The 106,738-nt window shown below is 70.8% G+C and carries 130 protein-coding genes, 4 tRNA genes and 1 pseudogene (1 of these 135 cut by a window edge); 84 read left to right on the forward strand and 51 right to left on the reverse strand.

The features are described from left to right. Window positions 1-165 precede the first annotated feature (165 nt). Window positions 166-984: a class I SAM-dependent methyltransferase gene (locus tag J3P41_RS15490; protein WP_210651281.1), complete on the forward strand. Its 819-nt coding sequence runs from the start codon at window positions 166-168 to the stop codon at window positions 982-984. A 94-nt stretch (window positions 985-1,078) separates the two neighbouring features. Here J3P41_RS15490 and J3P41_RS15495 read toward each other — a convergent pair whose 3' ends face one another. Then, complete coding sequence (locus J3P41_RS15495) at window positions 1,079-3,742, reverse strand: hypothetical protein (protein WP_210651282.1); 2,664 nt, start codon at window positions 3,740-3,742, stop codon at window positions 1,079-1,081. After that, window positions 3,739-4,353 (reverse strand): hypothetical protein, encoded by a 615-nt coding sequence (locus J3P41_RS15500; protein WP_210651283.1) that lies wholly within the window; start codon window positions 4,351-4,353, stop codon window positions 3,739-3,741. Before J3P41_RS15500 ends, J3P41_RS15495 begins: the two co-directional genes overlap by 4 nt. A 188-nt stretch (window positions 4,354-4,541) precedes the next feature. Here J3P41_RS15500 and J3P41_RS15505 point away from each other — a divergent pair, with 188 nt between their 5' ends. Both J3P41_RS15505 and J3P41_RS15510 read left to right on the forward strand, forming a co-directional pair. Beyond that, complete coding sequence (locus J3P41_RS15505; protein WP_210651284.1) at window positions 4,542-5,801, forward strand: polysaccharide biosynthesis protein; 1,260 nt, start codon at window positions 4,542-4,544, stop codon at window positions 5,799-5,801. Further along, window positions 5,798-7,054: a lipopolysaccharide biosynthesis protein gene (locus tag J3P41_RS15510; protein ID WP_210651285.1), complete on the forward strand. Its 1,257-nt coding sequence runs from the start codon at window positions 5,798-5,800 to the stop codon at window positions 7,052-7,054. Before J3P41_RS15505 ends, J3P41_RS15510 begins: the two co-directional genes overlap by 4 nt. Window position 7,055: 1 nt before the next feature. Here the strand turns inward: J3P41_RS15510 and polA are convergent, their stop codons facing one another. Then, a complete protein-coding gene (polA, locus tag J3P41_RS15515; RefSeq protein ID WP_210651286.1) occupies window positions 7,056-9,755 on the reverse strand; it encodes a DNA polymerase I in 2,700 nt (899 codons plus the stop codon). Window positions 9,756-9,847: 92 nt separating this feature from the next. Here polA and J3P41_RS15520 point away from each other — a divergent pair, with 92 nt between their 5' ends. Next, window positions 9,848-10,303 (forward strand): hotdog fold thioesterase, encoded by a 456-nt coding sequence (locus tag J3P41_RS15520; RefSeq protein WP_210651287.1) that lies wholly within the window; start codon window positions 9,848-9,850, stop codon window positions 10,301-10,303. Between the two features lie 42 nt (window positions 10,304-10,345). On the opposite strand, the gene J3P41_RS15525 is transcribed toward J3P41_RS15520, so the two are convergent. After that, the gene (locus J3P41_RS15525; RefSeq protein WP_210651288.1) at window positions 10,346-10,879 is read right to left on the reverse strand and encodes a GNAT family N-acetyltransferase; all 534 of its coding nucleotides are present in this window, start codon (window positions 10,877-10,879) and stop codon (window positions 10,346-10,348) included. 258 nt (window positions 10,880-11,137) lie between these two features. Between J3P41_RS15525 and J3P41_RS15530 the strand changes: the two genes are divergently transcribed. The 3 genes from J3P41_RS15530 to J3P41_RS15540 are packed head-to-tail and all read left to right on the forward strand — an operon-like array spanning window position 11,138 to window position 13,582. Then, window positions 11,138-11,986, forward strand: coding sequence for a basic amino acid ABC transporter substrate-binding protein (locus J3P41_RS15530; RefSeq protein ID WP_210651289.1), 849 nt, complete (start codon window positions 11,138-11,140; stop codon window positions 11,984-11,986). 7 nt (window positions 11,987-11,993) lie between these two features. Continuing rightward, a complete protein-coding gene (locus tag J3P41_RS15535; protein WP_307862028.1) occupies window positions 11,994-12,818 on the forward strand; it encodes an amino acid ABC transporter permease in 825 nt (274 codons plus the stop codon). A 2-nt stretch (window positions 12,819-12,820) separates the two neighbouring features. Further along, window positions 12,821-13,582, forward strand: a complete 762-nt coding sequence (locus J3P41_RS15540; protein WP_210651290.1) for an amino acid ABC transporter ATP-binding protein — start codon at window positions 12,821-12,823, stop codon at window positions 13,580-13,582. Window positions 13,583-13,656: 74 nt separating this feature from the next. On the opposite strand, the gene J3P41_RS15545 is transcribed toward J3P41_RS15540, so the two are convergent. From J3P41_RS15545 to J3P41_RS15570, 6 genes are all read right to left on the reverse strand, one after another. Beyond that, window positions 13,657-14,376 (reverse strand): ABC transporter ATP-binding protein, encoded by a 720-nt coding sequence (locus J3P41_RS15545; RefSeq protein ID WP_210651291.1) that lies wholly within the window; start codon window positions 14,374-14,376, stop codon window positions 13,657-13,659. Continuing rightward, window positions 14,366-15,151, reverse strand: a complete 786-nt coding sequence (locus tag J3P41_RS15550; protein WP_307862029.1) for an ABC transporter ATP-binding protein — start codon at window positions 15,149-15,151, stop codon at window positions 14,366-14,368. The genes J3P41_RS15545 and J3P41_RS15550 overlap by 11 nt, the downstream gene beginning before the upstream one ends. Further along, entirely contained in the window at window positions 15,144-16,286 is a 1,143-nt protein-coding gene (locus J3P41_RS15555; protein WP_246862344.1) for a branched-chain amino acid ABC transporter permease, read from the reverse strand. The genes J3P41_RS15550 and J3P41_RS15555 overlap by 8 nt, the downstream gene beginning before the upstream one ends. Then, on the reverse strand, window positions 16,283-17,275 hold the full coding sequence (locus J3P41_RS15560; protein WP_307862030.1) for a branched-chain amino acid ABC transporter permease: 993 nt from the start codon (window positions 17,273-17,275) through the stop codon (window positions 16,283-16,285). Before J3P41_RS15560 ends, J3P41_RS15555 begins: the two co-directional genes overlap by 4 nt. Window positions 17,276-17,367: 92 nt before the next feature. Continuing rightward, window positions 17,368-18,525 carry a branched-chain amino acid ABC transporter substrate-binding protein gene (locus J3P41_RS15565; protein ID WP_210651293.1) on the reverse strand — a complete coding sequence of 386 codons (1,158 nt, stop codon included), beginning with the start codon at window positions 18,523-18,525 and terminating at the stop codon, window positions 17,368-17,370. A gap of 180 nt (window positions 18,526-18,705) precedes the next feature. After that, the gene (locus tag J3P41_RS15570; RefSeq protein ID WP_210651743.1) at window positions 18,706-19,344 is read right to left on the reverse strand and encodes an ANTAR domain-containing response regulator; all 639 of its coding nucleotides are present in this window, start codon (window positions 19,342-19,344) and stop codon (window positions 18,706-18,708) included. Window positions 19,345-19,399: 55 nt separating this feature from the next. Between J3P41_RS15570 and J3P41_RS15575 the strand changes: the two genes are divergently transcribed. After that, window positions 19,400-19,472: transfer RNA gene (locus J3P41_RS15575), tRNA-Leu, on the forward strand. A 33-nt stretch (window positions 19,473-19,505) separates the two neighbouring features. Here the strand turns inward: J3P41_RS15575 and pyk are convergent. From pyk to J3P41_RS15635, 12 genes are all read right to left on the reverse strand, one after another. After that, complete coding sequence (gene pyk, locus J3P41_RS15580; RefSeq protein WP_210651294.1) at window positions 19,506-20,951, reverse strand: pyruvate kinase; 1,446 nt, start codon at window positions 20,949-20,951, stop codon at window positions 19,506-19,508. Between the two features lie 110 nt (window positions 20,952-21,061). Continuing rightward, a complete protein-coding gene (locus J3P41_RS15585) occupies window positions 21,062-22,531 on the reverse strand; it encodes a glutamate synthase subunit beta (protein ID WP_210651295.1) in 1,470 nt (489 codons plus the stop codon). Window positions 22,532-22,596: 65 nt separating this feature from the next. Beyond that, complete coding sequence (gene gltB, locus J3P41_RS15590; RefSeq protein WP_210651296.1) at window positions 22,597-27,159, reverse strand: glutamate synthase large subunit; 4,563 nt, start codon at window positions 27,157-27,159, stop codon at window positions 22,597-22,599. 138 nt (window positions 27,160-27,297) lie between these two features. Beyond that, complete coding sequence (lgt, locus tag J3P41_RS15595; protein ID WP_246862345.1) at window positions 27,298-28,299, reverse strand: prolipoprotein diacylglyceryl transferase; 1,002 nt, start codon at window positions 28,297-28,299, stop codon at window positions 27,298-27,300. 8 nt (window positions 28,300-28,307) lie between these two features. After that, window positions 28,308-28,943 (reverse strand): SCO family protein, encoded by a 636-nt coding sequence (locus J3P41_RS15600; protein ID WP_210651297.1) that lies wholly within the window; start codon window positions 28,941-28,943, stop codon window positions 28,308-28,310. Beyond that, the gene (gene trpA, locus J3P41_RS15605) at window positions 28,930-29,745 is read right to left on the reverse strand and encodes a tryptophan synthase subunit alpha (protein WP_210651298.1); all 816 of its coding nucleotides are present in this window, start codon (window positions 29,743-29,745) and stop codon (window positions 28,930-28,932) included. Before trpA ends, J3P41_RS15600 begins: the two co-directional genes overlap by 14 nt. Next, on the reverse strand, window positions 29,742-31,037 hold the full coding sequence (gene trpB, locus J3P41_RS15610; RefSeq protein ID WP_307862031.1) for a tryptophan synthase subunit beta: 1,296 nt from the start codon (window positions 31,035-31,037) through the stop codon (window positions 29,742-29,744). The genes trpA and trpB overlap by 4 nt, the downstream gene beginning before the upstream one ends. After that, window positions 31,034-31,831 carry an indole-3-glycerol phosphate synthase TrpC gene (gene trpC, locus J3P41_RS15615; RefSeq protein WP_210651299.1) on the reverse strand — a complete coding sequence of 266 codons (798 nt, stop codon included), beginning with the start codon at window positions 31,829-31,831 and terminating at the stop codon, window positions 31,034-31,036. The genes trpB and trpC overlap by 4 nt, the downstream gene beginning before the upstream one ends. Window positions 31,832-31,909: 78 nt before the next feature. Further along, window positions 31,910-32,110, reverse strand: coding sequence for an HGxxPAAW family protein (locus J3P41_RS15620; RefSeq protein ID WP_210651300.1), 201 nt, complete (start codon window positions 32,108-32,110; stop codon window positions 31,910-31,912). A 42-nt stretch (window positions 32,111-32,152) separates the two neighbouring features. Beyond that, window positions 32,153-32,746 (reverse strand): Trp biosynthesis-associated membrane protein, encoded by a 594-nt coding sequence (locus tag J3P41_RS15625; protein WP_210651301.1) that lies wholly within the window; start codon window positions 32,744-32,746, stop codon window positions 32,153-32,155. Further along, window positions 32,739-33,101: a phosphoribosyl-AMP cyclohydrolase gene (gene hisI / locus J3P41_RS15630; RefSeq protein ID WP_210651302.1), complete on the reverse strand. Its 363-nt coding sequence runs from the start codon at window positions 33,099-33,101 to the stop codon at window positions 32,739-32,741. The genes J3P41_RS15625 and hisI overlap by 8 nt, the downstream gene beginning before the upstream one ends. Further along, on the reverse strand, window positions 33,098-33,916 hold the full coding sequence (locus tag J3P41_RS15635) for an aminotransferase class IV (protein WP_210651303.1): 819 nt from the start codon (window positions 33,914-33,916) through the stop codon (window positions 33,098-33,100). The genes hisI and J3P41_RS15635 overlap by 4 nt, the downstream gene beginning before the upstream one ends. Before the next feature lie 137 nt (window positions 33,917-34,053). Between J3P41_RS15635 and J3P41_RS15640 the strand changes: the two genes are divergently transcribed. The 3 genes from J3P41_RS15640 (at window position 34,054) to J3P41_RS15650 (ending at window position 34,342) form a co-directional block, all read left to right on the forward strand. Continuing rightward, a tRNA-Gly gene (locus tag J3P41_RS15640) sits at window positions 34,054-34,126 on the forward strand. A 35-nt stretch (window positions 34,127-34,161) separates the two neighbouring features. After that, window positions 34,162-34,232 (forward strand) — tRNA-Cys (locus J3P41_RS15645). Between the two features lie 35 nt (window positions 34,233-34,267). After that, window positions 34,268-34,342, forward strand: a tRNA-Val gene (locus J3P41_RS15650). A gap of 15 nt (window positions 34,343-34,357) precedes the next feature. Here J3P41_RS15650 and J3P41_RS15655 read toward each other — a convergent pair. The 3 genes from J3P41_RS15655 to J3P41_RS15665 are packed head-to-tail and all read right to left on the reverse strand — an operon-like array spanning window position 34,358 to window position 36,505. Next, a complete protein-coding gene (locus tag J3P41_RS15655; protein ID WP_210651304.1) occupies window positions 34,358-35,545 on the reverse strand; it encodes a tyrosine-type recombinase/integrase in 1,188 nt (395 codons plus the stop codon). 19 nt (window positions 35,546-35,564) lie between these two features. Continuing rightward, window positions 35,565-35,990, reverse strand: a complete 426-nt coding sequence (locus tag J3P41_RS15660) for a hypothetical protein (RefSeq protein ID WP_210651305.1) — start codon at window positions 35,988-35,990, stop codon at window positions 35,565-35,567. Between the two features lie 44 nt (window positions 35,991-36,034). Further along, entirely contained in the window at window positions 36,035-36,505 is a 471-nt protein-coding gene (locus tag J3P41_RS15665; protein ID WP_210651306.1) for a hypothetical protein, read from the reverse strand. 262 nt (window positions 36,506-36,767) lie between these two features. On the opposite strand from J3P41_RS15665, the gene J3P41_RS15670 reads away from it, so the two are divergent. From J3P41_RS15670 to J3P41_RS15740, 15 genes and pseudogenes are all read left to right on the forward strand, one after another. Then, window positions 36,768-37,004 carry a helix-turn-helix transcriptional regulator gene (locus tag J3P41_RS15670; protein WP_210651307.1) on the forward strand — a complete coding sequence of 79 codons (237 nt, stop codon included), beginning with the start codon at window positions 36,768-36,770 and terminating at the stop codon, window positions 37,002-37,004. Then, window positions 37,001-37,198, forward strand: a complete 198-nt coding sequence (locus J3P41_RS15675) for a helix-turn-helix domain-containing protein (RefSeq protein WP_210651308.1) — start codon at window positions 37,001-37,003, stop codon at window positions 37,196-37,198. Before J3P41_RS15670 ends, J3P41_RS15675 begins: the two co-directional genes overlap by 4 nt. 83 nt (window positions 37,199-37,281) lie before the next feature. Beyond that, a complete protein-coding gene (locus J3P41_RS15680; RefSeq protein ID WP_210651309.1) occupies window positions 37,282-37,662 on the forward strand; it encodes a hypothetical protein in 381 nt (126 codons plus the stop codon). Then, window positions 37,662-37,976, forward strand: a complete 315-nt coding sequence (locus tag J3P41_RS15685; protein ID WP_210651310.1) for a hypothetical protein — start codon at window positions 37,662-37,664, stop codon at window positions 37,974-37,976. Before J3P41_RS15680 ends, J3P41_RS15685 begins: the two co-directional genes overlap by 1 nt. Continuing rightward, complete coding sequence (locus tag J3P41_RS15690; RefSeq protein ID WP_210651311.1) at window positions 37,973-38,182, forward strand: hypothetical protein; 210 nt, start codon at window positions 37,973-37,975, stop codon at window positions 38,180-38,182. The genes J3P41_RS15685 and J3P41_RS15690 overlap by 4 nt, the downstream gene beginning before the upstream one ends. Beyond that, entirely contained in the window at window positions 38,179-39,120 is a 942-nt protein-coding gene (locus tag J3P41_RS15695; RefSeq protein WP_210651312.1) for a hypothetical protein, read from the forward strand. The genes J3P41_RS15690 and J3P41_RS15695 overlap by 4 nt, the downstream gene beginning before the upstream one ends. Further along, complete coding sequence (locus tag J3P41_RS15700) at window positions 39,120-39,344, forward strand: hypothetical protein (protein ID WP_210651313.1); 225 nt, start codon at window positions 39,120-39,122, stop codon at window positions 39,342-39,344. The genes J3P41_RS15695 and J3P41_RS15700 overlap by 1 nt, the downstream gene beginning before the upstream one ends. Beyond that, entirely contained in the window at window positions 39,344-40,537 is a 1,194-nt protein-coding gene (locus tag J3P41_RS15705; RefSeq protein WP_210651314.1) for a hypothetical protein, read from the forward strand. Before J3P41_RS15700 ends, J3P41_RS15705 begins: the two co-directional genes overlap by 1 nt. Beyond that, window positions 40,534-41,286 (forward strand): exonuclease domain-containing protein, encoded by a 753-nt coding sequence (locus J3P41_RS15710; RefSeq protein WP_210651315.1) that lies wholly within the window; start codon window positions 40,534-40,536, stop codon window positions 41,284-41,286. The genes J3P41_RS15705 and J3P41_RS15710 overlap by 4 nt, the downstream gene beginning before the upstream one ends. Continuing rightward, window positions 41,283-41,534, forward strand: coding sequence for a hypothetical protein (locus J3P41_RS15715; RefSeq protein ID WP_210651316.1), 252 nt, complete (start codon window positions 41,283-41,285; stop codon window positions 41,532-41,534). Before J3P41_RS15710 ends, J3P41_RS15715 begins: the two co-directional genes overlap by 4 nt. Next, a complete protein-coding gene (locus J3P41_RS15720; protein ID WP_210651317.1) occupies window positions 41,531-42,208 on the forward strand; it encodes a hypothetical protein in 678 nt (225 codons plus the stop codon). Before J3P41_RS15715 ends, J3P41_RS15720 begins: the two co-directional genes overlap by 4 nt. 97 nt (window positions 42,209-42,305) lie before the next feature. Beyond that, on the forward strand, window positions 42,306-42,839 hold the full coding sequence (locus tag J3P41_RS15725) for a RusA family crossover junction endodeoxyribonuclease (protein ID WP_210651318.1): 534 nt from the start codon (window positions 42,306-42,308) through the stop codon (window positions 42,837-42,839). A gap of 119 nt (window positions 42,840-42,958) precedes the next feature. Continuing rightward, window positions 42,959-43,156 (forward strand): annotated as a pseudogene (locus tag J3P41_RS18780) (WhiB family transcriptional regulator); the annotation flags it as partial. Window positions 43,157-43,365: 209 nt separating this feature from the next. After that, complete coding sequence (locus J3P41_RS15735) at window positions 43,366-44,067, forward strand: histone-like nucleoid-structuring protein Lsr2 (RefSeq protein WP_210651320.1); 702 nt, start codon at window positions 43,366-43,368, stop codon at window positions 44,065-44,067. Then, complete coding sequence (locus J3P41_RS15740; RefSeq protein WP_210651321.1) at window positions 44,064-44,333, forward strand: hypothetical protein; 270 nt, start codon at window positions 44,064-44,066, stop codon at window positions 44,331-44,333. The genes J3P41_RS15735 and J3P41_RS15740 overlap by 4 nt, the downstream gene beginning before the upstream one ends. 247 nt (window positions 44,334-44,580) lie before the next feature. Here the strand turns inward: J3P41_RS15740 and J3P41_RS19360 are convergent, their stop codons facing one another. Beyond that, window positions 44,581-44,961 (reverse strand): hypothetical protein, encoded by a 381-nt coding sequence (locus tag J3P41_RS19360; RefSeq protein ID WP_210651322.1) that lies wholly within the window; start codon window positions 44,959-44,961, stop codon window positions 44,581-44,583. A 239-nt stretch (window positions 44,962-45,200) separates the two neighbouring features. Here J3P41_RS19360 and J3P41_RS18785 point away from each other — a divergent pair, with 239 nt between their 5' ends. Further along, on the forward strand, window positions 45,201-46,796 hold the full coding sequence (locus J3P41_RS18785; protein ID WP_210651323.1) for a DnaB-like helicase N-terminal domain-containing protein: 1,596 nt from the start codon (window positions 45,201-45,203) through the stop codon (window positions 46,794-46,796). Between the two features lie 312 nt (window positions 46,797-47,108). Continuing rightward, window positions 47,109-47,756, forward strand: a complete 648-nt coding sequence (locus tag J3P41_RS15755; protein WP_210651324.1) for a hypothetical protein — start codon at window positions 47,109-47,111, stop codon at window positions 47,754-47,756. A 4-nt stretch (window positions 47,757-47,760) separates the two neighbouring features. On the opposite strand, the gene J3P41_RS15760 is transcribed toward J3P41_RS15755, so the two are convergent. Next, window positions 47,761-48,261 carry a hypothetical protein gene (locus tag J3P41_RS15760; RefSeq protein ID WP_210651325.1) on the reverse strand — a complete coding sequence of 167 codons (501 nt, stop codon included), beginning with the start codon at window positions 48,259-48,261 and terminating at the stop codon, window positions 47,761-47,763. Window positions 48,262-48,336: 75 nt separating this feature from the next. Between J3P41_RS15760 and J3P41_RS15765 the strand changes: the two genes are divergently transcribed. The 3 genes from J3P41_RS15765 to J3P41_RS19425 all read left to right on the forward strand — a co-directional run bounded on the left by J3P41_RS15765 (window position 48,337) and on the right by J3P41_RS19425 (window position 49,728). Next, window positions 48,337-48,801: a hypothetical protein gene (locus tag J3P41_RS15765; protein WP_210651326.1), complete on the forward strand. Its 465-nt coding sequence runs from the start codon at window positions 48,337-48,339 to the stop codon at window positions 48,799-48,801. Continuing rightward, window positions 48,798-49,124, forward strand: a complete 327-nt coding sequence (locus J3P41_RS15770; RefSeq protein ID WP_210651327.1) for a hypothetical protein — start codon at window positions 48,798-48,800, stop codon at window positions 49,122-49,124. The genes J3P41_RS15765 and J3P41_RS15770 overlap by 4 nt, the downstream gene beginning before the upstream one ends. A gap of 295 nt (window positions 49,125-49,419) precedes the next feature. Continuing rightward, window positions 49,420-49,728, forward strand: coding sequence for a hypothetical protein (locus tag J3P41_RS19425; protein WP_374192891.1), 309 nt, complete (start codon window positions 49,420-49,422; stop codon window positions 49,726-49,728). A 38-nt stretch (window positions 49,729-49,766) separates the two neighbouring features. On the opposite strand, the gene J3P41_RS15780 is transcribed toward J3P41_RS19425, so the two are convergent. Next, entirely contained in the window at window positions 49,767-50,225 is a 459-nt protein-coding gene (locus J3P41_RS15780) for a hypothetical protein (protein WP_210651329.1), read from the reverse strand. Between the two features lie 189 nt (window positions 50,226-50,414). Continuing rightward, a complete protein-coding gene (locus tag J3P41_RS15785) occupies window positions 50,415-50,591 on the reverse strand; it encodes a hypothetical protein (protein ID WP_210651330.1) in 177 nt (58 codons plus the stop codon). A gap of 89 nt (window positions 50,592-50,680) precedes the next feature. On the opposite strand from J3P41_RS15785, the gene J3P41_RS15790 reads away from it, so the two are divergent. Genes J3P41_RS15790 through J3P41_RS15800 form a run of 3 tightly spaced genes read left to right on the forward strand, consistent with a single transcriptional unit; the run spans window position 50,681 to window position 53,060 of the window. Then, complete coding sequence (locus tag J3P41_RS15790; RefSeq protein ID WP_210651331.1) at window positions 50,681-52,015, forward strand: hypothetical protein; 1,335 nt, start codon at window positions 50,681-50,683, stop codon at window positions 52,013-52,015. Continuing rightward, window positions 52,012-52,527, forward strand: coding sequence for a hypothetical protein (locus J3P41_RS15795; protein WP_210651332.1), 516 nt, complete (start codon window positions 52,012-52,014; stop codon window positions 52,525-52,527). The genes J3P41_RS15790 and J3P41_RS15795 overlap by 4 nt, the downstream gene beginning before the upstream one ends. Window positions 52,528-52,532: 5 nt before the next feature. After that, window positions 52,533-53,060 carry a hypothetical protein gene (locus J3P41_RS15800; RefSeq protein WP_210651333.1) on the forward strand — a complete coding sequence of 176 codons (528 nt, stop codon included), beginning with the start codon at window positions 52,533-52,535 and terminating at the stop codon, window positions 53,058-53,060. 140 nt (window positions 53,061-53,200) lie between these two features. On the opposite strand, the gene J3P41_RS15805 is transcribed toward J3P41_RS15800, so the two are convergent. Beyond that, window positions 53,201-53,425, reverse strand: coding sequence for a DUF2188 domain-containing protein (locus J3P41_RS15805; protein WP_210651749.1), 225 nt, complete (start codon window positions 53,423-53,425; stop codon window positions 53,201-53,203). Window positions 53,426-53,503: 78 nt separating this feature from the next. On the opposite strand from J3P41_RS15805, the gene terL reads away from it, so the two are divergent. The 16 genes from terL (at window position 53,504) to J3P41_RS19025 (ending at window position 64,787) form a co-directional block, all read left to right on the forward strand. Then, on the forward strand, window positions 53,504-55,078 hold the full coding sequence (gene terL / locus J3P41_RS15810) for a phage terminase large subunit (RefSeq protein ID WP_307862032.1): 1,575 nt from the start codon (window positions 53,504-53,506) through the stop codon (window positions 55,076-55,078). Between the two features lie 26 nt (window positions 55,079-55,104). Then, window positions 55,105-56,748 carry a hypothetical protein gene (locus J3P41_RS15815; protein ID WP_210651334.1) on the forward strand — a complete coding sequence of 548 codons (1,644 nt, stop codon included), beginning with the start codon at window positions 55,105-55,107 and terminating at the stop codon, window positions 56,746-56,748. A gap of 142 nt (window positions 56,749-56,890) precedes the next feature. Next, window positions 56,891-57,082 carry a hypothetical protein gene (locus J3P41_RS15820; RefSeq protein ID WP_210651335.1) on the forward strand — a complete coding sequence of 64 codons (192 nt, stop codon included), beginning with the start codon at window positions 56,891-56,893 and terminating at the stop codon, window positions 57,080-57,082. A 2-nt stretch (window positions 57,083-57,084) separates the two neighbouring features. Then, window positions 57,085-58,149 carry a minor capsid protein gene (locus J3P41_RS15825; protein ID WP_210651336.1) on the forward strand — a complete coding sequence of 355 codons (1,065 nt, stop codon included), beginning with the start codon at window positions 57,085-57,087 and terminating at the stop codon, window positions 58,147-58,149. Between the two features lie 327 nt (window positions 58,150-58,476). Further along, on the forward strand, window positions 58,477-59,745 hold the full coding sequence (locus J3P41_RS15830; protein WP_210651337.1) for a hypothetical protein: 1,269 nt from the start codon (window positions 58,477-58,479) through the stop codon (window positions 59,743-59,745). A 2-nt stretch (window positions 59,746-59,747) separates the two neighbouring features. Then, on the forward strand, window positions 59,748-60,140 hold the full coding sequence (locus J3P41_RS15835; protein WP_210651338.1) for a DUF2190 family protein: 393 nt from the start codon (window positions 59,748-59,750) through the stop codon (window positions 60,138-60,140). 13 nt (window positions 60,141-60,153) lie between these two features. After that, entirely contained in the window at window positions 60,154-61,305 is a 1,152-nt protein-coding gene (locus J3P41_RS15840; protein WP_210651339.1) for a hypothetical protein, read from the forward strand. A gap of 98 nt (window positions 61,306-61,403) precedes the next feature. Next, window positions 61,404-61,787, forward strand: coding sequence for a hypothetical protein (locus J3P41_RS15845; protein WP_210651340.1), 384 nt, complete (start codon window positions 61,404-61,406; stop codon window positions 61,785-61,787). Beyond that, window positions 61,784-62,242, forward strand: coding sequence for a DUF6093 family protein (locus J3P41_RS15850; protein ID WP_210651341.1), 459 nt, complete (start codon window positions 61,784-61,786; stop codon window positions 62,240-62,242). Before J3P41_RS15845 ends, J3P41_RS15850 begins: the two co-directional genes overlap by 4 nt. Then, complete coding sequence (locus J3P41_RS15855) at window positions 62,242-62,604, forward strand: HK97-gp10 family putative phage morphogenesis protein (protein WP_210651342.1); 363 nt, start codon at window positions 62,242-62,244, stop codon at window positions 62,602-62,604. Before J3P41_RS15850 ends, J3P41_RS15855 begins: the two co-directional genes overlap by 1 nt. Further along, window positions 62,601-63,017, forward strand: coding sequence for a hypothetical protein (locus J3P41_RS15860; protein ID WP_210651343.1), 417 nt, complete (start codon window positions 62,601-62,603; stop codon window positions 63,015-63,017). The genes J3P41_RS15855 and J3P41_RS15860 overlap by 4 nt, the downstream gene beginning before the upstream one ends. Window positions 63,018-63,041: 24 nt before the next feature. After that, the gene (locus J3P41_RS15865; RefSeq protein ID WP_210651344.1) at window positions 63,042-63,254 is read left to right on the forward strand and encodes a hypothetical protein; all 213 of its coding nucleotides are present in this window, start codon (window positions 63,042-63,044) and stop codon (window positions 63,252-63,254) included. Window positions 63,255-63,257: 3 nt separating this feature from the next. Continuing rightward, window positions 63,258-63,680 (forward strand): hypothetical protein, encoded by a 423-nt coding sequence (locus tag J3P41_RS15870; RefSeq protein ID WP_210651345.1) that lies wholly within the window; start codon window positions 63,258-63,260, stop codon window positions 63,678-63,680. Then, the gene (locus tag J3P41_RS19020; protein WP_282594971.1) at window positions 63,677-63,802 is read left to right on the forward strand and encodes a hypothetical protein; all 126 of its coding nucleotides are present in this window, start codon (window positions 63,677-63,679) and stop codon (window positions 63,800-63,802) included. Before J3P41_RS15870 ends, J3P41_RS19020 begins: the two co-directional genes overlap by 4 nt. 119 nt (window positions 63,803-63,921) lie before the next feature. Then, window positions 63,922-64,467 (forward strand): hypothetical protein, encoded by a 546-nt coding sequence (locus J3P41_RS15875; protein WP_210651346.1) that lies wholly within the window; start codon window positions 63,922-63,924, stop codon window positions 64,465-64,467. 197 nt (window positions 64,468-64,664) lie between these two features. After that, window positions 64,665-64,787, forward strand: coding sequence for a hypothetical protein (locus J3P41_RS19025; protein ID WP_282594972.1), 123 nt, complete (start codon window positions 64,665-64,667; stop codon window positions 64,785-64,787). Here J3P41_RS19025 and J3P41_RS15880 read toward each other — a convergent pair. Further along, window positions 64,784-64,960 carry a DUF998 domain-containing protein gene (locus tag J3P41_RS15880; protein WP_210651347.1) on the reverse strand — a complete coding sequence of 59 codons (177 nt, stop codon included), beginning with the start codon at window positions 64,958-64,960 and terminating at the stop codon, window positions 64,784-64,786. The two genes, J3P41_RS19025 and J3P41_RS15880, sit on opposite strands and share 4 nt — an antisense overlap. Window positions 64,961-65,174: 214 nt before the next feature. Between J3P41_RS15880 and J3P41_RS15885 the strand changes: the two genes are divergently transcribed. From J3P41_RS15885 to J3P41_RS15945, 13 genes are all read left to right on the forward strand, one after another. Next, window positions 65,175-68,426 (forward strand): phage tail tape measure protein, encoded by a 3,252-nt coding sequence (locus J3P41_RS15885; protein ID WP_210651348.1) that lies wholly within the window; start codon window positions 65,175-65,177, stop codon window positions 68,424-68,426. A gap of 96 nt (window positions 68,427-68,522) precedes the next feature. Then, window positions 68,523-70,247, forward strand: coding sequence for a hypothetical protein (locus J3P41_RS15890; protein ID WP_210651349.1), 1,725 nt, complete (start codon window positions 68,523-68,525; stop codon window positions 70,245-70,247). Window positions 70,248-70,258: 11 nt separating this feature from the next. Next, complete coding sequence (locus J3P41_RS15895; RefSeq protein ID WP_210651350.1) at window positions 70,259-71,314, forward strand: hypothetical protein; 1,056 nt, start codon at window positions 70,259-70,261, stop codon at window positions 71,312-71,314. Further along, the gene (locus J3P41_RS15900; protein ID WP_210651351.1) at window positions 71,299-71,805 is read left to right on the forward strand and encodes a hypothetical protein; all 507 of its coding nucleotides are present in this window, start codon (window positions 71,299-71,301) and stop codon (window positions 71,803-71,805) included. The genes J3P41_RS15895 and J3P41_RS15900 overlap by 16 nt, the downstream gene beginning before the upstream one ends. A 72-nt stretch (window positions 71,806-71,877) precedes the next feature. Then, entirely contained in the window at window positions 71,878-72,192 is a 315-nt protein-coding gene (locus J3P41_RS15905; protein ID WP_210651352.1) for a hypothetical protein, read from the forward strand. 62 nt (window positions 72,193-72,254) lie between these two features. Beyond that, a complete protein-coding gene (locus tag J3P41_RS15910; protein ID WP_210651353.1) occupies window positions 72,255-72,659 on the forward strand; it encodes a hypothetical protein in 405 nt (134 codons plus the stop codon). Beyond that, window positions 72,643-72,957, forward strand: a complete 315-nt coding sequence (locus tag J3P41_RS15915; protein WP_210651354.1) for a hypothetical protein — start codon at window positions 72,643-72,645, stop codon at window positions 72,955-72,957. The genes J3P41_RS15910 and J3P41_RS15915 overlap by 17 nt, the downstream gene beginning before the upstream one ends. Then, window positions 72,954-73,835, forward strand: coding sequence for a collagen-like protein (locus tag J3P41_RS15920; RefSeq protein ID WP_210651355.1), 882 nt, complete (start codon window positions 72,954-72,956; stop codon window positions 73,833-73,835). Before J3P41_RS15915 ends, J3P41_RS15920 begins: the two co-directional genes overlap by 4 nt. A 154-nt stretch (window positions 73,836-73,989) precedes the next feature. Further along, window positions 73,990-74,550, forward strand: a complete 561-nt coding sequence (locus J3P41_RS15925) for a hypothetical protein (RefSeq protein ID WP_210651356.1) — start codon at window positions 73,990-73,992, stop codon at window positions 74,548-74,550. Continuing rightward, entirely contained in the window at window positions 74,547-75,272 is a 726-nt protein-coding gene (locus J3P41_RS15930; protein ID WP_210651357.1) for a hypothetical protein, read from the forward strand. The genes J3P41_RS15925 and J3P41_RS15930 overlap by 4 nt, the downstream gene beginning before the upstream one ends. Window positions 75,273-75,373: 101 nt before the next feature. Beyond that, the gene (locus J3P41_RS15935) at window positions 75,374-75,676 is read left to right on the forward strand and encodes a hypothetical protein (RefSeq protein ID WP_210651358.1); all 303 of its coding nucleotides are present in this window, start codon (window positions 75,374-75,376) and stop codon (window positions 75,674-75,676) included. Between the two features lie 111 nt (window positions 75,677-75,787). Beyond that, window positions 75,788-76,147 (forward strand): hypothetical protein, encoded by a 360-nt coding sequence (locus J3P41_RS15940; RefSeq protein ID WP_210651359.1) that lies wholly within the window; start codon window positions 75,788-75,790, stop codon window positions 76,145-76,147. 234 nt (window positions 76,148-76,381) lie between these two features. Continuing rightward, window positions 76,382-76,612, forward strand: a complete 231-nt coding sequence (locus J3P41_RS15945; protein ID WP_210651360.1) for a DUF2188 domain-containing protein — start codon at window positions 76,382-76,384, stop codon at window positions 76,610-76,612. Window positions 76,613-76,697: 85 nt separating this feature from the next. Here J3P41_RS15945 and J3P41_RS19030 read toward each other — a convergent pair whose 3' ends face one another. Further along, window positions 76,698-76,820: a hypothetical protein gene (locus tag J3P41_RS19030; protein ID WP_282594973.1), complete on the reverse strand. Its 123-nt coding sequence runs from the start codon at window positions 76,818-76,820 to the stop codon at window positions 76,698-76,700. A gap of 135 nt (window positions 76,821-76,955) precedes the next feature. Next, window positions 76,956-77,537, reverse strand: a complete 582-nt coding sequence (locus J3P41_RS15950; protein WP_210651361.1) for a nuclear transport factor 2 family protein — start codon at window positions 77,535-77,537, stop codon at window positions 76,956-76,958. Between the two features lie 155 nt (window positions 77,538-77,692). On the opposite strand from J3P41_RS15950, the gene J3P41_RS15955 reads away from it, so the two are divergent. The 4 genes from J3P41_RS15955 to J3P41_RS15970 are packed head-to-tail and all read left to right on the forward strand — an operon-like array spanning window position 77,693 to window position 80,234. Next, a complete protein-coding gene (locus J3P41_RS15955) occupies window positions 77,693-78,079 on the forward strand; it encodes a helix-turn-helix domain-containing protein (RefSeq protein ID WP_210651362.1) in 387 nt (128 codons plus the stop codon). Continuing rightward, window positions 78,076-78,900, forward strand: coding sequence for a protein-ADP-ribose hydrolase (locus J3P41_RS15960; RefSeq protein WP_210651363.1), 825 nt, complete (start codon window positions 78,076-78,078; stop codon window positions 78,898-78,900). The genes J3P41_RS15955 and J3P41_RS15960 overlap by 4 nt, the downstream gene beginning before the upstream one ends. Continuing rightward, window positions 78,897-79,793 (forward strand): hypothetical protein, encoded by an 897-nt coding sequence (locus J3P41_RS15965; protein ID WP_210651364.1) that lies wholly within the window; start codon window positions 78,897-78,899, stop codon window positions 79,791-79,793. Before J3P41_RS15960 ends, J3P41_RS15965 begins: the two co-directional genes overlap by 4 nt. A 33-nt stretch (window positions 79,794-79,826) precedes the next feature. Beyond that, on the forward strand, window positions 79,827-80,234 hold the full coding sequence (locus tag J3P41_RS15970; protein ID WP_210651365.1) for a nuclear transport factor 2 family protein: 408 nt from the start codon (window positions 79,827-79,829) through the stop codon (window positions 80,232-80,234). 190 nt (window positions 80,235-80,424) lie between these two features. Here the strand turns inward: J3P41_RS15970 and J3P41_RS15975 are convergent, their stop codons facing one another. After that, a complete protein-coding gene (locus tag J3P41_RS15975; RefSeq protein ID WP_210651366.1) occupies window positions 80,425-80,862 on the reverse strand; it encodes a helix-turn-helix domain-containing protein in 438 nt (145 codons plus the stop codon). Between the two features lie 129 nt (window positions 80,863-80,991). Between J3P41_RS15975 and J3P41_RS15980 the strand changes: the two genes are divergently transcribed. Next, window positions 80,992-81,696, forward strand: coding sequence for a thermonuclease family protein (locus J3P41_RS15980; protein ID WP_210651367.1), 705 nt, complete (start codon window positions 80,992-80,994; stop codon window positions 81,694-81,696). Between the two features lie 107 nt (window positions 81,697-81,803). On the opposite strand, the gene J3P41_RS15985 is transcribed toward J3P41_RS15980, so the two are convergent. Both J3P41_RS15985 and J3P41_RS15990 read right to left on the reverse strand, forming a co-directional pair. Continuing rightward, window positions 81,804-82,250, reverse strand: a complete 447-nt coding sequence (locus J3P41_RS15985; protein WP_210651368.1) for an excisionase family DNA-binding protein — start codon at window positions 82,248-82,250, stop codon at window positions 81,804-81,806. 83 nt (window positions 82,251-82,333) lie between these two features. Continuing rightward, complete coding sequence (locus tag J3P41_RS15990; protein ID WP_210651369.1) at window positions 82,334-82,531, reverse strand: hypothetical protein; 198 nt, start codon at window positions 82,529-82,531, stop codon at window positions 82,334-82,336. Between the two features lie 149 nt (window positions 82,532-82,680). On the opposite strand from J3P41_RS15990, the gene J3P41_RS15995 reads away from it, so the two are divergent. Further along, entirely contained in the window at window positions 82,681-82,905 is a 225-nt protein-coding gene (locus tag J3P41_RS15995) for a DUF3263 domain-containing protein (protein WP_307862033.1), read from the forward strand. Between the two features lie 370 nt (window positions 82,906-83,275). On the opposite strand, the gene J3P41_RS16000 is transcribed toward J3P41_RS15995, so the two are convergent. Beyond that, window positions 83,276-84,010 (reverse strand): PIG-L deacetylase family protein, encoded by a 735-nt coding sequence (locus J3P41_RS16000; protein WP_210651370.1) that lies wholly within the window; start codon window positions 84,008-84,010, stop codon window positions 83,276-83,278. 122 nt (window positions 84,011-84,132) lie between these two features. Here J3P41_RS16000 and J3P41_RS16005 point away from each other — a divergent pair, with 122 nt between their 5' ends. From J3P41_RS16005 to J3P41_RS16015, 3 genes are all read left to right on the forward strand, one after another. Further along, complete coding sequence (locus J3P41_RS16005; RefSeq protein WP_210651371.1) at window positions 84,133-84,528, forward strand: hypothetical protein; 396 nt, start codon at window positions 84,133-84,135, stop codon at window positions 84,526-84,528. A gap of 165 nt (window positions 84,529-84,693) precedes the next feature. Next, window positions 84,694-85,077 carry a hypothetical protein gene (locus J3P41_RS16010; RefSeq protein ID WP_210651372.1) on the forward strand — a complete coding sequence of 128 codons (384 nt, stop codon included), beginning with the start codon at window positions 84,694-84,696 and terminating at the stop codon, window positions 85,075-85,077. Window positions 85,078-85,168: 91 nt separating this feature from the next. Next, window positions 85,169-85,672 carry an AAA family ATPase gene (locus J3P41_RS16015; protein WP_210651374.1) on the forward strand — a complete coding sequence of 168 codons (504 nt, stop codon included), beginning with the start codon at window positions 85,169-85,171 and terminating at the stop codon, window positions 85,670-85,672. An 89-nt stretch (window positions 85,673-85,761) separates the two neighbouring features. Here J3P41_RS16015 and J3P41_RS16020 read toward each other — a convergent pair whose 3' ends face one another. The 6 genes from J3P41_RS16020 to pgm all read right to left on the reverse strand — a co-directional run bounded on the left by J3P41_RS16020 (window position 85,762) and on the right by pgm (window position 91,436). After that, complete coding sequence (locus J3P41_RS16020) at window positions 85,762-86,709, reverse strand: aminoglycoside phosphotransferase family protein (RefSeq protein ID WP_210651376.1); 948 nt, start codon at window positions 86,707-86,709, stop codon at window positions 85,762-85,764. Between the two features lie 85 nt (window positions 86,710-86,794). After that, the gene (locus J3P41_RS16025) at window positions 86,795-87,019 is read right to left on the reverse strand and encodes a hypothetical protein (protein ID WP_210651378.1); all 225 of its coding nucleotides are present in this window, start codon (window positions 87,017-87,019) and stop codon (window positions 86,795-86,797) included. 8 nt (window positions 87,020-87,027) lie between these two features. Continuing rightward, window positions 87,028-87,651 carry a hypothetical protein gene (locus J3P41_RS16030; RefSeq protein WP_210651380.1) on the reverse strand — a complete coding sequence of 208 codons (624 nt, stop codon included), beginning with the start codon at window positions 87,649-87,651 and terminating at the stop codon, window positions 87,028-87,030. A gap of 8 nt (window positions 87,652-87,659) precedes the next feature. Then, on the reverse strand, window positions 87,660-88,745 hold the full coding sequence (locus J3P41_RS16035; protein WP_307862034.1) for an NAD-binding protein: 1,086 nt from the start codon (window positions 88,743-88,745) through the stop codon (window positions 87,660-87,662). A gap of 2 nt (window positions 88,746-88,747) precedes the next feature. Then, complete coding sequence (locus J3P41_RS16040) at window positions 88,748-89,713, reverse strand: YihY/virulence factor BrkB family protein (protein WP_210651381.1); 966 nt, start codon at window positions 89,711-89,713, stop codon at window positions 88,748-88,750. Window positions 89,714-89,789: 76 nt separating this feature from the next. Then, window positions 89,790-91,436: a phosphoglucomutase (alpha-D-glucose-1,6-bisphosphate-dependent) gene (gene pgm / locus J3P41_RS16045; protein ID WP_210651383.1), complete on the reverse strand. Its 1,647-nt coding sequence runs from the start codon at window positions 91,434-91,436 to the stop codon at window positions 89,790-89,792. Window positions 91,437-91,569: 133 nt separating this feature from the next. Between pgm and J3P41_RS16050 the strand changes: the two genes are divergently transcribed. Genes J3P41_RS16050 through J3P41_RS16070 form a run of 5 tightly spaced genes read left to right on the forward strand, consistent with a single transcriptional unit; the run spans window position 91,570 to window position 94,261 of the window. Beyond that, a complete protein-coding gene (locus J3P41_RS16050) occupies window positions 91,570-91,920 on the forward strand; it encodes a YciI family protein (protein ID WP_210651389.1) in 351 nt (116 codons plus the stop codon). Window positions 91,921-91,930: 10 nt separating this feature from the next. Further along, the gene (locus J3P41_RS16055; protein WP_210651390.1) at window positions 91,931-92,287 is read left to right on the forward strand and encodes a YciI family protein; all 357 of its coding nucleotides are present in this window, start codon (window positions 91,931-91,933) and stop codon (window positions 92,285-92,287) included. Beyond that, window positions 92,284-92,643, forward strand: a complete 360-nt coding sequence (locus J3P41_RS16060) for a YciI family protein (RefSeq protein ID WP_210651392.1) — start codon at window positions 92,284-92,286, stop codon at window positions 92,641-92,643. The genes J3P41_RS16055 and J3P41_RS16060 overlap by 4 nt, the downstream gene beginning before the upstream one ends. A 21-nt stretch (window positions 92,644-92,664) precedes the next feature. Further along, window positions 92,665-93,021 (forward strand): YciI family protein, encoded by a 357-nt coding sequence (locus J3P41_RS16065; protein WP_210651394.1) that lies wholly within the window; start codon window positions 92,665-92,667, stop codon window positions 93,019-93,021. Window positions 93,022-93,034: 13 nt separating this feature from the next. After that, the gene (locus J3P41_RS16070) at window positions 93,035-94,261 is read left to right on the forward strand and encodes an RNA polymerase sigma factor (protein WP_210651396.1); all 1,227 of its coding nucleotides are present in this window, start codon (window positions 93,035-93,037) and stop codon (window positions 94,259-94,261) included. 2 nt (window positions 94,262-94,263) lie between these two features. Here the strand turns inward: J3P41_RS16070 and glgC are convergent, their stop codons facing one another. Further along, window positions 94,264-95,517 (reverse strand): glucose-1-phosphate adenylyltransferase, encoded by a 1,254-nt coding sequence (glgC, locus tag J3P41_RS16075; protein WP_210651398.1) that lies wholly within the window; start codon window positions 95,515-95,517, stop codon window positions 94,264-94,266. 61 nt (window positions 95,518-95,578) lie between these two features. On the opposite strand from glgC, the gene glgA reads away from it, so the two are divergent. From glgA to J3P41_RS16090, 3 genes are all read left to right on the forward strand, one after another. Further along, on the forward strand, window positions 95,579-96,766 hold the full coding sequence (gene glgA / locus J3P41_RS16080) for a glycogen synthase (RefSeq protein WP_210651400.1): 1,188 nt from the start codon (window positions 95,579-95,581) through the stop codon (window positions 96,764-96,766). Between the two features lie 136 nt (window positions 96,767-96,902). Further along, window positions 96,903-97,781, forward strand: coding sequence for a DUF559 domain-containing protein (locus tag J3P41_RS16085; RefSeq protein ID WP_210651402.1), 879 nt, complete (start codon window positions 96,903-96,905; stop codon window positions 97,779-97,781). A gap of 54 nt (window positions 97,782-97,835) precedes the next feature. After that, window positions 97,836-98,135, forward strand: a complete 300-nt coding sequence (locus J3P41_RS16090) for a hypothetical protein (RefSeq protein WP_210651404.1) — start codon at window positions 97,836-97,838, stop codon at window positions 98,133-98,135. Here the strand turns inward: J3P41_RS16090 and J3P41_RS16095 are convergent. Then, window positions 98,128-99,564 carry a glycine hydroxymethyltransferase gene (locus tag J3P41_RS16095; RefSeq protein WP_210651406.1) on the reverse strand — a complete coding sequence of 479 codons (1,437 nt, stop codon included), beginning with the start codon at window positions 99,562-99,564 and terminating at the stop codon, window positions 98,128-98,130. The genes J3P41_RS16090 and J3P41_RS16095 overlap by 8 nt on opposite strands. Window positions 99,565-99,918: 354 nt before the next feature. Between J3P41_RS16095 and J3P41_RS16100 the strand changes: the two genes are divergently transcribed. The 4 genes from J3P41_RS16100 (at window position 99,919) to J3P41_RS16115 (ending at window position 103,367) form a co-directional block, all read left to right on the forward strand. Beyond that, window positions 99,919-101,637: a nitrite/sulfite reductase gene (locus J3P41_RS16100; RefSeq protein WP_210651407.1), complete on the forward strand. Its 1,719-nt coding sequence runs from the start codon at window positions 99,919-99,921 to the stop codon at window positions 101,635-101,637. After that, complete coding sequence (locus J3P41_RS16105; RefSeq protein ID WP_210651408.1) at window positions 101,634-101,789, forward strand: hypothetical protein; 156 nt, start codon at window positions 101,634-101,636, stop codon at window positions 101,787-101,789. The genes J3P41_RS16100 and J3P41_RS16105 overlap by 4 nt, the downstream gene beginning before the upstream one ends. Then, complete coding sequence (locus tag J3P41_RS16110) at window positions 101,786-102,529, forward strand: phosphoadenylyl-sulfate reductase (RefSeq protein ID WP_210651409.1); 744 nt, start codon at window positions 101,786-101,788, stop codon at window positions 102,527-102,529. Before J3P41_RS16105 ends, J3P41_RS16110 begins: the two co-directional genes overlap by 4 nt. 94 nt (window positions 102,530-102,623) lie before the next feature. After that, the gene (locus tag J3P41_RS16115) at window positions 102,624-103,367 is read left to right on the forward strand and encodes a sirohydrochlorin chelatase (RefSeq protein ID WP_210651410.1); all 744 of its coding nucleotides are present in this window, start codon (window positions 102,624-102,626) and stop codon (window positions 103,365-103,367) included. A 45-nt stretch (window positions 103,368-103,412) separates the two neighbouring features. Here J3P41_RS16115 and J3P41_RS16120 read toward each other — a convergent pair whose 3' ends face one another. From J3P41_RS16120 to J3P41_RS16145, 6 genes are all read right to left on the reverse strand, one after another. Next, window positions 103,413-104,108, reverse strand: a complete 696-nt coding sequence (locus J3P41_RS16120) for a DNA alkylation repair protein (RefSeq protein ID WP_307862035.1) — start codon at window positions 104,106-104,108, stop codon at window positions 103,413-103,415. Between the two features lie 17 nt (window positions 104,109-104,125). Next, the gene (locus J3P41_RS16125; protein ID WP_210651412.1) at window positions 104,126-104,515 is read right to left on the reverse strand and encodes a DUF3037 domain-containing protein; all 390 of its coding nucleotides are present in this window, start codon (window positions 104,513-104,515) and stop codon (window positions 104,126-104,128) included. Then, a complete protein-coding gene (locus J3P41_RS16130) occupies window positions 104,512-105,276 on the reverse strand; it encodes a HipA family kinase (protein WP_210651414.1) in 765 nt (254 codons plus the stop codon). The genes J3P41_RS16125 and J3P41_RS16130 overlap by 4 nt, the downstream gene beginning before the upstream one ends. Beyond that, on the reverse strand, window positions 105,273-106,127 hold the full coding sequence (locus J3P41_RS16135) for a PPK2 family polyphosphate kinase (RefSeq protein ID WP_210651415.1): 855 nt from the start codon (window positions 106,125-106,127) through the stop codon (window positions 105,273-105,275). Before J3P41_RS16135 ends, J3P41_RS16130 begins: the two co-directional genes overlap by 4 nt. A 41-nt stretch (window positions 106,128-106,168) precedes the next feature. Continuing rightward, on the reverse strand, window positions 106,169-106,660 hold the full coding sequence (locus J3P41_RS16140) for a phosphoribosyltransferase (RefSeq protein ID WP_210651416.1): 492 nt from the start codon (window positions 106,658-106,660) through the stop codon (window positions 106,169-106,171). 73 nt (window positions 106,661-106,733) lie between these two features. Then, window positions 106,734-106,738, reverse strand: the final stretch of a protein-coding gene (locus J3P41_RS16145; protein ID WP_210651417.1) for a regulatory protein RecX. The gene runs 754 nt beyond the window's last position; the window shows 5 of its 759 coding nt (coding positions 755-759); the start codon falls outside the window, past its right edge; it ends in the stop codon at window positions 106,734-106,736.

Raw genomic sequence — 106,738 nt, forward strand, 5'->3', positions numbered from 1 at the left:
ACGAGTACGGTCCCTGGAGCCTGGTGGGCCCGCGCTCGGTCCCCGGGCCGATCGTCGAGGGGGTCGATCCCCGGTGGATGGCCACCCCCCCCCCCCCCCCCCCCCCCCCCCCCCCCCCCCCCCGCCCCCCCGGCTCCGTTGCGTGAGCGCACTACGCTCCGGGACGTGGAGGATCACCTGCCCCAGGCCGTACGCGTCGAGCGACGTCCGGTGTCCGAGCAGGAGTCGCGCCACGCCAACGGCCCCGACTGGGACCGCTACGCCGACGAGTACCAGGCGACGCACGGCGCCTTCCTCGGCGATGCCGGGTTCGTCTGGGGTCCCGAGGGCCACACCGAGGACGAGTTGCAGGTCCTCGGCGACGTCACCGGTCTGGACGTGCTGGAGGTCGGGAGCGGCGCGGGCCAGTGCTCCAGATGGGTACGCACGCACGGCGGCCGCGGCTTCGGCCTCGACCTGTCGCACCGGCAGCTCCAGCACTCGCTGCGGCTCGACGCCGAGACGGGCGTCGCCGTCCCCTCGGTGCGGGGCACGGCCACGGACCTTCCGTTCGCGGCCGCCAGCTTCGACATCGTGTTCTGCTCCTTTGGCGCGCTCCAGTTCGTCAGGGACATCGAGCAGGCCCTGGCGGAGGTCGCCCGCGTGCTGCGTCCGGGCGGCCGGTTCGCGTTCTCGATCACGCACCCCACCCGCTGGATGTTCCCCGACGACCCGGGCGAGCCTGGCCTGACCGCGACCCAGTCCTACTGGGACCGCACCCCTTACGTCGAGGTGGACGACGCCACCGGCGTCGTCTCGTACGTCGAGCACCACCGGACGCTCGGCGACTGGGTTCGGCTCCTGGCGAGCGGCGGGTTCACGCTGACCGACCTCATGGAGCCGGAGTGGCCCGAGCACCACGACCGGGTGTGGGGCGGCTGGTCCCGCACCCGCGGCCTGCTGACCCCGGGCACGGCGATCTTCGTGGCGCGCCTGGCGGGTTGACCCACCCGGCGACAGCCCGCTCGACGACTCGCTCAACACCGAAACCAAGACGGCGCCGCCCGAAGGCGACGCCGTCCTGGTTCGACCGATGCGGTCAGGCGAATCGACGACGCAGACCCCACGCCGCCAGTCCGGCACCGAGCAGCACGAGGGCCACCACACCGCGGGTCACGTTCCGGCCGCTCTCACCGTCGTCACCGACGAGCTCGAAGGAGTAGGCCGTCAAGCCCTGTGCTCCCTCGGGAGCGCCGTACGCCATGTTCTGGACGTCGGCCCGAGCGGCTCCCGCCTTCAGCACAGCGAAGAGCTTGCCGTAGTCCTGAGCGGTGTCCTGTCCTGCGTCGATGAGCATGGACATGCCCTCGTCGGAGAGCCGGCCCGCACCGTCGACGAGCTGCGGAGCCGCGGCAGCAGCCTTGCCGAGTCCGTCGGCGAGCTGACCGGAGCCGTCGGCGGCGTCCCCGAGTCCGTCGGCCAGCTCACGGGCGCCGTCGGCGATCTGCACGGAGCCCTGACTCGCGGTCCCGGCCCCGTCCTCGAGCTCGACCGTGCCGGAGGAGAGCGTCTTCGCGCCGTCTCCCAGCTTGCCGGCACCCGCCTCGAGGTCGTCGGCGCCGCGGGCGAGCTCGCCGGTGCCGTCGGCGAGCGTGTTCGCTCCCTTGGAGAGACGACCTGTGCCGGCCGCGAGGTCCCCGGCACCGGCGGACAGCTTCTCAGCGCCGCCGTCGATCTGAGCCAGCCCGTCGGCCAGAGTGCTCGAGCCGGTGTACGCCGTCCCGGCCCCCGACGAGAGCTGCGTGACGCCGGTGACCGCGGACGTCAGCCCGGTCTGGAGCGAGGCGATCCCTCCCTGTACCTGGAGGAGCCCATCGCGGAGCTGGGCGGCGCCGCCCTTGAGGGTGGTGGCCCCGTTCTTGGCGGTGGTGATGCCCGCACTCAGCTGCTGCATGCCCGGGATGAGCTGGGTGTCCAGCCCGGTGATGGCGTTGCCCAGCCCGGCGGACACGGCCAGCAGCCCTCCGTTCGCCGTGGTCAGGTTCGCCTTGCTCTGCCGGACGCCCGGAAGGATCTGGTTGTCGATGACGCCGTCGCAGATGGGGCCGCAGTCGAGCGACTTCAGCAGGGTCAGACCCGCGATCAGGTTGTCCAGGCTGCCGCCGGGCTCGACCGCGTCCTCGATGCCGCTCTGCACCTGGTCGACGCCGCCCTTGGCGGCGACCAGGCCCGGGTTGGCACCCCCGTCGCCGCGCAGCTGCTGCAGCCCGCCGAGGAGCTGGGCCGAGCCACCCTGCGCCTGCGTGAGACCCGCCTCCAGAGCCTGCAGGCCACCGAGAAGGGTCGTGGGCTGGTCGGTCGTGCCGACCTTCACCACGATCTCGTCGACCCCGGCCTTCAGCGCGTTGGCACCCTGCAGCGCCTTGGGCAGACCCTCGACGCCGGCGAGCTGACCGAGCCCGCTGCTGATCAGCTTGAGTCCTTCCTCGAGCGACTCGCTGCCCGTGAGCGCGTCGCTGGTGCCCTTCTCCAGCGTCTTCGCGCCGGTGGAGAGCTTCCCAGCGCCCTTGTCGAGCTTCTTCGCCCCGCCGGCGAGCGTGTCTGCGCCGCCGTCCACCTTCTTGGCACCGGCGGAGAGCTTCCCTGCACCCGCGTGCAGCTCACCTGCGCCGGACGCCAGCTGGCCCGCGCCGTCGCGGAGCTGTCCAGCGCCGTCAGCCAGGCGCACGAGGCCGCCTCGGAGCTCCTCGGACCCGTCGGCCAGCTGCAGCGCGCCGGGCGCTGCCTCGTCGGCCAGGCCGGCGTTGAGCTCATCGGCGCCCTCGTTGAGCTTGATGAGACCGGCGAGCAGTTCCGCCGAGCCGTCGCGCAGCTTCAACAGGTTCTCGTCGATGGTGCTGGCTCCCATGGCGAGCTGCAGGCCGGTCGCCGAACCCGACTCGTAGCTCTCACCGGCCGTCTTGAACGACGGGCTCTGGAGCGGGTTCACCGGGAGCGCCGAGATCGAGGTTCCGGGCACGACGCCGTCGGTGATGGTGGCTGTGTAACCGAACTCGACCTTCGTGGACCCGATGGGCGGGAAGAGCGTCATGGTGAAGCTCAGCTTCGTGCCGCCCTTCCCGTCACCGGCGAGGTTGGCCTGCTTCGACTGGACGTCGGTGAAGTTGGCCGGCGCGACGGTGGTGAGGGAGCCGACGATCGGGATCGGCACCTCGGCGGTCTCCGACGTCAGGCCACCCGTGCCGTCGGGGAAGGACACCGTCTGCTCGGCCCCGGTGACGTTCTCGACGGTGTAACGGACCTCGAGCTGTCCACTGGCGCCGACGATGTCGCCCGGCTCGACCGGGTCGCCGTCGAGGAAGTACTCGACCTGCACGTCGAGCGGGAGGTTGCCGTCGTAGTCGCTGACCGTGCGCAGCCGCTCGACGCCGTCCACGTCGACGGAGACCTTCTGCACGCCGTCCTCGGCGTCGGAGCCCGAGAACCCGTCCAGGTTGCGCAGCCCGCTCTCCTCGACCGGGTTGGTGATGTCCACCGAACCGCGACCGGTGAGCGAGAGCTGTTCGTACACCCGCTGCGAGTCCACCTCGCCCTCAGCGTCCATGTACACCTGGATCGTCTCGGTGTTGACGACGGTCACGTCGTCAGCGTCCGCGGCGTACGCCGGTGCGAGGGACAGCGCCACGAGACCGAGGCCGCCGAGCGCAGCGCCCAGGACTCGGGAGGGTCGTACGAATGCCGAGCTGTGGTCGGTGCTGTTCACTTGCTGGTCTCCATCATCTCGTCGAGCGGGGTTGAGGTGTCGGCGGCGTGCGACGGCCCACCGGCCGCGGGGGCGGCGCCGGCGCCGCTCCCGGACTTCGGCACGGGGGCACCAACGGCCGCTACGACGAAGCCGACCGCGACGCAGAGCAACAGGGCCGTGGCGCTGGACAGAGAGGTGTCCAGGACGAGAGTCGCCGCCTGCGTGTAGGAGTACTCGTAGGCGCCCGCGAAGCTCGCGGCGCCGAGGAGCGCGGCCCACAGCGGAAGCCGGCCGACGGAGATCGCGTACACGCCGACGCACAGCAGCACGATGAGCGCGGCGGCGACAGCCCGGCCGGCCGATGTGTCCGGCGTGACCGCGGCGCGCACCAGATAGCCGACGTAGGCGGCGATGAAACCGGCCGCGTACGCGGCGAGCCGCCTGCTGACGGTCTGGTCGGGCACCAGTCCGACGATTGCGCCCGTTGCGACGCCCAGCAGCGCCACTGATTCGACTTCCAACTCCAAAGCCTCACCGATCAACACGGTGAGGCCGGTAGCGAGCACCAGACACAGCCCGGCGACAACGTTCCTACGCATGACGAGCATTCCTCCCAGGATCGCGGTCATGAGGACCACGGGCCGCTCGAGCGAGCGGTTGCCGGATACTACCCCCTAGTAGCTATTTCTGTGCGGTCCGTCACACAACAACTCTGCGGCACCTCTGCGGAGGTCGTCGGGCGCTGTGACCGGCCGCTCCGCGCGCGACCACTCCGCCGGTCCGCCTGCTGGTGGCTCGCCGGATCCGGCGACCTAGGATGCGGCAGGTGACGGCCCCGAGCAGCGTGCGCGCCCGGCGCTCCCTCGACGGCAGCGCCGTCGCCGTGGCCACCAGTGTCATGAACGTGTCGACCTACGGATTCACGATGCTGGCCGCGCGCGTCATCGGGCCCAGCCAGTACGGCGCGTTCGTCGCCTGCCTCGGCCTGCTGGTCGTCGTCCAGGTCGTCGCCTACGGGCTCCAGGCGACCGCCGCGCGACGCATCGCGGTCGACCGCGGCAACGTCGCGTCGATCGAGAAGGCGATCCTCTCGGTCAGCCTCGAGCTGGCCTTCGCGGTGGGGCTGGTCCTGCTCGCGCTGGTGCCGGTCATCGACGCCCTCCTGCGCCTCGACGACCTCGGCACAGCCGCCGTGCTGGCCGTCGCGGCCGTGCCGCTCACCCTCGCCGGGGGCCAGGCCGGCATCCTGCAGGGCGAGCGCCGCTGGGGCGCCCTGGCCGTGTTCTACCTCGCAAGCGGCGTGCCGCGCCTGCTCGTGGGCACCGTCCTGATCCTGTGGCGGCCCGATGCCACGACCGCCCTGCTCGGCGTCGGCATCGGGTTCCTGTTCCCGCTGGCCGTCGGCTGGTGGGCGCTGCGGCATCGGCGTACGCCCGCGACCGCCGCGCCGGAGCACTCCGCCCGTGCGCTGCTGGTCGAGAGCGCACACAACGCCCAGGTCCTGCTCGCGTTCTTCGCGCTGTCCAGCGTCGACATCGTGCTGGCCCGACAGGTGCTCAGCGAGCACGACGCCGGGCTCTACGCCGCCGGCCTGATCATGGCGAAGGTGATGCTGTTCCTCCCCCAGTTCGTCGTGGTGGTCGCCTTCCCCGACATGGCGACGCCGGCCAGCAGGCAGCGGGCGCTGGTGCGCAGCCTCGCCCTGGTCGCCGGACTGGGGGTGCTGGCCGTGCTGGCCGCGAAATGGCTGTCCGGCGTGGCGATGGTCTTCGTCGGCGGCTCGGAATTCGGCGAGGTCGAGTCACTCCTGTGGCTCTTCGCGGTCCTCGGCACCGTCCTGGCCATGCTCCAGCTGCTGGTGTACGCCGTGCTGGCGCGGCAGGGGCGGCGCACCGTGGTGCTGGTCTGGAGCGCGCTGCTCGTGGTGGCGGTGGCCGGCTCGCGAGCGGAGTCGGTGACCGCCCTCGTCGCGACGGTCGCGGGCGTGGACGCGGCGCTCCTGGTCGTCCTCACGGCGCTCAGCCTGCGCCTGGCCCGTCAGCCCACGCCGGCGCCGACCCCGGTGCCCGCGGCATGAGCGGCGGGGCGCTGCGCCGCTTCCTCGGCGGCAGTGGCGGCATCATCATCGGCACGGCGGTGATGAACGTGTGCACCTTCGGCTTCACCATCGTGGCCGCGGGGGTGCTCGACACCGGTGACTACGGCGCGTTCTTCGCGTTGCTCAACCTCCTGATGGTCGTGTCGGTCCTCAACATGGGGCTGCAGGCCACGGCGGCGCGGCGGATCGTCGCCGACCCGGGAGGGGTCGCGGCCGTGGAGCGCTCGATCCTGCGCGTCGCGCATGCCACGGCCCTGGCGCTCGGCCTGGCGCTCGCGGTGCTGTCGCCCGCGGTGGCGTGGCTGCTCCAGCTGGACTCCGTCGTACCGGCTCTCGTCCTCGCCGCGCTGTCCGTCCCGACGACGATCATGGGCGCGCACATCGGCATCCTGCAAGGCGAGAAGCGCTGGGCGGCGCTGTCCTGGCTCTACGTCCTCGCCGGACTCCCCCGGATCGCCGGGCTGGCCCTGCTGTGGTGGCACCCCGACGAGAGCGTCGCGCTGTTCGGCAGCGGGCTCGGCTACGTCGCGCCTGCCGTCCTGGGGTGGTGGCTGCTGCGTCGGCCGCGGTCGGCCAGTCCCGCCGACCCAGTCGTGCCGGCGGTCCCGCCGTGGGCCGTGTTGCGGGAGTCCCTGCACAGCTCCCAGGCTCTGCTGGCGTTCTTCGCCCTCGCCAACGTCGACATCGTCGTGGCCCGGCACGTGCTCTCCGAGCACGCCTCCGGCCTCTACGCCGTCGGGCTGCTGGTCGCCAAGATCATGCTCTACCTGCCGCAGTTCGTCGTGATCGTCATGTTCCCCTCGCTCGCCACCGCGCACGAGCGCCGGCGCGCGGTCGTGCGCGGCACCGCCGCCATCCTCGGCCTGGGCGTCGTGTGCACGCTCGGCGTGCTGCTGCTGGCCGGCACCGCGGCCGAGGTCCTGGGCAGTGAGAAGCTCGACGCCGTCGCGGGTCACCTGTGGCTCTTCGCCGTCCTGGGCACGCTGCTCTCGATCACCCAGCTCCTGGTCTACGCCACCTTGGCCCGGCGCGGGCGCAGGTCCGTGCTGCTGGTGTGGGCGGCGCTGGTCGTGAGCGTCCTGGCGGGACTCGCCACGACCAGTCCCACCCAGCTGCTCGCGGTGATGATCGCGGTGACCGCCGTGCTCACCGCGGCCCTGGTGGTGACCAGCCTCCGCGGCGACTCCTCGGGCACGCGGTCCGGGAGCGTTGCGGACGGGCCCGGTGACTGACTCAGTGGGCGGCGTCGTGCCAGCTGCGCCCGGTGCCGATTGACACGTCGAGCGGGACGGCCAGGTCGGCCGCGCCACCCATCTCTGCGCGGACCAGCTCGGCGAGCGCGTCGCCCTCCCCCGGTGCGACCTCGAACACGAGCTCGTCGTGCACCTGCAGCAGCATCCGCGACCGCAGGCCCTGCTCGGCCAGCGCGCGCTCGACCCCCAGCATGGCGACCTTGACCAGGTCGGCGGCCGAGCCCTGGATCGGCGCGTTGAGCGCCATCCGCTCGGCCGTCTCGCGGCGCTGCCGGTTGTCGCTGGTCAGGTCGGGCAGGTAGCGCCGCCGGCCCAGGATCGTCTCGGTGAAGCCGGAGCGTCGTGCCTCGTCGACGATGCCGCCGAGGTAGTCGCGCACTCCGCCGAAGGTCTCGAAGTACTCCTGCATGAGCCCCGCGGCCTCGCTGGTGCTGATCCGCAGCTGCTGGGACAGGCCGAAGGCGGACAGCCCGTAGGCCAGGCCGTAGTTCATCGCCTTGATCTTGGCGCGCTGCTCGCCGCTCACCTCCGCCGCGTCGACGCCGAACACCCGCGCCGCAGTGGTGGAGTGGAAGTCCTGACCGGAGCGGAACGCCTCGATGAGGAGCGAGTCCTCGGACAGGTGGGCCATGATCCGCATCTCGACCTGGCTGTAGTCGGCGGTCATCAGCGCCTCGTTGCCGTCGCCGACCACGAACCCCTCCCGGATCCGGCGACCGGCCTCGGTGCGGATGGGGATGTTCTGCAGGTTGGGGTCGGTGCTGGAGAGCCGCCCGGTCGCGGCGATGATCTGGTTGTACGTCGTGTGGATGCGGCCGTCGGGGGCGACGGTCTTCAGCAGCCCCTCGACCGTCTGGCGCAGCCGGATGACGTCGCGGTGCCGCAGCAGGTGCTGCAGGAACGGGTGCTCGGTCTTCTCGTACAGCGCCTGGAGAGCGTCGGCGTCGGTGGTGTAGCCGGTCTTGGTGCGCTTGGTCTTGGGCATGTCGAGCTCGTCGAACAGGACCACCTGCAGCTGCTTGGGCGAGCCGAGGTTGATCTCCTTGCCGATGACGTCGTAGGCGTCCTGGGCGGCCTGGCGCACCTGGTCGCCGAACTCCGACTCCAGGCGCTCGAGGTGATCCAGGTCGACCCCGATGCCCACCTGCTCCATCCGCACCAGGGTGCCGATCAGCGGCAGCTCGACCTCGCGCAGCAGGCGCGTGCCGCCGTGCTCCTCCACCGCGTCGTCGAGCGCGTCGGCGAGGTCGAGGACGGCCCGCGCGGTGAGCATGGCGGTGTCGCTGGCGGTCGTGTCGTCCAGCGCGTCGAAGCTGAGCTGGTCGACGTCGCCGGTGTCCTGGCGCAGCTCGCGCTTGAGGTAGCGCAGAGTCAGGTCGGCGAGGTCGTAGGAGCGCTGGTCGGGCTGGACGAGGTAGGCAGCCAGGGCGGTGTCGACCTCGAGGCCGGCCAGCTCCCAGCCGTGCGCCGCCAGTGCCAGGCTCGGCCCGTTGGCGTCGTGGAGCGCCTTGGGACGGTCCGGGTCGGCGAGCCACGCCGCCACCGCCGCGTCGTCCTCGGCACCGATGCCGGCCACGTCGATCCAGGCGGCCACGCCCGCGCGCGTCGCCACCGCGATGGAGAGGACCTCGCCGGTGCCGGCCCGCCACGAGCCCTGCACCGCGACGCCGACCCGCTCACCCTCGGGGGCATGCTGCTCCAGCCAGCCCGGCGCCTCGCCGGGTGCCAGCCGGCGGCCGTCGAGCTCGAAACCCGCCTCGGCCTGCGCCGCGTCTGCGGGCTCCGGGTCGATCGTGTCGAGCAGGCGGGTGCGCAGCTCGCCGCGGAACTCCAGCTCGTCGAGCAGCTCCAGGCCCTCCGTGCGGTCCCAGGGCTGGCGCACCAGCTGGCCGGGACGGATCGGGAGCGTGAGGTCGCGCACGAGCGCGTTGAGCCGGCGGTTGCGGATGACGTCGCCGAGGTGCGCCCGCAGCGCCTCGCCCTTCTTGCCGGTCACCTCGTCCGCGCGGGCGATCACGTTGTCGAGGCCGTCGAACTGGTTGATCCACTTGGCGGCGTAGCCCTGACCCACGCCGGGGACGCCGGGCAGGTTGTCGGACGTCTCGCCGACGATGGCCGCCAGCTCGGGATAGCGGTGCGGGGGGACGCCGTACTTCTCCTGCACCGCGGCCGGCGTGAGCCGGGCCAGCTCGCTGACCCCCCGCATCGTGTAGAGCACCGTGGAGTCGTCGGTCACCAGCTGGATGGAGTCGCGGTCGCCGGTCATGATCAGCACCTGCATGCCCTCGGCGAGCGCCTGCGTGGTCAGGGTGGCGATGATGTCGTCGGCCTCGTAGCCGTCCATCGACAGGTGCTGGATGCGCAGCGCGTCGAGCACGCGGCGGATCAGCGGGAGCTGGCTGCCGAACTCGTCCGGGGTCTTGTTGCGCTTGGCCTTGTAGTCGCTGTACTCCTCGAGCCGGAAGGTCTGGCGCGACTTGTCGAAGGCGACCGCCACGTGGGTCGGCTGCTCGTCGCGCAGCACGTTGACCAGCATCGAGGTGAAGCCGTAGACGGCGTTGGTGTGCTGTCCCGAGGCGGTCGCGAAGTTCTCCACCGGGAGGGCGAAGAAGGCGCGGTAGGCCAGGGAGTGGCCGTCCAGCAGCAGGAGGCGGGGGCGGGCTTCGCTCGTCTCGGGCACGTCCGCGACTCTAGTCGCCGCCGGCGACAGCCGCCGCGGGGGTGAGCGGGCCGGTGCCGACCGGTGCCGCCCGGGTCGGACACAATGACGCCATGAGCCAGACGCCCGCCTCCCCGCCCCCGTCCCTCGACGGCATCGGTGTCGACGACTTCATCGCGTTCATGCCCGAGGGCATGGGCCGGCTGAACGAGAAGATGGGCGTCGAGCTGGTGGAGATCTCGGCCGAGCGGGTCGTGGCGACGATGCCCGTGGCGGGCAACACCCAGCCGTTCGGGCTGCTCCACGGAGGCGCGTCGGTGGTGCTGGCCGAGACCCTCGGCTCCATCGGGTCGGCCATCCACGCGTACCCGGACCGGATCGCGGTCGGGGTGGACATCAACGCGACACATCACCGCGCGGCGACAGCGGGCACCGTGACCGGCACCGCCACGGCGGTGCACCTGGGACGGACATCGACGTCCTACGAGATCGTCGTCACCGACGAGCGGGGCAAGCGGGTGTGCACCTCGCGCATCACCTGCGCCCTCGTGCCCGCGCGGAAGGACTGAGGCCAGCCGGCCAGGTCCTGCGCGTCAACCAGGGCCTGGGCGTCAGCCCGGGACGCGCTCGCGGCGGATGCGGCGCGCCGCGAGCACCCGGTCGATCCGCTGGCGGTGGGACGCGGACGGGGCGGCCTGGCGTACGGGCCGCGCCTGCGGCAGCCGGGCGCGCAGGGCCGTGGTGCTGGCGGCACGCAGCATCGCCTGCGGGGCGAAGGAGAGTCGAGCCATGAAGCGGTTGGCGTCGCGCGCCTCGGCGGCCGCTGCGGTCTGGACGTGGGCGATGCCGCGCTGCTCGGCGAACCGGCACGCGGCCTCCATCAGAGCACTTCCGACCCCCTTGCGGCGGAAGTGCGGGAAGACGTGGGGAGACACGGCCAGCACGGCCGGCTCGAGGTTGAGCGGGGTGAAGGTGGTGGCCTCGAGGTACACCGCGCCGGCGAGCTCGCCGTCGACCTCGGCCACCGCCACACACAGGTCGTCACGGGCGTCCGCCGTCGCCACCACCTGCGCCACGTCGGCCAGCTGCTCGTCGAGGCCGCCCTTGCGCAGGATGCCGCTCCACAGCTCCCGCAGGGACGTCACGTCAGAGGGTTCTGCCTTGCGCACGGTCACCGGCGTCCGATTCATCGACCCACCCATTTCCTCGAGCAAATCTCCGTGGCCCCCTGCCGCCTCGGTGCGGCACCACACCCGGGCGACCTTAGCGCCCGTGCCCGGTCGAGGCTACGCCGAGGTGGGCCGGGGCGCCGGGGACCGCGAAGATTGACGAAACCTCTCGGCTCGGTAACGACTGCGCTCGTATGCGGGTGCGGCCCCACCAGGTGCACTAGTGTCCCGGCCATGTCTTCTCGCACCCTTCCGCGACCCGCTCGCGGCATCGTCCGAAGCTCCATCGCGCTCGTCTCCACCCTTGCTCTGGCCACGGTCCTCACAGCGTGCGGCTCCGACGACGGCGGCAGCTCGGCCGGCGACGAGGGCGGCTCGAGCAACGAGTCCGGGCTCACGACCATCGCCGACGGCACCCTGACGGTGTGCTCGGACGTCCCGTACCCGCCGTTCGAGGACTTCGACGAGACCTCGGAGTCCGGCTTCAAGGGCTTCGACATCGACATCGTCCAGGCCATCGCCGACGGCCTCGAGCTCGAGCTCGCCGTCAAGGACTCCTCCTTCGACGCCCTCCAGAGCGGCCAGGCCCTCAACGCCGGCCAGTGCGACATGGCCGCCAGCGCGATGACCATCACCGAGGAGCGCCAGGCCGCTCTGGACTTCTCCGACGGCTACTACGACTCCCAGCAGTCGCTGCTCGTCCCCGAGGACTCCGACATCGCCTCGATCGACGACCTCGACGGCGCCCGCGTGGGCGTGCAGCAGGGCACCACGGGTAAGGCGTACGCCGAGGAGAACGCGACCGGCGCCGAGCTGGTCTCGTTCCCGAGCGACGCGGAGATGTTCCAGGCGATCAAGGCCGGCCAGGTCGACGCGCTGCTGCAGGACCTCCCGGTCAACATCAACCACCAGGACCAGGGCGGCTTCAGCGTGGTGGAGACCTACTCCACCGACGAGTCCTACGGCCTGGCCATGAAGAAGGGCAACACCGCCCTCGTCGACGCCGTCAACGAGCAGCTCACCGAGATGCGTGACAGCGGCGAGTACGACGAGATCTACAACACCTACTTCGCGACCGAGTGACGGGCGCGTGCCTCTGAAGCGTTCGACGCGGCGCACCCTCGGCAGGGCGGCTCTGTACGCCGTCCTGCTGGGGGTCGTGCTGCTGCTGGTCCTCACGGCCGACTGGGCGACGATCCGGGCCAACTTCTTCGCACCGGCCGGCATCGGCAACCCGTTCGTCGGTGACTGGGGCACCTGGCCCGACCTCATCACCGTCGGCGTCAAGAACACCCTGATCTACACGGCCGTCGCGTTCGCGGTGGGTCTCGCACTCGGAGTCGTGCTGGCCCTGATGCGGCTCTCCCCCGTGGCGGCCTACCGCTGGCTCGCGACGGCCTACATCGAGTTCTTCCGTGGGCTGCCCGTCCTGCTCGTCGTGCTCGTGATGGCGTTCGGCATCCCGATCGCCTTCCAGGGCTGGACCCCTCCGGGCGGCACCGTCGGCGCCGGCGTCGTCGGCCTCATCCTCGTGGCGGGCGCCTACATGGCCGAGACCATCCGCGCCGGCATCCAGGCCGTGCCGAAGGGGCAGACCGAGGCGGCGCGCTCGCTCGGCATGAGCGCGGGCCGCACCACGGTGACCGTGGTCCTTCCCCAGGCGTTCCGCATCGTCATCCCGCCGCTCACCAACGAGTTCGTCCTCCTCATCAAGGACACCGCGCTGCTCTTCGTGATCGGGTTCGCCGCCGACCAGCGCGAGCTGACGACGATCGCCCGGGACTTCATGGCGTCCAGCGACACCGCCGGCACCTCGACCAGCCTCATCCAGGCCTCGGTCCTGTACCTCCTGATCACCCTGCCGCTCACCCGACTGGTGTCGTGGCTCGAGCGCAAGCAGCAGAAGGCCCGGTGACCATGACCGACACGACGTTCGCCACGAACCCGACGGCTCCCGCCATCGAGATCCGCGACCTCCACAAGTCGTTCGGCAGCAACGAGGTGCTCAAGGGCATCGACTTCCACGTCGACAACAGCGAGGTCGTCTGCGTCATCGGACCCTCGGGATCGGGCAAGTCGACGTTGCTGCGCTGCGTGAACCGACTCGAGGAGCCCGACAGCGGCCAGATCCTGGTCGAGGGCGTCGACATCATCGACCCCGAGACCGACCTCGACGCCGTGCGCTCGCGCATCGGCATGGTCTTCCAGCAGTTCAACCTCTTCCCGCACATGAGCGTGCTGCGCAACCTCACGGTCGCGCAGGAGAAGGTGAAGAAGCGCTCCAAGAAGGAAGCCGTCGAGGTCGCCCGGGCCAACCTGGAGAAGGTCGGGCTCGGCGGCCGCGAGGACGCCTATCCCGCCCACCTCTCCGGCGGGCAGCAGCAGCGCGTCGCCATCGCCCGCGCGCTGTCGATGGACCCCGACATGATGCTCTTCGACGAGCCGACGTCGGCGCTCGACCCCGAGCTGGTCGGCGACGTCCTGGAGGTCATGAAGACGCTCGCCTCCGAGGGCATGACCATGATGGTGGTGACCCACGAGATGGGCTTCGCCCGCGAGGTCGGCGACAAGCTCGTCTTCATGGACGGCGGCGTGATCCTCGAGGAGGGCGACCCGCGCGAGGTGCTCGCTGCGCCGCAGCACGAGCGGACGCAGGCGTTCTTGTCCAAGGTGCTCTGAGCCTGCTTCTCAGCACGACAGAGGGCCCAGCCGAACCGGCTGGGCCCTCTGCCATGCAGCGGCGTCGGACGCTGTCAGATGTCGCCACCGAGATAGGCAGCCTTCACCGACTCGTCACCGGCGAGCTCGCTGCCCTTGCCGGAGCGGACGATCGCGCCCGTCTCCAGGATGTGGGCGTTGTGCGCCGCCTTCAGCGCCTGAGCGGCGTTCTGCTCGACCAGCAGCACCGTGGTGCCCTGCTCGTTGATCTCCTTGATGATCGCGAAGATCTGGGCGATGAGCTTGGGCGCGAGGCCCATCGACGGCTCGTCGAGCAGGATCAGGCGGGGACGCGCCATCAGGGCGCGCCCGATCGCCAGCATCTGCTGCTCGCCACCCGACATCGTCCCGGCCGACTGGTTGATGCGCTCGCCCAGCCGAGGGAACAGGGTGAGCACCCGGTCCATGTCCTCCTGGTAGGCCTTGCTCTTGCGGTCGTTGCGCACGAACGCACCCATGTCGAGGTTCTCCCGCACGGTCATCCCCACGAAGCAGCGACGGCCCTCGGGCGACTGGCTGATGCCCAGCTTGACCCGGTCGTACGGCGCCGCGTGGGTGATGTCCTTGCCGTCGAACTTCACCGACCCGGCCCGCACCTTGCGCAGGCCCGAGATGGTCTTCATCGTCGTCGTCTTGCCGGCGCCGTTGGCGCCGACCAGGGTCGTGACGCTGCCCTCGGGCACGTTGAAGCTGATGTCACGAATGGCCTCGATGTGTCCGTAGTTGACACACAGGCCCTCCACCTCAAGAAGCATCTTCTTCCTCCACTCCGAGGTAGGCCGCGATCACCGCGGGGTTGTCGCGGATCTCCGCCGGGCTGCCCTCGGCGATGAGCTTGCCGAACTCCAGCACGACGATCCGGTCGGTCACGCCCATGACCAGGCGCATGTCGTGCTCGATGAGCAGCACGGTGTAGCCCTGGTCGCGCACCTTGCGGATCAGGTCCATGAGGACCCGCTTCTCCTCCGGGTTGAACCCGGCGGCCGGCTCGTCGAGGCAGATCAGCTTGGGGTTGGTCGCCATGGCGCGCGCGATCTCGAGCCGGCGCTGGTCACCGTAGGAGAGGTTCGCGGCCAGCTCGTCGGCGTGGCGCTGGATGCCCATGAACCGGAGCAGCTCCATCGCGCGGTCGTGGCCCTCGGCCTCCTCGCGGCGGTGCTTGGGCAGCCGGAACAGCGCGCTGAAAATGCCGGTGCTGTGCTGTGCGTCGGTGCCGACCAGCACGTTCTCCAGGGCCGTCATGGTCGGGAACAGCCGGATGTTCTGGAACGTCCGGGCGATGCCCGCCTGGGTGATCTGGAACCGCTTCTTGCCGGCCAGTGACTCGCCCTTGAAGCGGATCGTCCCCGACGTCGGCTTGTAGACGCCGGTGATGGCGTTGAAGCACGTCGTCTTCCCGGCGCCGTTGGGACCGATCAGCCCGAGGATCTCGCCCTCGTTGATGTGGAAGCTGACGTCGTCCAGCGCCGTCAGGCCGCCGAACTTGAGCGTGAGGTTCTCGACCTCGAGCACCTTGTCGTGTTCAGGCACGAACGGCCTCCTGTCCGTCGGTCTCGTCATGGCCGTCCTCGAGCCCGTCCAGCTCCTGCTCGAGCTGCTTGGCCCGAACCGTGCGGCGCGGCGGGAACAGTCCCTCCGGGCGCAGGATCGCCAGCGCCACGAGGGCGAGGCCGAACACCAGGACGCGGAAGTCGTCGAACTCGCGGAAGCGCTGCGGCAGGTAGGCGACCAGCACGGCGCCCACGAGCACGCCCCAGCGGTTGCCCTGGCCGCCGATGACGACGGCTGCGAGGAACAGGATCGAGAACATCAGCAGGAACGACTGCGGGTTGATGAAGTTCTGCCGACTGGCGTAGAGACCGCCGGCGAGGCCGCCGACGAACGCACCGGTGGCGAAGGCGAGCAGCTTGTAGCGGAAGGTCGGGACACCCATCAGCTCGGCGGCGTCCTCGTCCTCGCGAGTGGCTTCCCACGCGCGTCCGACCCGGCTGTCCTTGATGAGCTTGTCGGCGATGAGCACCACGATGACGACCGTGAGGCCCATCCAGTAGTACGGGATCTGGTCGAGCACGCCGAACTCGACGAACGTGGTGGTGTCGTTGAAGTCGAGCAGCGGCACGCCCGTGTCCCAGTTGAGGTGCGGGATCTCGAACAGCTCCAGGCTCGGCGGACGAGCGATGTTGGAGATGCCCTTCTGCGTGCCGAGCCACTCGGAGTTGATCGCGACGTAGCGAATGATCTCGCCGAACCCGAGCGTCACGATGGCGAGGTAGTCGCCGCGCACCCGCAGCGTGGGCGCCCCCAGCAGCACACCTCCCGCGAGGGTGGCCAGCATGCCGACCGGCAGCGCCAGCAGCAGCGGCCAGTTGGCGTGGAACGACGTCAGGATCGCCACCGTGTAGGCGCCGATCGCGTAGAAGCCGACGTAGCCCAGGTCGAGCAGACCCGCGTAACCCACGACGATGTTGAGGCCGAGTGCCACGAGCCCGTACATCGTCACCGTGAACAGCACGCCGCCGAAGTCGACGCCCGGGGTGGAGATGAGGGGCGGCTCGAGCAGCGGGAGCGCGTACGCCAGCAGCGCGAGGGCGATCCAGCCCACGATCTTGACCGGCTTGGGAAGTGCGACGAGACGGCTGGTGAAGCCGGCGGTGCGGGGGCTCATGCGCGTGCCTTTCCGAGCGACTCACCGAGCAGTCCGGTGGGCCTGAAGAGCAGGATGACGACGAGCAGCACGAACGCCACCACGTGACGCCACTCCGTGCCGATCAGCGCGGCGCCCCAGTTCTCGGCCACGCCGAGGAGCAGGCCGCCCAGGAGCGCGCCGCGCAGGTTGCCGATGCCGCCGAGGACGGCGGCGGCGAAGGCCTTGACGCCCAGCAGGAACCCGACGTCGAACTTGGTGACCTCGATCTTGAGCATGTAGAGGAACGCGGCAACGCCGGCCATCAGGCCGCCGATGAGGAAGGTCATCTGGATGGTGCGGGTGGGGTTGACGCCCATCAACGCCGCGGTCTCCTGGTCCTGAGCGGTGGCCCGGATGCCGCGACCCAGCTTGGAGCGGCGGACGAACTGGTCGACCACCACCATCATCGCCAGGGCGGCAGCGATGACGAGCAGGTCGACGGACTTGATGGAGATGCCGGCGATCTCCACGTTGGGCATGTTGACGATGCCCGACATGCTCGCGTTGATGCGGGCGCCGCCGACGTAGCGGTCGAGGTCGTCGTCGAGACCAACCCAGCCGGTCACCCGGTCGCGCAGACCCATGAGCTCGGCCAGCACGAACGAGGCGCCGATCGCGGAGATCAGCGCGATGAGCCGCGGCGCGTTCTTCTTGATCAGGGGACGGTAGGCGACACGCTCGAGGACCAGGGCGATCAGCGCCGAGGACAGCATCGACATGACCAGGGCGAGCAGGAGGATCCCCACCAGCTGGAGACCGCTCGCTCCGCCGGAGCCGGTGAGCGCCCACACCGTCCAGAGGGTGGCGAAGGTGCCGTACATGAACACTTCGGAGTGGGCGAAGTTGATGAGCTGGAGCACGCCGTAGACCATCGTGTAGCCCAGCGCGATCAGCGCGTAGATCGCGCCGAAGGCCAGGCCGGTGATGGTCAGCTGCGGCAGGTTGTTGAAGAAGAAGTCGAAGTCCACCAGGCCTCCTGGCCCTCATCGTGGCACCGCTGCGGCCAGGGAGCTCCCCGGCCGCAGCGGTGCGTCACTGCGTCAATGGTGCTGCGAGCAGGTCAGCTGATCTCGCCCTCGGGGACGATCTCGCCACCCTCGACCTTGTAGGAGTAGACGTGGACCTCGCTGGGCTCACCCTTCTCGTCGAAGGCGACCTGCTTGGTCACGCCGGCCTCGTCGTAGCCGTTGACGAACTCGAGCATCTCCTCGCGGTTGTCGATGCCCTCGGCGATGCCGTCGAGGAACACGTTCGCGGCGTCGTAGGCCTCGGCGGCGTAGGTGCCGGCCGGCTCGCCGAACTCGGCCTCGTAGGCCTCCGCGAACTCAGCGACGTTGGGGTCGGTGTTCGGGATGCAGGGGCAGGTGAGGACCGAGCCCTCGGCGTCGTTGCCGGCGTCGAGGAAGGCCGGGTCCTTCACGCCGTCGGCGGCCACGAAGGTGCCGTCGAAGCCGGCGTCCTTGAGCTGGCTGACCAGGATGGTCGCCTCGGCGTAGTAGCCGCCGAAGAACACCGTGTCGGCCTTGGACGCGGACACCTTCTGCGCCGTGGCGGAGAAGTCGGTGTCGCCGGCCTGGATGGTGTCGGTGTCGACGACCACGTCGCCCAACCCGTTGGTGACCTCCTCGGCCAGGCCCGCGCCGTACTCGGACGCGTCGTCGATGACGAACGTGGCCTTGGACGACAGCGTGTCGGCGATGTAGGTCGCCGCGGCCGGACCCTGGGTGGCGTCGTTGCCGAGCACGCGGTGGAAGGTGTCCCAGCCGTTGTCGGCGAGCGCCGGGTTGGTGGCGGACGGCGAGATGGTCGGGAGACCGGCCTCGGCGAAGATCGGGCCGGCGGCCGCGGACTCACCGGAGAACGCCGGGCCCACGATGCCGATGAGGGACTCGTCGCCCGCGGCCTCGGTGGCCAGGGCGGGGGCCTCGTCGGGGCTGCCCTGCGAGTCGTAGTTGATCATCTCGATGGCGCACTCGGCGTCGGCGTTGTACTCGTCGAGGGCGAGCTGGGCGCCTTGGATGATCGGCTTGCCCAGGCCGGCGGCGGGGCCGGTCTCGGGACCGAAGAAGGCGAGCTTGACGTCGCAGGCGGCTCCGCCGCCGCCGCCGGACGACTCACTGCCGCTGCCGCCCTCGTCGGTCGTGCCGCAGGCGGTGAGCACCAAACCGGCGACCGACGCGACCGCGACGGCCTGCCAGGACTTGGATGAGCGGATCATGGATCCCTCCGTAGTTCGTGGATGGGCTGTCCACCTCGGCAGCCTCGTTGCGGGAACCTAACACCCGCAGTGTGGGCCAGGACACGATTGAGACTCAGAGTCGCAGGCCGTTGTCGTTTCGTGACCAAGTGGTCTGCACCGGAAACGCTCCCGAAACCTGGGGTGTACGCAGGACGGATCTCAGGCGCTGCCCGAGCGGTCCTCGGCCTCGCCCGAACCCTCGAGTCCTGCGACGCCGTGCTCGACGACCCCGTCCGCGACCTGCCTCATGGACAGGCGCAGGTCCATCGCGGTCTTCTGGATCCACCGGAACGCGTCGGGCTCGCTGAGCCCGAGCTTCTCCTGCAGCACCCCCTTCGCCCGGTCCACCGACTTGCGGGTGGCGAGGGACTCCTGGAGGTCGGAGACCTCGCGCTCGAGCACCGCGATCTCGGCATGCCGGCTGACGGCCATCTCGATCGCGGGAACGAGGTCACCGCGCTGGAACGGCTTGACCAGGTACGCCATCGCCCCGGCCTCGCGCGCCCGCGTCACGAGGTCGCGCTGCGAGAAGGCGGTGAGGATCACGACGGGGGCGATGCGCTCCCCCGCGATCGTCTCCGCCGCCGCGATGCCGTCGAGCACCGGCATCTTCACGTCCAGGATCACCAGGTCGGGGCGCAGCTCGCGGGCCAGCTCGATCGCCCTCTGGCCGTCGGCGGCCTGCCCCACGACCTCGTAGCCCTCCTCGCCGAGCATCTCGGCCAGGTCCATGCGGATCAACGCCTCGTCCTCGGCGATCACGACACGGCGTACGCCGTCGGAGCTGGGGCTGGACATCTCGGGCTGCGTCACGGTCGCAAGGCTAGTTCGGATAGGGTTCCGAGGCCGATTCGCCCCGGTAGCCCAACGGCAGAGGCAGTGGTCTCAAACACCATCCAGTGTGAGTTCGAATCTCACCCGGGGCACCTCAGACCCGGCCCACGCACCGCCAGGCGGGTTCAGGCCCGGCGGTACGCCGGGGCCTGGCCGTTGATCGCGTCGCCCATCCGGTGGATGCGCAGCGCGTTCGTCGAGCCGGGAATGCCGGGCGGGCTGCCGGCGATGATCACGACGAGGTCGCCCTCCTGCACCCGCCCGATGTGCAGCAGCGCCTCGTCGACCTGGCGGACCATCTCGTCGGTGTGCTCGACCTCTGCTCCCTGGAACGTCTCCACGCCCCAGGTCAGCGCCAGCTGGGACCGGGTGCGCGCCTCCGGGGTGAAGGCGAGGATCGGGATCGGGCCCCGGTAGCGCGAGAGCCGCTTGGCGGAGTCGCCGCTGACGGTGAACGCGACGACGTACTTGGCCCCGACCCGCTCGGCGACCTCGGCAGCTGCCTTGGCGATGATGCCCCCACGGGTGTGCGGGTTCCACGCCACCGCGGCCATGTGGCTCAGCCCGTGGTCCTCGGTCGACTCGACGATGCGGGCCATGGTCTCGACGGCCACGATGGGGTACTCCCCCACGCTCGTCTCGCCGGACAGCATCACCGCGTCGGCGCCGTCGAGCACGGCGTTGGCGACGTCGCTGGCCTCGGCGCGGGTCGGCGCGGGGGCGGTGATCATCGACTCGAGCATCTGGGTGGCCACGATGACGGGCTTGGCGTTGCGCCGGGCCTTGTCGATGATGAGCTTCTGGTGGATCGGCACGTCCTCGAGCGGGCACTCCACGCCGAGGTCCCCGCGGGCGACCATGATCCCGTCGAAGGCGTCGACGATCTCGTCGATGTTGTCGAGCGCCTGCGGCTTCTCGATCTTGGCGATGACGGGGACGTGGATGTTCTCCTCGCGCATGATCACGCGCACGTCCTCGGCGTCGGCCGCGTTGCGCACGAAGCTGAGCGCGATGAAGTCGACTCCGAGCCGCAGCGCCCAGCGCAGGTCCTCGGTGTCCTTCTCCGACAGCGCCGGCACGGAGACCGCGACGCCGGGCAGGTTGATGCCCTTGTTGTTGGAGACCTTGCCCGGCACGATCACCTCGGTGACCACGTCGGGGCCCTCGACCGCGGTCACCCGCAGCCGGACCTTGCCGTCGTCGATGAGCAGCGGGTCGCCGGGCTTCACGTCGCCGGGCAGGCCCTTGTACGTCGTACCGCACCGCTCGACGTCGCCGACCACGTCGCGGGTGGTGATCGTGAAGGTGGCGCCCTTCTCGAGCATCACCGGCCCGTCACCGAAGGTCTCGAGACGGATCTTCGGGCCCTGCAGGTCGGCGAAGATGCCGATCGCGTGGCCGGTCTCGTCGGAGGCCCGCCGGACCATCCGATAGACGGCCTCGTGGTCGGCGTACGCCCCGTGGCTCATGTTGAGCCGCGCGACGTCCATGCCGGCTTCGACAAGGGCTCGGATCCCCTCCGGGGTGTTCACCGCTGGGCCGAGGGTGCAGACGATCTTGGCTCTACGCACGACACCACCCTAGCGGATATTGGATCGTTCCAACCCCCGGATCCCACGTCCGTCGGTGAGTGAGGCGGGTATTTCGTCGCGAGGACGTGCCTCACCCACCGCGGGGCGACTCAGACGACGAGCGGGCGCTCGTGCGGCTTGATCGGCGTCGGCAGGGTGGTCGATCCCGTGAGGTAGGCGTCGACCGAGGCGGCGGCGCTGCGCCCCTCCGCGATCGCCCACACGATGAGCGACTGACCACGGCCCACGTCGCCGGCGACGTAGACACCGGGCACCGAGGCGGCGTACGACGCGTCGCGCCGGACGTTGCCGCGCTCGTCGAGGTCGACGCCGAGCTGCTCGATCAGTCCCGCCTTCTCCGGTCCCACGAAGCCCATCGCGAGCAGCACCAGCTGGGCCGGGATCTCGCGCTCGGTGCCCTCGACGGGCTGGAACGACGCGTCGACCTCGACCAGCCGGAGCGCGGAGACCTGGCCGTCGCTGTCGCCGAGGAACTCCTGCGTGGAGACCGCGTAGACCCGGTCGCCGCCCTCCTCGTGGGCCGAGGAGACGCGGAACGTCATCGGGTACGTCGGCCACGGCTGGCCGGCGGGCCGGTCCGTTCCGGGCTGGGGCATGATCTCCAGCTGCGTCACCGACCGCGCACCCTGGCGGATGGACGTGCCGAGGCAGTCGGCGCCGGTGTCGCCGCCGCCGATGATGACGACGTCCTTGCCCGTCGCCACGATCTGCTCCGAGCCGTCGAGCGTCGGGGGCTCGCCCAGGGACGCGCGGTTGGCCTGCGGCAGGAACTCCATCGCCTGGTGGATGCCGCCGAGCTCGCGGCCGGGCACCGGCAGGTCACGCGCGGCCGTGGCGCCCATCGCCAGCACCACCGCGTCGTAGCGCGACAGCAGCTGCTCGCCGGTGAGGTCGCCGCCGACGTTCACGCCGGCGCGGAACACCGTGCCCTCGCGACGCATCTGGTCCAGGCGCCGGTCGAGGTGCTTCTTCTCCATCTTGAACTCGGGGATGCCGTAGCGCAGCAGGCCGCCGATCTTGTCCGCGCGCTCGTAGACCGCGACGGTGTGCCCGGCGCGGGTGAGCTGCTGTGCCGCGGCGAGCCCGGCGGGGCCCGAGCCGATGACCGCGACCGTCTTGCCCGAGAGCCACTCCGGCGGCTGCGGCCGCACGTAACCCGATCCCCACGCGCGGTCGATGATCGAGACCTCGACGTTCTTGATGGTCACCGGGTCCTGGTTGATGCCCAGCACGCAGGCTGTCTCGCACGGTGCGGGGCACAGCCGGCCGGTGAACTCGGGGAAGTTGTTCGTCGCGTGGAGGCGGTCCATCGCACCGTCCCAGTCGTCGCGCCAGACCAGGTCGTTCCACTCCGGGATGAGGTTGCCCAGCGGGCAGCCCTGGTGGCAGAACGGGATGCCGCAGTCCATGCAGCGCCCGGCCTGGGTGTTGATGATCGGCAGCAGGGCCCGCCCGATGCCGTCGGGGTAGACCTCGCCCCAGTCCTGCACGCGCTCGGCGACCTCACGGCGCGAGGCGACCTCGCGGCCGTGCTTGAGGAAGCCCTTCGGGTCAGCCATCCTGCGCCCCTCTCTCCATGGGCGAGCGCGAGGGCTCGCGACGACTCGACGTGGTGGGGGTGCTCTCAGCCATGGAGCACCTCCATGATGCGCGCGTTGGCCTGGTCCTCGTCGAGGCCCTCCGCGAGGGCCTCCTCACGCGCGGCCAGCACGCGCCTGAAGTCACGCGGCATCACCTCGGTGAAGCGCGCGAGCGCGGCGTCCCAGTCGTCGAGCAGCGCCGTCGCGACGGCCGAGCCGGTCTCCTCCGCGTGCTCCTCGACCAGCGACCTGAGCTCGTCGGCCGCCTTGCCCGTGACCGGGGCCAGCTCGACCAGCTCGGGGTTGACGCGGGCCTCGTCCAGGTCGAGCACGAAGGCGTAGCCGCCGGACATGCCCGCCGCGAAGTTGCGCCCCGTGGGACCCAGCACGACCACCACGCCGCCGGTCATGTACTCGCAGGCGTGGTCCCCCACGCCCTCGACGACCGCGCTGGCACCGGAGTTGCGTACGCAGAACCGCTCACCGGCGCGGCCGCTGAGGAACATCCGGCCGGACGTCGCGCCGTAGCCGATCGTGTTGCCGGCGATGATCTGCTCCGACGCCTCGAACGTCGCCGCCCGGTCGGGGCGGATGACCAGCCGGCCGCCGGACAGGCCCTTGCCGACGTAGTCGTTGGCGTCGCCCTCCAGGCGCAGGGTGATCCCGCGCGGCACGAAGGCGCCGAACGACTGACCGGCCGAGCCGGTGAGCGTGATGTCGATCGTGCCCTCGGGCAGGCCGTCGCCGCGGTAGCGCTTGGTGACCTCGTGGCCGAGCATCGTGCCGACCGTACGGTTGACGTTGCGGACGGCCACCTGCGCGCGCACCGGCTCGCCCGACTCCAGCGCGGGAGCCGCGATGGCGATCAGCTCGTTGTCGAGCGCCTTGTCGAGCCCGTGGTCCTGGGCCTTGGTGTTGCGCAGGTCCTGGTCCTCGAACTGGCCGAACTCGCCGTGGGCCGAGGCCTGGTGCAGCATCGGCGTCAGGTCGAGCCCGGAGGCCTTCCAGTGGTCGACGGCCCGCGCGACGTCGAGCGTGCCGACCTGGCCGACGGCCTCGTCGATGCTGCGGAAGCCGAGCTCGGCGAGCAGCTCGCGGACCTCCTGCGCGATGAACTCGAAGAAGTTCACCACGTAGTCCGCCTGGCCGCTGTAGCGCTCGCGCAGCACCGGGTTCTGCGTGGCCACGCCCACCGGGCACGTGTCGAGGTGGCACACGCGCATCATGATGCAGCCGCTGACGACGAGCGGGGCGGTCGCGAAGCCGAACTCCTCCGCGCCCAGCAGGGCGGCGATGACGACGTCCCGGCCCGTCTTGAGCTGCCCGTCCGCCTGCACCACGATCCGGTCGCGCAGCCCGTTGAGCAGCAGCGTCTGCTGGGTCTCGGCCAGGCCGAGCTCCCACGGACCGCCGGCGTGCTTGAGCGAGGTGAGCGGCGAGGCGCCGGTGCCGCCGTCGTGGCCGGAGACGAGCACGACGTCGGCGTGCGCCTTCGACACCCCCGCCGCGACCGTGCCGATGCCGACCTCGGAGACCAGCTTGACGTGGATGCGCGCTGACGGGTTGGCGTTCTTGAGGTCGTGGATCAGCTGCGCCAGGTCCTCGATCGAGTAGATGTCGTGGTGCGGCGGCGGGCTGATCAGGCCCACACCGGGCGTGGAGTGCCGCGTCTTGGCGACCCACGGGTACACCTTGTGACCGGGCAGCTGGCCGCCCTCGCCGGGCTTGGCGCCCTGCGCCATCTTGATCTGGATGTCGTCGGCGTTGGTGAGGTACTCCGAGGTCACGCCGAACCGGCCGGAGGCGACCTGCTTGATCGCCGAGCGCCGCTCGGGGTCGTAGAGCCGGTCGGGGTCCTCGCCGCCCTCACCGGTGTTGGACTTCGCGCCCAGCCGGTTCATGGCGATCGCGAGGGTCTCGTGCGCCTCCTGGCTGATGGAGCCGTAGGACATGGCACCGGTCGAGAAGCGCTTGACGATCTCCGAGACCGGCTCGACCTCGTCGATGTCGACGGGCTCGCGCACGCCCTCCTTGAAGGTGAACAGCCCGCGCAGGGTCATCAGCCGCTGCGACTGCTCGTCGACGCGGGAGGTGTACTGCTTGAAGATGTCGTAGCTGCCGGTGCGCGTGGAGTGCTGCAGGCGGAAGACCGTCTCGGGGTCGAACAGGTGCGGCTCCGCGTCGCCCTTCACGCTGCGCCGCCACTGGTACTCCCCGCCGGTGGGGAGCTCGCGGTGCGCCGGCGCAATGCCGCCGCGGGGGTACGCCGTCGCGTGGCGGCGGGCGACCTCCTCGGCGATCGTGTCGAGCTCGATGCCGCCGAGCTTGGACGTCGTACCGGTGAAGTAGCGGTCGATGACGGCCTGCGAGAGGCCCACGGACTCGAAGATCTTCGCGCCGGTGTAGGACGCCACGGTCGAGACGCCCATCTTGGACATCACCTTGAGCACGCCCTTGCCGAGCGCCTTGATGAGGTTGGCGACGGCCTTCTCGGGCTCGACCTTGACGTAGTAGGCCTCGCGGGCCAGGTCCTCGACCGACTCCATGGCGAGGTAGGGGTTCACCGCGGCCGCGCCGTAGCCGACCAGCAGCGCCACGTGGTGCACCTCGCGCACGTCGCCGGCCTCGACCAGCAGCCCCACCTGGGTGCGGGTCTTCTCCCGGACCAGGTGGTGGTGGACGGCGCCGGTGAGCAGCAGCGACGGGATCGGCGCCAACTCCTGGGTCGCGTGGCGATCCGAGAGGACGATGATGCGCGCGCCCCCCGCGATGGCCTCCGACACCTCGGCGCACAGCTCCTCGAGCCGCGCCTCCAGGGCCGCTCCCCCGCCCTCGACGTCGTACAGGCCGCGCACGACGTGGACCTGGAAGCCGGGCATGTCGCCGTTGCGGTTGATGTGGCGGATCTTGGCCAGGTCGTCGTTGGAGAAGACCGGGAACGGCAGCACGATCTGCCGGCACGACGCCGGGGTGGGGTCGAGCAGGTTGGCCTCGGGGCCGATGGACCCGCTGAGCGAGGTGACCAGCTCCTCGCGGATGGCGTCCAGCGGCGGGTTCGTCACCTGCGCGAACAGCTGCGTGAAGTAGTCGAAGAGCAACCGCGGCTTGTCGCTGAGCGCGGCGATCGGCGTGTCGGTGCCCATCGAGCCGAGCGCCTCGCCACCGGTGTTGGCCATCGGGCTCAGCAGGACGCGCAGGTCCTCCTGCGTGTAGCCGAAGATCTGCTGGCGGCGAGTCACCGAGGCGTGCGTGTGCACCACGTGCTCGAGCTCGTCGATGTCGTCGAGGTGGATCAGGCCGGCGTGCAGCCACTCGTCGTAGGGGTGCTCGGCGGCGAGCTGACCCTTGATCTCCTCGTCCTCGATGATCCGGTGCTCCTCGGTGTCGACCAGGAACATCCGGCCCGGCTGGAGCCGGCCCTTGCGGACCACCGTCGCGGGGTCGATGTCGAGCACGCCCACCTCGGATGCCAGGACCACCAGGCCGTCGTCGGTGACCCAGTAGCGCGAGGGGCGCAGGCCGTTGCGGTCGAGGACCGCACCGATCTGGGTGCCGTCGGTGAACACCACGCAGGCGGGCCCGTCCCACGGCTCCATCAGCATGGAGTGGAACTCGTAGAAGGCGCGCCGCTGCGCAGCCATCTCGCGGTTGTTCTCCCATGCCTCGGGGATCATCATCAGCACGGCGTGCGGGAGCGAGCGGCCGCCGAGGTGGAGCAGCTCCAGGACCTCGTCGAAGGACGCCGAGTCCGACGCACCGGGCGTGCAGATCGGGAAGAGCCGCTCGAGGTCGCCGGGGATCAGGTCGCTCTCGAGCAGCGCCTCGCGCGCCCGCATCCAGTTGCGGTTGCCCATCACGGTGTTGATCTCGCCGTTGTGGGCGATGAACCGGAACGGGTGCGCCAGCGGCCAGCTCGGGAAGGTGTTGGTCGAGAAGCGCGAGTGCACCACGGCCATCGCGGACGCGACGCGCTCGTCGCGCAGGTCGGGGAACACCCGGTCGAGCTGGTCGGTGGTGAGCATGCCCTTGTAGGCGAGCGTGCGCGAGGACAGCGACGGGAAGTAGACGTCGGTCTCGGACTCGGCGCGCTTGCGCAGGCAGAAGGCGAGCCGCTCCAGCGCCATGCCGCTCACGCGCGATGCGCGACCGGCCACGAACAGCTGGGCGAAGGTCGGCATCACGCTGCGCGCGGTCGCGCCCAGCGTCGAGTCGTCGACCGGCACCTCACGCCAGCCGAGCACGGCGAGGCCCTCCTCGTCGGCGATCTCCTCGATGCGGCGGCGGGTGGCGGCGACCGCCTCGGCGTCGCCGGGCAGGAACGCGGTGCCGACGGCGTACGCGCGGGCGGGAGGCAGCTCGAAGCCCGCCTCCTGTGCCACGTCGCGCAGGAACGCGTCGGGCACCTGCATAAGGATCCCGGCGCCGTCGCCGCTGTTGACCTCGGCGCCGGCGGCGCCGCGGTGGTCGAGGTTGCGCAGGGCGGTGAGCGCCTTGACCACGATGTCGTGGCTGGCCTCACCTGTCAGGGTCGCCACCATGGCGACGCCGCAGGCGTCCTTCTCGTGCCGGGGGTCGTAGAGACCCTGGCTCGGCGGGAATGCGTGCATGGAGGCATTCTCCCGTCGTCGTCGCGACTCGCCCGGGACCGAGTCCCGGGCAGTGGGGGTGGGTGTTTCCGCTGGGGACGACGTTGGCCCGAGCGAGACAGAACCTATCACCGGCGTCGTACGCCGGTCGGCGGTGTGTCAGGCCGTGGGACCGGCGGTCCGGCGGTCCGCGGGGTCCGCGGGGTCCGCGGGGTCCGCGGGGTCAGCGGGCTCGGCGGGGTCGGCGCTCTCGCCGGGGTCGGCGGCATCCGCGGCGTCCGCCGCGTCGTCAGCGTCCGGCTCGCCGGTGCGCACCGACTCCTCGCGCCCGGGGTGGCGACGCTGGGACCACGCGAACCAGGCGGCGGCGAGCACGAACAGCACGATCGACGTCCACACGTTGAGGCGCAGGCCGAGGATGTCGTCCATCTGCACGTCGTCGATGCGCAGGTTCTCGATCCAGCCGCGCCCGGCGGTGTAGAGCATGACGTAGCCGGCGACGACGCGGCCGTGACCGAGCCGGTAGCGCCGGTCGAGCCAGACCAGGACGACGAACGCGCCGAGGTTCCACAGGCACTCGTAGAGGAAGGCCGGGTGGAACGTCGCCACGTCGAGGTAGTCGGCGGGCCGGTGGGCGACGTCGATCTCCAGGCCCCACGGCAGGTCGGTCGGGCGGCCGTAGAGCTCCTGGTTGAACCAGTTGCCCCAGCGTCCCATCGCCTGCGCAACCAGCACGCCCGGGGCGAGCGCGTCGAGCAGCGGCAGGATCTTGATGCCCCGCGAGCGCGCACCGAGCCACACGCCGACGGCCCCGAGGGCGATGGCGCCCCAGATGCCGAGGCCGCCGCGCCAGACGTACAGGGCGGTGACGGGGTTCTTGTCCTCGCCGAAGTAGAGCTGCCAGTCGGTGACCACGTGGTAGAGCCGGCCGCCGACCAGGCCGAACGGAACGGCCCAGATCGCCAGGTCGCTGACCTCCCCGGGCGTGCCGCCGCGGGCCACCCAGCGCCGCTCGCCGATCCAGATGGCGAGGACGATGCCGAGGATGATGCACAGCGCGTAGCCGCGGATCGGCACCGGTCCGAGGTGCCACACGCCCTCGGTGGGGCTCGGGATGGACATCAGCGTCACCAGCGGTGACGGCACGGACGACATGGGCATGGGCAGCATCATCCCTGGTCGAGGATCATCGTGACGTCCTGGGCGAGCTGCGCCTGGGAGACGTCGGAGCCCCAGAACGTGTCGACACCGTCGTCGGCACCGATGCCGAAGACCTGGGTGCCGTGGTCCACGTCGTAGGTCTTCGGCAGGTCGTTCGGGTCGAGCTCGGTGCCGGCGGCGTCGAAGTAGCCGATGGCCACCTTCATGCTGGAGGCGACCTCGACGATCTCGTCGAGGTCGCCGGTGAGCCCGATGATGCTGGGGTCGAAGGCGTCGACGTAGTCCTCGACCACGGCCCGGGTGTCGCGCGCCGGGTCGGTGGTCACGAAGACCACGTCCAGCCGCTCCTTCTGCGCGTCGTCGAGGCGCGCGAGCGTGCCGGCGAGGGTCGCCATCACCTGCCCGCAGATGTCGGGGCAGTTGGTGTAGCCGAAGAAGACCAGCGTGAGGTCCTTGTCGGTGTCCTCGGTGAGGCTGTACGACGCCCCGTCGGTGTCGACCAGCGGCGTCGGGCTGACCTCGAACGGCGGGTCGAGGACGGTGCCGGTGAGCTCGATCGACGCGTCGGCGTCGCCGGACTGGCCGCCGCACGCGGCCAGCAGGCCGAGCAGCGCAACCGACGCGAGCGCCCTAGCGACCCGCACGGCGTACCCCTTCGGCCAGGTCGGTCGTCAACGCGCGCAGGGCGTCGAGGCCCGCGGCCTCGTCGCCGGGGTGGTCGAGCAGGCACCGGACGAATGCCGAGCCGACGATGACGCCGTCGGCGTAGGACGCCACCTCCGCCGCCTGGTCGCCGGTGCTGACCCCGATGCCGACGGCGACGGGGACGTCGCCGCTTGCGCGCACCCGCCGCACCAGCGGCCCGGCCAGGTCGGAGGTGGCGTCGCGCGCCCCTGTGACGCCCATGACGGCGGCGGCGTAGACGAAGCCGCGGCTGGCCGCGGCCGTCATGGCGACCCGCTCGTCGGTCGAGCTCGGCGCGACGAGGAACACCTTGTCCAGCTCGTGCGCGTCGGCGGCCGCGATCCACTCGCCGCCGTGGTCGGGGGTGATGTCGGGCGTGATGAGCCCGGCTCCCCCGGCCTGCGCGAGGTCGGCGGCCCACCGCTCGACGCCGTAGCGCTCGACCGGGTTCCAGTACGTCATCACCAGCGTCGGCACGCCGGTGGCGGCGACCGCCTCGACGACCCGGAGGACGTCGGAGGTGCGGACCCCGGCGTCGAGCGCCTGCTGCGCCGCCGCCTGGATCGTCGGACCGTCCATCACGGGGTCGCTGTAGGGCAGGCCGATCTCGATCGCGTCACAGCCTGCCTCGACCATCGTCCGCAGGGCAGCGATCGACCCTTCGACGCTCGGGTAGCCGGCGGGGAGGTAGCCGATGAGGGCGGCGCGGTCCTCGGCGCGGGCCCTGGCGAAGGCGACCGACGTGGACGTGCTCGCGGTCACCGCGTCGCCTCCTCGGCGGCCTGCTCGAGGTCGGTCTCGGGCCCCTCCTCGGCGTCGCCGAGGCCGAACCACTCGAGAGCGGTCCCCATGTCCTTGTCGCCGCGACCGCTGAGGTTCACGATCACCGTCGCGTCGGGGCCCTTCTCCTGACCGAGGCGCTTGGCGACCTCGAGCGCGCCGGCGATGGCGTGGGCGGACTCGATGGCCGGGATGATGCCCTCGGTCCGGCTCAGCAGCGCCATGGCGTCCATCGCCTCGGCGTCGGTGACGGGGGTGTACGACGCGCGCCCGGCGGCCGCGAGCCAGGAGTGCTGCGGCCCGACGCCGGGGTAGTCGAGGCCGGCGGAGATGGAGTGTGACTCGACGGTCTGGCCGTCCTCGTCCTGCAGCACGAAGGTGCGGGCACCGTGCAGCACCCCCGCCTCGCCGGCGTGGATCGTGGCCGCGTGCCGGCCGGTGTCGACACCGTCGCCACCGGGCTCGAAGCCGTGGATCTCCACGCCCTCGTCGTCGAGGAACGCGGTGAACAGGCCGATCGCGTTGGACCCGCCGCCCACGCACGCCGCGACCGCGTCCGGGAGGACGCCGTACTGCTCGAGGCACTGGGCGCGGGCCTCGTCGCCGATGCCGCGGCAGAAGTCACGCACCATGCTGGGGAACGGGTGCGGGCCCGCCGCGGTGCCGAAGAGGTAGGCGGTGTGGTCGACGCTGGCCACCCAGTCGCGCAGCGCCTCGTTGATCGCGTCCTTGAGGGTCGCGCTGCCGGACTCGACCGGCACGACGGTGGCACCGAGCAGCTGCATCCGGGCCACGTTGAGCGCCTGGCGCCGGGTGTCGACGGCGCCCATGTAGACGGTGCAGTCGAGGTCGAGCCAGGCGGCGGCGGTCGCGCTGGCGACCCCGTGCTGGCCGGCGCCGGTCTCGGCGATCACCCGGGTCTTGCCCATGCGGCGCGTGAGCAGCGCCTGGCCGAGGACGTTGCGGATCTTGTGGGCGCCGGTGTGGTTGAGGTCCTCGCGCTTGAGCAGCACGCGGGCGCCGACGGTCTGCGAGAGCCGCTCGGCGTGGTAGAGCCGGCTCGGGGTGCCGGCGTAGTCGCGCAGGACCCGCTCGAAGTCGGCCACGAACGCCTCGTCGGCCATCGCGTCCTGCCAGGCCTCGGTGAGCTCGTCGAGCGCGGCGACGAGCGCCTCGGGCATGAACCGTCCGCCCCAGGTCCCACCGAAGTAGCCCCGGTCGTCGGCCTCGAAGCTGCCTGGCCGGACCCCTTGCGGGCTGGTCGCTGCACTCACGGGGCACCTACTCCTGTCATGGCTCGTACGGCGGCCTCCGGGTCGCCGTCCTTGACCAGCGCCTCGCCGACCAGCACGACACCCGCTCCCTCGGAGACGAAGCGCTGGACGTCGGCGACGCCGGTGATGCCGCTCTCGGCGACCCTGACCACTCCGTCGGGGATCTGGGGCGCGAGGCGGCCGAAGACGTCGGGGTCGACGTCGAGGGTCTTGAGGTTGCGGCTGTTGACGCCGACCAGGTCGGCGCCGAGGTCCAGCGCGCGCTCGGTCTCGGCCTCGTCGTGCACCTCGACCAGCACGGTGAGCCCCAGCTCGCGGGCCTGGTCGTGCAGGCGCCGGAGCGTGTCGTCGTCGAGGGCCGCCACGATCAGCAGGGCGAGGTCGGCGCCGGCCGCGCGTGCCTCCAGGAGCTGGTAGTGCTCGACGATGAAGTCCTTGCGCAGGATCGGGGTGTCGACCGCCGCCCGCACGGCGCGCAGGTCGTCGAGGCTGCCGCCGAAGCGGCGCTCCTCGGTCAGCACGGAGATCGCGGCCGCGCCGCCACGGGCGTACGCCGCTGCCAGCGCCGCCGGGTCGGGGATGTTCGCGAGCTCGCCCTTGCTCGGGCTGCGTCGCTTGACCTCGGCGATCACGCTCGCCCCGAGCGCGCGGAAGTGCGGCATCGGGTCGCGCGGCGCCGGCGCGTCGGCGAGGCGGGCGCGCAGCTCCGCCGACGGGAGCGCGGACTCTCGGCGGGCGAGGTCCTCGCGCACCCCGGCGACGATGTCGTCGAGCACGGAACCGGTGGCAGGCATGCGCTCAGCCTCTCACCCGGGGCCAGCCCCTTCGGGGCCGGTGCCCAGCGGTCGGACGCGGTGCGGGTGGGCTCGGGCTCAGTGCTCGGAGCCGTTGAAGCCGAGGCGCGACAACACCAGGAACAGCGGGAGAGCGAGCAGGGCCACGCCGATGCCGATCCACAGCAGGAGCTCGTTGGCAGGCGTCCGCAGCAGGGCGACGCTCCCGACGACGAAGCCGAGCATCGCGACCGCCACGGCGGTCCAAGCAGCGGGGGTGTTGCCGTGGCCAGCAGCCATCGTCGGTGCTCCTTCGTCGGTTCGGCGCGTGCGCACCCGAGTCTAGGCGGTCGGGTCCCGGCCCTCGTCGAGGGCCTTCCACATGTCGATGTTCTCCGTCGGCGCCGCGCCGGCCGGGTGGTCCTTGCCCCGGGCGCCGGTGGGCGCGTCGTACCTGCTGCCCATCTCGGGCCAGGAGCGCACCAGCCGCGCGCCCAGGACGGTGGCGGCGACGACCAGCGCGGAGGCGACGACCGCCAGCCAGAACCAGCCGGTCAGCCACGTCTCCTCGAGGTCCGCACCGGTGCGGCGCTGCACCTGCTGGCGCAGGTCGTCGGGCAGGTTCGCGGGCGCCCACGCCACGGTCGCGGCGACGCCGAGCGCGGCGAGGACCGCCAGCCAGCCGACCAGGCGGCGGAACCGGCCGCGGGTGACCAGCACGACGCCCCAGCAGGCCAGGACGACCAGCGCGAGCCCGGTGGCGAGCGGGGACGACCCCGCCTCGCCCCAGCTCGTCGCGGCACCACTCGGCACCGTGTCGGACAGGTCGCCGGTGACCCATGGCTTGGTGCCGGCGTAGGCGGCGAGCGCCGCGGAGACCAGGCCCAGCGCGACGACCGGCCCGAAGGTGCGCCGGGACCCGGACGGTTCAGCCATCGAAGCGGTGGACGAGGTCGGCGTCGAAGCAGGTGTGGTCGCCGGTGTGACACGCGGCGCCGACCTGGTCGACGACGAACAGCAGGGTGTCGCCGTCGCAGTCGAGCCGGATCTCCTTGACGTGCTGCACGTGGCCCGACGTGTCGCCCTTGGCCCAGTACTCGCGCCGAGAACGCGACCAGTACGTCGCCCGCCCGGAGTCGATGGTGCGGGCCAGGGCCTCGTCGTCGACCCAGGCCAGCATCAGCACCTCGCCGGAGCCGTGCTGCTGCACGACGACGGGCACGAGCCCCTCGGCGGTGTGCCGCAGCCGGGCGGAGATGGCGGGGTCGAGGGCGGTGTCGGGGGTGCTCACGGGTCCATCGTCCCAGCCTCGCGCGCGGCCCACGTCTCCGCGCAGCGCCGGGTCACCGGGCCGGGGGCGGGCAGGTCGCGGTCGTCCCAGCGGGCGATGGCCTGCACGTCGCGCGTCGTGGAGACGAGGAAGGCCTCGCTGGCCCGGTGCTGCACCTCGACCAGCGGCTCGTCGATCTCGCGGGCGCCGCACCACTCGATGACCAGCTCGCGGGTGATGCCCGCGAGACAGCCGGCGGCCAGTGTCGGCGTGCGCAGCTCGTCGTCGACCACGTAGAAGACGTTGGACCCGGTCCCCTCGCAGAGGTTGCCCGCGGTGTTGGCGAAGACGGCCTCGGTGCCGCCGTGGGCGTTGGCGTGGGCGAGCGCGATGACGTTATCGGCGTACGAGGTGGTCTTGAGCCCCGCGGTCGCGCCGTGCTCGTTGCGTGTCCACGGCACGGTGACGACGGTCGTGGTCTCCGCGGCCCGCTCGATGGCGCTCCACGCGACGACGAGCGTGGGCGGTCCGCCACCGCGCCCTGATCCCATCGGGTGCGGGCCTGCGGTCCACGTGATCCGCAGCCGCCCGATCGGGTCGTCTCCCACGACCGCCGCCACGCCGCGGCGTACGTCGTCGAGGTCGGGAGCGGGCAGCCCGAGTCCCGCGGCGCTGCGCTCGAGGCGCGTCAGGTGACGGGTCAGCGCGAACGGCTGGCCGTGCAGCGTCTTGACCGCCTCGAACACCCCGTCGCCCACCGTGAATCCGTGGTCGGTGACCGCGACGGCCCCCTGGGTCGGGTCGGCCAGCAGTTCCCCGTTCAGCCACGCGCGCATGTCGCCACTCTAGGGCCCGCTCCCCCGGCCGCAGGGTGCCGCCGGAACACGCCCGGCAGGGGGCGATTTTGGACCCGTGCGAGCCATGTACTACTGTTCCACTCGCACTCAGCGCCGGTGAAACGGTGCAGATGCAGGCGGACATAGCTCAGTTGGTAGAGCGCAACCTTGCCAAGGTTGAGGTCGCGAGTTCGAGTCTCGTTGTCCGCTCGGAAGGTCTCCCCCGTCAGTTCTGGAACCTCCACGGTGGGTTGGCCGAGAGGCGAGGCAACGGACTGCAAATCCGTCTACACGGGTTCAAATCCCGTACCCACCTCTCCGAAGATGCAGCACCGCAACAACTCAACACCCGGGCGATTGGCGCAGCGGTAGCGCGCTTCCTTGACACGGAAGAGGTCACTGGTTCAAACCCAGTATCGCCCACCACGCAGAAGCCGCAGGTCAGGCCCCATTTTCGGATCCCGAGGATGGGGCCTTCTGCATGTGTGATTCGCCCCCGTGCGCCCGACGTGCGCCCAGAGCGTCCCGGGCACGGTCCATCCGGGCCTCTGAAGCGTGGATGTAGCGCTCGACCGCGCGCAGCGAGGAGTGCCCCATGAGCACCATGATCTCGTGCGGCGGAACCCCGTTGTCGGCCAGCCAGGAGCCGTAGGAGTGCCGGCAGTCGTGCGGTGTCGGCAGCGGCGCCGCGAGCTCGGCGGCGCGCACGGCCGGTGCCCAGATCCGCTTCGTCCAGTTGCTGTAGTCCAGCGGCCGGCGATCCTCCGGCGCGACGTCGTAGTCCTGCGCGAATACAAGGCCCTCGCGGCCGTGGCGGGCGACGTGCGCCAGGTAGAGCTCGACGAGCTCGTCGGTCAGCGGCGCCCACCGGGACCCCGCTTCGCTCTTCGGCTGCGGCTTGATCGTGCCGTCGCGCTCGAGGACCTCCTGCACGCGCACGCGCCGGCGACGTACGTCGACGCGGAAGTGATGCATCCCCGCGCCCTCCTGCCACCGCAAGCCCGCGTCGAGCAGCAGCCGTACCAGCAGCTGGCTCTCCGGATCGGGTTCCCGCTCCCACGCTCGGCCGCGGGGCGTGCCTGCCGGCGGTCGGACCGGCCGCGTGATGGCCGCGATCAGCCGGTCGGCCTCGTCGATGTCGAGGAACCGGTCGACGTGCTTCGGCGGCTTCGGGGCGCGCACCCCCTCGGCGGGGTTGGTCCGGATCTTCCTCGCGGCGACCGCGGCCTCGAGGACCTGGCGCAGGAGACGTAGTGCCGTGGCGGCCGCCTCTCCCCCGACCTTCCGCGTGACCATGCCGGCCACCCACTTCTCGACGTCGATCGACTGGATCGACGCCAACGCCCACGAACCGAACGCCGGCTCGACGTGCACACGCCAGTGAGTCTCGTTCTTCGCGGCGGTGGCCTTGGCCACCCTCCGGGTCGTCTGCCATTCCGACCACCACGCCGACAGCGTCACCTTCCCAGCGTTCGGGTCGATGAAGTCACCGCGGCGCAGCTGCGACTCGAGCTCGGCCGCCCAGTCCTGCACCACCTTCTTCAACGGGTCCGTTCGGGTGTACCTCTTGCCGGCGACCTTGACGATGCCCTGCCACTTCCCCGACGGCAGCCTGCGGAATGAAGCCACTACGCAACCACCTTGTCGCTCATGCGGGTGGTGCCTCCTCGTGTAGTCGTCGGAGCAGGTACTCACGCTCCCCCGCCGTGCAGTACTTCAGCCGATCAGTCAGCGTCGGCAGATCTACCCACAACTCGTCTGCGGCTGGCTCGACATGGCCCTGAGCCCAGACCAAGGCGTCGCCCACGGCCGCGATGCAGGGAAGCAGCGTGCGAGCCGATTCCTTGCGGACGTACGTCTCTTCCTTCGCCGCCAATCCCATCGGCACGGGGCCCCGTTCGGCGTGCAGCGTCTCGTGCATGATCGTCGACCGCCGCTGCGCCTGGTTGAGGCCCCGACGTAGCGACACCGTCCTTGCCACGAAGTCCGTCAGCCCCAGCGGCCCGTGGTCGTGCCAGCAGAGTTTGTAGTGCGCGAGCCGGCCGAAGCGGCGCCATGGATGGATCCCCGTCATGCGGCGAGACCATAGGTAGCGCCACCGACAAGCCGACCGTGACGTCAGTCCTCGCGGCGGGCCGCGGCACGTTGCGGCCGCCGCATGTCCTCGGCCGTTCGGAGCGGGACGGGCGTGTCCCAGGCGGTGTCGACCCGCGGGCCGGCGTCGAGGATGGCGTCGACGACGCCCAGGACGGCTCTCCGTTCGCTCTCGGTGAGCCTGTCGGCGCGGGCCGGGAGCTCGAACTTGGTTAGTCGCGGCCGTTGCCCGGCCGCAATCAGCACCTGCTCGACGTCGACGCCCAGCATGGTGGCGAGCGCGTCCGCGGTTCGATCGGTGATCTTGGAGTGTCCCTGGCGGATCCGGCGGAAGACCTCGTACGTCGGGACGTCGCCGCCCGGGCCGACCTTCTCGACCAGCCGGTCGTACGCCTCGTGCAGGCTGATCTGCTCACCACGTCCACGTCGTTGCCCCAGTTCTTTGAGCCTGCGCTCCATCAGGTCTTGGAGCGTCTCGGCGTTCACATCGCTCAAGGTGGGGCCTCCGGCAGCGGGTTGTACAACGACGAACGGTGAATCACAGATTTGTAAGCACAAGTCAGGAGCGTGACGTGGTTCCCGGTGCAGGCGTGTGACCTGCATGGATGTTCCTACTTTGCTACTTGTACAAGTCACAAGTGGTTGCTACTGTCTCGCGTGACAGTTGTAATCAACAGAGAGAAGGCGCAAGATGAAGCGACTCCCCCGCCGAACCACTCCTCGTGAGGTCTGGATGATCGTCAAAGACGGAAGCCGCATGCGACGCAAGCGCAAGGACGCCGGCTACTCGCAGACCGACCTGGCCGCGCTCGTCGGATGTACGCAGCAGTACATCTCCATGCTCGAGAACGGCACCGACTCCGACTGCTCCGAGCGCATCGCGGAGCGGATCGCGAAGCGGCTCAACGTCGACCTGGAGGACCTCTTCGAGGAGCGCGAGCTCGTTCGCACGCCACGAATTGCTACTCCCTCGCGAGGCGGTAGCGCAGCATGACGAGGCTCCTGTCACCAGCGCACGTCGCCGAGCGTCTCGACTGCTCGCGGCCGCACGTCTACGGCCTCATCGCCGCTGGACGCCTGCGCGCAGTGGAGATCAAGGCCACCGGCACCCGCGCCAAGACCCGGATCCGCGAAGAGGACCTCGAGGCGTTCATCGACGCCAACACGCGCACGACCAACAGCGCCTGACCGCGCTCCCCCCTCAACAAGACAGAGCCAGCCGCACCGATTGCACCCGGCGAGCGACTGGCTCCGACGAAAGGAATCGTCCCATGATCGGGACCAGCGACACCATCGATCCCGCCGCCGCGGCCGTCCGCGAACACGAGCGCATCGCGCTCGCCGCGCTCACCGCCCACATCTTCGAGAACGCACTCGACGTGCCGCACTCGATCAACATCGACCGCTTCGGCTTCGACGCCCGCAGCATCGTCCTCTCCATCCACCATGAGTCCGCCCCGGCGTGGTGCAACTCCATCGCGATCGACCACGAGGCGATCACCGCCGTCGAGAACACCGACCTGTTCGGCAGGCCAATGAACCGGCACACCGTCACCGGCCGGCTCCCTGACCTCGGCATCCGCGTCACCGTCCGCTTCTTCCAGTCGCCACCCCGCAACGGCGGCGCCCACCTCACGGCAGTGGGTGCGTGATGCACCACCTGACCCCCGGCGAGAACTTCGTCCTCGGCCTCGTCATCGGCGTCGCACTCGTCGCCCTGTGGTTCGGGATCCCCGCCTTGTGGTGGGTGTGGCACGACCACCGCCTCACGGTCGCGCTGCAGCCGACCCTCGACGAGCTGCTCGACCTCGACCGCTGCGACATCTGCGGAGCACCCCTGACCGACGACGTCGTCGCCATCACCTGCGACGCGCACCGCTACTGCGGCGACTGCGACGACGCCTCCAACCGCTGCACCGCCTGCGCCTACGAGCGCCGGCTGGTCCTGGCCGAGGAGCGCGCATGACCGTCACCGACGACCACCGGACCTCGCGCCTCGACGAGGCGTACGACCGCGGCTTCGAGCCCGGCGACGACCACCTCGACGGTGGGGAGGCGCTGCCCGCCGACGACCCGTGGGCGATCGCGCTGGCCGAGTCGACCGCCACGGCCCGCCGCGCCCTCGACGAGCAGGCAGCGTACGACGCCACGCTGCAGAGGGCCGCGTCATGACCGCCCCGCTGCACGCCCGAGACATCAAGGGCAAGGGCCGCTACTACGGCTCCTGCGGCAACGACGGCTGTCCCCTCGAGCGCGCCACCGGTGACGGCCTCATGTCCGTCACCAACGCGCAGTCCGTCATCGCCAAACCCGCTCTCGTCCCCGCCGCCGCCAAAGCGACCGCGGCCGCCGCATGGGACTACCTCCCGCTGATGGTCGCGACGTCCCGGCAGGACCCCGAGGGGCCCTGCGCCCGAGCCCGGGTCGCCGACCGGTGCGGACACTGCCGATTCTGCGTCACCGCCGCCATCAAGGCCGAGCACAAGAACGAATGGGAGAAGGCCTCCGACCTCGGCACCCGCGTCCACGCACACGCCCACGGTCACGTGCTGCAGCAGCCGCTGCCCTACGACCCCGAGGTCGAGCCGTTCATCCACCAGCACCTGCTGTTCCTCGACCGGTGGCGGATCGACCTCGACAAGCACGTCGAGGCTGCCGAGACCACCGTCGTGTCGTGGAAGCACGAGTACGCCGGCACCGGCGACTTATGGCTGCACCTGCCCCTGGCGTACGACGAGGCCACCGGCCGCACGTCGTTCACGTCCTGGGGCCGGCGCAAGCTGTGGCTGATCGACGGGAAGTCGTCGCTGCGGAAGCCTGCCACGACGGTGTACGCCGACCAGCCGCTGCAGCTGGCCGGGCTGCGGTTCGCCGACGAGGCGGTGTTGCCCGACGAGAGCGTGGTGAAGCTCCCGAAGTTCGAGGGCGCCGCGATCCTCAACTGGCGCCCCGCCTCGCACGCGCTGATCCCCCAGCCGTCCGGCCGTGAGGTCCACAAGGCGTTCCTCGGTGCGGTTGCGCTGCAGCGGCTCTTCCACTCGCAGGACGTGAAGGCGTGGGAGCAGATCGACGCCCCTGCCGTGGACGAGCCCGCGCGGAAGGCGTCCTGATGCCGACCTTCTACGTCACCACCGACCGGCCCCAGGTGCCCGCCGCCCGGTTCGCCGCCGAGGACCTCGTCGACCTCGGCGAGCAGGTCGCAAGCCACCTCGCTCGGCACCGCGTGCTCTCGCGCGCCGTGCCGTTCCACGCCCAGGTCGGCGACGACCACGGCGCCATCCACCAGTCCGGCCTCCTGCGGCCGGTCACCTTCACGATCACCCAGGAGTCCTGATGCCCATCATCACCACCCAGCGCCGCATGGCCGAGCAGGGCCGGATCCGCCTCGGCCACAAGATCACCGGCACCAACAGCAAGGGCAGGGAGTACACCCGTCCGGCCAAGCTCGAGCGGTTCCGCTTCACCAGCCCGTCGGAGCGGCTCATCACCGAGATCGCCACAACGTACGGCGGCGAGGCCCGCCCGTGGGGCAACGACGGCAAAGCCGAGTTCGAGGTCCTCTCCGAGGCCACCGCGATCCCCGTCATCGTCGTCAAGGGCGGCTTCTCCCAGTGGCACGAGTTCTGGACCCGGGGCGGCTGCCAGCACCGCTGCGACGGCGAGAAGGACGTCGCCGGCAACTACTGCGACCCGCAGGACCCCAACCACATCGCCGCGATCGAGAAGCCCACCACACGGCTGTCGGTGATGCTGTCGGAGATCGAGTCCCTCGGCGTGTGGCGGATGGAGTCGAAGGGCTGGAACGCCGCTGCCGAGCTGCCGTCGATGGCCGAGCTCGCGATGCACGTCGGCGACCTGGTCCCGGCCACCCTCGGGCTGGCGGAGCGGTCTTCGATCATCCAGACCGACAAGGGCCCGCAGACGTCGCGGTACGTCGTGCCGTTCCTCGACCTGCACGTCACGAAGCAGCGGCTCGTCGAGATCGTCGGAGGCAAGGACGGCGCCCCGGCGCTCGAGGGTGCGGGGGCCGGCACGGCTGCGATCGAGGCACCAGCCCCGCCGTCCAACCAGCAGGTCGAGCAGCCGGTGGCCGCGGCGCCGCAGGTGTCCATCCCGACGCCTGAGCAGATCGCCGGCGCTGACCTGGCGACGCTGCGGCAGATGGTCGCGTATCTCGCGCAGCACGACCACGGCGAGCACCCTGCGGCTCAGGCGGCGACGGCGCGCATCGGCGAGCTCGAGGCGGCGGACGTCGCCGGCAGCGCCTCGCAGCCGGACCCGACGCAGGTGGCGCCGCAGCCGGACGCGGACGGCGTGTACGAGGGCGAGACCGTCGGCCCCGACGCGGACCAGGTGTGGGCCGACATCCTCAAGCTCGCCGGTCAGCGCGGCATGAAGGGCCCCGACCTCGAGGACGACGTCGCGACGTTCTTCGGCGGCATGACGTCGGCCGAGGCGTCCGGCGCCGAGCTGGCCGAGTACCTCAAGGACCTGGAGTCCCGGCCGGTTGAGGCAGGTGCGGCATGAGCGCATCGAAGTGGGACGGCTGGGACATGCTCGGCTTCGACCTCGAGACCACCGGCGTCGACGTCTGGAACGACCGCGTCGTCCAGGCCGCCGTCGTCCGCGTCGCCGCCGGCAAGCGCCCGGCCACCAAGATGTGGCTCGTCGACCCCGGCATCGAGATCCCCGCCGAGGCGTCCGACGTCCACGGCATCACCACCGACCGCGCACGAACCGAAGGCGGCGACCCCGGCCAGATGCTCTTTGAGCTCGTCGGCCTGCTCGCGCTCGCCATGGGCCGCGGCCGCCCAGTCGTCGGCATGAACCTGTCCTACGACCTGTCCCTCCTCGAGGCCGAGTGTCACCGGCACGGCATCGACGGCCTCGTCGCACGGCTCGGGCACCACAGCAAGGTCGGACCCGTCGTCGACGTTCTCGTCCTCGACAAGTTCGTCGACCCGTACCGCAAGGGCGGCCGCAAGCTCGAGCAGCTCTGCGCCCACTACGGCGTCCGCCACACCGGCGCCCACGACGCCGCCGGCGACGCGCTCGCGTCGTGCCGACTGTGGCCGCGGATCATGGCCAAGCACGCCCGCAAGTTCCCCGGGCACACCATCCACTCGCTGCACCAGTCGCAGATCGGCTGGCGCAAGGCCCAGGCCGACAGCCTCCGGGAGTACTTCGACCGCAAGGGCACCGAGCACGACGGGGTGTGCGGCGAGTGGCCGCTGCACCGCGCGTGCGCGCCCGCCTTGGTCGGTGGTGCCCGATGACCGCGCTCGAGCCGACCGGCAACGTCGTGCGCCCCACCGTGTGGCAGGAGAACGCCGCCCGGTCGGCCACCCGCGACCGCGTCGCGCACGTCGACATGGTCCTCGACGCCGCTTGCAAGGCCGCGGTCCGCTCGTTCCGGGAGGGCCGGCCAGGTTACGCGCTGTTCCAGCTTGCGCGCGCCGAGCAGCGCGCCGCCCGGGTGCTGGGCCCGACCGACTGGTCGACGCTCGCGGGAGGTGCGCGATGAGGTACACCACCCGTCCGCTGTCCGACCGCACCTGGCTCCGGCCGGCGGCCGCACGGAAGCGGTCGCAGTTCGACTCGACGTGGTCCGCGACCCTCGACCTCCTCGGACGCGAGATCGACCACCTCGGCGGCCGCGACGTCGTCATCGAGGTCGACGTCCGTGAGCAGGACATCCGCCTCGACGGCACCCTGCGCGCCAACGCCCGCACACCCGAACACCCCGCGGTCGTCGTGGCGTTCGAGTCCCGCGACCACGGGCCGATGCTGCACCGCTGCGACCGGTTTGAGCGGTCGTACCGCCGCGACTCCGTCGGATGGCAGGAGAACGTCCGCGCGATCGCGCTCACCCTGCGGGCCCTGCGCGCGGTCGACCGGTACGGCGCGACCGAGACCGGCCAGCAGTACGCCGGCTTCAAGGCGCTTCCCGCGGGACGCGCTATGCCCGCCAGCCACATGACTCGTGAGCAGGCAGCCGAATTGCTCGACCGTGTCGCGATCGGTCCGGACGCGGTGCCGGACGATGACGCGGTTCCGAGGATGCTCGCCTCGGACGCGTTGGCCAAGGCGGCGCACCGGTCGGCCCGCGCGATGTCGCACCCGGACCGGCACGACGGCGACCGCACGCTGTGGGACCAGGTCGAGCAGGCCGCCCAGGTGCTGGGGGTCTCGCGATGACCACCTACTGGGCCGGCTTCGTCGCCGGCGTCCTCGCCGTCATCTGTCTCGCCATCACCTACTTCGCGCTGCTCCGCGGCGACGGGAGGCGGCGACCATGAACATCCTCACCATCCACGTCATCGGCACCCCAGCGCCGCAGGGGTCGAAGCGGGCCTTCGTCGTCAACGGCAAGGCCGTCCTGGCCGAGTCGTCGAAGAAGGTCAAGCCCTGGCGCCAGGACGTGAAGTCCGCCGTCGAGGACCTCGCCAGCGACGGCCTCGTCCGCAGCCTCGAGCAGCTGCCCCTCACCGGGCCGCTCGAGGTGTCGATCGACTTCTACCTCCCCCGTCCTGGCTACCACTTCCGCACCGGCAAGCACGCCGGCGAGCTCAAGGACAACGCACCGGCGTACGTCGACAAGAAGCCCGACGTAGACAAGCTGCTCCGCTCCACCCTCGACGGCCTCAAGGAGGCCGGCGTCTACCGCGACGACGCCCAAGTCGCGATCGCCACCGGGGTGAAGCACTACGCCAACGCCGCCACCGGCGCCCGCATCGCTGTGCGCCCCCTGATCGCCTCCCCAGCTGCGGACTCCCCCGCCGCGGCTGGGGAGGTCCTCAACCAGCGCCAGGAGGTGCTGTTCCCATGACCACCGTGCCTGACTCGACCCCGGGTACGGTGACGGACGCCGAGGGCGGGGAAGCCGTCCTGGACGGGCCCTCGGCGTCCACCCTCCCCCTGCTCGGCGCCGGCCAGTTCCCGGACTGGATGGACCGGGGCGTCTGCCACCAGACCGACCCCGAGCTCTTCTTCCCTGAGAAGGGCGGATCCACCCGCGAGGCCATGTCCATCTGCGCCCGCTGCCCCGTCGCGGCCGAGTGCCTCGACTACGCCATCGACAACGACGAGCGGTTCGGCATCTGGGGCGGCGTCAGCGAGCGCCACCGCCGCGCCATCAAGAAGGCCATGGAGGAAGAGGCCGGCGTCGAGCGAGTCCCCTGCCCGCGCTGCGACGAGACCTTCCGCGATGCCGTCGCGCTCGCAGCTCACGCACGCCACACCCACGACCGGCCCGACGAGACCTTCGCCTGCCCGGCCTGCGAACACACCAGCACGGTCAAGCAAGGCCTGACCCTGCATATCCGCGCCGCCCACCCCGAGCTCAGGAACGCATCATGACCACCACTGCCGACATCACACCCGCGACGAAGATCGCGCTGCTCAAGCACCTCGCCTCCGGCAAGAGCCTCGACATCGTCGCCACCATCGTGCACCTCGAGCGCGACCAGGTCCTCGACGTCGCGTCCCACCACGGCTACCCCGACCGCGACAAGCTCGCCTGGGCCGTTGACGTCCTCGAGAAGAAGCTCGACGACGACGCCACCGAGCTGCCCGACAAGACGGCCGAGCACACCCGCGAGGCGCGCGCGACCACCCCGCGTCCCACCGTCGCGCCGGCCCCTACCCCGCCGGCGGGCGGCGGCGCGCTCGAGGAGCTCATCACGAGGGGCAAGGCCCACGAGTCGAAGCGCATCCAGACCGCCGCCAACAAGGTGCTCGACGACATCGACCGCCTCCGCACGCTGCTACGCGAGGACGAGAAGAAGCACGCCGCCCGGCGCAAGGCCGAGCGCGAGAGGGCCGCGGCCCGCGCCGAGGTGGAGCGCCTCGAGCGGCAGCTGGCTGAGGCGAAGGCCAAGCTCCGCGGCGACAAGAAGCCCGCCGCCAGGTCGACGCCCACCGCAGACGGGCCGCCAGCCGCGACGGTGCGCGCCTGGGCGGCCGCCAACGACGTGGAGTGCCCGTCGGTCGGCCGTGTCCCGGCCGTCGTGCGAGCAGCGTACGACGAAGCACACGCCCACCAGCGGGCGTCATGACCCGCTTCCGCGCCATCTGGCCCATCACCAACGAGCGGCTCCCCTTCACCGCCCTCGTCGCCCAGGCACAGCACGACCTCCCGTTCCTCGCCGCCCAGGCTCACGCCCGCATCACCGGCCCCGGCCGCTGGTCCGCCGCGCTCTCCACCGACATCCCGGGATCCGGCCGCGTCACCAAGTGGGTCCTCCTCTACGAGGCGCCGGCCACCCACCGAACCCGAACCACCAGCCAGACCATCCACCAGGAAGCAGGCACCGCAGCATGACCAACCCAGCCGACTACACCGCCAAGATCCGCGCCAAGGGCCTCGACGCCACCGGCGTCACCGAACAGCTCGCCGCCGAGATGTACCGCAACAAGAGCCGCCACTACATGGCAATCGTCGAATTCAAGGTCGACGAGACCCACGAGAAGGCCGACGGCACCCGCAAGGTCGACCTGGTCCTCACCCAGGTCGAGCCCGCCACCCACACCGACCTCGAGGAGCACCTCCGCGAGCTCACCCGCGTCGGCTACATCAACCGCCAGCGCGCCGACGGCCAGATGGCGATTGACGAGTCACTCGGCGCCGAGCGCACCGTCGCCGACGTCCTCGCCTCCAGCCAGTCGTTCCGCCCCCACCCGTTCCTCCCCGACGACGCCGCCAAGGACACCCCCATCTGCGACGTCTGCGGCGCCATCGAAGCCTCCGCCGTGCACTCCAGCCAGGACGTCCTCGACCAGCCCGACGACGAGGCCGACGACCAGGATGGCAGCGACACGAGCCGTACGTCGGCGACTTCGACGACTTCGACGACTACGACGCCGACCCCGAGCACCAGGGCCCGCACGCCTACGACGCCGGCCCCGACGACGTCTGCATCTGCGGCCGACCGTTCGAGCACGACCTCCACGCCACCACGCACCCGCTCACCGCCGTGCCCGACCCCTTCGCCCCACCCGCCACCACCTGAGACCCGGCCCGCGGGGATCAACGCCACCAACCGTCGCGCCGCGTACACGACGCGAGGACCGAAGGGCGCCCTCCCAGGCCGGCCGGTGCATTCCTTTCTCACCGGCTGGCGCACCTGCCCCCGCGGGCCCACACCCCAGCACCACGACCACCCGCCAGACAACGACGATCGAGGCGCACGTGACCCAGGACGGCCCACCAACCCGTCACCACCTCCGGCCCGTCACCGACGAGCCGCCCTACGACCCCGCCTACGACGACACCCGCCGACCACCCCAAGACAACGCCGCCGAACAGGCCGTCCTCGGCGCCCTCCTCCTCCGACCAGCCCTCGCACCCGAACTCGCCACCGAACTCGACGGCGCCGACTTCTACCGCCCCCAGCACGAGACCATCTGGAACGCCATCCACGCCCTGGCCGACCAGCTCCACGGCGAAGACCTCGCCGTCGACGCCGTCCTCCTCGCCAACCACCTCCAGCACACCGGCGACCTCGACCGCGTCGGCGGACCCACCTACCTCCACGACCTCGTCGCCAACACCCCCCTCGCCGACAACGCCCACCACTACGCCCGCATCGTCCGCGACCGCGCCCGCGCCCGCGCGCTCGTCGAACTCGGCACCCGCCTCGCCGCCACCGGCTACAAAGCCGACCCCGACACCCTCGACCTCGCCCTCGGCGACGCCGTCGAACTCGTCGAACAGACCGCCCTCCGCTTCGGCCCCCGCACCACCACCACCGGCGCCGGCCTCAAAGACCTCTCCTGGCTCCTCGGCGGCCAACCCCCAGTCATCCCCCCACCCGTCTACGTCCGCCGCGACGACGGCACCGCCCTGTTCTACAAAGGCAAGGTCAACGGCGTCTTCGGAGACCCCGAAGGCGGCAAGACCTGGCTCGCCCAGCTCGCCATCGTCGAAGCCCTCAACGCCGGCCAGCGCGCCGCCATGATCGACGTCGACCACAACGGCCCCGACCACACCGCCGCCCGCCTCATCCTTCTCGGCGCCCGCATGGAACACCTCGCCGACGCCGACCGCTTCCGCTACTACGAACCCGAAGACGGCGAAGAACTCACCGCCGCCGTCCACGAGCTCGCCACCTGGGCCCCCGACGTCCTCGTCATCGACTCCCTCGGCGAGATCTTCCCCATGCTCGGCGTCAACACCAACGACACCGACGAGATGACCTCCGCCATGCGACTCGTCTGCTCCAAACCCGCCCACGCCGGCGCCTGCGTCATCACCGTCGACCACCTCCCCAAGTCCGCCGACGCCCGCTCCACCGGCTACGCCATCGGCTCCATCGCCAAGAAGCGCATGATCCGCGGCGCCTACCTCCGCGTCGAAGCACGCACCAAGCCCATGCCCGGCGGCATCGGGAAGATCTCGCTCCGCATCGAGAAAGACACCAGCGGCGAACTCCGACGCTCCAGCCACGGCGGCTACGCCGGAACCCTCGTCCTCGACTCCACCCAAGCCCAAGTCACCACCTGGACCATCAGCCGCGCCGAAGCCCCCCGCAACCCCGACGGCTCCTTCCGACCCACCACCTGGATGGAGAAGGTCGCCACCTACATCGCCGACAACCCCGAGTGCTCCGGCCGCGACATCGAAGCCGCCATCCCCGGCACCGCCAAGACCATCCGCGCCGCCCTCATCCAACTCATCACCGAGGGCCACGTCACCCGCATCAAGGGCCCCAACCGCTCCTGGCTGCACACCCTCGCCATCCCCTACCGAGAGGCCGAAGATGATCTCGCCCAGCAGTCCATCTGACCCCACCATCCGGTGCGTCGGCAGTGCGTCGGCCAGTGCGTCGATCAGTGCGTCGGACAACCCCCCGGGCCCCACCGAGTCCAGTGCGTCGGTCCGGTCCCCCACCCCTACGGGGACCGACGCACTGAGCGAGCCCGCACCCCAGCACCAGTGCGGTGCGTCGGCAACCGCGTCGAACACCCGCACCTGCCGCGTCTGCGGATGCACCGAGTTCACCCCCTGCTTCGGCCGGAACGACCAGACGTGCTGGTGGATCGCCGCCGACCTCTGCTCGGCCTGCCGAGGGCTCGATGCCATGGACGGTGGTCGGTGATGAGCGACCCCATCGACGACGTGCCGCAGTGCACGGCGACGTCGCGGTCGGGCAACCGGTGCAAGCGGCGTCCGATCCCGGGCGGCACGGTGTGCGCGATGCACGGCGGGAAGGCTCCGCAGGTCGTCGCGGCGGCCGAGGCTCGGCTGCAGGCCCGTCAGGCGCTGCTGGCCGCGGAGGCGTTCGGTCTTCCGCGCGAGGTGGATCCGCACACTGCGTTGCTCGAGGAGCTGCACCGCACTGCCGGCGCCGTGCAGTGGCTCGGCGCGATCGTGGCGGACCTCGAGCGGGAGGCGATCACGTGGGGTCGCGTGAAGGAGACCCACGGGACTCAGCTCGAGAAGGGCACGGACAACGGGACGACGAACGCGGCCGCGGTCAACGTGTGGGTGCGGTTGTGGCAGGAGGAGCGGGACCGGCTCGCGAAGGTCGCGAAGACGTGCGTCGACGTGGGGATCGAGGAGCGGCGTGTGCGGCTGGCCGAGTCCGCTGGCCAGCAGCTGGCGGCGGTGATCCGGTCGGTGCTGGACCGGCTCGAGCTCAGCGACGGTCAGCGGTCGCTGGCGCTGCGGGTGGTGCCGGACGAGCTGCGGCGGCTGGCTGCTGACGTCGTGCCCGGCCAGGTCGTGGGGGGTGGTGCGTCGTGAAGGCCTACTTCTTCGACCGGCCCGACGCGCGCTTGCGCTTCGCGCGCTGCTCAAGCTCCAGCTTCACGAGGTGCCGGAACATCGAGCGACGGGCCACAGCAATCCGAGCCTCGTCGATTGCCACCCCCAGCGCCCCGACGCCGCCGCCGATCAAGAACATCTCCCACGTCCCGGGGTTGGGCAGCATCCCGAAGGCTTGGAGACCCAACGCCACACCGATCGCCAGCACGGCGAGGATGTACGAGCCCCCGCGCCCCTCGCTGCTCACCGCGTCCGGATGCTCTTCGAACTCGCGGAGCAGGACGGTCACGCGTGCCCTGATGCGCTCGAGCTCGTCGGCATGTGCCGGATCAGCCCGCAGTTCGAGCTGCTCAAGCAGCTGCACTTCCTCGAGCAGCTCGCGGCGTCGTCGTCCCCGTCGCCCGCCGAGCTGGTGCTGCAGCAACACGAATCCGACCAGCAGCGTCACGACGCCGGTTCCGAGCGCCTTCCACACCTCATCCATGCCTGCGGACCGTAGCCGCCGCCACCGACGCTTGCTCCCGAACCAGCAGACCCACCTCAACACCCAGGAGACCCCATGAGACCCACCCCGATCCCCGACGCCGAATTCTGGGAAGGCGCGACCCGCAAGGTCATCGCAGCCCCCGACGGCCGGCTCGACAACCCCGACATCGCGTCCGTCGAGGCGCTCGTCGACCAGTCCCCCGCCACCGGCCACCGGACCCTCTCGGTGCGGTGCGTCCCAGAGGACGACGACCTGGCGAAGCTGCAGGCCGGCGGCACCGTCTGGCTGACGTTCTGGGGACGCATGGTCCCGTGGACCGTCACCGTCGTCGGCCCGACGGCTCGTCCCGGCTGCAGGTGGACCGACTGCCAGCAGCAGGGTGCGCACTCGCACGACACCGAGTTCGTGTGGGTCAACCCCGGCGACCGGCAGGCCGGCGAGGTGCGCGTCCACGCCGGCGACGACGGGCTGGTCACGATCAGCGAGGCCGCGCTCGCGCAGCTGCTGACTGACGCCGGCTGGGAGCGTGCACGATGACCGGCCAGGAGCGGGAGTGGACCGCGCTCGGCGACCGTCACGAGGTGAACCCGAAGCGTCTCGCCGGCATCGAGCAGCGGTTCGAGGAGACCTACGCGTACGCGGTCAAGAGCGAGACGCACCTGTGGGGCGTCACGCTGATGCACCAGGCGACCGACGCGACGCTCGACGCGTTCGACGGCGGGCCGGGCGCGCCGCTGCTCGACGCAGACACGCTGCTGATGGCGCCGGCGGTGGGCTGCTACGTCTGCGAGCAGGCGTACGACCCGCGGCTGCGCAGGCGGAAGTGCACCGGTGAACCCAGAGGCGGTAGCCGCCGGTGACGTTGGTCGAAGACCGCGCCGCCTGCGGCGGCCGCGACACGGCCGCCGTCCCGCCACGCTCCGGGAATCTGCCCCACCGTTTGCAGACGAGCACCCGCACCCGAGAGGACACCCGATGAGAGCACTCACCATCCAGCAGCCCTGGGCCTGGGCCATCGTCCACGGCGGTAAGGACGTCGAGAACAGGACACAGGCGTGGCGCTACCGCGGCCCGCTCGCCATCCACGCTGGATCCCGCACCAGCGACCGTGGACTTGCCTCTGACCTTGTTCAAGCCGCCATCCGAACGCACGGCATGGACCACCCGACCCTCTACCCGAGCGCAATCATCGGTGTGGTCGACCTCGTCGACGTGCACCCCTCGGACGAGTGCGAGCAGCTGGGTGCCGGCGAGCTGTGCTCACCGTGGGCCGAGGCGTCGTACCGCGAGCACAGCGGCCGGTCGCGCAACCGCGTCGTGCACCTGGCGTTAGAGCACCCGCGGCCGCTCGAGGTTCCGATCCCCGCGAAGGGCCGGCTGGGGCTGTGGACCCCCGACGCCGAGCTGCTCGACCGGATCCGTGAGCAGGTGCCCGCAGGAGCCGCCGCGTGCACGCCTTCCTGACATGCAGCGGGAGGACCCGCCGTCCAGTTCGGCGTCGCTCAGAGAACGAGCTCTTCCCACTCCTGCGTCTTGGCCTGTCCCTCACCGGTCTCCCAATTGAGGCGAGCCCGGACTGTGAACGCCGGCACGCCTATGTAGCCGACGTCGAGGAGTTCCTTCCAGCGTCGGTTCGCGTCCTCGGCGAGGGCGGTGAGACGGATTCCGATCGGATGGGTGGGGTGCAGTTCGACGAGTTCGGTCACTTGGCGGCTCCCGTCCGGGCCATCCACTGTGAGCGCGACCTTGTGCGCCACGTCAGTGCCGACATTCCGGAAGCTCAGAGTGGCGGTCTCTTTGTCGTACGACTGGACCCACGCGACGTCATGCCGTTCAAGTTGGATCCGAGCCAACTTGTCGGCGCGCGCTTCTGCGGCGCGCGCGAGCTCCAGCGCCTCTGCAGCGTGACCGTTAGCGCGCGCCGACCGCTGCAAGCCCCACAGTCCGATCATCGCGGACACCAGGATTCCTACCCAGGTGGCCAGCAGATCTCCCGACACGTCAGTCGATGCCGCGCTGGTAAAGCACGTTCGCTGTGCCAGCTGCTTGGTCTTCGACCTGGTCGACCCGAACCGCTAGGTCGTCCTGCTCCGCATGCCACTGATCGTGCTTCGCGACGTCACCGACCGTCGCGCCGCAACGATCGCACGTCACTCTGCACCGCCGTTGCCGGGCTGGGCGCCGCCCGCCGCGTGCCGGTACGCCAGCGCCAGGTTCACGAGCATGCGGGCCTGAGCATCGGGGTGGCTGGAGTACTGGTCCACCGAGTCAGCCACTTCCGCGATCTTGCTGAACAACTTCTCCTGCGTCTCGGTCTTCGTTGCCACTGGACCACTGCCCTTCGTCTTGCTAGCGACCCGGTGCCGCCAGCGCGGCTTGACCGTATCTGCCTGCCCCGACACCGTCTGGAGAACGCGTGACCGACCACCGCCCGCCCGCCTGCCACTACGACCGCGACCTCGGCGAGCGCGTCACCACCGAGCACCGCGACGACTGCCCCGACCCCACCGGCCACCGCGGCTGCAAGACGTGCACCGCACCCCACTGCACCGTCTGCGGCCGCGCCCACGCCACCAACGAGCACCCCGTCACCTGCCCCGCCTGCCAAGGCCGCGTCGACCAAGACCTCGCCGAGATCGCGGACGCCTACGACGCCCTCGCGGTCGAGGCCGTCGACGGCGGCGGCGACGGCCGGCTCGTCGCCGCCGCACCCATCCCCGGCGGCGTCGCCCAGATCCTCCGCGGCCCGACCGTGTCGTTCCCTGCGATGCGGACCTTCCGCGGCTGGAAGGCCGACGACCACGAACGCGACCACCCGACCTCGTCGCGCACCGGCCGGCCGGCCGACCCGGTCCCGCCGCTCGCGATCCTCGCGCTGTGGGAGGACGCCTACCGCGCCTGGCTCGGCCATTCCCCTGCCGCAACCGCCACGGTTGCCGGCGCCGTGGCGTACCTCCGCGCCCAGTTGCCGTACCTCGCTCAGCGGACCGACGGCCCGGACTGGCACGACTTCACCCGCCAGGTCCGCGACGTCCGCGCCCAGCTTGAGCACGCCCTCCACGACGGCCGCGATCCCGAGCGGGGAGTCGAGTGCTTCGAGTGCGGCGAGACCCTGGTCCGCCGCTGGCGCCGCGCAACGCCCTGCACCCACCCGACGCCCGCGCGCCGCGAGCTGCAGCGGTGGGCGAGGCTCGGCTACCCGGAGGCGCTCACCGTCGGCGACGTCCGTGCCGCGTACCAGCCGTGCGGCGACTGCGACCAGGGCGGCATCGAGAACCCTACGGCGGGGCAGTCGTGGGAGTGCCCGGGCTGCCGGAAGGAGTACGACCCCGGGGAGTACGCCACCGCGGTGCGTCGCGACCTGCTCACCAACGGCGCCGCCGGCGACGGCTGGACCCACATCTCAATGGCCGCCGAGGCGGCGTCAACGATGACCGGCGGCCTCGTGCTCCCCGCCACGGTGCGGAAGTGGATGGATCGCAACAAGGTCGCCTCCTGCTGCCTGTGGGAGCCCGGCAGGACGTGGGGCGTGCGGCTGGTGTTCTGGCCCGACGTCGCCGACGCCGCAGTCGACCTGAACCGCCGCGTCGTCGCCGCCGAGCTCCAACGGAAGCGTCGCTCGCAGGAGTACGCCGCCTGGACCGACGCGGTCGAGGCTGGCGAGGACCCCAAGGCCGCCGGGGAGCGGCTCGGCATCGCGCGGGCGCGGGTGCGGTCGTTCCTCGATCAGCACGACTTAGCCAGCGCATGACGCGTTCGAGCGTGTCGCGCCGGCGTGTCGGTGGCGGCCGCCATGCTGGGGGCATGAACGATCAGTCGGAGCCCGGGGAGCGGAAGCGCACCATCGGCGAGACGTACGCCAAACTGCACCGCGGTTTCGACCCGAGCCCCGCGATCGAGAACCTGCTCCACGCGCACGCGAGCGCCACCAAGAAGACCGAGTCGTTCCGGAGGTCGATGGAGGCAGCGAGTGGCGCGGTCAAGATGCCGGAGCCGATCGACTACAGCTTCTTGGCGGACTCCCCGGAGCGGCGCGCGGCCCGTGCGTCGGAGCAGACCGCCGAGCTGCTCGAGGCCTTGGTCAGTTCGGCCGTCGCGTCAGACGCGCGAGCGGTGGAGGCTGAGAGGTGCGCCGTGCAGGCTGAGGAGCGTGCGATCGAGACCGAGCGGCGAGAGCAGGTCATGCTCCGCTGGACGATCGCCAGCGTGATCCTCGCAGCAATCGCGGCTGCCGCCTCGATAGTCACGATCGTGATCGGCTGAGCACGATGCCGACCGACTGGGAGCGCGACCTTCACGACCTTGTCGCGGAGATTCGGGCCGTCTGCACGAGCCTGGCCGACCCCACGAGCGGCATGGCGCAGAACGCCAGCGTCGGCATCAGCGCCTATGCGCGGTCACCCCGCGTTGCCCTTGGCATCATGGCGAGCATGAGCGCCCTCCGAATCGAGCGACGTAACGAGATCCTGCTCGCGCAGGGCCGCGCCGGAGGCTTCCCCCGAGCCGAGCTGGACGCTGCGCTCCCCGAGCGATACCCCGGCTCGCGACGCTCCGACCCCGATGAGGACTGCCTCGACTTCCTCGAGGCCTACGTCGCTGCACCGGTGCCGGACGTCGAGCTCGTCCAGGCGCTGGCAGACACCCACGGTCTCGTCGCGTACATGCGCATGGCTCACATCAACAACCTTGTCGGCCAGCTGCTGGTCGACGTGGACGGCTCCTTCGCGACGCTCCATGACCTCATGGCAGCCGAAGCGCTCACCGATGAGACCGAGTACATGCTGTGGGAGGACTGAACGCAGCGCCGACGATGCGCGCTTGACATCGCCTATCGTTTCGGTGTCTCATTCCCTCAAGAACCCCCTACCCAAAACCCGGTAGCAGGGGTTCTCGTGCTGTCAGGCCGGCCGCTCGCGCGGCCCGCCCGACAACTACTTCAGCCAGGGATGTTCCTTGGGTCGTGGCCGTAGCTGTTGCGCTCCCCGATGGTGCCGTCCTGCTTCTTGATGACGTGCTCGACGCGGCGCTCCTGCGCCATCTGGCGGCCCTTGGCTTGCGCCTCGGCCTTCGTCTCGTGGACGTTGGCCGCACGGCTGCTGCCCTCCACCTTGTTCTTCCACTGGCCGTCTTCGTAGTACGTCTCGATGTCGCCGTTCGGCATCGCGCGCACCCCCTTTCCTTCGGAAGCAGCAGTGTGGCGAGTCGGACGGCTGAGCGGTAGGGACGCACGCTCAAGGGGGTGGTCGCAGTGACGGCGACCGCCGACCCGCTCAACGTCTGGGAGCACGCCGCCCGAGCGTTCGAGCTCCGTGCGCCCGACCCCGTCCGCGAGAAGGCCGACGAGGACTCCTGGCGCACACCCGGCACGCTGGCCAAGCGGCTCAACCCCGCCACCGTGCAGACCCCCGCCCTCGACCGCGTCGACGCCGCCCTCCAGCGGCTGATGTCCACCCCCGACGGCCGGCTCATCATCACCATGCCGCCGCAGGAGGGGAAGTCCACCCGGGTCGCGAAGGACTTCGTGCTGTGGGTCCTCAAGCAGCGGCCCTGGACCCGCGTCGTCGGCGCGTCCTACGGCCAAGGCCTCGCGAACCGCAACGGTCGCTCGATCCGGAACATGATCAAGTCGAACCCGGAGCTCGGCATGACCCTCGCCGCCGACAACGGCTCCGCGTCCGAGTGGCAGCTCCACGACCGCGACGGCGGCCTCGTGTCCGTCGGCATCGGCGCCGGCCTCACCGGCCGCCCCGCCGACCTGATGGTCATCGACGACCCGATCAAGGACCGCAAGGAAGCTGACTCCGAGGTCTTCCGGCAAGCCGTCTGGGACTGGTGGACCGACGTCGCGTCCACCCGACTCGCGCCCGGCGCGCCGGTCGTGGTGATCCTCACCAGGTGGCACGAGGACGACTTCGCCGGCCGGCTCCTCGCCGCGGAGGACGGCCACCTGTGGGAGGTCCTCAACATCCCCGCCGAGGCCGACCACAACCCCGACGAGGGCGAGACCGACCCCCTCGGCCGGCAGCCCGGCGAGTTCCTCGAGTCCGCCCGCGGCCGCACCCCCGAGCAGTGGCGTGCGATCCGCACCCGCGTCGGCCAGCGCACGTGGAACGCGCTGTACCAGGGCCGCCCGTCATCGCCCGCCGGCACGATCTTCAAGCGGCACTCGTTCAAGCGCTACGACCGGCCGCTGTGGCTCGAGCGGGAAGACGGCACCCGCATCGTCACCGGCTTCGACGACCTGGTCCTCAGCTGGGACATGACCTTCAAGGACACCGAGGGCACCGACAAGGTCGCCGGCCACGTGTGGGGACGGATCGGCGCCGACGTCTACCTCCTCGACCGCGTCAACCGGCGCATGGACTTCGTCGAAACCCTCGCCGCGTTCAAGGCCCTCGCCGCGCGGTGGCCGCAGGCGCTGCTCAAGCTCGTCGAGGACAAGGCCAACGGCCCGGCGGTGATAGCGATGCTCGGCCGCACCGTGCCCGGCATCGTGCCGATCGAGCCCGACGGGTCGAAGGTCGCCCGCGCGACAGCCGTGTCGCCGCTCGCCGAGGCCGGCAACGTGTGGCTCCCCGCCTCGATCGGCGCCGACGGCGAGCCGTTCGCGCCGTGGGCCGACGACGTCATCGAGGAAGCGGCCGGGTTCCCGACCGCGAAGCACGACGACGACGTCGACGCCATGTCGCAGGCGCTGAACCGCATGATCTTGATGCCGCTCCTCGCCGGGCAGGACCTTGGCGCCGGCACCGGCATCGTCACCCACGCCGACCTCGACCCCGCGCTCGCTGGGTTCGGCCGCTACATCCCCTGACCCGACGACCGAGAGGCGGTGACCCCGTGGCAGGACTGATCCCCAGCACCGCCGCACACGCCCCCGTCGTCGAGCAGTTGCAGTCCGAGCTCCGCGCGTCGCAGGAGAACGAGCTGATCCTCCGCGAGAACCTCGCCGACCTGCAGCTCGCGCTCGAGGACAAGGGCTGGGACCAGATCTCTTCGGCCGTCCAGCGCGACTTCTCCCCCGAGGCTCGCAAGGCCCTCGCCCGCATCTGCCGGCACATGGCGATCGCCAACCCGCTCCTCAAGCGCGGCATGCAGATCCGCATCGGCTACGTCTGGGGCCAGGGCGTGCAGGTCCGCGCCCGCGCCGCCGGCGAGGAGCAGGCCCAGGACGTCAACGCCGTGGTGCAGGGGTTCCTCGACGCGAACAAGACCACGTTCTCCGGCGACGAGGCCCACGACCAGCTCGAGCGCGGCGCCGCGACCGAGGGCAACGTCTACATCGCGTGCTTCACCTCGCCGATGACGGGTGCCGTCCGGATCCGCACCGCGCTGGCCGACGAGGTCGTCGACGTCATTACCAACCCCGACGACCGCGACGAGCCGTGGTACTACGTCCGCGAGGTCCCTCAGCGGATCGTCGAGAAGGGCTACCAGCGGGGCGCCACCCGCACCCGCAATCAGATCGCCCGCGTCGCGCACCCCGCGCTCGGCTACCGCCCCCAGGTGCGGCCGCAGACCCTAGACGGCATGCCGATCCGGTGGGACGCCCCGATCAAGCACGTCAAGGTCAACCCCGTCGCCGGCTGGCGGTTCGGGATTCCCGACGTCTACGCCTCGCTGGCGTGGGCCCGCGCGTACAAGGACTTCCTCGTCGACTGGGCGCAGCTGACTCACTCGCTGTCCCTGATCGCGTGGCAGGCCACCGGCGGGACGACGTCGAAGGCGCAGAAGGTCGCCCAGGGCATCGCTGCGGCGAACGGCGGCAACGGCCCGGGCGTGGGCGGGATCCCCCCGATCGGCGGCGGCCAGGCCGGGCAAGCGGCGGTCGGCACCCCCGACGTGCGCCTCGAGGCGGTGTCGAAGTCCGGCGCGACGATCGACGCCGACTCGGGCAAGCCGCTCGCCGGCATGGCGGCCGCGGGTCTCGGGCTGCCCGTCACGATGCTGCTCGCCGACCCCGGCGTCACCGGCGCCCGGGCGGTCGCCGAGACGCTCGACCTGCCCACCATCCTCGAGATGGGGATGCGGCGCCTGCTGTGGCAGGCCGCGTTCACCGAGGTCATCGAGTACGTCGTTGACCAGGCCGCGATCGCGCCCCGGGGTCCGCTGCGCGGCGCCATGTCGCGCGACGAGTGGGGCCGGCTGCAGGTGAAGCTGACCGGCGACGTCGAGAAGACCCTCGACTGGGACTGGCCGCCGCTCGTTGACGTCGACCCGGTCGAGCTCGTGAAGGCCATCACCGCCTCGGCCGAGACCACCATCGGCCGGGCCGTGCCGGTCGTTCTGCTGCGGCTGCTCCTCAACGCCCTCGGGGTGAAGGACGTTGACGAGGTCCTCGAGCAGGTCACCGACGACGAGGGCCGGCTCATCGACCCCGACCTCGTGGCCGCTCAAGCCGCCGTCGACGACGAGCGCCGACGCCGCGCCGCCGGCGCCGACCCGGTCGGCCCGGCTGGCGACCCAGACGACGAGGACGCCTGATGCCGGTCATGTGGGGCGGCTGGCGGAGCGCGCGCCCGCAGGCGCCGAAGGTTGGCCGACCGGCACGCGACCGGTCGAAGAACAGGGCTCAGCGCCGGGCACGGAAGCGCACGCGTTGATGGCCGGCGGCGTCGCGGTCCCCGTGAACGTCGAGGTCCTCGGCGTAGAGGTCGGCCACTGGTGCCGCACCTGCGCGCTGTCGTCCGGCATGCGGGTCTGGTACGTCAACCGCACCCTCGGCCGCCTGTGCCTGCACTCCACGACCGGCTGCACCGACGCCGACCACGACGACGTCGAGCTCACCGACCAGCCGACCACGCTCTGGCGGACCTGAGCATGGCCGTCACCGCCCGCACCCTCCGGCTGCAGCAAGCCCTGTCCCGCGAGCTCGACAAGATCCTCGACGCCCAGCAGCGCGCGCTCGTCTCGGCGTGGGTCGACGCCTGGGACGAGGTCGCGCCCGATCTCACCGCAGCACTCCTCGAGATGCTCGTCGCCGGCGAGACCGTTACCCGCGCGCAGCTGCTCCGCTCCACCCGCCTGCGCCGCGCGCTCGCCGTCGTGGCCGACAACGTCGAGCAGCTCGCCCACGACGCCGGCGTGCGTATCACCGGCGACCTCCGCGACGTCATCGACCGGGCCGGATCCGCCCAGGCCTCGGTCATCGACTCCCAACTGCCGCCCGACACCGACCTGGTTGCCGTCGACGCCTGGTCGCGGGTCGACGACCGCCAGATCGACGCCATCGTGCGCCGTTCCACCGAGCAGATCACCGCCCTCACCCGTGCACTGCCCGCTGCGGCGTACGACGTCGTGCGCCGGGAGCTGATCCGCGGTGTCGCTGCCGGTTCGAACCCGCGGGAGACCGCCCGCCGCATGATCACGCGCGCGGAGAAGTACGGCTTCAACGGCGGCCTGAACCGGGCGCTCGTCATCGCCCGCACCGAGACCCTCGATGCCCACCGCGACGCTGCCCGCCTCGGCCGCATGGCACACGCCGACGTGCTCGGCGGGTGGACGTGGATGGCGAAGCTCGACACCCGCACCTGCCCGTCGTGCTGGGCCCAGCACGGCAGCGTCCACCCGATCGACAAGACCGGCCCGGACGACCACCAGCAGGGCCGCTGCACCGCGCTCCCGACCACCAGGTCCTGGGCAGACCTCGGCCTCGACGTCGCCGAGCCGCCGTCGCTGCTGCCCTCGCGCGAGGAGGCGTTCGAGGCGCTGACCGGCGAGCAGCAGCTGCAGGTCCTCGGCCCGGGCCGCTACACGGCGTACGCCAACGGCACGTTCCCCATGGACGACTGGTCGGTGGTGAAGTCCACGCCGGGCTGGCGCGACTCACACGTGGTCGCGCCGGTGCCTCAGAGCGGCGGCCGATCGTCGCGTAGCGCAGCCTGACCCGGGACGTACGCCGGCGTCCCGCAGTGCAGGCAGACCTCCACCCGGTCGGCCCCACGCGACGTGACGTGAACCTGGTCGAGCTCGAAGGCGTGCTCGACGCAGTCCCCGTCGTCGTCGATGCTCATTGGCCGGGAGCGGCCTTCGCGAGGTCGGAGTCCTTGCCTGGACAGTCGGGGTTCAAGCAAACCTCAGCGAGCCGCATACCCGGCCGGAGCCGCGACCCGCTGTTGATCGACGAGTTCGGGTCCACCTGCATCTGCTCCCCGCACTGGGGACATCTCGACTCCATCCACCGAACGCTACCCGCGACCGGGAGGTCCTGCCATGCCCAAGAAGCTCGCCGAGCAGGCGCTCATCACCGAGGCCGCCGCCGCCGCCGCCAAGGACAGCGGCCGCCTCCCCATCCAGTTCATCTCCCCCGGCTGGGGCTCCTCCGGCTACTACTCCCCCGAGGTGATCGCCGAAGCCGCCGAGACGAAGTTCATCCCCGCCGGCACCCACATGTACGCCGACCACCCCACCGACGCCGAGGACGCCGAGCGCCCGGGCCGCTCGATCAAGGACCTCATGGCCGTGGTCGTCGAGGACGCCTACCTCTCCCCCGACGGCGCGCTGGTCGGCGAGGCCGACGTCGTCCCGGCCTGGCGCGACCTCCTCGAAACCGTCCGCGACCACATCGGCGTGTCCATCCGCGGCTCCGCCACCGACATCGTCGAGGGCGAGGCCGAGGGCCGCCGCGGCCGCATCGTCGAGGGCCTGGTGGCGCCGTGCACGTCGGTCGACTTCGTCACCCGCGCCGGCCGCGGCGGGAAGGTGCTGCAGGTCATGGAGTCCGCGGCCGCCAACCAGCGGGCCATCAGCCACGGCGTCGAAGAGGCCACGGTCAACGACACCCGCGAGGCGCTGCAGACCACGCTTCGCGATGCCTACGCCGGCGCCAAGACCTGGATCTACGTCCGCGACTTCGACGACTCGACCGTCTGGTTCGAGATCGAGGGCGACGGCGACGACAACGGCATCTACGCCCAGGGCTACGCCATGAGCGACAGCGCCGGCGCCTCGCTGTCTGGCGACCGCACCGAGGTGCGCGTCCAGACCACCTACGTCCCGGTCACCCGGCCGGGCAGCACCACCGACACCACCACCGAGGAGTCCGAGGAGGACACCATGCCCAAGATCCAGATCGAGGAGGCCGAGCACGCTCGCCTCGTCGACGCGGCCGGCCGGGTGAAGACGCTCGAGAGCGAGCGCGACACCGAGAAGGCCCGCGCTGACGTCGCCGAGTCGACGCTCGCGACCGAGCGGCGCCGTGCCCGCGCGATGGACCTCATCCGCGAGCACGACCACGCCTTCACCCCGCTCGAGGCCAAGGGCCTGGTCGCGGACCTCCCGCTGACCGAGTCCGGCGCCTTCGACGAGACGAAGTTCGCCGAGCTGCTCGCCGAGCACGCCGCCTCGGCGGCCCAGGCCGGCGGCGCCGGCCAGGTGTCCGGCTTCGGCCAGACCACCGACACCGGCAAGTCCACCACCGAGTCGGCGCCCGCGCCGGCCAAGACCGCCTGGGGCCGCACCCTGAGCGAGAAGGGAGCCTGATCATGGCGACCAACGAGAAGTTCCGCCCCGGCGACAAGGTCTCCCTCCCGGTCCCGGCCGGGACGAAGGCCGGCGCGCCGCTGCGCATCGGCGGCCTCAACGCCGTCGCCCAGACCGACCGCGCCAAGGTCGACGTCTCGCCGACCAACGCCGACGGCACCACGAACACCTCGTACAACTACGGCGGCGGCAACCCCAACGGCCACGCCTCGTGCTGGCTCGACGGCGCCCACGAGTTCACCGTCGACTTCGCGGTCAGCGGCGTCGGGGAGCCGATCTACATCACCGGCGCCAACGCCCTGTCCGGCACCGCGACCGGCAACAACCTGTACGGCCACGCCCTGACCACGAAGGGCGCGCCCAGCGGGCCCCTGACCGTTCGCCTCGCGAACTGATCGGAGCACCAACATGACCATCGAGCTGCTGTCCGGATCCGCCGCGGTCGAGGCCGCGTCCGACTCGGACTTCTCCGGGACCGTCAACCCCCGGTACTTCAAGGTCGACGAGAGCCTCGCCGAGCAGGCCACCACCAAGCTGGCGGCCGCGTTCGGCAACCACTGGGGCGCCGACGTGCGCCTCGCCGAGGCGTTCTCCACCAGCGACTTCAAGCTGGCGGCCGCCAAGGAGCTGGACGCCGAGATGCTGGCCCAGTACGACGAGCTCCCCGCCAGCTGGGACCAGTACACCGACACCACCACGGTGCGCGACTTCCGCCCCAAGCGGCTGCAGTCGCGGTGGCGCTCCACCATCGGCATGGCCCGCGTGCCGGAGCTCACCGAGTACCCGGCCGACGACCGGCGCGGCGCGACCGAGTACGCCATCGCCGTGGCCAAGTACGGCCGCCGGTTCGCCATCTCGTGGGAGGCCTGGCTGAACAACGAGGCCGTCGGCGAGCTCGAGGACCTCCCGGGCGAGCTGGCCCGCCAGGCCCGCGAGACCGAGATGATCGCCGCGGTGTCGAACCTGCTGCTCGTCGACCCGGCGACCAACACCGCCTCGGACGTCAACACGCAGTTCTTCAAGTCGGCCAACGGCAACGCCCCGGGCAACCTGCCGCTCACCCGCGCCAACCTCAAGACGGTCCTCGACGGCATGGCCACGAAGAAGGACCCCAACTCGAAGCGGGTCATCGCCCGCCCCGAGGTGGTCGTGGTCATCCCCAAGGCGCTCGAGTCGCAGATGCTGTCGATCATCCGCCCGACCGAGGTCCGCGTGACCGTCGACGGGGTGGAGACCATCGAGAGCAACGAGTTCTCGGGACTGTCGTACGTCGTCGAGCCGATGCTCGACTTCGTCAACACCCACGCCAACGCCGCCACCACGTGGTTCGTGCTCCCGAAGCCGCGGTCCACCCGGCCGGCGATGTGGGTGGCGAAGCTCGCCGGCCACGAGCAGCCCGACCTCCGCGTCAAGGCCGACACCGGCCAGCGCGTCGGCGGCGGGCAGATCTCGGCGCTCGAGGGGTCGTTCGAGATCGACGACATCCAGTACCGCGGCCGCCACATCGTGGGCAACCAGCAGGGCGACCCGCTGTTCACCTACGTCAGCCGCGGCGCCTGACCGCTCGCTACACCGCCTCCAGGTGGGGCGAGGGCACACGCTGCCCTTGCCCCGCCTGGCACCAGCACCACCCCGCACCGCCACCTCGAGGAGGAGCCATGTCGTACGACGTCACCAAGGCCGTCGGGCAGGTCCGGCTCCTCATCAACGACACAAGCACCGACCCCGTCTTCGCCGACACCGACGTCGCCGCGTTCCTCGCCATGGAGGGCGACAACGTCAAGCGCGCGGCCGCGCAGGCGCTCGACACCATCGCCGACGACGAGGCCCTCACGTCGAAGGCGATCCGCACCCAGGACCTCGCCACCGACGGGCCGAAGGTCGCCGACTCGCTCCGCAAGCGCGCCGCAGCGCTCCGCGACCAGGCCGACCGCGCCGACGCCGACGCCGACGACGGCTTCTTCGCCATCGTCCCCATGGGCGGCCACGGGCACACGCCCGAGCTCACCCAGCACGCCCACTTCCCCGGGTACTGGCCGTGAGGCGTCACCACACCGGCTCCGGCCGGCGCAGCGTGATCCCGGCCGACTGGTCCGCCCACCACCGTCCCGCCGCCAACGACACCCACACCGGCACCGTGCAGCTGCGTCACGCCGGCGGGATCCGCGGCACCTTCGACAAGACCACCGGCACCTGGTCGACCACACCGCACCCGCCCTACTACGCCGGGCCCGCCCGCATCCAGCTGCTCCCGTCCGAGACCCAAGAGGTCGAGGCGGCCGAGCAGCAGGTGTCCTTGGCCCGCTACGCCGTCATGCTCGATGCCGACGTCACAGGGTTCGCCCTCGAGGACATCTGCAAGGTCACCGCCGTCGAGGGCAACGGCGACGCCTGGCTCGTCGGGCGCGAGCTCACGGTCTACGCCTTCGGCGGCGCGTCGCTGCACTGGGAGCGGCGCCTGCTGTGCACGGACTCCCTCGAGACGCAGGAGCAGTGATGGCCAGCAGCGACGCCTCCGAGTTCCATGGTCTGGCGGTCAAGCTGCAGCGCGCGTCCGCGCAGGTCGGCGCAGCCGCAGCCGCCGCGGTGAGGAAGACCGCCTTCGACATCGAGGCCGACGCGAAGGCCCTCGCGCCCGTCGACACGGGCAATCTCCGCAACAGCATCTCCACCGACATCACCGGCGACGGCCGCTTCGGGGCCATCACCGCCGACATCGGCCCGACCGCCGAGTACGGCGCGTTCGTCGAGTACGGCACCTCCCGCATGGGGCCGCAGCCCTACATGGCCCCGGCGTTCGAGCGTCGCGAGCCGACGCTGACAGCTGCGCTCGAGCAGATCGGGGAGCAGCTGCTGTGACGTCAGCCCAGGACGTCCACGACCAGGTCTGGGCACTCCTCGACGCGGTACCCGGGATCAACACCTACGACGGCGAAGTGCCCAGCACCCCGCCGCTCGACGAGGACGACCGCGTCCACGCCTACGCGGTGCTGTACGTGTCGGCCGGCCGCCGCGCCGCGCTGATGCTTGACGGCACGCAGTCGTCGCTGTTCAGCGGCTTCCAGGTCACCTGCGTCGGCGGCGACCCCACACGCGCGCTGTGGTGCGTCGACCAGGTCCGTGCAGCGCTGCTCGGCGCCTCCGTCACCGTCGACGACCGCGAGCACCTCATCACCGCCAGCGAGACCGACCCCGGCCCCGTGCGCCGCGACGATGACGTCACCCCGCCCAGGCACTACGTGCCCGACCGCTACGACCTGTTCATCCCCTAACCCGCCATCACCCGAGGAGCAGCCATGGACGAGTTCGTGCGCGTCGCCGACAAGGAGACCGGACACCACATGTCCATCCCCAAGGCGCGCTTCGACGCAGACCCCACCCTCTGGCGCGAGCTCAAGAGCGACGCCACCTACGCCGACGGGACTCCCCGGCCGGCGAAGTACAAGACCGACGTCTCGACCGAGGCGACGAAGAAGAGCGGCAACCAGGCCGCGGACATCAAGGAGTAAGCCATGGTTGCCCCCGTCAAGCCCCGCAAGGTCCAGATGAACGGCCGCCAGTCGTTCTGGCTGGTGCCCGCGATCGCCGCCCCCGCGGCGCCGAAGATCACCGAGATCAACACCGTCACCGGCATCAACCTGTCGTGCTCGCTGCTCAAGACCTTCGCCGGCCTGCAGCCGTCGTTCAGCAAGGTCACCCTCGACCAGTACCTCTGCGAGGTCGAGTCGTTCGAGGCCAACGACACCACGTCGTGGACGATGCCCGACATCGTCGGCGGGTTCGACCCGCAAGCCGCCCAGGCGTCCGACGACAAGAAGGCGTTCGAGTTCCTCCGCAACGCTTCACCGGGTTCGCGGTGTTCCGCAACGGCATCGTTGCAGACCAGACGAACCCGGACGCCGTGGTGGGCCAGTTCTTCAACGTCGCTCCGGTGAGCATCACGAAGGCGGTCGACACCTCGGACCCGTCCACCCCGTCGAACATCGCGACCTTCTCGGCCGGGGTTTCCGTGACCGGCTCGCCGGCGATGAACGTCGCCGCCGTCGCCGGCCCCTGACCCACCGCTGATCCACCCGGGCTGATCCGCCAGGCAGCCACCCGATCGGCCCCCGGCCGCGATGACGAGACGCGGCCGGGGGCCTTCTCGTCACCTCGTCACCTCGTCAGGAGCACCCGATGGCACAGACCCAGACCCGCTTCTTCCCCGACGGCGACTACCCCGCCCTCCTCAACCAGGCGTTCGCCGCGTACGAAGCCGCGCAGAAGGACGAGCAGAGCAACGGCGAGGGCATGCTCCTCGCGCACGAGCAGACGACATCCGAGATCCTCCGGCAGGAGTACGAGGACCTCCGCGCCCAGGCGCGCGCCGATGCCGAGAGCAAGAACCGCGTCGTCGAGATGCGCGCCATCTCTCGCCGCGAGTGGCGTCCGCTGAAGAAAGCTCACCCGCCCCGCCTCGAGGGCGACGACGTCAGCGCCGACGTGGCGCGCGGTGACCGTCTTGCGGGCGTCAACACCGACAGCATCGAGGACGACCTCGTTCACGCAACGATCGTGAAGCCCCACTTCGAGACCCGCGAAGCCTTCGACGCCTGGGCTGACGACCTGTCTGAGGGCGAGTGGAAGACCCTCGTCCGCGACGCCTGGAAGCTCGCGAACGTAGCGCAGGTCGACCCAAAAGCGCTGCCGCCGTCGCCGACCCGGAGCAACGGCGAGAACTGAGGGTCGCCCTCAAGCACGGGCTGTTCCCCGTCTGGGACGACCTCCCCGAGGAGAAGCGCGAACTGCTCCTCGCCTACGACGAAATGGTCTGCCCCCGGTGCGGGAATCTCACGGCCGAATGCTCCGACCCGACCCGCGACTGGCACCCCCGTACCGCAGTGTGCTGGCCCTCGGCCACCCGCGAGTGGGCGCAGGGCGTGCTCCACAAGAAGCACGCCAAGGACGACCTGCCCGACAACGAGTTGCCGTACCTCGCCGGCCGCTACGTCTGGGTGTCACAGCAACCGCCCGCCGACGGCGAGGACGAGTTCGCGAACTAGTCGGAGCTGGTGCGGAACAGGCCGACCGCAGCTAGGGCGAGCCCGCCGATGCCGAGCAGCACGGCGAGCGCACGAGCGATCACAGCTGGCTGGTCGTCGAGCACCAGGAACAGCAGCGCGCACACGAGCGCCGCGCAGATCAGACCTGCACCCTGCCGGACTTCCTTCGCCATGCCCGCACGTTACCCCGAGAGGTGGTGAGCCGTGACAGACCGGACCGTCGTCTACCGCCTGCGGGCGGAGGCCCAGCAGTTCACCGCCCAGATCAAGGGCGCCGGCGCCGCCGTTGGCGCCACCGCAGACAAGATGACGGCGGCCAGCAAGGAGACCGCCAAGTTCCACCAGGGCATGGACTCCCTGGGGTCGACGGCGGGCAAGGTCGGCCTGGTGGCCGCGGCGGGGCTGGGCGCCGCTGTGGTGAAGGCCGCCGACTTCGACGCGGCGATGAGCAAGGTGTCTGCCGCCACAGGCGAGACGGCCACCAACATGGACCGTCTGAGGAAGGCCGCGCTCGACGCCGGTGCACAGACCGTGTTCTCGGCGACCGAGGCCGCGGACGGCATCGAGCAGCTCGCCAAGGCCGGCGTGAGCACCACGGACATCCTGAACGGCGGCCTGAGCGGGGCGCTGGACCTCGCCGCTGCTGGCGAGATCTCTGTCGGCGAGGCCGCGGAGGTCGCAGCGAAGGCGATGACGCAGTTCGGGCTCGCCGGCAACCAGGTGCCCCACATCGCCGACCTGTTGGCCAGCGCAGCCGGCAACGCGAGCGGCGAGGTGTCCGACTTCGGAATGGCTCTGTCGCAGTCCGGGCTCGTCGCCGACCAGGTCGGCCTGTCCCTCGAGGAGACGACCGGCGGACTCGCAGCGTTCGCTTCCGCGGGGCTGCTGGGCAGCGACGCCGGCACCTCGTTCAAAACGATGCTAGGCGCGCTCACCCCGAACAGCGCCAAGGCCGCGAAGCAGATGGAGGCCCTCGGTCTCAGCGCCTACGACTCGCAGGGCCAGTTCATCGGCCTGGCTGAGTTCGCGGGCCGACTGCAGACGTCGCTCGGCGACATGACCGACGAGCAGCGCCAAGCCACGCTCGAGACCATCTTCGGGTCCGACGCGGTCCGCGCCGCGGCGGTGCTGTACGAGCAGGGCGCCACGGGCATCGAGAAGTGGACGAACACGGTCGACGACCAAGGCGCCGCCGCTCGCATGGCCGGTGAGCGGCTGGACAACCTCAAGGGCGACTTCGAAGCCCTGGGCGGCGCCGTCGAGACCGCCCTGATCGGGATCGGCAGCAGCTCGCAAGGCCCACTGCGTGCCGTGACCCAGGGCGTCACGGCGATGGTCAACGACTTCGGCGAGCTCCCGGACGCCGCGCAGACCGCCACGGCTGCGGTGATGGCCGGTTCAGCGCTGGTCGGCGGGTCGGTGTGGGTCGGCACCAAGGTCGTGCAGGGCATCGCGAACACCGGACAGGCGCTGTCCGACCTCGGCTACGACGGCGACAAGGCGACCAAAGCCATGAAGGGTCTCGCGACCGCCGGCGCCGGTCTGGCGGTTCTCGGAACTGCGGCTGTCGCGATCCGCGCGGTGCAGGAAGCGACCGACGAGACCGTCGCCGGCGTGGAAACGCTGCAAGGCCGGCTCATCGACGTGGCGAACACGCCGTCTGGGTTCTCCATCAACATCGGCAAGGAGTTCGATTCTCTCGCCGAGAGCATCGACCGGGTCACGGACAAGTCGAAGTCCGAGGCGTTCTTCGACGGACTCCAGACTCCTTTCGAGCCGCTGTTCGGTGAGGGCGCCGCGCTGCGTGAGGCGCGCACGGAGATCGACGCGCTCGACGAGTCGCTCGCGGCACTGGCCGCCTCGGGCAACGCGGACGTCGCCGCCGACGCTCTGGCCAGGATCACGGAGGGCTACGGCCTCACCGAGGAGCAGATGGATGGCCTGCTGTCGCAGCTGCCGAAGTACGACGAGGCGATGGCCGGCATCGAGAACCAGACCAAGCTCGCGGGCGACGCGACCAGCGACACCGCTGCGACCACCGAGGACCTAGGCGGCGCGTTCGAGGACGCCGGAGAAGCCGCGCAGGACTTCAAGGACCTGATGGACAGCCTCAACGCCGTGCTCGGCGGGCGGGCGGACATGCGGGACTATCAGGCCGCGATCGACGACTTCAGCCAGTCGCTGAGGGAGAACGGGCGTACCTTCGACATCAACACGGAGAAGGGCCGGAACAACCAGGCGGCGCTCGACAACATCGCGGCCTCCGCGCTCGCCGTCGCCGAGAACATGAGCCAGGCGCAGCGGCAGAAGTTCCTCACTGCCGCGATCGCCGACATCCGGACCATGGCCGAGCGGATGGGCCTCCCGAAGAGTGAGGTCCGCAGGCTCATCGAACTGCTCCGCGAGGCGAACAACGCCGACGTGAGCCCGAAGATCAACGTCGACACCGCCCAGAGTCTGTCGAAGATCCAGGCGGTGCGGAACTCGATCGAGTCGTTGCGGAATCGGAACCTCACGGTCACCACGGTCTACAAGGTGGTCCGCAACGCAAGCGACGCGCTCCCCTACCGCGGCGAGGCCGACGGCGGGGTGCTCGACTTCTATGCCGCCGGCGGGATCCGCGAGAACCACGTCGCGCAGATCGCCCCGGCCGGCACATGGCGAGTGTGGGCCGAGCCCGAGACCGGCGGCGAGGCGTACATCCCTCTCGCAGAGTCGAAGCGCGCGCGGTCGATCGACATCTGGGAAGAGGTCGGCCAGCGCCTGGGCGTGGAGTTCGAACGCTTCGCGGACGGGTCCGCAGGCGACGACCGCAAGCGCAAGCCGCGGAAGGTTGGCGCAGCGTTCGATAGCGCCGCCGAGATGACCCCGAACCACGCGATGCTGCAGATGCAGGCCGACGCGACGGCGGCCGCGTTCGCAACCGCCCGGCAGTTGACCGATTCGGCCCGGATCCAAGAGCACGCCGCGGAGACGGCATTCCTTGCGGCCCAAGACCAGGTCGAGGCTGCCGAGCAGAACACCCGGGCCGCCGAGGAGGGACTGCGCTCTGCCGAGTCCATCCGTGACGCCACCCAGCAGATGCGCGACTCGCTGGCCGACTCGGTGTCGTCGCAGTTCACCGGCTCGCTGCTCGGGGCCGGGCTGGCAGGGCTGACGCAGACGCTCGGGCGGGACATCAACGCCGGGTCCTCGATGGACACCACTCTGCAGGCGCTAATCGACGCTGGCTTGGACACCACCGGTCCAGCAGCTGGGCTGCTGGCTGAGATAGCGGCGTCAGAGGACCTCCGCACCGCCACCGAGCTGCTCGCGGCCGCGCAGATGGACCCCGAGTTCCTGACGATGATCGAGCAGCAGTACGCCCAGCGGGCACAGATCAACACCGGGCGCGGCGCGCTCGTCGCGGACGCCATGTACTCGCAGCAGCTCGCTTCCGAGAACGCCGCCGTCGCCGTCGCGACCGCCCAACTGGCCCAGGCCGAGGCCGCCGAGGCCGCCGCCACCGCGCGTGCTGCAGCCCTCGAGTCGCACCTGGGGCATGTACAGGACCAGCTCGACGCGCAGCGCACAGCGACGGAGAACCTCGCCGACCAGCTGAGGGACGCACTGAACAGCGTCGTACGACCGGGAAGGTAGGTGCTGGTTGTGACGTGGGCGATGATCCTCAACGGCGGGGAGTTGATACGCGACGGCGAGCCAGTACGGCACGAAGTCGATGGCGCAGCGTTCAAGGTGGCCGTGCTCCGCGAAGGCACCGGCTTCGGGAACCCGGAGACGCTGACCAAGACGATGAACACCCTGATGACACAGGGCTCCTGGGAGACCACCGACCCCAAGCGGGGCAACCGGGCGCCTGCCTTGATGATCGAAGTCGAGGGCGAGACCGCCGACGGCCTCAACGCTGGCGAGGTGTGGTTGTCCGCGCTCATGGGGGACTTCAACGCTGCCGACTGGGCCGGCGCGTTGGAGTGGCTGCCGCCGCGACAGTCGGTGTGGACGGTGTTCGACGTGACGTCGTGCTACATCGAGAGGTCCCAGGACAAGCGTTGGGACCTCGACGAGCACAGGTTCGTCCGCACCTACCGGGTGCCGATCCGAGCGCTGCCGCACGCTCGTTCGCGGGACAAGACCATCACTCCCGCCCAGCCCAGTTCAGCGTTCGTCGATGTCCAGATCGACAGCGGCACATCCACGTCCGGCTGGTCCGCTCGGTGGAACCTCGGCATCGACCCGAACGGCGGGACGGCCATCACGCCCACCGTGGTATCTGGGCACATCCGTGTCACACGCTCGACCGGACCCAGCTCCTACGAGTCCGTCGGCCTGCGCCGCAACGTCACGATCCCGACCGACACGCCCTACCTGCGCGTGGACCGGCGCACCTACCAGGCCGCCACCTCGCCCGCTCACGACATCTACGTCACGACCTCGACCGGCGCCCGGTACTCCATGCCGGCTGTCGCAGCGACCAAGACCGATGTGGGCGGCGGGATCACCCAGACGATCTCCTACTACCGCGTTCCCGCCGACATCAGCAACGTCGAGGTCGTCGCGACGATCGACCGGAACGTCACCGGCGCCTACCTCGAAGTAGACCAGCTGCGCCGGGTCTCGTCACTGCCTCCGTCGTCGACCGGCCGACAGAAGGTGCAGACCCTGATCCCGGGCGGCTCGGCGCCCGCCGAGGGAAGCCTGCAGGTCGAGTCCGCCGCTGCGACGAAGCTCGACCGGGTCATCGTCTACACCTACCCGCTCGGCAGGCCGATGCCGACGCTGGCCGCCTACCGGGTGTCGCCGACCACTGGCCAAATCGCCGACACCGACACGATCCATGGCCAACGCTGGCCGTTGGCCAACATCGTGGCGTTTGAAATCCCGGCCTGGGCGCTGCACGTGCAGGGCATGGCAGCGCTGTACGCGAAGGTCAGGTGCGACACCGCGTCCGCGACGTTGTCCTGGACGATGTCCGCGGTAGTCGGAGACACCTACGTAGCCTCGAAGACCGGACGAGTCACGGTGACCGGCCCCAGTAGCCGATGGCAGATGGTCGCGCTCGGCCTCGTCGACGTTCCCGGTGCCCGCATCGGCACCAACGGCCGCGTGCGGATCACGATGGTCAAGTCCGCGGGGTCCGGGACGCTGTGGTTCGACGAGGGCTGGACGTTCGGCGTCGACGAGAACTCGGCGCTCTCGATCGTGGACTGCGGAGAAGGCGCCGCCAGCGTCGGTGCGTCGGCCTCCCAGCTGTGGATCGACGCACCGTCGGCCGTCGCACCCGCCGGCTCCGTGACCGCCGGCCACGGCGGCCGGGCGAACGAGTACGCACCGTCCGACTACGTCCACCAGGTACACAGGTTCCCCGCCGAAGGCGTGTCAGTGCTGACCGCGGCCTTCGGCTCCGAACCGAAGACGGGTCTCGACCACTTCCGCCGCTGGACCCACCACGCCGGATCCTGAGGGAGTTGCTCATGCGCAGGATCGTCCCGTTCGTCGGCGGTCGCCCCCTCATGGAAGTCGGCGCCTGGGAAAGCGTGAAGTACTCGCACGGCTGGCCCTACGGCTCGCTGCGGGCTTCGTGGCAGATGCGTGACCGGATCCGCCACCCCCGGCTCACGGCTGGCGCTGTTGTCGACCTCAAGCTCGGCGGCGTGACCGTGTGGCGGGGCGAACTGCTCGAGCCCGGTCGCGATGGCGCGATGCAGTGCGTCGGCGCGTGGGAGCGCGCGAAGGGAGCGGTCACGCTGGCGGCGAACGGCTCCACGACATCGGAGCCGCGTGACGCCGTGTCGCAGGCGGTCGCCCGTGGCGTGTTGCGATGGGCCACTCCCATCCCCCAGATCTACGCCGGGACCGCCGCACAGCAGATGGATGCCCCCTACCCGGCTCAGACGGTAGCGGCGCTGCTGGACTACGTGACCCAGAAGAACGGCACCAGGTGGACGGTCGATTCGTACACCGGTCTGCTGGTCGTGGCGCCGGACCCGACGACCCCGGAGTGGCGGGTGCCGCACCTCGTTGCCGGTGCTGGGCTCACCCCGGCTGACGATTCCACGGTTACGCACCTGATCGGGGAGTACATCACCGGCCCTGGGCAACGGGCCGTCACCCCGCCGGTGGTGTCTCCGGACTACATCGCAGGGACCCCTCCGGTCGAGAAGCACGTCGGCGATGAGCTCATCGGCAAGGGCTTCCTCACCGAGGCGCAGGCGGTGGCCTACTTGCAGGGGATGTTCGGCCAGGCCGTCGGGAAGGTCGGCTGGGCAGACGGCCTGGCGTTGCGCCGCGGTGACGTGCTCACGATGCGCGGCACCGTCGCCGACCCCGCGATGGTCGTCGCGGGCCCGGATTGCATGCTCCGGCTCGACGGCGTGTGGGACGACCGCGCCGCCGGAGGGCCTGCGGCGGCTACGGACATCGTGGCCGCGACCACCGAGTACGACGAGGACACCGACAGCGTGCAGGTCACGCCGGTGGGCAAGCAGGCCCGGACGGTCAAGGAGCTGGCGACGTGGCTGACGGCATGAGGCCCGGGATGCAGCGCAGCGTGACTGTGCCTGAGTTCGCTGCGCTGGTGGGGCCGTGGCAGACGTACACCCCGCACATGGCCAACCTCGACGTAACGGGTCGCACGGTCAACGCCCGCTACAAGCGCGTCGGCCAGACCGTGAAGGTGCAGGTGAACACCCTTGCCGGGGGGCAGGTGTACGGGTTGATCCGAGTGAGCAATCCGCCGGGATTGCCGGCGAGCCCGGCGCACGCCGGCGGGCTTGCTCCCGTTGGAGTCGCGCAGGCGCTTGAGGATGGAAACACCTTCCACCTCGGCAACGTCTACATGGAATCGGCTGCCTACGTGGCGGTCATGGGCCGCGGTTGGAACAGCGCCTACGTGGTCGGTTGGGGGGCCGCTGCGCTTGGGCAGCTCGACGGGGTCATGCCCTTCGCGCGACCTTGGCGCTCCGGCGACGGCATCGGGCTCCAGTGGGAGTACGAAACGACAGCTCCGCCCGGCGTCTAGTACCGCCGCCCTTCCACCCCACCTGTCACCGAATCCCAACATCGCCCTGCCTCAGGGCAGCAAGGAGCCGTCGTGCCCACCATCGCTCAGCACATCGCCGCCCGCGACGACCGCGACCTGCAGCAGCGCCTTGTCGCTGCCGCCGAGATGTCCGGCGTCCCTGCGCCCGCTCGGTGGGTGGCCGAGCATTCCGGCGCGCTCGCGTGCACGCCCATCGAGGCACCCGACGGCAGTACGACCACGATCGCAGACGTCCACGCCTATGCGGCCGCGGTCTACGCCGACAAGCTCGCGGACCTGGGCCCGCTTCCAGGCGCCAACGCGGCCGCGGTGACTGACGACCACCTCAAGGCCGCCGTCGCGGCCGTCCGAGGCTCAGCGACGTGAACCTTCACCGGCCCGCCCGACATCGCGCGCCGACACTCCCGCCCCGCTACCTCGTCTTGCTCGTGTTGCTCTTCGCGATGGGGACCGTGGCGCGCGGCTGGGAATACGTCAGCGCTGAGCCTGAACGGACGATGTCCCGGGTCGTCGAGCAAGGCCTTAGCCACGCCCAGCTCTCCCCCCACGCGTGGGGGATGGTCCTCATCGTCACCGGCCTGTTGGTGCTGACCGCCTACGCGGTCCGGATACACGTGCTGGTGTTCTTCGCCCACGGCCTCGCCGCGATTGTCTACCTCACCGTCACCGTCGGTTTCTCGCAAGCAGCAACCGACCTTGGCGCGGGCTGGGCCCACGCCGCTCCGACGCTCCTGGCGACGCTGTGGCACGCCCTCGTCGCGAAGCTGACAGGCCCCCTCCCGACCCGCACGCGATCCGTCTCGGAGGGAGCCCCAGGTGCCGCCAGTCGCTGACCTGCAGAACCTGCCCGCGCCGCTCGCGTTCATCGGAGGCGTCCTGGGCCTGCTGATCTGGTTCGCACGGGCGCTCCGGCAGCTCATCAAGGAGTGGAACGACGAGGCCCGCACCGAGCTGGCGAAGGTCACCGACCGGGTGAGCTCACTCGAGAAGGAGCTCGCCAAGGTCCGTGAGGACCTCGTCACCCAGGTGCGCGACTCGCACGCTGCACGACTCAAGGGTCTGCGACGTGAGCAGCAACTCACCGACCTACTCGTCAAGAACGGCATCGACGTCCCTGAGGAGCATCCATGACCAGGACGCACCACTCGGCGCGCAAGCCGGTCTTTATCGCGATCGCGCTCGTCGTATTCATGGTCGTGGCCGGCGGCGGTGGATGGCTCCTCGCCGAGCAGCGCGGCACTGAGGTGGTCGAGCGCACCGACGAGCGCGACGCCGCCGTTGGCGCGGCCGAGCAAGTCATCGACTGCGTGCAGGACCCCGCCGCCACGACGGACGACTGCGAAGCCGAGGCCGAGGATGCTCAGGAGACCCTCGAGGAAGAGGTGCCGCCGGCGAACCTCACCCGAAGCCAGCGCCGCGAGGTCGTACTCATCGCATCGCAGCTCATCGCCGCGCAGCCGCAGATCTCCGAGGACGACATCGTCGACGAGGTTCTCGTGCGGTTGCCCGACGTCGACGACGGCAAGGACGGCAAGGACGGCAAGGACGGTGTCCCAGGTCGTCCGGGTCGTCCCGGTGAGGACGGACAGGACGCCGAGCGGCCGACCACCGCCGAGATCCGCGCCCTCGTCGAGCAGGTGTACGCCGCCAACCCCCCGCCCCCGGGCGAGGACGGTGACGACGGCTCGAACGGCACGGACGGCAAGACCGGAGACCGCGGCCCCTCGTGCGTCGAGGAGCTCGGCCTCGAGCGATGCCGCGGACCACAAGGCCCGGCCGGCGCCGACGGCACCCCCGGTCCCGCCGGCGTCGACGGAGCGCCCGGCGCGCCGGGCCCCGCGGGCGAGAAGGGCGATCCCGGCCCCCCGGGCGACCCCGGCCGTGGCATCGCGGTGCTGTCCTGCGACCCCGAGACCCAGATGTTCATCGTCACCTACACCGACGGCACCACCGAGCCGATCGTCGGATCCGACTGCATCGCAGACGGGGTCCTTCCCTCGCTGAGGTGAAACGCCTCCGCGTCCACCTCGCCCGCCTCATCACCCACGCAGCAGACCGGCTCCTCGAGCCGCTCTGCCCCCGGCCCATGCCGCCAACCCATCCGCCGCAAGCCATGCACCTGCGCGTGGCTCGACCGCGACCCACCCTGACCTAGGAGCCGTCATGCCCGTCATCTTCCGCGGCAAGCCCGCCTGCACCTGCCTGGCCGCCTGGCTGCCGGCGTACGAGCGCGAACTCCGCGCCCGCGACGTCCTCGCCCCGAAGGCCCGCCTGTCGATCTACCAGCTCATCGGAGGCGCGGCCGCGTCCGGCGGCACCCACACCACCGGCGGCGCGTTCGACATCACCAACCTGCCCGGCGACGTCGACGTGTGGGTCGCCCGGCAGATGGGCGCCGACGCCACGTGGGACCGCACCATGATGTCGCCCCGCCACATCCACGGCGTGCTGCGCGGCTGCCCGCACAACGGGCCGGCGCGCTACCAGATCGCGTCGGTCGACCGCGGCGACAACGGCCTCGACGGCAGCGCCAGCGCCGGCCCCGACGACGGACCCAGGCCGCTATCGGGTCGATCCTGGGAGGAGGGCATCGCCTGGCACCGCGAGCAGGCGAAGGTCCGTCGGCGCGCGGCGCTGACCGCGCGGATCCAGCCGCTGCTCGAGGAGAAGCGGAAGCTCACCGCGCTGATCGGCCGGCTGCGGGAGAAGCGGGCAGCGCTGTGACCCGCCGCGAACGCATCGTCCGCGCCGCACGCCGCGCCCGTCACGGCCAACTGCTGCGCCGCGGCGACGTCCACGAGGTCATCACCGTCAACGACGACTTCACCGACCACGTCACCGACGTCCCCCACCTCGCCCGCACCCGCCAGCCGCTCCTGATCCTCACCCAGGAGTCGAAGCGCACCGACTACCGCCAACGCCTCGACGACGACGCATGGGGCGTCCGTCAGCGCATGTCCGACGACGCGACCCAGGGCGTGGCCGTGGTGTGGAACCGTCAGCTGGCGCGAGCGATCGGCTCGGGCATGAACCGGCCGCGGAACTTGGGCGCGGGGTGGATCCCGCTCGCCGTGCCCGACCGCGGCGACGACATGCTCGTACGCGGCATCGTCTGGCAGGACCTGCAGCTTCGTGACGGCGGCCAGCGGTTCCGCGCCGCGTCGACGCACCGCCCGCCAGCGCGTCACCGCGACCACTGGGCCGAGTTCGACGACCAACTCGAGGCGTTCCTCGACGCCTCCCCCATCCCCGTGCTCGTCGGGAGCGACAACAACCAGGCTGGCGGCCCGGACATCGACCCCGACTACCGCTGGCGCGGCATCGGTATCGACGGCTTCCTCGGCGACATTGCCGTCCGGTCCGTTTACGAGCTCGCGAAGCGTCACAGCGACCATCGCGCCATCTCAGGCGCCGCCCAGTTCGACGACGGCCGTGTCGCGGCGTAGCACCGCCGCGGCGTTCGCGCTCGGCGCGCTGGTGTCCACCGCCGCGCAGCTCGTCACCCAGCTCGTCCTGAACCGACCGATCACCTTCAAGGAGAAGTGACATGTCTCTGATCCAGCGCATCGCCCGCGAGCCGAACGCCGTCGCCGGCGTCATCGCCGCGGCGTATGGACTCCTCGTCGCCTTCGAGGTCCTCGCCCTCACCGTCCAGCAGGTCGGCGCGTGCGTCGCCTTCTGGGGTGCGCTCGTCATCCTGCTCCGCTGGCTCGTCGCCCCGGCCGCCGAGGTCATGGTGCAGCGCCGCCCCCAGGACCCGACACCGATCGCCGGCGCGGCCGCCCTGGAGCCCACTGGCGCGCCCGTGCTCGTCGACCTCACTCCGCTTCCCAAAGACCAAGCAGCCTGACCGATCGACTGCCGCACCACAACGCCAGCGGCCCCGGCCCCCCAGGCAGGGCGGCCGGGGCCGCTTCGCGTTGTCGGCGCCGTCGCGCACACTGACCCTATGGCCGGAGGGATGAGCAGGAAGAGCAATGGCCACGGCACGCTCGCGGACCGCGTCGCCGCCACCCGCGCCGCCGAAGCGGAACGCTCCGCCGGCCAGCATGGCACCGCTGCCTTTCACGGGAACCGACCCACGGCATGGGCCGACGTCCTCCGCGACGTCGAACCGCCGCCGGCCGCAGAAGCCCTGGCACCGCCGGACTACAAGCACTGCTGGTACGACGGCCCGCACGGACGCCAAGCAGCCCTGCTCCTCGAATGGCGCGCCCTCGACGGCTACTACCACGGTCGCATCGCCGTCGCCGCGCTCGAACCAGACGGCTGGGGGATCGTGGAAATGTGGGTCGAGCAGGGGATGCTTTCGCCAGCCTGAACCTACGTCTGCTCGGTCCACGACGAGACGGCGACTGGTTCCTCCACCCGGCATGACCTACCCCCAGGTGTTCCCCATCGAGTGGGCCAACGCCGGACCTGACCGACGGAGTGGTCCGCGCAGCTGAGTAGGACACGACCGTAGCGGCGCTGGGTACAAGCGCCGCGCAGCAGGCCACCCGCACTCGGCGAGGGAACGACAGGACCTGCCGACTAACGACAGGAGGAGACGCTCATGCCCGAAGGCGACATCGAGACCTACCACCTCAGCGAGACCGGCAAGTGGAGAAACCGCGTCGAAGGGCTCCAGGAGCTCGACGGCGAGTACGACACTCGCGCCGAGGCCATCGAAGCAGGCCGGGACGAGGCACGCGACCGCAGCGTCGAACACATCATCCGGCGGCAAGACGGCACCATCGGAGAGCGCAACACATACGGGCACGACCCCCGCAACGTTCACGGCTGAGAGCGAGGCCATCGCAGCAACGGCGTCGCCCATACGCGACGCAGCAACGGCGTCGCCCATACGCGACGCCGTTGCTGGTTGACGGTCAGTCGTCCGCTGCGTTCGCCGAGGCCCACCACTCGCGGTCGCGTTCCTCGAGCACAGCCTGCAGGTCACGCCACGCCTCGACGTCGTCCTGGTCGGCGTGCTCCGGCAACGGCTCGGTCATTCACCCATCGTGCGTCTCGCGCGTGTCGAGCGCAACGCTCGGATCGCGGCAGATCCGGACGTTCCACCCCGCTGAACCAATCGTTGGAGCGGGCCGCACGCACGAGGCTGCGGCCCGCTCCGAGGTGGCTGTCGATCAGACCTGCGGATTGCCGTTGACGGAGGTCTCGGCTACAGGCTGGAGTGCGTCCCAGTGTTCGACGATCTTTCCGGCCTTGTTGAAGCGGAAGACGTCGATCTCGACGGTGCCGCGGTCCGAGGCGTTGACCTTGGCGAGGGCGTGGACGACGACGTAGTTGCCCTGCGTGACGGTGCGGCGGACGCGCAGCGTGTAGTCGGGGAACTGTTCCAAGTAGGCGGTGACCCCGGCGATGAAGGCGTCGCGGCCGTTGTCGAACAGCGGGTTGTGCTGGATGTAGGTGTTGGCGTCGATGTAGCGGCGCGCGTAGGTGTCGGGGTCGTGCTCGGTGAACGCGCCGACGAGCAGCCGGACGGCGGCGCGGCGGTTGGCCTTCTCATGCTGGGTGAGGCCCTTGTTGCCAGCAGGGACGGGCGATGTGGCCGTACGGCTGGCCAAGGTAGCAGCGTCCGCCGCGGGGGCTGCAGCAGTGACCGTCGGCAGGGCGAGCGCTCCGGCAGCGACTGCGCCGACGGCGGTCGCGGCGAGGGTGGACAGAGCGGTGCGTGGGCGGGCGATGGAGCGAGAGGCGGTGGTCATTGGACGGTTCCTTCGGGTGGTGGGAGCGATCTGGCTCGGGTTTGTCTGGTGGTCGGGATGGCGGAATGAAGTCACAGCACTTACTGTTGGTGACTGACGCACGGAAAGAAATAAGGCACCCGAAAGTGCCTGACTACCGGATGAGTGAGTGAGCCATGAGCCTCGACACCTCGCAGTGGAATCCCTACGACCGCAACTGCCCCAGCAGGCGACTGCTGGACCGCATCGGCGACCGCTGGACCGTGCTGATCATTGGAGCGCTGTCCGACGGGCCGCACCGGTTCAAGGCGATCACCGAGCGCGTGGACGGCATCTCCCAGAAGATGCTCACCCAGACCCTGCGCGGGCTGGAGCGCGACGGTCTGGTCAAGCGCACTGTTTACCCGGTGGTGCCCCCACGCGTGGAGTACGAACTCACCGCGGCGGGACGCTCCCTGTGTGAGCCGCTGGCCGCTCTTGAGGAGTGGGCCAAAGAGCACATGAGTGGCGTGCTCGCGGCTCGCGCAACCTACGACGCGACGACCGTCGGAGCGGACGCGTGAGCGCCACCGAGTTGACCCAACGGCAAGTGGACCGCGCTGTCGTGGACCTGCTCGACCACCTCGCGCCCGAGGCTGCTGCAGAGACCGTCGGCGCGACAGCGCGTCAGCGAAGGGTCGCGCTGGCCGACGTGTTGACCGTGCGGCCGCCTGGCCCGTTGCCCGACGGTCTCGCGAGGCTCCTTGATGGCGTGTTGGCGTGGGAGAACGCCCAACGCCTGGTCACCGACACCGCCGACTTGCCGCGTCTGCGTTTGGCGGGTGTCGGGTCGCGGATGTCGCTGTGGCAGGGCGACATCACCGCCCTTCGTGCCGATGCGATCGTCAACGCTGCCAACAACCGGATGCTCGGCTGCTTCGCCCCGGGCCATGCGTGTATCGACAACGCGATCCATGCCGTCGCCGGACCCCAACTACGCGAGGAATGCGCCGCCCACATGGCAGCGCAGTGTCACCTCGAACCCACCGGTGCCGCCACCCTCACGGGCGGCTACCACCTACCAGCCCGGCACGTACTGCACACCGTCGGCCCCATCGTGGCGGATGGTGAACCATCCGCTGCCGACGCCGAAGCCCTCGCCTCGTGCTACCGCTCCTGCCTCGACACCGCCGACAGCCACGGCGACATCGCCTCGGTGGCGTTCTGCTCCATTTCGACCGGCGTCTTCGGCTACCCCATTGAAGCCGCGACCGTCGTCGCCGTCGACACCGTGACCCGGTGGCTCACCGCGCATCCAGAGTCCGAGATGCAGGTCATCTTCAACACCTTCTCCGACCACGACACCACCGTGTACCGCACCACTCTCGAAGGCCGACTCCCGTGACCCACACCTCCCACACCCACGCCCATCATTACGACTCCGTGCGTGGGTCGCAGAACCTGGACGCCGCGGCCGCCGCGCTCGCGGACGCCGAGCGCGTCTTCGTTGGCGCCGGGGCTGGACTGTCGGCTGCAGCCGGGTACGACTACACCGACCGCGACCGGTTCGCCGAGCTCTTCCCGTGGCTCAAGAAGGCTGGGTTCAACGCCCGCTACGAACTCATCGGCTACCCCCTCCCTCCGCGCCACCAATGGGGCTTCTGGGCCGTCCACGTCCGCGACATCCGCCTCGGCAACGAACCGTCGGCGATCTATCAGCAACTCCGCATCGCGGTCGGCGAACGCGACCACTTCGTCATGTCCTCCAACGTCGACGGCCTGTTCGCCCGCAACGGCTTCGACCCCGACCTGGTCTTCACCCCGCAAGGCGACTACGCCCTCTACCAGTGCCACTCCCCGTGTACCCGCGAGGTGTGGGATGCCCGCCCCATCTTGGAACGCGCCTACGCCACCCTCGACCCGCAGACCGGGCAGATCGACGAAGACGCCGTACCCACCTGCCCCAACTGCGGCGGCGAGGTGTACCTCAACATCAACGCCGGACGCTTCTACATCGCCGACCACTTCGCCCCAACCGGGCGAGACCTGCAGGCTTGGCTGCGCAACGCCCAGGACACCTCCGCCAAGGTCGCCGTTCTCGACATCGGCTCCGGCTACAACACCCCCGGCGTCATCCGCTGGCCCACCGAGCAGATCACCCGCGCACTGCCCAACGCCACCCTCATCCGGATCAACCGCGACCACCCCGACGTGCCAGCCGACCTCACTGACCGTGCGTTCTCTCTCTCCGGAGACGCCCAGGCCTTCATCAGCCACCTCACCCGTACCAACCACTGACCTACAAGCAACCCACGAGCCTGAAGGACGGCCATGACAGCCCTCGGCACCAGCGCCACCACCACACTGGACAGGAACAAGGAGAACGTGAAGGCCTTCTACGACCTCATGTTCAACCAGAACCGACCCGCCGAAGCCATCGAGAAGTACGCCGGGGACGACTACATCCAGCACAACCCCCACGTGGGCGACGGCAAGCAGGCATTCATCGACTACTTCAACCGCATGGCAGCCGAGTACCCCGGCAAGCACGTCGAGTTCGTCCGCTCCTTCGCCGAAGGCAACCACGTCATCCTTCACTGCCACCAGACCTGGCCCGGCGACCTCGAATACGCAGGCATCGACATCTTCCGCCTCGACGACAACGGCAAGGTCGTCGAACACTGGGACGTGCTCCAACCCCTACCCGAGCACCCCAACAACCCCAACGGGATGTTCTGATGTCCGAGCCCAGCCAACTGCCTTGCCTCTGCGAGTGGACCCGCGAACCCGGTCGCACCTGGCGCCAGAATGCCTGGACGGGCCTCAAGGCTCGCGTCCACCGCTGGAGGCACAACGCAAACCGCTCATAGGAGGATCCCGCCGAGACTGAGCGTCACTGGCGATGCCGTCCGCAGATCGGCAGATCCGGTCACCGCTGACCCACCCTGCGCACAACCCGGCGCTCACGAGCGGCCCTTGCCGCGACCAGTAGCTCGAGCAGGTCGAGCCGGAACCATCGTCGCCCGCCGGCGACCGTGCACGGCACCTGCCCACGCGCCGCCCGGCCCTTGATCGCGACCTCTGTGCAGCCCAGGACCGCCGCTGCCGCAGGGGCGAGCAGCCACTCGTGCTCGTCGTTTGGCGGCCGCGGCCCGATCGGCGCGGGCCGAAGTTGCCGCTCTTCGCGCTCAGCTACTGCTGCGGCACGCGCCGCCGCGAGCTCGAGAACCGCGACCCGGGACAGCGACGGGCGTCCCGCGCGCGGGGTGAGGTCGCCGCGCCGGACCATCTTCGGCACCGCGCTGACGTGCACTCCGAGCAGTTCCGCTGCCTCGCGCTGCGTCACCCAGGCGGTGCCGTCAGACATGGTCGCCACGCTAGACCAGTTCGCGGCCGGGTCAGTCTTTAGTTGCAGAAGGGGGCGAAGCGCCCCCGACGTGAACGTGTCGGTGGCACCGTGCGCCCGCAAGCACTGCCACGACCCACGGGGAGAACCATGCTCAAGCACCTATCCAAAGCGCTGACGCTCCTTGTTATCGCGCTCAGCTTCGCCAGCCTGACCCAGTCGCCAGCCGGCGCCACCAAGATGCTCGACCGCGACTGCGGCGACTTCCCGAGCCAGGCCGCCGCTCAGAACTTCTTCAACAGCCTCGCGGGTGACCCGCACGGCCTCGACGCCGACGGCAACGGCATCGCCTGCGAGTCCAACCCGTGCCCGTGCATCGGCCGCGGCAACCCCGGACCGCAGAACCCGACCAACCCGCCGCCGCAGCAGCCGGCGCCCGACCCCATCCGCCGGGAGACCGGCAACGTCACTGCGATCGTTGACGGCGACACCCTCAAGGTCCGCCTCCGCAACGGACCCATCGTGTCCGTCCGCATGCTCGGCATCAACACGCCCGAGCGTGGCCGCTGCGGCTACGGCGAAGCCAGTGACAACCTCCGCAAGCTCGCCCCAGTCGGGTCGACCGTCCACCTGGTCTCCGACCGCACCCAGGCGCTCAAGGACCGCTACGGCCGTCTCCTGCGCTACGTCGCGCGCCAGGGTGGCTTCAAAGATCTGTCCTACCGTCAGGCGTGGAACGGCTTCACCAAGCCCTACGTCTTCGGCGGCAAGCCCGTCGCTCGCCACCGCGACTACGTCCGCGCCATCAACAACGCGCGCAACAACGCCCGCGGCCTCTGGAGTGGCTGCTGGTGACCTGACCTTCACAAGGCCCCGACCCGCGACCCAGCGGGTCGGGGCCTTCGTCGCTACGCAGGAGAGCCAGCCACGATCAGCACTCGGCTCGCCGCCGGTCATGCTTCCTAAGACGGCTCGGCCTTGCGGCCAGCGGTCACCACAGCGGCGCGCGGGATCACGTAGTCACGGCCCACCTGGGTAGCAGGCAGCGACCGCTCCTTGATCCGCTGCAGCACGCGCTGCCTCGACACGCCCAGCAGCTCGGCTGCTTCCGACACACTCACCAGCTCGGGCGTGGGAGCCCACCCCTGGCGCGTGTCGAACTCGTCCTCAGTCATGGCCTCGCAGACGATCGCGTGAGCCCCCATGGCGGCCTCGACGACCGCGACCGCGGACGCCACGGCCTGGCGCAGCGACTGCCCGGGCACGCTCAGCGTCGCAGAGCGGAACCCGCGAGCGCTGTTGCCGAGCGCGGGACTGAACGCCTCGAGCTCGTCGGTGATGCGGTCGACGTCGGCTGCGACCAGCGGCTTCTTGTCGTCGACCTCGATGGTGACGGTGTAGTTCTGCATGTTCCGGTCCTCGATCCCTTGGTCCTAGAGTGGCGGGTCGAGGACCGGGGCGATAACCGCGCCCCGGTCCTCTTCATGTCCGCCTACGGCGGCCACTTGAACCCGGCCCTACGAGCCTTGGCGATGCCGTTCTTCATGGCCCGCCAGTCGCTCGCCGTGCCGGAGAACGTCGTCACCAGCCGCCCCTCGCGGTACACCATCAGGTGTCCCTTGCGGGTGACCTCGACGTCGAAGCCCTGAGCCTTCAGCGCCTTGACGACCTTCTTCATGTCCTTGTCCATATCTTCCACCTCCTCTCGCTTACTGACAAGTCAATTGTATCACATGGCTTGTCATATGACAAGGTCGGAAGACCGGCCCGTCGCGCCGCTGTCGGTCGGCTTCCCTACGGTCCGGCGACATGACTGAACTGACCGCCTAAGACCAGGCCGTGCTCAACTTCGAACGGCAGTGGTGGAAGTACGCCGGCGCCAAGGAAGCGGCCATCCGCGCCACCTTTGACTGCTCCCCCACCCGCTACTACCAGCAGGTGAACGCGATCATCGACAAGCCCGAGGCGCTCGCCCACGACCCGCTCGTGGTCCGCCGACTCCGCCGACTGCGGTCGGCTCGAGCGCGCCAGCGCAGCGCGCGACGGCTGCAGCTCGACGCCTGAGCCGCGAGCCGTGCGCCCGCCGTGCGCCCGCACCCCATTCCGACGGCGACGTCATGGACGCCCACGACACGCACGTCGAGCGGCGCTGACGGGGTCCCCCTCGTCACCTGCAGGTGTCCGCTCGTTGACACGGAAGAGGTCACTGGTTCAAACCCAGTATCGCCCACCAGCACTCATGCAGACGAGAGGCCGGTTCCCGTGCGGGAACCGGCCTTTCGCGCACGTTGGACTCCATCCCGCCGTGGGGATCTGTCGCAGGCCCCGCTCAGTTCTCGTTCAATCCCTGCTTGCGCGAGTCGAGGGCGTCCTCGTCATGCTCAAGGGCGTTGATGTCGGCCTCTGCTGAGGACGCTCCGAGGACTCGCAGCACCTAGCGGTCCACATCCAGCTCCCAGCGGCTGTACCACTCGGTGCCGAGCAGCTTGGTGCGTACGTCGGGCGCCATGGCAGCAATCAGTCCCGGCAGGGCGCCGCGCTGCACCTCGGACCGGTGGCACAGGATCGCATCGATCTTCTTGTCGAGCCATGGCGTCACGTCGATGGTCAACGTGACCTGCTCGTCCGGAACGCTGTACCTGGCTCGCCCAGGTCCGATGGCGGTCACGAGGGTCGGCAGGGCTGAGTGCGGGTGGGTCGCGAGGTAGAGGTGTCGCGCGGCCCAGGGCGGGCCTGCCTCCGGATGCAGGCCGTTCGCCGCTGCTGCGCGAGCCGCGACGACGGTCGCTCGGTGCGTCCGGCGGTGATCGCGATGCCCGGTGACCCCGCCGTACGCGTCGTGAGTCACGATCGTGTCCGGGCGGAAGTCGCGGATGTGCTCGACCAGCTTCGCCACCACCTCCTCGAGGGGCGCGTCGCAGAGGCGTGGACGGTCCATCGCCGACTCAGGTACGTGCGCGTCGGCATAGCCGAGGAGCCTGGGCGGGTCCGCCCCGAGAGTCAGGAGCGCCTCGGCCAGCTCGATCGCGCGACGACTTTCCGCACCCCAGGTCGGCGTCACCACGGCCGCCCGTCCCCCGAGGCTCGCGGTACGGGCGATCAACCCGCCGGCGGACAACGACTCATCGTCAGGATGCGCGAAGACCGCCAGCACGCTCGGCACCGTCATGCGAGCCATCTTCCACAGGTGCCGCGGGGACGTGCACGACAGGTGGCGAAACGACAGGCCTGACGCGACCCACGAGCCGGATGTGACCCTGACAGCGGTGACCCGGTGGGAGACTCGCTGGTATGACCGAGCTCGACCACGCGACGGCACTGCGCCTGGGTGGGTGGGACCCGCGGTACGCCGTCGTGCTGGCGACGGCCGCCCGCGACGGAGTCGCTGCGGCCCTGGTGGACACGAACGGCGACGGCGCGGACGTCGACCTCGACGAGTACAAGCAGGGACCGGACGGGCGCTGGGTCGAGGTGAGCAGCGGCAACTGCGACGACAGCGGCGCGTTCTCGACGGGCTACATGGCGCTGGCGTGGGGCCGAGCCGGTCCGCGAGCCACCGTCGAGGTCGAGCACGACGCAGTCAGGTACACCGTCCAGGCCTCCGATGCAGGATGGTGGATGTTCGTGGTCCCCAGCCGCTCCACCGAGGAGCCGAAGGTCGTGTCGCGCGACGGGCCAGGCGCTTGACGATCGGACCTCAGATTCAAGGGGTCGCTCGTGCCGCAACCAAAGCCGCGCTCGTGCAAGCATGTCCCCCAGCACGCGCCGACGGAGGAACGCATGGGACCAGGGTCGGCTGCTCGGATGGCCGTCGTCGGACTCGTCTGCCTGCTCGGGACGGGTTGCTCCGTCGTGGGCGAGCGTCCCGGCACCTCGCCGGAGGATGGCGCGGGCGTGGTCGATGGTCCGCTCCTGACATCCGTGGGGGCGTCGGAGGAGGGCATGTTCGCCCAGGTTTCGGGGCGGCTGCAGTTCAGGAGTGATTGTCTGCTCTTGGGCGGTACGCCGGTCGTGTGGCCCGAGGGCACGTCGTGGAGTCGACCGATCCTCACCATCCCCGGTGGTGACGAGGTCGAGGTCGGTCAGCGCGTCGAAGGCGGTGGCGGCTACCTCGACCTCGACGCGGTCACCCGGTCTTTCGGGGAGGACGTGGCACGGGAGGCCCGGCGCTGCCTCGGCGGCACGGGCGAGATCGCGGTCTTCAATCCAGGATGGGAAGTGCGCCGCGTCGGCTAGGCGCCTGACAAGGCAACGTCCGGAGCGGCGGCCATCCGCGAAGCGGACGCCTCGGGTGCGATGGTGGCAGGGTGACGACATGAAGGCGTTCGTGCTCGTCGGCGGCTGGCCCGGGTCCGGCAAGACGACCTTGTCGCGCGCCTTGGCGTCGGAGCTGCGGGTCCCGTACTTGTCGAAGGACACGGTCAAGGAAGCCCTCATGGACGCCCTGGGTGCGCCGGCCACTGTCGAGCAGTCCCGTGAGCTGGGACGAGCAGCAGTGTTCGCGGTCCTCGGTGCCGCACGGGGTTGCCCCGGGGCAGTCATCGACAGCACCTGGTACCCGTATGCCGAACCCCTGGTACGCGCGCTCCCCGGACCGGTCGTCGAGGTGAGATGCCGCGTCGCGGTCGACGTCGCCCGGGACCGGTTCCGCAACCGTCTCAGGGATGGGCGTCACCTCGACCACCTGCGTGCGGAGGCCGAGCTGTGGAGCAGCGAGGTGCTTCCGCTCGGCGCGGGACCGTTGGTCGAGGTCAACACCCACGAACCGGTCGACATCGCCCGGGTGGCGGCTTTGATCCGGTCCTCGCTCGCGGATGGGGCGCCGGCCTGACCGGGCTGCAGGCCCGCTCCACGGCCGGAGGGGGCAGAGGCACCGGCGGTGGAGATCCGGACAAGGTCCGACCTGGGCAGGGGGAGCCGCTACGCATCGCCAGCGCCGTCCTCCTCGATCTCCCGATACACGTGCATGAGGCGGTCCGCCGCGGGTGCGTCGTCGTCCGCGACCGCGGATGCGAGTCCGGAGAGCGTCTTCCAGAGCGCCCAGCCTCGCCCACGCGCCCAGCTGGCGTCATCGACTCGGAGCCGGTCCTTGAGGACCTGCCGACCTGGTTCGGCCAGCAGAGTCCAGGCGACCGCAAGGTCACATGACGGATCGCCGACGCCGCAAGTGCCGAAGTCGATGACTCCCGCGAGTTGCCCGTCACGCAGCAGCAGGTTGCCCGCTGCCAGGTCGCCGTGGAACCAGGCGTCGACACCGTCCCACGGGGCGGCGAGCGCGGCGGCCCATACGTCGAGGGCGCGGCCGACGTCGATGTGATCGGTCAGGGCGCCCAAGGCCCTACGAGCCGTCGCGTCATAGGTGAGAAGGGTCGCGCCGCGGTACCAGTTGTGGATGCCCGGCTGCGGCCCGTCCGCCGCTTCGATGTCGCGCAATGACAGAATGAAGTCGGCCAGTTGCTCGGCGAGAAGCAACTGGTCAGCGACACCGCTCGTGGTCGCCGTAGAGCCATCGAGCCAGTCGTAGATGGACCACGGGAACGGGTAGCCCGAGCCAGGCACACCCCGACCGCGCACGGTTGGAACTGGAACGGGCAGGCGTGGAGCCAGGCGGGGGAGCCACTGTCGCTCCTTCTCCACGGCCAACGCATACTGCGCAGCGCTGGGCATACGCACCGACAGGTCGTCACCCAAGCGGAACGTGTAGTTGTCCCACCCCGGGTCATCGACCGGCTCGACGGTGAGGTTCGACCACTGCGGGAACTGGCGCGCGACGAGGTGCCGTACGATCTCCAGATCGACCGTGATGCGCTCAGGCGGCGGACCCAAGTCCGGCACCTGCACGCCGCTGCTAGCGCTGGCCCGCTCCATGTCCTGGACGCTATCGAGTAGACAACCGGCGCGACATCCGACTTCCCGCATGAGGAGCGCAGGTCAGGACAGCTTCGGACCGCTCTCAGTCAGCGATGTAGCCCGTCGCCGGGTCGATCTGCTGGAGGAACGACCTGATCTGGGCAACCAATGCCTGGTCGTCCATGTGTGGTCCGTTGCCGGAGAACCCGTAGCCGGAGTTCGGGCCGGTGATCCAGTCGAAGTCGTAGCCCTGGTGGTGCTCACTGGGTCGCACCTCGAACACCTCGCCGTCGACCGTCAGGCGACGCGCTCCCTCTGGCGTACTCATGTGGCAGATCAGAACTCGTAGCCGAACTCGCGGATGGTCCGTGCGAACCGCTGGGCGACGATGTCGGCATCACCCGGACCGTAGAGCTCGCGGTAGTGCGGGCCGCTCCCCTGCTTGGCGTGCGGGAGGTCCAGCGGGAGGCCGAGCCGGCGCGAGATGTCGGCCACCGCCGCGGGCAGCTCCTCGTAGCGGTAGACCTCGTCCACGACCACGCGGCCGCCAATGCGGTAGAGGCGCTCGTTGAGCGCGAGCCTGTCGAGCCGACGTGGCGTACGCACGAACTCGGCGAAGGTCTTGGTGAAGCTCGGCTTGCGGGAGCTGTAGCGGTAGGAGGAGGCGACCACGTCGAACGGGTTCCGCTCGACCGCGAACGTGAAGTACGCGTCCCAGGTCCTGCGACCGATGACCTCGATGACCCGGCGCGCCCCCATGTGGGCGTACGAGCTCGGCTCGGTGTCGTCGTTCTGCGGCCCGACTCCCCCGGCGGCCGCGCGGAGCTCCTCGTCGGCGGGACTGATCCGGGTGACGATGTCGTCGGGCCCGCAGTGGCGCGACAGCGCGATCTCGAGGCTGGTGCCGGCGGTCTTGCGGGTCTTGACGAAAACGAACCGGTGGGCGTGGGAGGCGATCACGACCGGGCCTAGTCCTCGTCGGCGAGGTCCTCGCCGTGGGTGCCGGGGCGTGGTGCCCACGGCAGCTCCTTGGCCGGGCGTACGACGATCAGCCGGTCGCCGCGGGCGAGCAGGGACACCACCGGGTCGAAGTAGCGGTACACCTTCTCGTCGCGGATGACCGCGATCACCTGGTCGGGCAGCGACTGTGGCTGCTTGCCGACCTCGGTGACCAGCAGGTCGCGCTCGGCGACCTCGAGACCCTCGCCGTACGTCATGAGGTCCTCCATCACCGAGCCGAGCATCGGCGACATGGACGACAGGCCCAGGAGCCGCCCGACGGCGTCGGAGGAGGTGATGACGGAGTCGGCGCCGGACTGGCGCATCAGCGGCACGTTCTCGTGCTCGCGCACCGACGCCACGATCCAGGCGTCGGGGTTGAGCTGACGCACGGTGAGGGTCACCAGCACGTTGGAGTCGTCGCGGTCGGTGGTGATGATGACGTGCGTCGCCTTCTCGACGCCCGCCTGGCGCAGCACGCCCCGGCGGGTCGCGTCCCCGACGATGCCGACGAGCTGGTCGCGGTTCGCCTCCTCCATCGCGACGAGGCCCGGGTCGACCACGACGATCGCGGAGCGCTCGTAGCCGTTGTTGAGGAGCGTCTCGATCGCGCTGCGGCCCTTGGTGCCGTAGCCCACGACGACGACGTGCTCGTCCATCTTCTTCCTCCACCGGGAGACCCGGAACATCTCGCGTCCCTGCGAGGCGAGGACCTCCAGGGTGGTGCCGATCAGCAGGACCAGGAAGGCGATGCGCGCCGGCGTGATGACCAGCGCGTTGACCAGCCGGGCCTGCTCGGAGACCGGCGCGATGTCGCCGTATCCCGTCGTGCTCAGCGTGACGGTCGTGTAGTAGAACGCGTCGAGCAGGGTCAGCGTGTTCGTCGGGTCGTTGCCGTCGCGGTAGCCCTCGCGGTCGACGTAGACGAGCAGGACCGTCCCGACCAGGATCGCCAGGGCCGCCAGCACCCGTCGGCCGAGCTCCCACCACGGCGACCTGACGCGGTCGGGCAGGGACACCCGCCCCCGGCTGGGGTGGTCGGTCTCGGGGCGCACGGTCAGGAGTCTCGCACGCTGATCCGCTCGCGCAGTCGCTGCACCAGCTCGAGCCGCGCGCGCGTCGTGCTCTTTTGCGGGAACACCGTGTCGAAGGCCGCGTTGACCGCCGCGCCGATCAGTACGGCCAGGGCCAGCAGGTAGAGCCAGAGCAGCACGGCGATCGGCGCTGCCAGTGGACCGTAGATCGACCGCGACTCCGCCGCGGTCACCGTCAGCACCCAGCGCAGGACGTAGGAGCCCGCGATCCAGCAGAAGAGCGCGAAGGCGGCGCCGGGCAGGTTGAAGCTCCAGCTCGTCCGCACCGGGACGGACACGTGGTAGAGCGTGGCGAGGAAGCAGATGCACACCGCCAGCACGACCGGCCAGTAGAGGCTGTTGAGGAAGTCGAGCCGCTGGGGCACCACCCGGTCCACGAGCGACGGTCCGGCGACCACGAGCGGGATGCTGACGGCACCGGTGACCATCGCCAGGGCGTAGAGCACGAAGGACAGCGCGCGCGTCGCGACGATCCCGCGGTGGCCACCGAGGCCGTGCATGATCGTGATGGTGTCGACGAACACGTTGAGGGCACGCGAGCCGGACCACAGGGCGAGCACGAAGCCGATCGAGATCACGTCGTAGCGACCTCCGCGCAGCACCTCGTTGATCGTCGGCTCGATGATCCGGTCGACGGCGCGGTCGGTCAGCGCCTGGCGCGAGACCTCCAGGACCGCGTTGCTGACGTCTTGGATCTGGGTCGCGGTGAACCGTTCGCTGACGAAGCCGATCGCTCCCGCCAGGGCGAACACGAGCGGCGGCACCGAGAGCACCGCGAAGAACGCGGCCTCGGCGGCGAGACCGGTGACCCGGTGCCGCAGGCACGACCCGACGGTCGTGACGACGATGCGCCACAGGTGCCCGCGCCAGCGGCGTACGACGGCCCCGGCCCGGCGCGGGGCAACAGTGTCCTCGCGCGCCTCGACCATGGCGCCACCGTAACGATCGCGCACCGCCCGACGAGGGACGCGGCCCTGGAGCAACCGCGCGCCGGTGTTCGCGACCTCACCCCTGCAGGGCGGCGCCCACCACCTCGCGCGCCTCGTCCTGCACCTGGGCCAGGTGGTCGGGCCCGCGAAAGGACTCCGCGTAGATCTTGTAGACGTCCTCGGTCCCGCTGGGTCGGGCGGCGAACCACGCCGACTCCGTGGTGACCTTGAGCCCGCCGATCTTCGCGCCGTTGCCCGGCGCCTCGGTCAGCTTGCCGGTGATCGGCTCGCCCGCGAGCTCGGTGGCCGTGACGGCGTCGGGCGAGAGCGCGCCCAGGCGCGCCTTCTGCTCCCGGTCGGCAGGGGCGTCGATGCGGGCGTACGCAGGGTCGCCGTGGCGGGCGACGAGCTCGGCGTAGTGCTCGCTGGGCGTCCGGCCGGTCGAGGCGAGGATCTCGCTCGCGAGCAGCGCCAGCAGGATGCCGTCCTTGTCGGTCGTCCAGGTCGAGCCGTCGCGGCGCAGGAACGACGCGCCCGCGGACTCCTCGCCCCCGAAGCCGAACGAGCCGTCCATCAGGCCGGGCACGAACCACTTGAAGCCGACGGGCACCTCGACCAGCGGCTTGCCGATGGACTCGGCCACCCGGTCGATCATCGAGCTCGAGACGAGGGTCTTGCCGATGCGGGCGGACTCCGGCCACCCGGGGCGCGCGCCTCCGAAGAGGTGCGCGATGGCGACGGCGAGGAAGTGGTTGGGGTTCATCAGGCCGGCGTCGGGAGTGACGATGCCGTGCCGGTCGGCGTCCGCGTCGTTGCCGGTGGCGATGGCGTACTCGTCCTTGCGCCGCACCAGCGACGCCATGGCGTGCGGCGAGGAGCAGTCCATCCGGATCTTGCCGTCCCAGTCGAGCGTCATGAACCGCCATGTCGGGTCGACCAGCGGGTTGACCACGGACAGGTCGATGCGGTGACGCTCCGCGATCTCGCCCCAGTAGGCCACGCTCGCTCCGCCGAGCGGGTCGGCGCCGATGCGGATCCCGGCGTCGCGCACCGCGTCCAGGTCCAGCACCTGCGGCAGGTCGTCGACGTACGCGCCGAGGAAGTCGTAGGTGCCAGCTGCGGCCCGCGCCCGGGCGAACGCGACCCGGCGAACGCCCTCGATGTTGCCGCGGATCAGCTCGTTGGCGCGCGCCGCGATGACGGTGGTGGCATCGGTGTCGGCCGGGCCGCCGTGCGGCGGGTTGTACTTGAAGCCGCCGTCGGCGGGCGGGTTGTGCGACGGGGTGACCACGATGCCGTCGGCCAGCCCCCCGCCCGTCGTACGGCCCTGGTTGGCGCGCAGGATGGCGTGGCTGACCGCCGGGGTCGGGGTGAAGCCGTCACGCTCGTCGACGAGCACGGTCACGTCGTTGGCGACGAGCACCTCCAGCGCCGTCGACCAGGCCGGCTCGGAGAGCGCGTGGGTGTCGCGCCCCATGAACAGCGGTCCGTCGTAGCCCTGCTCACGGCGGTAGTCGCAGATGGCCTGCGTGGTCGCGGCGATGTGGACCTCGTTGAACGACGTCGTCAGCGAGCTGCCGCGGTGGCCGCTGGTGCCGAAGGCGACCTGCTGGGACACGTCGGCGGGATCGGGCTGGAGGTCGAAGTAGGCCGTGACCAGGTGGGAGACGTCCACCAGGTCCTCGGTGCGGGCGGGCTGTCCGGCTCTCTCGTGGGTGGCCATGGACCCATCTTGGTGGGTCGGCCCGGCGCCGTCGAGAAAGGGTGCGCCTCACTGTCGATCCGGGCAGGCTTCACCCGTCATGGTGGTGAGGCCGCAGTCCTGCGGCCGCGACATCGAAGGAGCCGACCACCCGATGAGCCGCTACCTGATCCTGCTTCCCGCCCCCGAGGACGAGTGGGCCGACCTGCCACCCGAGGTGCACGAGAAGGGACACCGGTCGCACGGCACCTTCCACGAGGACCTCCGGGCCGGCGGCCACACCCTCGTCGTCGGTGGCCCGCTGGAGCCCTCGGACCGGGCGACGTCGATGCGTCCGGACGGCGACGGCGGCGTGCTGGTCACCGATGGTCCGTTCAGCGAGACCGTGGAGCAGGTCGTGGGCTTCTACCTCGTCGAGTCCGACGACGAGGCCGACCTGCGAGCCGCCTGCGAGCGGTTCGCGGGCCGTGGCGAGCACATCGAGTTCCGGCGCCTGGCCGAGTGAGAGGACCGACATGACCGACTACATCGTGCTGCTGCTGGGTGACACCGAGGCGTGGTGGGACACGCCCGAGGAGGAGAAGAAGGCGACGTACGACGTGCACGGCCGCTTCACCGAGGAGCTGGAGAGGCGCGGGCACACGATCATCGGCGGCGCCGAGCTGCCACGGGCCTCAGAGGCGAAGTCGCTCGCTCCCTACTCCGACGCCGTCACGGACGGTCCGTGGACCGAGACGACCGAGCAGCTGGGTGGCTACTACGAGGTCCGGACCGACGACCTCGACGACCTGATGGACGTGTGCAAGATCCTCTCCGCCACGGGCGACGCGGTCGAGGTGCACCGCAAGATCACCGGCGAGGAGGCATCGTGAAGCGCTATGTCGTCCTCATCGCCTACGGCAGGTCCGAGTGGGAGGGCGCCGACGAGGAGACGCGCGACTACTACTTCCGCGCACACGCAGCCTTCTCCGCGTACGTCGGCGAGCACGGCACCGAGCACGGCTCGGCGGCCCTCGCCGACCCGGAGCACGCGACGACGGTCCGTCGTGTCGGCCGGGCGCGGGACGGCGACGCCGTCGTGACCGAGGGCCCGTTCGCCGAGACCGCCGAGCAGGTCGGTGGCTACTACGACGTCGAGCTGCCTGACCTCGACCACGCGATCACGGCCGCTGGCCTGCTGCCGGCGGCGTACACCGTCGAGATCCGTCCGACCATCACGATCACCTGACCTACGAGAGAGGAGACGACGATGAGGTACCTGGTGCTGCTGATCGGCGATGGCGCGGAGAAGCCGTGGCCGGAGCAGACAGAGGAGGAGCAGGCAGCCGCGATGGCGAAGTTCGGGGAGTTCGACGCGGCGTGCCGGGCGCGCGAGGGAGTCGAGCTGCTGGCCGGCGAGGCGCTGTCCGACCCGCGCGACGCCACCGTGATGCGAACGACCGCCGGCCGGGTCGAGCTGACCGACGGCCCCTACGCCGAGGTGATCGAGGGCATGGGCGGGTTCTACCTGCTCGAGGCACCCGACCTGGACGTGGTCGTCGAGCTGCTGCAGGTGCTGCCGCCGTACGACATCCAGATCCACCCCACCGTCGACGTGACCGTCTGAGACGCCCGGGTCCGTGCAGCAGCTCGAGGAGGTCGTGCGGGAGGAGTGGGGTCGCCTCGTGGCCCTGCTCCTGTCGCAGTTCCGCCGGCTCGACCTCGTCGAGGACGCCCTCGCGGACGCGGTCGAGGCCGCCAGCCGCACCTGGCCGGTCGACGGCACACCTGCCAATCCGGCCGCCTGGCTGCTCACGGCCGCGCGCCGGCGCGTGGTCGACCGGCTGCGCACCGAAGATGTGGCACGGCGCAAGGAGCCGCTGCTGCGCACCGACGCCGAGCACCACCAGCGAGGAACCCGCACCATGGCCGACAGCGGCAGCCTGGTCGAGGACGACGTCCTGCGCCTGGTGCTGATGTGCGCCCACCCGGCGCTGGCCCCCGAGGCCGCCAGCGCCCTGAGCCTCCGGCTGGTCCTCGGCGTGCCGACGGCCGACATCGCGCGGCTGTTCCTGGTGCCCGAGCCGACCATGGCGGCGCGGATCACGCGCGCCAAGAAGCGCGTCGTCGGGGCCGGCATCCCGTTCGCGGTGCCGGACGCGTCCGTGCTGCCCGACCGGCTCGACACGGTCGCCCAGACCGCCTACCTCGCGTTCACGGCCGGCTACTCCCCCGGCACCGGTCCCGACCTGCTGCGCGCCGAGCTGTCCGGGGAGGCGATCCGCCTCGTGCGCGTCGTGCTCGCCCTGCGACCCGACGAGCCCGCGCTCGTCGCCCTGCTCGCCCTGGTGCTGCTGCAGCACTCGCGGCGCGACGCACGGACCCGCGACGGGCGCCTGGTGCTCCTCGCCGAGCAGGACCGCACCCGCTGGCACCACGACGAGATCGCGGAGGCCACCCGGCTGCTCGCCGCCCCGTGCCTCGCGCGGCCGATGACGCCGCTGGCCGCGTCGTACGCCGTCCAGGCGCGGATCGCCGCCGAGCACGCCACCGCACCGACCGCCGGGGACACCCGGTGGGACCGCATCGTGCAGTGGTACGACCTGCTGCTGCAGGTGGCGCCGTCGCCGTCGGCGGGTCTGGCCCGGGCCGTCGCGGTGGCGGAGGACCGCGGCCCGGCCGCCGGGCTGGACGCCCTCGAGGGGCTGGAGATCCCCGGCAGCCACCGACCCGCGGCGGTCCGGGCCGAGCTGCTCGCCCGCGCCGGGGACACTGACGCCGCGCGGGCGGCGTACGACCAGGCCGTCGCGGCGTGCCGCAACGAGGTGGAGCGGGCGTTCCTCGTAGGACGCCGCGACGAGCTGTGAGCTCAGCCCTCCGGCACGGGCTGCTGCTTGGCCAGCACCGTGAGCCCCTCGTCGACCACGAACCCGCGCGCGCGGTCGGCCTCCTGGTCCACGCCGATCTGCACGCCGGGGGGCACGACGACGCCCTTGTCGAGGATCGCGTTGCGCACGACCGCGCCCTCGCCGATGCGGACGCCGTCCATCAGCACCGAGTCGAAGACCGCGGCGCCGTCCTTGACCCAGACCGCGGGTGAGAGCACCGAGCGCTCGACCGTGCCGCCGCTGACGACGACGCCGGGAGACAGGATCGAGTTGTGCGTCGAGGCCCGGGAGCCGCTCGCGCCCTCGACGAGCTTGGCCGGCGGGTGCGGGCCATAGCTGGTGTAGATGGGCCACGCCGTGTTGTAGAGGTTGAAGACCGGGAGCGGTGAGACGAGGTCCATGTGCGCGGCGTAGTAGGAGCGCATCGTGCCCACGTCGCGCCAGTAGCCGCGGTCGCGGTCGGTCGCTCCCGGCACCTCGTTGTCCTTGTAGTCGTAGACCGCCGACTCCGCCTTGTCGACGAACCACGGCACGATGTCGCCGCCCATGTCGTGCTTGGACTGCTCGAGCTCGGCGTCGCGGGTGACGGCGTCACGCAGCGCGTCGGCGTCGAAGACGTAGTTGCCCATGCTGGCGAGGACCTCGCCGGGGGCGTCGGGGAGGCCGACGGGATCGGTGGGCTTCTCCAGGAACGCGCGGATCCGCTGCGGAGCCGCGGGATCGACGTCGATCACGCCGAACTGGTCGGCCAGGCCGATCGGCTGGCGGATCGCCGCGACGGTGCAGCCGGCGCCGGACTCCACGTGGTCGGCGACCATCTGCGCGAAGTCCATCCGGTAGACGTGGTCGGCGCCGACGACCACCACGATGTCGGGCTGCTCGTCGGTGAGCAGGTTGAGCGACTGGTAGATCGCGTCGGCGCTGCCGAGGTACCAGCGCTTGCCGACCCGCTGCTGGGCCGGTACCGGCGTGACGTAGTTGCCGAGCAGGTTGGACATCCGCCACGTGGTCGTGACGTGACGGTCGAGGCTGTGCGACTTGTACTGCGTCAGCACGACGACCTTGAGGTAGCCGGAGTTGACGACGTTGGACAGCGCGAAGTCGATCAGGCGGTAGATCCCGCCGAACGGCACCGCCGGCTTGGCCCGGTCGGCGGTCAGCGGCATCAGCCGTTTGCCCTCCCCGCCAGCCAGGACGACGGCGAGGACCTTCTTGCGACCGGGCGTGGCTGACATGGTGAGAAACTAGCCCCCCGGCAGGGCGCGGTGAACCACCCGCGGGGGCTAGGTTCGGCTCATGCGCATCGACGTCCTCAGCAAGGAGTACCCCCCGGAGGTCTACGGCGGGGCCGGCGTGCACGTCGCCGAGCTGGTCCGGGCGCTGCGTGTGCTGCCCGACGTGGACACCCGGGTGCGGTGCTTCGGCGCGCCGCGCGCGGAGGCCGGCACCACGGCGTACGCCGAGCCGGAGTCGCTCGTCGGCGCCAACCCGGCCATCCGCACGCTCGGCGTCGACCTGGTCATGGTCGACGACTGCGCCGGTGCCGACCTCGTGCACTCGCACACCTGGTACGCCAACATGGCCGGCCACCTCGCCGGGCTGATGCACGGCATCCCGCACGTCGTCAGCGCCCACTCGCTGGAGCCGATGCGCCCGTGGAAGGCCGAGCAGCTCGGCGGCGGCTACGCGCTGTCGAGCTGGGCCGAGCGCACGGCGTACGAGGGTGCGGCGGGCATCGTCGCGGTGAGCGCCGCGATGCGCGAGGACGTGCTCCGCAGCTATCCCTCGGTCGACCCCGACCGAGTCCACGTCGTGCACAACGGCATCGACACCACGCAGTGGGCGCCGCTCGCCGATCCCGACCGCGTCCGGCAGCTGGGTGTCGACCCCGACCGGCCGAGCGTCATCTTCGTCGGGCGCATCACCCGGCAGAAGGGCCTTCCGCTGTTCCTGCGCGCCGCCGCCGCGCTGCCGCCCGACGTGCAGCTCGTGCTCTGCGCGGGCGCGCCGGACACGCCGGAGATCGAGGCCGAGGTGCGCGGGCTCGTCGACGACCTGGCCGCTACCCGCTCGGGGGTCGTGTGGATCGCCGAGATGCTGCCCCGCCACGACGTGGTGGCGCTGCTGACCGCGGCCACCGTGTTCGCCTGCCCGTCGATCTACGAGCCGCTCGGGATCGTCAACCTCGAGGCGATGGCGTGCGAGACCGCGGTGGTCGCCACGGCGACCGGCGGCATCCCCGAGGTGGTCGTGCACGGCGAGACCGGCTGGCTGGTGCCGATCGAGCAGGCCACCGACGGCACCGGCACTCCCCTCGACCCCGAGCGCTACGTCGCCGACCTCGCCGCGGCCCTGACCGACGCGGTCAGCGACTCCGACCGCGCCCGCGCCTACGGCGAGGCCGGCCGGCGGCGCGCGGAGGAGTCGTTCAGCTGGGGATCGATCGCCGCTCGCACCCTGGAGCTGTACCGCTCGCTCGCGTAGACGCGCGGACGGACGAACCGAACGGTTGCGGCTGAGCGTGCGCACACAGGTCCGCCGTTCAGACCTGCGTTCGGTCCGTGCGCCGGTCCTGTGGACAGCGCGAGCGGGACACCGTCTGCTGACCGAGGCTCCCAGCATGGAGATCGCAGAGCTGATGCTGGTCCTGGGCGGAGTGGCCTCACGCCGGATGCTGGTCAACGTCACGTCGAGGCGCGCGCTCGACGACGCCCTCCGGTCTGGGCAGCTCGTGCGGGTCTGCCGCGGACGGTACGCCGTCCCGTCTGTGCACGTCGCCACTGAGCTGGCCCTCAAGGTGTCCGGGCACGTGTGCCTGGTCTCGGCCGCCCTGGCGCACGGTTGGAAGGTGAAGCTGGTGCCCGAGCGGCCGCAGATCGCCGTGCCGAAGGATCGTCGTGTCGACGCAGCGACCCGCGCCCTCGCGGAGTTGAGCTGGGTCGACCTGCGCGACGACCACACGGAGGGACTGTGCACCAGCGAGGCGAAGACGCTCGAGATGTGCGGGCGCCGCCTGCCGTTCGACGAGGCGCTGTCCATCGCCGACTCGGCCCTGCGCGAAGGCTTCCCACGTCAGGCGCTGCTGGACCTCGCATGGACGGCGCGAGGTCCTGGCTCCGCACGTCTGCGCCGGGTCGCCGAGGTCGCTGACGGTCGGGCGGCCAACCCGTTCGAGTCGGTCCTGCGGGCGATCGCCGTCGACCTGCCCGGGCTGGACGTCGAGCCTCAGGTGACCGTCCGTGGCGACCTGGGTCTGGTGGCTCGCTCGGACCTCGTGGACCGTCGTCTCCGCCTCGTGCTGGAGGCCGACTCCTTCGAGTGGCACGGCGACCGGGCCGCCCTGCGTCGCGACGCCCGACGCTACGACCTCCTGGTGGCGAACGGCTGGCAGGTGCTCCGCTTCGCCTGGGAGGACGTCATGCACGACCAGCGGTGGGTGCGCGCGGTGCTCAGCGCGACCGTCGTACGGACCGAACGAGGACTCGACGCCTGCGGCTGAGCGTCGAGGCAGGCGTCACCGCACGTTGGGTCCGTTCGTCGTGTTTCGGTAGGGGTGCCACCTGACGAGGTCGGCATCGCCCAGAACCACACGATGGGACCCGCGCGCAGCTTCAGCCACGTCGCGGCCAGCCCCGGCCTGTTCATCATCGCGGTCAACACGATCGTCGCCGAGGGCGTGAGCGCGTTCGTGCTCTGGCCGCTCGGATCGTGGGTCGCCGCTCTCGGCGGCATCCTGCTGGGGATCGCCCACTTCGCGTTCTGGGTCTACCTGGGCTGGCGCAACTGGCAGCTCAACGTCGACCTGGCGTGGACGAGGTTCCCGACCGGTCGCACGGTCTGGCACGTCAGCTGAGGACCAGCCCGGGGTACAGCGGGTGCTTGTCGAGCAGCTCGGCGGAGCGGGACTTCACCCGGTCGGCAACCCCGTCGCCCAGCACGTACGACGCCTTGCTGGGGCCGCCGGCCTTGGTGGTCCCGGCCTCGGTGTTGCTGAGCACGTCGACGATCAGCTCGGCCACCGTGTCGAACTCGTCGTGGCCGAAGCCCCGGGTGGTGAGGGCGGGCGTGCCGAGCCGGATGCCGGAGGTGTACCAGGCGCCGTTGGGGTCGGCCGGCACCGAGTTGCGGTTGGTGACGACGCCGGCGTCGAGCAGCGCCGACTCGGCCTGACGGCCGGTCAGGCCGAACGACGACACGTCGAGCAGCACGAGGTGGTTGTCGGTGCCGCCGGTCACGAGCGTGGCGCCGCGAGTGAGGAAGCCTTCGGCGAGGGACTTGGCGTTGTCGGCGATGCGCTGCGCGTAGCCCTGGAACTCGGTGGTGCGGGCCTCGGCGAAGGCGACGGCCTTGGCAGCCATGACGTGCGACAGCGGTCCACCGAGCACCATCGGGCAGCCGCGGTCCACGTCGGCGGCGAACTCCTCCTGCGCGAGCACCATGCCGCCGCGGGGGCCGCGCAGCGACTTGTGGGTCGTCGTGGTGGTGATGTGCGCGTAGGGGACCGGGTCCTCCTCGCCGGTGAAGACCTTGCCCGCGACCAGCCCGGCGAAGTGCGCCATGTCGACCATCAGCACGGCGCCCACCTCGTCGGCGATCTCGCGCATCTTCGCGAAGTTCACGCGGCGGGGGTAGGCGGAGTAGCCGGCCACCAGCACCAGCGGCTTGAACTCGCGCGCCTTGGCGGCCACGGCGTCGTAGTCGAGCAGGCCGGACTCCGGGTCGGTGCCGTACTGCTGCTGGTGGAACATCTTGCCGCTGATGTTGGGGCGGAAGCCGTGGGTGAGGTGGCCGCCGGCGTCCAGCGACATGCCGAGCAGCCGCTGGTTGCCGAACTCGTGGCGCAGCGCCTCCCAGTCGGCCTCGGTGAGCTCGTTGACGTTCTTGGCCTGCATCTTCGCCAGGTAGGGCGACTCGACCCGGTTGGCGAGGATCGACCAGAACGCGACGAGGTTGGCGTCGATGCCGGAGTGCGGCTGGACGTAGGCGTAGGGCGCGCCGAAGAGCTCACGGGCGTGCTCGGCAGCCAGGGACTCCACGGTGTCGACGTTCTGGCAGCCCGCGTAGAAGCGGTGACCGACGGTGCCCTCGGCGTACTTGTCGCTGAACCAGGTGCCCATGGTCAGCAGCACGGCCGGCGAGGCGTAGTTCTCCGAGGCGATCAGCTTGAGCGAGCTCCGCTGGTCGGCGAGCTCCTGACGGGTCGCCTCCGCCACCCTCGGCTCGACCGATGCGATGACCTCGAGGGCCTGGGAGTACGCACTGCTGATGAGGGAGTCCGTCATGTGGGTCAGCCTAGAGGGCGCGCACCGCCGGCCTGAACGGGGCGGCCGGTGCGCCGCCGATGTGACCTGGACCGCACCGGCCGCGGCTCCCCCGCCCGACGGCGAGCCGCCGTCTCACCATGTGGCGACCGGTCTCAACGGCTGAGATTTCGTCTTGTGGAACCCATGTCCATTCCCTGAGACTTCTTGACATGGTCACCGCCTCCACCCACGCACACCTTGTGGTCCGACGTCACGTCGACCTCATGCGCGTGGGCAGCGCGACCTGTTGGCATCGCTGACGCCGCCCCTCAGTCACGTCTCCCGCGCTCAACGACGCGCGCGGCACCCTCAGCGAACAGGACAGTCCTGACCATGCCTGACCTCCGGTACAAGCCCCAGCCCGCCCAGAACACCGAGATCCCGCGTCCCAAGCGCGCGGAGGGTCAGTGGGCGCTCGGCTACACCGAGCCGCTCAACAAGAACGAGCAGTCCAAGAAGGACGACGACCCGCTCAACGTGCGGGACCGCATCCTCTACACGTACTCGCGGCGCGGCTTCGACTCGATCGACCCGGCCGACCTGCGCGGTCGCTTCCGCTGGATGGGCCTCTACACCCAGCGCGCTCCCGGCTTCGACGGCGGCAAGACCGCGCAACTCGAGGAGGAGGAGCTCGACGACCGCTACTTCATGATGCGCGTGCGCACCGACGGCCAGATCCTCGACGGCCCCGCGCTGCGGGCGCTGGGCGAGGTGTCGACGGCGTACGCCCGCAACACCGCGGACATCACCGACCGCAACAACATCCAGTACCACTGGGTCGAGATCGAGAGCGTGCCCGCGATCTGGGAGCGGCTCGAGGCCGTCGGCCTCAGCACGCTCGAGGCGTGCGGCGACAGCCCCCGACCCTTCCTCGGCTCCCCCGTCGCCGGGATCGCCAAGGACGAGATCATCGACGGCAGCGAAGCGCTCGCCGAGATCAAGCGACGCGCGCTGGGCAACCCCGCCTTCTCCAACCTGCCGCGCAAGTTCAAGACCGCGCTGACCGGGCACCCGAGCCACGACGTGGCGCCGGAGGTCAACGACGTGGCCTTCGTCGGCACCGTCCACCCCGAGCACGGTCCCGGCTTCGACCTGTGGGTCGGCGGCGGCCTGTCGACCAACCCGATGCTGGCCCACAAGCTCGGCGTGTGGATCCCGCTCGACGAGGTGGCCGACGCCTGGGAGGGCGTCGCCGGCATCTTCCGCGACTACGGCTACCGCCGGCTGCGCTCCAAGGCGCGCCTGAAGTTCCTGCTCGCCGACTGGGGCAAGGAGAAGTTCCGCGAGGTGCTGGAGAACGAGTACCTCCACCGCGCCCTCGTGGACAACCCCTCCCCCGAGCCGCCCGTCACCGCCGGCGACCACATCGGCATCCACGAGCAGAAGGACGGCCGGTTCTACGTCGGCGCCGCCCCAGTCGTGGGCCGCATCGACGGCACCACGCTGTCCGCGCTCGGCGACCTCGTCGAGGCGTACGGCGCGCGCGGCGTCCGGCTCACGGCCTACCAGAAGCTCGTGGTGATCGGCGTCGCCGCCGAGGACACCGCGGCGTTCGCCGACGACCTCGAGAAGATCGGCCTCACCGCGCGGCCCAGCAACTGGCGCCGGTCCACCATGGCGTGCACCGGCATCGAGTTCTGCAAGCTCGCCATCGTCGACACCAAGGAGCGCGCTCGCCGCCTGGTCACCGAGCTGGAGAAGCGCTTCCCCGACCTCGACACCCAGATCTCGGTGAACGTCAACGGCTGCCCCAACGCCTGCGCGCGGACCCAGGTCGCCGACGTCGGCCTCAAGGGCCAGCTCGTGATGGACGCCGACGGGCGGCAGGTCGAGGGCTTCCAGGTCCACCTGGGCGGCGCCCTCGGACTGAACCCGGTGATGGGCCGCAAGCTGCGCGCCCACAAGGTCACCAGCGCGGGCCTCGACGACTACGTGACCGCGGTGGTCTCGGCGTACCTCGCGGACCGCACCGAGGGCGAGCGCTTCGCCGCCTGGGTGGCCCGCGCCGACGAGAGGCTGCTGCGCGGCGAGCCGGAGCCGGTCCTCGCATGAGCGAGCGCGCGGTCCCCTACCACTGCCCCTACTGCGGGGACGAGAACCTGTTCCCCCGGGAGGGCGCAGGTGCCTGGGAGTGCCGCTCGTGCCTGCGGGCGTTCACCGTGCAGATGACCGGGATGATCCGGCCCGGCGGAGGTGACGCATGAGCCTGTCCACCCAGGCCGCCCGCGACTTCAAGGGCACCCACACCGAGGGGCGTACGCCGGAGGAGCTGCGCGAGCTGGTCTCCCACGTCGGCGCCGAGCTCGAGCTGGCCCCCGCCGAGGTCATCATCGAGTGGGCGGTCGCCACGTTCGGCGACCGTTTCGCGATCACCTCCTCGATGGGCGACGCCGTGCTCGCGCACCTGGCCTCCCGGGTCGCGCCGGGCATCGACGTGGTGTTCCTCGACACCGGCTACCACTTCGTCGAGACCATCGGCACCCGCGACGCCGTCGAGGCGACCCTGCCCGTCACGCTGCGCACCATCACTCCCGCGCAGACCGTGGCCGAGCAGGACGCGACCCACGGCGCTGACCTCTACCGCACCGACCCCGACCTGTGCTGTGCGCTGCGCAAGGTCGCGCCGCTCAACGACGCCCTGTCGCAGTACGACGCCTGGGCGACCGGCCTGCGCCGCGCCGAGACCCACAACCGGGTCATCGCGCCGGTCGTCGGCTGGGACGCGCGCAAGGGCAAGGTCAAGGTGTCGCCGCTGGCCCGCTGGAGCGACGAGCAGGTCGAGCGCTACATCGAGGACAACGGCGTCCTGGTCAACCCGCTCGTCCACGACGGCTATCCCAGCATCGGCTGCTGGCCGTGCACCCGCCGCGTCGCCCCGGGCGACGACCCGCGCAGCGGCCGCTGGGCGGGCACCGCGAAGACCGAGTGCGGGATCCACGCATGAGCCCGCCCACGACGTACCCCCGCGACAGCGTCGTCGCACCGCAGCACCCCCGCAGCACCACCGCACCACTACGCACGATCGAAAGGCACTCCTGATGGCTGCTCCTGCCCTGGTTGCCCTGGCCCACGGAAGCCGGGACCCGCGTTCGGCCGCGACGATCAAGGCGCTCGTCGCCGAGGTCAAGGCCATGCGTCCCGACCTCCGCATCGAGACGGCCTTCCTCGACCTCGCCAAGCCGACGTTCGACACGGTCGTCGACCGGCTCGTCAAGGCCGGCCACGACGAGATCGTCGTCGTGCCCCTGCTGCTCACCGAGGCCTACCACGCCAAGGTCGACGTGCCCGAGGCGATCGCCTCGGCCATGGCGCGCCACGACGGCGTCCGCATCCAGGCCAGTCGCATCCTCGGCATGGAGACGGCGTTCCTGGAGGTCCTCGACCTGCGCCTGCGCGACGCGCTGCGCGCCGCCCGCGTGCGCGAGCTGGACGCCCTCGTGCTGGCCGCGGCCGGCTCGTCCGACCCGCTCGCCAACCAGTCGGTGGCCCGCATCGCCCGCACCTGGGGCGCGCGCCACAAGCTGCCCGTCACGGCCGCCTTCGCCTCCGCGGCCCCGCCGGCCACCGGCGAGGCCGTCCGCGCGTTCCGCGCCGAGGGCAGGCGCCACATCGCGGTCGCGTCGTTCTTCCTGGCGCCGGGCCGGCTGCCCGACCGGGCGGGTGAGCTGGCGATCGAGGCGGGCGCGGTGGCAGTCTCCGACCCGCTGGGCGCGCACCCGGCCGTGGCCCGCGCGATCCTGGCCCGCTACGCCGTCGGCGCCGTCGAGCTCGTCCCGGTCTGATCGGGCGGCCGCCGGCCGTGCGGGCCCACGCCCGGACGGCCGGCGTCACCCGAGGTGCTTGAGCGCCTCGCGCCGGGACAGTCCGCTCAACCGGTCGGCGTGGGTCGCGACGAAGGCCCTGACCCAGGCCGGGTCCGTCCGCGCGTGCTGGCGCAGCGCCCAGCCCAGCGCCTTGCGGACGAAGAACTCCCTGCCGTACGCCGTGTCGTCGAGGTTGGCGACCAGCACCCGCTCGAGCAGGTCGGTGTCGGTGCGCTCGCCGTGGCGCAGCTGCGCCAGCATCGCCGTACGTCGCACCCACAGGCTCTCGCCGTCGACCGCCCAGGCGTCGAGCACCGGCGTCGTCTCCGCCCGGTGGGCGCTCAGCACCGCGCCGACCGGGTGGGCGGCGATCTCGTCGACGACGTCCCACCAGGCTCCGGACCGGACGAGCTGCTCGAGCAGCGGCAGCAGCTCGGGGTCGAGCCACTGCCGGTAGGCCCGGTGCCGCACGAGCGCGATCGCGGCGTACCACTCCTCGCGGTGCGTCGCGTCCTCCCAGAGCTCGAGGACCGCCGCCTGCCACGAGCCGCGGTCGTCGAAGCGGTGCTCGACCAGCAGCGGGCGGAGCAGTGCCCTGAGGGCAGGCGCGCCGAGGCCGACGAATGGCAGCGCGGACTTCATGTACGCCTGCTGCTGCGCCGCCCGCGCCGGGTCGCCGGCTTCGGCCAGCGCCGCCCGGACCGCGCCCGCGTACGTCACCGCCGGCACTCCGTCCGTCAGCCGACCAGGCGCTCGCGCAGGTGCTCGAGCTGGCGGGCGGGGTCTTCGGTGACGCCCCCGTGCACCGGGCCGGGCTGCAGGACGGTGCTGCGCGGCGCCTTGAGGAAGCCGAAGCGCTGACCCAGGGACTGCCGCGCCGCCTCCCCCGCACGTTCGTCGCCGCGGCAGACCCGGTCCACGAAGGTGAGCGCGTCGCAGACCTGGTCGACGTCGACGCGCGGGTCGAGCGCCCGCAGCCGGTCGGGGTCGACCGCCCACCGCACGTCGAGGTAGTCGGCGCTCTGGCAGTGCAGCACGACGCCGACGTTGAGGAACTCCTCGCGGTCCGGGCGCGGCACGCAGCGCAGCACCACGTACTGGTACGCCGACCGCGTCGGTGCCGTCATCGTGCCGCCTCCGGCAGCCACTGCCGCGTGCCGAGGCGCGCAACGAGGAAGTCGACGTACGCCGCCCGCAGCGCGTCCGGGGTCTCGGCGCCAGGGACCGGCTCGAGCCAGACGTCGGGCACCTCGGCGAGCATCTCGACGAACACGTCCCGGTCCAGGCTGGCGGAGATCTCCTCGTCGAGGGCACGAGCCCGGCCTGCGCACGTCTCGAAGACGTGCCCGGTCACGTCCCAGGCCTGCGCGGCGAAGCGTGCCGGGTCGGTGACGCCGGAGCGCCAGCCGTGATGGAAGTAGAGCGAGGCGCCGTGGTCGATCACCCACAGGTCGCCGTGCCAGACCAGCAGGTTGGGGTTGCGCCAGGAGCGGTCGACGTTGGCGGTGAACGCGTCGAGCCACAGCACCCGCGCCCCCTCGTCGTCGGCCGTGTCGACCTGACCGTCCACGCCGAACGCACCGGGTAGGAAGTCGATGCCGAGGTTGGGCCCGGCGCTGGCGTTGAGCAGGTCCTGCACCTCCTCGTCGGCCTCGTAGCGGGCCAGCTCGGGGTCGAGGTCGAGCAGCACCAACCGCGGGGTGCGCAGGCCGAGCCGGGTCGCGAGGGCGCTCACCACGACCTCGGCGACGAGCACCTTGGCGCCCTGTCCGGCGCCGCGGAACTTGCAGACGTAGGTGCCGAGGTCGTCGCCCTCGACGACGCCCGGCAGGCTGCCGCCCTCGCGCAGGGGCGTCACGTAGCGCGTGACGGTCACGGTGTGGATCATCGGACCGGACCCTCCTCGGCCAAGCGCCGCTTCTCGCGCTCGACGTCGAACTCGGCGGCGGGCCAGTGCAGGTCCAGACCGCGGAGGGTGTCGAGGAGGAGGTGGCCGACTGCCAGGTTGCGATACCACTTCTTGTCGGCCGGGACGACGTGCCAGGGGGCGGCGTCGGTGTGCGTGCGCTCGAGCGCGACCTCGTAGGCCTGCCGGTAGGTCCGCCAGTGGGAGCGCTCCTCGAGGTCGCCGGGGTTGTACTTCCAGTGCTTCTCGGGGTTGGCGAGCCGCTCGGCCAGTCGCGCCCTCTGCTCCTCGGCGCTGACGTGGAGCATGCACTTGATGATGGAGAACCCGTCGTCGACCAGGCGGGCCTCGAAGTCGTTGATCGCGCCGTAGCGGCGCTCGATCTCCGTCGGGTCGGCGAGGCCGTGCACCCGCGCGATCAGCACGTCCTCGTAGTGCGAGCGGTCGAAGACGCCGATGAAACCGGGCTCGGGCAGGCCCTTCTCGATGCGCCAGAGGAAGTCGTGCGCGCGCTCCTGCTCGGTCGGCGCCTTGAAGCTGGTGATCCGCACGCCCTGCGGGTCGACGAGCCCGATCGTGTGCCGCAGCACCCCGCCCTTGCCGCTGGTGTCCATGCCCTGCAGCACCAGCAGCACCCGCCGCGGCGAGCCCGCGGTGCGCTCGGCCCAGAGCCGTTCCTGCAGGTCCGACAGCTCGGGCTCCATCGCGGCGAGAGCCGCCTTGCCGTCGGCCTTGGAGCCGTCGAATCCCGGCGCCGCATCGGTGTCGATGGCGGTCAGGTCGACCGGACCTCCCTTCAGGCGCAGGGCGTCGGCGATCGCGGAGGTCGTCATGGCGTCATTCTGGCCCACGTGAGCCGGCGGCCGGACGGCGCTCAGTGCGCCAGGGCGTCCGCGTCCACGACGGGCGGGAGCACCGACCACGGGAAGTCGATCCACCGCTCGGTCAGCCGCCAGGCGTAGTCGGGCTTGATCACCGACTGCGGCTTCTCGTAGATCACCACCGTGCGCGCCTCGGCGACGTGCCCGCCGCAGAACTGGTGCACCAGCTCGAGGGTCCGTCCGGTGTCGGCCACGTCGTCGGTGATCAGCACCCGGAGACCCGACAGGTCCACGGCGGCCGGGGTGGGCGGCAGCATGATCGGCACGTCGAGCCGCTGGTCCACCCCGGTGTAGAACTCGACGTTGACGACCGAGATGTTCTTGACGGCCAGGGCGTAGCCCAGGCCCATGCCGAGCGCGAGACCGCCGCGGGCGATGGCCAGGATGATGTCGGGGCGGTAACCGGAGTCCGCGACCTTCTGGGCCAGCTCTCGCGTGGCCGTGCCGAACAGGTCGTAGGTGAGGACCTCGCGCTCGTTGCTCACGTGGCCCATCCCACCAGAGGTCGCCGCGACTGGGAACCTCCGCACGGGGGGCGAGACGCCGGCGGGACGTCGCTCAGT

It is taken from the genome of Nocardioides sp. SYSU D00065 (genome assembly GCF_017916425.1).
Taxonomy (GTDB): Bacteria; Actinomycetota; Actinomycetes; order Propionibacteriales; family Nocardioidaceae; genus Nocardioides.

What these genes read in the sequence shown, in the direction of transcription:
- J3P41_RS15500 (WP_210651283.1), bottom strand. Translation starts at nt 4,353, where the DNA reads ATGACCGCGATCCTGGGAGGAATGCTCGTCATGCGTAGGAACGTTGTC.
- J3P41_RS15505 (WP_210651284.1), top strand. Translation starts at nt 4,542, where the DNA reads ATGCGGCAGGTGACGGCCCCGAGCAGCGTGCGCGCCCGGCGCTCCCTC.
- J3P41_RS15510 (WP_210651285.1), top strand. Translation starts at nt 5,798, where the DNA reads ATGAGCGGCGGGGCGCTGCGCCGCTTCCTCGGCGGCAGTGGCGGCATC.
- J3P41_RS15520 (WP_210651287.1), top strand. Translation starts at nt 9,848, where the DNA reads ATGAGCCAGACGCCCGCCTCCCCGCCCCCGTCCCTCGACGGCATCGGT.
- J3P41_RS15530 (WP_210651289.1), top strand. Translation starts at nt 11,138, where the DNA reads ATGTCTTCTCGCACCCTTCCGCGACCCGCTCGCGGCATCGTCCGAAGC.
- J3P41_RS15540 (WP_210651290.1), top strand. Translation starts at nt 12,821, where the DNA reads ATGACCGACACGACGTTCGCCACGAACCCGACGGCTCCCGCCATCGAG.
- J3P41_RS15545 (WP_210651291.1), bottom strand. Translation starts at nt 14,376, where the DNA reads ATGCTTCTTGAGGTGGAGGGCCTGTGTGTCAACTACGGACACATCGAG.
- J3P41_RS15555 (WP_246862344.1), bottom strand. Translation starts at nt 16,286, where the DNA reads ATGAGCCCCCGCACCGCCGGCTTCACCAGCCGTCTCGTCGCACTTCCC.
- J3P41_RS15565 (WP_210651293.1), bottom strand. Translation starts at nt 18,525, where the DNA reads ATGATCCGCTCATCCAAGTCCTGGCAGGCCGTCGCGGTCGCGTCGGTC.
- J3P41_RS15570 (WP_210651743.1), bottom strand. Translation starts at nt 19,344, where the DNA reads ATGTCCAGCCCCAGCTCCGACGGCGTACGCCGTGTCGTGATCGCCGAG.
- J3P41_RS15585 (WP_210651295.1), bottom strand. Translation starts at nt 22,531, where the DNA reads ATGGCTGACCCGAAGGGCTTCCTCAAGCACGGCCGCGAGGTCGCCTCG.
- gltB (WP_210651296.1), bottom strand. Translation starts at nt 27,159, where the DNA reads ATGCACGCATTCCCGCCGAGCCAGGGTCTCTACGACCCCCGGCACGAG.
- lgt (WP_246862345.1), bottom strand. Translation starts at nt 28,299, where the DNA reads ATGCCCATGTCGTCCGTGCCGTCACCGCTGGTGACGCTGATGTCCATC.
- trpC (WP_210651299.1), bottom strand. Translation starts at nt 31,831, where the DNA reads ATGCCTGCCACCGGTTCCGTGCTCGACGACATCGTCGCCGGGGTGCGC.
- J3P41_RS15620 (WP_210651300.1), bottom strand. Translation starts at nt 32,110, where the DNA reads ATGGCTGCTGGCCACGGCAACACCCCCGCTGCTTGGACCGCCGTGGCG.
- J3P41_RS15625 (WP_210651301.1), bottom strand. Translation starts at nt 32,746, where the DNA reads ATGGCTGAACCGTCCGGGTCCCGGCGCACCTTCGGGCCGGTCGTCGCG.
- J3P41_RS15635 (WP_210651303.1), bottom strand. Translation starts at nt 33,916, where the DNA reads ATGCGCGCGTGGCTGAACGGGGAACTGCTGGCCGACCCGACCCAGGGG.
- J3P41_RS15660 (WP_210651305.1), bottom strand. Translation starts at nt 35,990, where the DNA reads ATGACGGGGATCCATCCATGGCGCCGCTTCGGCCGGCTCGCGCACTAC.
- J3P41_RS15670 (WP_210651307.1), top strand. Translation starts at nt 36,768, where the DNA reads ATGCGACGCAAGCGCAAGGACGCCGGCTACTCGCAGACCGACCTGGCC.
- J3P41_RS15675 (WP_210651308.1), top strand. Translation starts at nt 37,001, where the DNA reads ATGACGAGGCTCCTGTCACCAGCGCACGTCGCCGAGCGTCTCGACTGC.
- J3P41_RS15680 (WP_210651309.1), top strand. Translation starts at nt 37,282, where the DNA reads ATGATCGGGACCAGCGACACCATCGATCCCGCCGCCGCGGCCGTCCGC.
- J3P41_RS15685 (WP_210651310.1), top strand. Translation starts at nt 37,662, where the DNA reads ATGCACCACCTGACCCCCGGCGAGAACTTCGTCCTCGGCCTCGTCATC.
- J3P41_RS15690 (WP_210651311.1), top strand. Translation starts at nt 37,973, where the DNA reads ATGACCGTCACCGACGACCACCGGACCTCGCGCCTCGACGAGGCGTAC.
- J3P41_RS15695 (WP_210651312.1), top strand. Translation starts at nt 38,179, where the DNA reads ATGACCGCCCCGCTGCACGCCCGAGACATCAAGGGCAAGGGCCGCTAC.
- J3P41_RS15700 (WP_210651313.1), top strand. Translation starts at nt 39,120, where the DNA reads ATGCCGACCTTCTACGTCACCACCGACCGGCCCCAGGTGCCCGCCGCC.
- J3P41_RS15705 (WP_210651314.1), top strand. Translation starts at nt 39,344, where the DNA reads ATGCCCATCATCACCACCCAGCGCCGCATGGCCGAGCAGGGCCGGATC.
- J3P41_RS15710 (WP_210651315.1), top strand. Translation starts at nt 40,534, where the DNA reads ATGAGCGCATCGAAGTGGGACGGCTGGGACATGCTCGGCTTCGACCTC.
- J3P41_RS15715 (WP_210651316.1), top strand. Translation starts at nt 41,283, where the DNA reads ATGACCGCGCTCGAGCCGACCGGCAACGTCGTGCGCCCCACCGTGTGG.
- J3P41_RS15720 (WP_210651317.1), top strand. Translation starts at nt 41,531, where the DNA reads ATGAGGTACACCACCCGTCCGCTGTCCGACCGCACCTGGCTCCGGCCG.
- J3P41_RS15725 (WP_210651318.1), top strand. Translation starts at nt 42,306, where the DNA reads ATGAACATCCTCACCATCCACGTCATCGGCACCCCAGCGCCGCAGGGG.
- J3P41_RS15735 (WP_210651320.1), top strand. Translation starts at nt 43,366, where the DNA reads ATGACCACCACTGCCGACATCACACCCGCGACGAAGATCGCGCTGCTC.
- J3P41_RS15740 (WP_210651321.1), top strand. Translation starts at nt 44,064, where the DNA reads ATGACCCGCTTCCGCGCCATCTGGCCCATCACCAACGAGCGGCTCCCC.
- J3P41_RS15755 (WP_210651324.1), top strand. Translation starts at nt 47,109, where the DNA reads ATGAGCGACCCCATCGACGACGTGCCGCAGTGCACGGCGACGTCGCGG.
- J3P41_RS15760 (WP_210651325.1), bottom strand. Translation starts at nt 48,261, where the DNA reads ATGGATGAGGTGTGGAAGGCGCTCGGAACCGGCGTCGTGACGCTGCTG.
- J3P41_RS15765 (WP_210651326.1), top strand. Translation starts at nt 48,337, where the DNA reads ATGAGACCCACCCCGATCCCCGACGCCGAATTCTGGGAAGGCGCGACC.
- J3P41_RS15770 (WP_210651327.1), top strand. Translation starts at nt 48,798, where the DNA reads ATGACCGGCCAGGAGCGGGAGTGGACCGCGCTCGGCGACCGTCACGAG.
- J3P41_RS19425 (WP_374192891.1), top strand. Translation starts at nt 49,420, where the DNA reads ATGGACCACCCGACCCTCTACCCGAGCGCAATCATCGGTGTGGTCGAC.
- J3P41_RS15795 (WP_210651332.1), top strand. Translation starts at nt 52,012, where the DNA reads ATGACGCGTTCGAGCGTGTCGCGCCGGCGTGTCGGTGGCGGCCGCCAT.
- J3P41_RS15800 (WP_210651333.1), top strand. Translation starts at nt 52,533, where the DNA reads ATGCCGACCGACTGGGAGCGCGACCTTCACGACCTTGTCGCGGAGATT.
- J3P41_RS15805 (WP_210651749.1), bottom strand. Translation starts at nt 53,425, where the DNA reads ATGCCGAACGGCGACATCGAGACGTACTACGAAGACGGCCAGTGGAAG.
- J3P41_RS15825 (WP_210651336.1), top strand. Translation starts at nt 57,085, where the DNA reads ATGGCCGTCACCGCCCGCACCCTCCGGCTGCAGCAAGCCCTGTCCCGC.
- J3P41_RS15830 (WP_210651337.1), top strand. Translation starts at nt 58,477, where the DNA reads ATGCCCAAGAAGCTCGCCGAGCAGGCGCTCATCACCGAGGCCGCCGCC.
- J3P41_RS15835 (WP_210651338.1), top strand. Translation starts at nt 59,748, where the DNA reads ATGGCGACCAACGAGAAGTTCCGCCCCGGCGACAAGGTCTCCCTCCCG.
- J3P41_RS15840 (WP_210651339.1), top strand. Translation starts at nt 60,154, where the DNA reads ATGACCATCGAGCTGCTGTCCGGATCCGCCGCGGTCGAGGCCGCGTCC.
- J3P41_RS15845 (WP_210651340.1), top strand. Translation starts at nt 61,404, where the DNA reads ATGTCGTACGACGTCACCAAGGCCGTCGGGCAGGTCCGGCTCCTCATC.
- J3P41_RS15855 (WP_210651342.1), top strand. Translation starts at nt 62,242, where the DNA reads ATGGCCAGCAGCGACGCCTCCGAGTTCCATGGTCTGGCGGTCAAGCTG.
- J3P41_RS15865 (WP_210651344.1), top strand. Translation starts at nt 63,042, where the DNA reads ATGGACGAGTTCGTGCGCGTCGCCGACAAGGAGACCGGACACCACATG.
- J3P41_RS15870 (WP_210651345.1), top strand. Translation starts at nt 63,258, where the DNA reads ATGGTTGCCCCCGTCAAGCCCCGCAAGGTCCAGATGAACGGCCGCCAG.
- J3P41_RS15875 (WP_210651346.1), top strand. Translation starts at nt 63,922, where the DNA reads ATGGCACAGACCCAGACCCGCTTCTTCCCCGACGGCGACTACCCCGCC.
- J3P41_RS15880 (WP_210651347.1), bottom strand. Translation starts at nt 64,960, where the DNA reads ATGGCGAAGGAAGTCCGGCAGGGTGCAGGTCTGATCTGCGCGGCGCTC.
- J3P41_RS15895 (WP_210651350.1), top strand. Translation starts at nt 70,259, where the DNA reads ATGCGCAGGATCGTCCCGTTCGTCGGCGGTCGCCCCCTCATGGAAGTC.
- J3P41_RS15920 (WP_210651355.1), top strand. Translation starts at nt 72,954, where the DNA reads ATGACCAGGACGCACCACTCGGCGCGCAAGCCGGTCTTTATCGCGATC.
- J3P41_RS15925 (WP_210651356.1), top strand. Translation starts at nt 73,990, where the DNA reads ATGCCCGTCATCTTCCGCGGCAAGCCCGCCTGCACCTGCCTGGCCGCC.
- J3P41_RS15935 (WP_210651358.1), top strand. Translation starts at nt 75,374, where the DNA reads ATGTCTCTGATCCAGCGCATCGCCCGCGAGCCGAACGCCGTCGCCGGC.
- J3P41_RS15940 (WP_210651359.1), top strand. Translation starts at nt 75,788, where the DNA reads ATGAGCAGGAAGAGCAATGGCCACGGCACGCTCGCGGACCGCGTCGCC.
- J3P41_RS15945 (WP_210651360.1), top strand. Translation starts at nt 76,382, where the DNA reads ATGCCCGAAGGCGACATCGAGACCTACCACCTCAGCGAGACCGGCAAG.
- J3P41_RS19030 (WP_282594973.1), bottom strand. Translation starts at nt 76,820, where the DNA reads ATGACCGAGCCGTTGCCGGAGCACGCCGACCAGGACGACGTCGAGGCG.
- J3P41_RS15950 (WP_210651361.1), bottom strand. Translation starts at nt 77,537, where the DNA reads ATGACCACCGCCTCTCGCTCCATCGCCCGCCCACGCACCGCTCTGTCC.
- J3P41_RS15955 (WP_210651362.1), top strand. Translation starts at nt 77,693, where the DNA reads ATGAGCCTCGACACCTCGCAGTGGAATCCCTACGACCGCAACTGCCCC.
- J3P41_RS15970 (WP_210651365.1), top strand. Translation starts at nt 79,827, where the DNA reads ATGACAGCCCTCGGCACCAGCGCCACCACCACACTGGACAGGAACAAG.
- J3P41_RS15975 (WP_210651366.1), bottom strand. Translation starts at nt 80,862, where the DNA reads ATGTCTGACGGCACCGCCTGGGTGACGCAGCGCGAGGCAGCGGAACTG.
- J3P41_RS15980 (WP_210651367.1), top strand. Translation starts at nt 80,992, where the DNA reads ATGCTCAAGCACCTATCCAAAGCGCTGACGCTCCTTGTTATCGCGCTC.
- J3P41_RS15985 (WP_210651368.1), bottom strand. Translation starts at nt 82,250, where the DNA reads ATGCAGAACTACACCGTCACCATCGAGGTCGACGACAAGAAGCCGCTG.
- J3P41_RS15990 (WP_210651369.1), bottom strand. Translation starts at nt 82,531, where the DNA reads ATGGACAAGGACATGAAGAAGGTCGTCAAGGCGCTGAAGGCTCAGGGC.
- J3P41_RS16000 (WP_210651370.1), bottom strand. Translation starts at nt 84,010, where the DNA reads ATGACGGTGCCGAGCGTGCTGGCGGTCTTCGCGCATCCTGACGATGAG.
- J3P41_RS16005 (WP_210651371.1), top strand. Translation starts at nt 84,133, where the DNA reads ATGACCGAGCTCGACCACGCGACGGCACTGCGCCTGGGTGGGTGGGAC.
- J3P41_RS16020 (WP_210651376.1), bottom strand. Translation starts at nt 86,709, where the DNA reads ATGGAGCGGGCCAGCGCTAGCAGCGGCGTGCAGGTGCCGGACTTGGGT.
- J3P41_RS16025 (WP_210651378.1), bottom strand. Translation starts at nt 87,019, where the DNA reads ATGAGTACGCCAGAGGGAGCGCGTCGCCTGACGGTCGACGGCGAGGTG.
- J3P41_RS16040 (WP_210651381.1), bottom strand. Translation starts at nt 89,713, where the DNA reads ATGGTCGAGGCGCGCGAGGACACTGTTGCCCCGCGCCGGGCCGGGGCC.
- pgm (WP_210651383.1), bottom strand. Translation starts at nt 91,436, where the DNA reads ATGGCCACCCACGAGAGAGCCGGACAGCCCGCCCGCACCGAGGACCTG.
- J3P41_RS16050 (WP_210651389.1), top strand. Translation starts at nt 91,570, where the DNA reads ATGAGCCGCTACCTGATCCTGCTTCCCGCCCCCGAGGACGAGTGGGCC.
- J3P41_RS16055 (WP_210651390.1), top strand. Translation starts at nt 91,931, where the DNA reads ATGACCGACTACATCGTGCTGCTGCTGGGTGACACCGAGGCGTGGTGG.
- J3P41_RS16065 (WP_210651394.1), top strand. Translation starts at nt 92,665, where the DNA reads ATGAGGTACCTGGTGCTGCTGATCGGCGATGGCGCGGAGAAGCCGTGG.
- glgC (WP_210651398.1), bottom strand. Translation starts at nt 95,517, where the DNA reads ATGTCAGCCACGCCCGGTCGCAAGAAGGTCCTCGCCGTCGTCCTGGCT.
- glgA (WP_210651400.1), top strand. Translation starts at nt 95,579, where the DNA reads ATGCGCATCGACGTCCTCAGCAAGGAGTACCCCCCGGAGGTCTACGGC.
- J3P41_RS16085 (WP_210651402.1), top strand. Translation starts at nt 96,903, where the DNA reads ATGGAGATCGCAGAGCTGATGCTGGTCCTGGGCGGAGTGGCCTCACGC.
- J3P41_RS16095 (WP_210651406.1), bottom strand. Translation starts at nt 99,564, where the DNA reads ATGACGGACTCCCTCATCAGCAGTGCGTACTCCCAGGCCCTCGAGGTC.
- J3P41_RS16100 (WP_210651407.1), top strand. Translation starts at nt 99,919, where the DNA reads ATGCCTGACCTCCGGTACAAGCCCCAGCCCGCCCAGAACACCGAGATC.
- J3P41_RS16105 (WP_210651408.1), top strand. Translation starts at nt 101,634, where the DNA reads ATGAGCGAGCGCGCGGTCCCCTACCACTGCCCCTACTGCGGGGACGAG.
- J3P41_RS16110 (WP_210651409.1), top strand. Translation starts at nt 101,786, where the DNA reads ATGAGCCTGTCCACCCAGGCCGCCCGCGACTTCAAGGGCACCCACACC.
- J3P41_RS16115 (WP_210651410.1), top strand. Translation starts at nt 102,624, where the DNA reads ATGGCTGCTCCTGCCCTGGTTGCCCTGGCCCACGGAAGCCGGGACCCG.
- J3P41_RS16125 (WP_210651412.1), bottom strand. Translation starts at nt 104,515, where the DNA reads ATGACGGCACCGACGCGGTCGGCGTACCAGTACGTGGTGCTGCGCTGC.
- J3P41_RS16130 (WP_210651414.1), bottom strand. Translation starts at nt 105,276, where the DNA reads ATGATCCACACCGTGACCGTCACGCGCTACGTGACGCCCCTGCGCGAG.
- J3P41_RS16135 (WP_210651415.1), bottom strand. Translation starts at nt 106,127, where the DNA reads ATGACGACCTCCGCGATCGCCGACGCCCTGCGCCTGAAGGGAGGTCCG.